The organism is Burkholderia reimsis (assembly GCF_003294055.1).
GTDB lineage: Bacteria > Pseudomonadota > Gammaproteobacteria > Burkholderiales > Burkholderiaceae > Burkholderia > Burkholderia cepacia.
Map to the genome: position 1 here is coordinate 57672 of NZ_QMFZ01000019.1, position 95944 is coordinate 153615.

Consider the following 95944-nt stretch of genomic DNA (forward strand, 5'->3'; position numbering starts at 1 on the left):
CAGAACATCGCGACGGGTGTGTCGACGACGGACCTGAAAGGGCAGGAAGGTGTCGTGTTTGCGCGCACCTTCTGGCACAGCGTGATCCTTACGCTGCTGCTCGGCGTGCTGGTGTTCCTGCAGCAGCACGTGCTGACGTGGATGATTCCGGCACTGCCGAAATGAGGTGAGCGCAACGACAGAAGGAAGGCACGAGGAAAAACGAGGGAAGGCGCGGGAAAAGCGCCGGCAAAGTGCGGAACCGGCGAACGCGCGGCAGTTCAGCGCGCGTTCGCCCGCCGCGCCGTTCGTCCTGCTTCATCCGCCCCGGCTGCCGAGGCCGCCGCAGCTGCCGCGGCCGTGTTGCCGTCGGCCCGCAGGATGCACGCGAGAAACGCGTCGATCGCGGGGCTCTGGCGGCGCGCCTTCAGGTAGTACACGTATTCGTCGATCGTCGTGTCGACGCCGAGCAGCGCGATCACGCGCAGGTCGGGATGGCGCTCGGCCTCGCCGAGCGGAAACAGGCTGCCGCCCACGCCGTGCAGGATCGCCTCGCGGATCGCTTCGCGGCTGCCGATCTCGGCCATCGATACGGCCGCGACGCCGGCCGCCGCGAGGATCGCCTCCGTGCAGCGGCGCGTCACCGACCCTTCCTCGCGAATCAGCAGCCGCACGTCGGCGAGCTGCGCCGGATCGATCGCGTCGAAACGCGCGAGCGGATGCGTGCGATGCACGACGAGCACGAGCGGGTCGGTCGAGATCACCTTGCGTTCGAGGCCTTCGGCGTCGTTGCGCTGCGACGATACCGCGAGATCGATGCGGAATTCCTGCAGCGCCTGCAGGATTTCCTCGGAGTTGCCGATCCGGCACGTGAGCGCGATCGACGGATGCGCGTTCGAGAAGCGGCCGACCGCGTCCATGATGTAGTACGGCCCCGTCGCACCGATCCGCAGGTGACCTTCGAACAGGCCGCCGACGTTGCGCAGCATGATGTCGGCCTGCGCCTCGAGTGCGATCATCTTCTCGACGAGCGGCAGCAGCTCGATACCCGTCTCGGTGACCTCGAGCTTGCGGCCGCTGCGGTAGAACAGCTCGATGCCGTACAGCTGCTCGACCTGCCGGATCTGCGCGGCAATCGTCGGCTGGCTCACGCCCAGGTGGCGCGCGGCGCGCGTGATGCTGCCCTGCCGGACGGTCGCGTGGAATGCCTTCAGCTGATCGAACACGACTCGGCTTCTCCCCTCTTCATCGCGCGTCAGCGTAGCGCATGCGTGTGTCGGCCGCATGAAAGGCGCGTCGTGCGCCGCTTCGAAAAAAAGCTGGGGGTGAGCGCAAGAAAGCTGCTGGAACCGGTCACGGCCGGGACATGCGGGTGCGGGGTAATAGCGCGTAACACACCGACCGCCGGCCCCGCTCGACCGGCGCCCCACTCCTACCTACAACAGGGTTCCCTTCATGTCTTCGAACAATCGACGCGATTTCCTGCGCCTCGCCGCGCAGTCGGCCGGTGCGATGGCCGCCTACGCGGGCTTCCCGCCCGCGATCCGCAATGCGCTGGCGATGCCGGCCGCCTACCGCACGGGCACGATCCGCGACGTCGAGCACGTCGTGATCTTCATGCAGGAAAACCGTTCGTTCGACCATTACTTCGGCGGGCTGCGCGGCGTGCGTGGCTTCAACGACCCGCGCCCGCACCTGCTGCCGAGCGGCGCACCGGTGTGGCAGCAGCCGCCGGCATCGGTGTTCACGAAGAACTACCATTCGCGCGGCCTCGATCCGTCGGCGCCGTACGTGCTGCCGTTCTACCTCGATCCGAAGCAGACGACCGAATTCCAGCCGGGCACCAACCACGGCTGGAGCAGCGGCCACCTGTCCTGGAACAACGGCCAGTGGGACCAGTGGGTGAACCAGAAGCAGGACGTGCTGACGATGGGCTACCTGAAGCGCCAGGACCTCACGTACCACTACGCACTGGCCGACGCGTTCACGATCTGCGATTCGTACTTCTGCTCCGCGCACGCCGACACCGCGCCGAACCGCATCTACCTGTGGACCGGCACGGTCGACCCGCGCAACATCTACGGCACCCCGCCGAACGGCCCGGGCATCGGCGAGCGCGACGACGTGAACGGCTACACGTGGACGACCTACGCCGAGCGCCTCGAGAACGCGAAGATCAGCTGGAAGGTGTACCAGGGCGGCACGGGCATCCCGGGCGACCCGACCGACAACTACACCGACAACTCGCTGATGTTCTTCAAGAAGTTCCAGGTGAAGGAAGGCGCGAGCGGCCCGCTGGTCGACAAGGGCGCGTCGGACCACACGCTCGCCGAGCTGAAGGCCGACGTGCAGGCGAACCGGCTGCCGCAGGTGTCGTGGATCGTCGCGCCGTACAAGTACAGCGAGCACCCGCAGGCGTCGCCGACCGACGGCGCGTTCTACATCAACATGGTGCTCGAGGCGCTGACGTCGAACCCGGAGGTGTGGGCGAAGACCGTGTTCATCCTCAACTACGACGAGAACGACGGGCTGTTCGACCACGTCGTGCCGCCGGTGCCGCCGGTCACGAGCGGCGTGGGCGGCCAGGGCATCGTGTCGTCGAACCTGCTGTCGAACCTCGGCGACGAGCTGCTCGACCTGAACAAGTACCCGGGCGAAATGAGCCCGCTCGTGCCGGGCGCGGACCCGGGCGGCATCCAGCCGATCGGCCTCGGGCCGCGCGTGCCGCTGATCATCATCTCGCCGTGGACGAAGGGCGGCTGGGTCTGCTCGGAGACGTTCGACCATACGTCGGTGCTGCGTTTCCTCGAAGCGCGCTTCGGCGTGAAGGAGCCGAACATCAGCGCATGGCGCCGCTCGATCTGCGGCGACCTCACGTCGGCGTTCGACTTCTCCGCGCGCCCCGACACGCGCACGGTGAGCTTCACGGTGCCGCAGCACATCGCGACGGCCGGCCAGGCGTACCAGGTGCCCGCGCAGCAGGCGATGCCGGCGCAGGAACCCGGCACGCGGCCGGCGCGGGCGCTGCCGTACGAGCTGTTCGTGCACAGCCGGGTGAGCGGCCATGACGACAGCGTGTCGCTCGACTTCGCGAACACCGGCGACGCGGGTGCGGCGTTCTACGTGTACGACCGCCGCAATCCGGCAACGCCGCCGCGTCGTTATGCGGTGTCCGCGCACGATCGCTTCGTCGACACGTGGAACACGTCGGCCGCGCGCGGCGATTACCATCTCGCGGCATACGGCCCGAACGGCTATCTGTGCGAGTTCCAGGGCAACACGCGGCTCGCGGCCGACGGGCGGCACGCGAACCCCGAAGCGCGGATCGGCTACGACGTGCGCAACCGTCACGTGTACCTGCAACTGCGCAACAGCGGGCGCGCGACCTGCCGCGTGACGGTCGACAACGCGTACAGCCATGCGCATGCGCGCACCTACACGCTGGAGCCGGGCGAACGCGTCGAGGATCACTTCGCGCTGTCGTCGAGCCACGGCTGGTACGATCTGACGATTACCGCGACGACGCTGCGCGGCGGCGACGACAAGGTCGTGCGCCGCTTCGCGGGTCACGTCGAGACGGGCCGGCCGAGCCACAGCGATCCGGGGCCGGTGAAGCACACGACGGCCTGACGGCCGTCACGCGTCGCGCGATGCGGGCGAGGTCGGCCCGCCGCGCGAGCACCGCCTGCCGGCTGCATCCCGATTGCATCCCGGTACGTGGAATTGGCTTTTGGAAACTGAAAACTGTTGACAATGTGGCGGGCCGAGGGTATACAAGGATCATTCGCCGATATGGCGCCCTCGTTCCCTACCGCAGCCTTGCTGCCTGCCCGACCATGACAGCCCCGAACGCGCTCAGCGCCATCGAACTCCTGCAAAGCCAGTCGCTCGCGATGATCGTCCAGGACATGCTCGAGCGCGCGATCGTCTCCGGCGAATACGCACCCGGCGAGAAGCTCAACGAAGTCGAGATCGCGACCAGGCTGAACGTGTCGCGCGGCCCCGTGCGCGAAGCGTTCCGGGCGCTCGAGCAGGCCGGCCTGCTGCGTAACGAGAAGAACCGCGGCGTGACGGTGCGCGTCGTGCCGCTGCGCGAGGCCGAGGAGATCTACGAAGTGCGCGCGATGCTCGACGAGTCGGTCGCGCGCGCGCTCGCGAAGCGCATCTCGCCCGACACGCTGAAGGTGCTGAAGGGCATCATCCAGTCGATGAAGGACGCCGCGAAGACCCACGACGTCACGCGCTACACGGAGCTGAACGTGCAGTTCCACGACGCGATGGTCGTCGGCGTCGGCAATACGCACCTCACCGATACCTACCGCCGGCTGGTGCGCCAGCTCGGGCTGCTGCGCCAGGCCGCGATCGAGGCCGAGGAAGACGCGATCGCGGTGTCCGCCGCCGAGCACGACAAGATCGTGCAGGCGCTCGCACGGGGCGACGAGGAGCAGGCGGTCGCGCTGGTGCGCGAGCACGTTTCGCATGGCCTTGCGCGGATGCGCCGAACGCACGAGCAGGGGCTGCCCGCGACGGGCAAGGCGGCGCGGGAGAAGGCTGGCGCGTGAGTGGGGGCGGCGGGCGTCATCGCACATTGATGACGAAAGAGCGTTGACCGGGCGCTCACCGCCTTCCGTTCTTGCATTGCGAGTTTCGGCTGGGTTGCTGGTCGCATCGGACAGGCGTAGCCCCGGTCGAAATCGAAGGCGCCCGGGCTGAATGCACGGATCGCCGGCAGGCGATCATTTGCCGCGTCGTTTATCAAAGGCATCGTCCAGAACCCAGCCCGTGCCGGATTCGCAGTGCACTTCTGTGTACGCGTAAATTTTGGCAACACGATCCGTCAATGGAACACAGGATTCACCTTTCCTGACCGTAAAGATCGGCTGGGTTCTATCGTCGTTTGGCTCGGCAAACGCAGGCATGTTCTGAAGCGCTGTCCACTTCTCGTCTTTATATTTCGAGCACGCACCGATCGTCATGGTGAGTGCGGCGAATAGCAGAAGGCGCATCATTTTTTGGGATATCGTCGGATTCCAATCAGGCGTTTCGAGTGGCGCAGACCGGTCATCAAATCCGCAGGGGCTATGATACCCGGCAGTTGCCATCTTGGGTCATAAGCCAGAATTCCCGCCTTGCCCAGTAATTCGGCTATGTTCGACGAGCAATTGTTGTCGACGAGCGAGTATGGCTTGTTTTCATGTCGCCGGCGTTTAATCTCGGAAACAATGATCTTCTTCTCGTCCTCGGAGCTGTTGAGGAGATAGCCGATCGTATCGCGTTGCATCTTGGTTTGCTGGCGATTCAGATAGCTCCGGATGTTATCGACGTCCCACCCCGGATGCGCCCTGCCGTATACGATTCCGTCGATTGCGATCGCGGCATGTCCGAACTGGGATCCTCTCGAGATGGATCGAGAGTCGCTAATCAGGATTTCAACGGTTGCTGACGAATGCATGAAGGATGGAGTGAATTGATTATCTATCGAATTCACGAAATCCTATCATGATGATTGTGATTATCAAATTGAGATATTTAATAGAAAAATAAATACTCGATAAGTGGTAAACGTATTTGTTGATTATGTCTGTATTGGGGCATGTCTCATCGATACGCAGTAAATTGAATGACGGGTTGCCTGTTTTGCAGGAATCACGATGTGGGAGATTGGATTTGCTCCATGGACGGGATTTCCTCGCTCGCCAATCGGGCGAGGCGAGGGCTCAAAAAGCCGGCGGCGGGATAGCGCTTGGCGTGCCGCCCGGGTTTTCCTGATCCCCCGCGCATGGTGCCCTCCCGTCACGCCTTGTCCGCCTTCCCCGCCGCGCTCGCAAACCTCGCGAGCCACGTATCGACGGCCGCCGGCTGCCGGCTCTCGTCCTCCGCGCGCTCCTTGCGGCGGATCGCATTGCGCACGACATGCGCGCCGACATAGCGGATCGGCTCCGGCGGGAAATGGCCGAGCGGGCCGCGCACGATCGGGCTGCGCGTCCATGCGTTGTCGAGGCCGAGCACCAGCGACGACAAAATCTGCCCGCCCATGTAGGTCGGCCCCACGCCGTTGCCCGAATAGCCGAAGCCGTAGAACACGTTCGGCGCATCGTCCAGGCGGCCGAAGAACGGGAAGCCGGTGACCGATCGATCCGACGGCCCGTTCCAGCTCGCCGTGACCGGCACGCCCGCGAGCGACGGAAAGAACTCGCGCAGGCTGTGCGTGAGCTGCGCCTCGTACGGCGAGCGCCGGTCGAACACGGGCGCGATGCGGCTGCGCCACGAGAACGTGTTGCCGCCCTTGCCGAGCATCAGCCGCCCGTCGGCGGTGGTGCGGTAGTAGTAGACGAAGATCCGCGAATCGAGCACCGACACGCCGTCCACGAGCCCGGTCTTCTCGAGCAGTTCCGGGCATTTCTCGGTGATGACCATGTCGCTCGACACGACCGCGATCGTGCGTTCGAACTGCGGGAAGCGGCTCGCCATCCATGCGTTGATCGCGAACACGAGCTTGCCCGCGCTCACGCTGCCCGACGGCGTGCGCACGACGGCCGGCTGGCCGGGCGTGAAGTCGAGCATCGGCGTGCGCTCGTAGATCCGGATGCCCATCGCGAGCGCGACGCGGCGCAGCCCGCGCACGAGCTTGCCGGGATGCACGGTCGCGGCGATCGGCGAGTAGACGCCGTCGAGGTTGCGTGCGGAACCCGAGCGGCGCGCGACTTCGGCGGGCGGCAGCGGCTCGTAGCTGTGGATGCCGCACGCGGCGAGCGCATCGAGTACCGGCGCGAGCGTGCCGACCTGCGCGCGCGACGTCGCGGTGTACAGCGTGCCGTCGAGCCGCAGCTCGGCATCGATGTCGTGCGCGCGGCAGAAATCGGCGATGTGCTGCACGGCTGCTTCGGAGGCCTTCACGAGCCGGATCGCCTCGGCTTCCCCGAACAGCCGCCGCAGCGTCAGGAATTTCGCGGACCACGTGAGCAGGCAGCCGCCGTTGCGGCCGCTCGCGCCGGCGCCGCACAGGTCGGCTTCGACGATCGCGATGTCGAGCGCCGGGTTCTGCTGCTTCGCCTGGATCGCGGTCCAGAGCCCGGTGAAGCCGCCGCCGACGATGCAGACGTCGGCCTGCGTCGCACCTTGCAGCGCGGGGGCGAGATCGCCGTCGTTGAACAGCGCTTGTTCGATCCAGAAGGGTCGCATGGGAGGGTTCGCCGAAAAGGGGCCGTGCCATGCACGGCACGGGAAAAGCGGCCGCCGCATGCGAACGTGCACGCGGCGGGGTACGTCACATCACATCCCGTCGTATCGCGTCACGTCAGGCCGCCGCTTCGGCCGATACGCGGCGCACGCCCATCGCTTTCAGCGTGTCGGCGATCGCGGCGACGGCGCCCGGGATGCCGGCTTCGCCGAAGTGGCCGATGCAGCCGACCCGGAACGTCTCGACCTCGGTGAGCTTGCCCGGATACAGGATGTAGCCGCGTTTCTTGACCTCCTGGTAGAACCGCTTGAAGTCGTAGTTCGGATCGTCCGGCGCGTGGAACGTGACGATGATCGGCGCCTGGATCGCCGGATCGAGGAACGGCCGGAAGCCGAGCGCGAGCATCCCGTCGATCAGCGCGCGCGTGTTGCGCTGGTAGCGGCCGCCGCGCGCGGCGAGCCCGCCTTCGTCGACGTATTGCGCGACGGCCGCGTCGAGCGCCGCGACCACGTGGGTCGGCGGCGTGAAGCGCCACTGCGTCGTGCGCTGCATGTAGACCCACTGGTCGTACAGGTCCATCGCGAGCGAATGGCTGTTGCCTTCGCAGCGTTCGAGCGTGCTGCGCTTCGCGATCACGAAGCCGAGCCCCGGCACGCCTTCGAGGCATTTGCCGGACGCGGCGATCACCGCATCGAACGGCGTCGTGCGCGCGTCGATGTCGATCGCGCCGAACGAGCTCATCGCATCGACGATCAACGCGCGGCCCTGCTTCGCGACGACCTGCGCGATGTCGTGCAGCGGGTTCAGCACGCCGGCACCCGTCTCGCAGTGCACGAGTGCGACGTGCGTGATGGACGGATCGGCGGTGAGCGCGCGCTCGACGTCGGCCGGATCGACGCGGCGATCCTCGCTGTAGTCGATCGTCGTGAGCTTGCGGCCGAGCACGCGGCAGATCTTCGCGATGCGCTGACAGTACGCGCCGTTGTTCGGCACGAGCACGTGGCCGTCGCGCGGCACGAGCGTGCCGATGGCCGCCTCGACGGAGAAGGTGCCGCTGCCTTGCAGCGGCACGCATTCGTGCGTGCCTTCGCCGTGCACGATCTGCAGCAGGCGTTCGCGCAGCCGCGCGGTGATCGTGTTGAAGTCGCTGTCCCACGATCCCCAGTCGCGCAGCATCGCGTCGCGCGTGCGGTCGGAGGTGGTCAGGGGGCCGGGGGTGAGCAGGATGGGCTGGGCGGCGAGCGTCATGGTGTCTCCTCGATGAAGTCGGGACGTCACGTGAATGCGGCGAAAGAATCAGTGGCGATGCGGGTTGCGCCAGGCCTGCGTACGGCGCAGCAGTCGATGCGAGATGCACGCGAACAGCACGCAGGCGAACGACGACGTCGCGAGCACGAGCGTGGCCATCGCGGCGGCCGGGCCCATCTGGCCCGCGTCGTCGAGGTTCAGGATCGCGACCGACGCGGGCTGCGTGTCGGGCGAGTAGAGGAACGCGACGGCCGACACGGTCGTCATCCCGTTGACGAACAGGTAGCGCGCGATCAGCAGGATCGCGGGCAGGCACACGGGCACGGTCACGCGCAGGAAGGTCTTGTAGAACGGCACCTTCAGCGACGCGGACACGGCCTCGAACTCGCTGTCGATCTGCCTGAGCGCGGTGACGGCCGTCAGGTGGCTCGACGCGTAGTAGTGCACCACCGTGACGATCGCGAGCAGCCACAGCGAGCCGTACAGCCCGCTCAGCGGATTGCCGGGCGCGTTGAACAGGAAGATGTAGCTGATGCCGAGCACGAGCCCCGGCACGCCCATCGGCAGGATCGCGCACAGGGCGATGAAGCCGCGCAGCCAGCGCGCGCCGCGCGTCTTCTCGATCAGGTACGCCCCGCCGAACACGACGATCGTGCCGCCGATCGCCACCGTCGCAGCCATCCGCAGGCTGTTCCTGTACGCGTCGAAGATGCCGGCGCCGATCAGCCCCATCTCGTAGTGCTGCAGCCCGAGGGTCATCTGGTACGGCCAGAACTTCACGAACGACGCGAACACCGAGATGCCGACCACCGCGATGAAGAACGCGCATACGAGCGTGCAGTACGCGAGCATCGCCGCGTCGAAGCCGCGCGACGGTTTCGGCTGGTACGGCGTCGAGCGCGCGCCGAGCTGCGACTGCTGGCGGCGGCGGATGAAGAAGTCGACGCCGAACGCGACGAGGGCGGGGCACAGCAGCATCAGGCTCACGACGGCGCTGCGGTTGAAGTCCTGCAGGCCGATGATCAGCTTGTAGATGTCGGTCGACAGCACGTTGTACGAGCCGCCGATCACGACCGGCACGCCGAAGTCGTTGATGCACATCGTGAACGCCACCATCGTCGCGCTGATCAGCCCGTACTTCGCGCCCGGCAGCGTGATCGTGAAGAACTTGCGGATGCGGCGCGTACCCATCGCGTCGGCGGCCTCGTAGAGCCGGCCGTCGGCCAGCGACAGCGCGGTGACGAGGATCATCAGCACGTGCGGGAACGACGCGTACACCATGCTCAGCACGATGCCCGGCAGCCCGTAGATCGAATGGCCGTGCAGCAGCGGCTTCAGCAGCCCCGCGTTGCCGAACCAGTAGATGAACGACACCGCGGACAACAGCGTCGGCGCGAGCAGTGGCAACAGCGCGATCGTGCGCGCGGCGTTCTTCAGCGGCATGCACGAGCGCGTCAGCGCATACGCGAACGTGAACGCCATCGGCACGACGATCATCGTGACGAGCGCGCCGACCGTCAGCGAATGCAGCATCGAACGCAGCACGCCGCTGTCCTCGAGGTAATCGACGAAGTTGTGCGCGCCGACGAATCGCCCGTCGGCATCGACGAAGCATTTCTGCACGACGAGCGTGAGCGGCAGCAGCAGGAACAGCGACATCAGCGCGGCCATCGCGACGAGCGCGAACTGCGCGATGCGGTCGTGCCAGTGCGTGATCTGCCGCACGTCGGCGGGGGCGGAGGCGCCACGGCGGCGCTCGGTCAGGACGGTGCTCATTGCAGTCGCTCCTTCGCGCACGGGAACACGCGGACATGCTCGCGATCGAGCGCGAGATCGATGCGCGCGCCGGCCGCCACGCCGGTGCGGTCGACGTCGTGATACGACAGGTCGGCGACGATCTCCTGGCCGTCGAGCCCGTCGATCCGGAAGCTCACGCGACAGAACGCGCCGAGGAATTCGAGCTTCTCGACGCGGCCGGCCAGCACGTTGTCGGCCGTTTCGCCGGGCACGCGGATGCGCAGGTCTTCCGGCCGCACGTAGACCGACACCGCCGCGCCCTGCGCGGGGCGGGCCGTGCCATGGCGGCAGTCGAGGCCGACCGCGCCCGCGCGCAGCGTGCCGTCCTGCGCGACTTCGGCGGGAATCGTGTTGACGCGGCCGATGAAATCCGCGACGAACGGCGACGCCGGCTGCCGGTAGATTTCGAGCGGCGTGCCGATCTGCTCGATCACGCCGTGGTTCATCACGACGATGCGGTCTGCCATCGACAACGCTTCTTCCTGGTCGTGCGTGACCATGATCGTCGTCACGCCGAGCCGCTGCTGCAGCGCGCGGATTTCCTGGCGCAGCCGCACGCGCACGCGCGCGTCGAGCGCCGACAGCGGCTCGTCGAGCAGCAGCAGGCCGGGGGAAGTCGCGAGCGCGCGCGCCAGCGCGATGCGCTGCTGCTGGCCGCCCGACAACTGGCCCGGGTGCTTGCGATGGCTGTCGGGCAGGCCCACCAGCGCGAGCAGCGTGTGCACGCGCTCGTGGATCGCGTCGCGCTTCATCTTCCGGTTCACGAGCCCGTACGCGACGTTGTCGTACACGGTGAGGTTCGGGAACAGCGCATACGACTGGAACACGATGCCGTAGTCGCGCAGTTGCGGCGGCAGCCGCGAGATGTCGCGGCCGTCCTGCATGATGTGGCCGGCGTTCTGCGTTTCGAGCCCCGCGATGATCCGCAGCAGCGTGGTCTTCCCGCAGCCGGACGGCCCGAGGAAGCAGATCATTTCGCCCTTCATCACGCTCAGGTTGATGTCGGTCAGGACCTGCGTGTCGTTGTACCGCTTCTCGATGCGTTCTACGCTCAGATAAGGTGCCATGCGCGCCTCCATGCTGGGGCGGCCCGGGGGCCGGATTCGACGATGGAAAGGGTGACGCGGGGCGGCGCGCGGCGCGGCCCCGCTGCCGGTCGCGGCGTTACTGCTGCGTTTTCGCCCCGTAGCGCTTCTGCCACGTATCGAGGATCGACTGGCGGTTCTTCGCCGACCACACGAAGTCGTTCTTCACGAGCAGGTCCGAGTAGTTGTCGGGGATGCCGGCGAGCTTGCGCGCGACACCCGGGTACGCGACGATCGCCCACCAGCGCGCGGTGATCTGGTTCGCGTCCTTGCTCGCCATGAAGTCGGCCAGCTTCTTCGCGGCGTCGGGCTGCTTCGTCGTCTTCATGATCGCCGTGCCTTCCATGTCCCAGCCGAGCCCTTCCTTGGGGAACACGAGATCGATCGGCGCGCCCTGCGACTGCAGTTCGTGGCCGCGGAACTCGAACGAGATGCCGATCGGGAATTCGCCGGTGCCGGCGAGCGTGCACGGCTTCGAGCCCGAGTGCACGTATTGCGCGACGTTCCTGTCGAGCGCGTCCATGAATTTCCAGCCTTTGTCGTCGCCGAAGGTCTGCAGCCACGCGGTCACGTCGAGGTAGCCGGTGCCGGAGGAAACCGGGCTCGGCATCACGATCGCGCCTTTGTAGACGGGCTTCGTCAGGTCGTCCCACGACGTCGGCTTCGGGATGTTCTTCGCCTGCGCGGCGACGCGGTTGTAGCAGATCGTCGCGCCCCACACGTCCATGCCGACCCAGTGCGGCGGCGTGTTCGCGTCGCTGTACTTGCGCGTGAGCTGGTCGAAGCCCTTCGGCGTGTACGGCATCAGCATGCCCTGCAGGTCGAGCAGCGTGAGGCTCGACGCGGCGAGGCCGAGCACGACGTCCGCGCGCGGGTTGTTCTTCTCCGCGAGCAGCTTCGCGGTGACCGAGCCGGTCGAGTCGCGCACCCAGCGGATCTCGATGTCGGGGTTCGCTTTCTCGAACGCATCCTTGTAGGGCTTCATCGCCTCGTCTTCCAGCGCGGTGTAGACGAGCAGCGACGTCTTTGCGTGCACCGCCTGCGCGGCGCCGAGCGCGACCGCCGCGGCCAGCGCGAGACGGGCCGCGCCCGCCGCCCATGCATTCAAACGCTTGTTTACCGGCACTTCGTTCATCTTCAGACCCCTTGACTGTGGCGCCGCGGCACACGGCGGATGAGTGGAGACCAGCCCTCTTGCTGTTGCGTTGTTTTGCTTTCTGTTCTCTGCATGTTGTTGACAATCTACAAATCATCAATTTTAATGTCAAGCATGGAAAACACCTCCCTTCGGCGCGGCGCGGGCGCCGACGGCTCTACCCTTCGAACTGAAAGGAATGAACGTCATGACTGAAACGCCTGTATCCGTGGAAGTGAACGGCCGCCGCTACAACTGGATGCGCCGGCCGGTGGTGGTCGTGTGCGTCGACGGCTGCGCATACGAATACCTGGAGGAAGCCGCCGGGGCCGGCGTCGCGCCGTTCCTGCGCACGCTGCTGAAACCGGGCACGGCGCTCAAGGGCGAGTGCGTGGTGCCGAGCTTCACGAACCCGAACAACCTGTCGATCGTGACGGGCGTGCCGCCGGCGGTGCATGGGATAAGCGGCAACTATTTCTACGATCGCGACACCGGCGCCGAGGTGCTGATGAACGATCCGAAGTACCTGGTCGCCCCCACCGTGCTCGCGACCTTCGCCGAGCAGGGGGCGCGCGTCGCGGTCGTCACCGCGAAGGACAAGCTGCGCCGCCTCCTCGGCAAGGGGCTGAAGGGCATCTGCTTCTCGTCGGAAAAGGCCGACGAGGCGACCGTCGAGGAAAACGGCATCGACAACGTGCTCGAGCTGGTCGGCAAGCCCGTGCCGAGCGTGTACAGCGCGGACCTGTCGGAATTCGTGTTCGCGGCCGGCGTGCGCCTGCTCGAGACGCGCCCGATCGACCTGATGTACCTGTCGACCACCGACTACGTGCAGCACAAGTGCGCGCCCGGCACGGAAGGCGCAAACGCGTTCTACGCGATGATGGACACGTACCTGCAGCGCCTCGACGAACTCGGCGCGATCGTCGCGATCACGGCCGACCACGGGATGAACGCGAAGCACGACGATGAAACCGGCGAGCCGAACGTGATCTACCTGCAGGAGCTGTTCGACGCGTGGCTCGGTCACGACGCGGCGCGCGTGATCCTGCCGATCACCGATCCGTACGTCGTGCACCACGGCGCGCTCGGCTCGTTCGCGACCGTCTACGTGCCGGCGTCGGCCGATGCCGAGGCGCTGCGCGCGCGGCTCGCCGCGGTCGACGGCATCGAGGTCGTGCTGACGGGCGCCGAGGGCTGCGCGCGCTTCGAGCTGCCGCCCGCGCGCATGGGCGACCTGATCGTGATCTCGAAGCAGGACGTCGTGCTCGGCACGCGCCGCATCAAGCACGACCTGTCGGGCCTCGACGTGCCGCTGCGTTCGCACGGCGGGATCTCCGAGCAGATCGTGCCGCTGATCTTCAGCAAGCCGGTCGCCGGCGACGTCACGGGCCGCGCGCGGCTGCGCAACTTCGACATCATCGACATCGCGCTCAACCATCTGCAGTGATGCATCCGCATCCGCAAGGGGACACACTCATGAACGCCATTGCAGCATCGACGGACGTCCGCGAGATTCGTCGCGAAGCACTGCGAATCGACGGCGAACGGATTCATCGCGACGCGGTGATCGAAGTGCGCAACCCGTACGACGGCGCGCTGGTCGGCACCGTGCCGAAGGCGACACCCGACGACGTGCGGCGCGCGTTCGCGGCCGCGCGTGCATACCGGCCGGCGCTCACGCGCCACGATCGCGCGGCGATCCTGCGCCGCGCGGCCGACATCGTGCGTGCGCGCACGGCGGAGATCGCGGCGCTGATCACGGCCGAGGCCGGGTTGTGCATCAAGGATTCGACATACGAGGCGGGCCGCGTGGCCGACGTGCTGACGTTCGGCGCCGGTGAAGTGCTGAAGGACGACGGTCAGATCTTCTCGTGCGACCTGACCCCGCACGGCAAGAAGCGCCGCGTGTACACGCAGCGCGATCCGCTGCTCGGCGTGATTTCGGCGATCACGCCTTTCAACCACCCGATGAACCAGGTCGCGCACAAGATCGTGCCGTCGATCGCGACCAACAACCGGATCGTCGTGAAGCCTTCCGAGAAGGTGCCGCTGTCGTGCTACCTGTTCGCGGACATCCTGTACGAAGCGGGCCTGCCGCCGCAGATGCTGCAGGTGCTAACCGGCGACCCGAAGGAGATCGCCGACGAACTGATCACGAACCCGGCGATCGACCTCATCACGTTCACCGGCGGCGTATCGATCGGCAAGTCGATCGCGGCGCGGATGGGCTACCGGCGCGCGGTGCTCGAACTCGGCGGCAACGATCCGATCATCGTGATGGAAGACGCCGATCTCGACGAAGCGAGCACGCTCGCGGTATCGGGTTCGTACAAGAACTCGGGGCAGCGCTGCACGGCGATCAAGCGGATGCTCGTGCACGAGTCGGTGGCCGATCGCTTTACGGAGCTGGTCGTCGAAAAAACGCGCGCGTGGTCGTACGGCAATCCGGCCGATCCGTCGGTGGACATGGGTACGGTGATCGACGAAGCGGCCGCGAAGTTCTGCGAGCAGCAGGTGAACGACGCGATCGCGCGCGGGGCGCGGCTGCTGGTCGGCAACGTGCGCGACGGCGCGCTGTATTCGCCGACGGTGATCGATCGCGTGACGCCCGACATGCCGCTCGTGAAATACGAGACGTTCGGGCCCGTGTCGCCGATCATGCGTTTCCGCGACATCGACGAAGCGATCAGGATGTCGAACAGCACCGACTATGCGCTGTCGTCGTCGGTGTGCACGAACCGCTTCGACCACATCACGCGTTTCATCACCGAGCTGGAAGTCGGCAGCGTGAACGTGCGCGAAGTGCCGGGCTACCGGCTCGAGCTGACGCCGTTCGGCGGCGTGAAGGACTCGGGGCTGGGGTACAAGGAAGGCGTGCAGGAAGCGATGAAGAGCTTCACGAATACGAAGACGTATTCGCTGCCGTGGTAAGCGGTGTGTAAGCCGCGTGCACCGGTTTCGCGGCCGGTGCGCGCGTCAGTCCGAGCGTTGATCGACGCGTTATTCGATCGGCTCATATCGATAGCCGATTTGCGTTTTTGCCGTGCCTCGACGCATCGGTAGAATTCGCGGACTTATCGAACGGCACGCGCGTGCCGCGGGATCACTCCCTCCAATCATTCGGGGTCCGCACCATGAAAATCCTTCGCTCCATCCTGGTCGTCGCCATGCTGCAGGCCGTTTCGGTCACGAGCGCACTGGCTGCCGACGACCTGTCGCAGATCAAGTCGTCCGGCGTGTTCCGGGTCGGCACCGAAGGGACGTACGCGCCGTTCACGTACCACGACGAGACCGGCAAGCTGACGGGCTTCGACGTCGACATCGCGACCGCGATCGCGCAGCGTCTCGGCGTGAAGCCGCAGTTCGTCGAAGGCAAGTGGGACGGGTTGATCGCCGGCCTCGACGTGAACCGCTACGACGCGGTCGTCAACGAAGTGTCGATCACCGACGCGCGCAAGGCGAAATACGATTTCTCCACGCCGTACATCACGTCGCGCGCGGTGCTGATCGTGCGCGCGGACAACACGACGATCCGCTCGTTCGACGACCTGAAGGGCAAGAAGTCCGCGAACACGCTCACCAGCAATTTCGGCAAGCTCGCGGCCGCGCATGGCGCGGACGTCGTGCCGGTGCAGGGTTTCAACGAATCGATCGACCTGCTGAGCTCGGGCCGCGTCGACGCGACGATCAACGATTCGCTGTCGTACCTCGATTTCCGCAAGCACAAGCCGGACGCGAAACTGAAGATCGCGGCGACCGACACGGGCGGCGCCAGCGATGCATCGGGCGTGCTGCTGCGCAAGGGCAGCCCCGCGCTGGTGGCCGCGATCGACAAGGCGCTCGCGGACATCAAGGCCGACGGCACCTACGCGAAGATCTCGCAGAAGTATTTCGGCCGCGACGTGTCGCAGCCGTGACGCGAGGCTGAACGATGCCGGCCTGGCTTCACCTGATGGCGGAATCGCTGAAGCCCCTGCTCGTCGCGGGGCTCGTGTTCACGGTTCCGCTCACGCTCGCGTCGTTCGCGATCGGCCTGCTGCTCGCGTTCGGCGCGGCGCTCGTGCGGCTGTTCGGGCCGCGCTGGGCACAGGCCGCCGTGCGGTTCTACATCTGGCTGTTTCGCGGCTCGCCGCTGCTCGTGCAGCTGTTCGTGATCTTCTACGGCCTGCCGAGCGTCGGCATCGTGCTCGATCCGCTGACGGCCGCCGTGATCGGCTTCTCGCTGAACGTCGGCGCGTACAACGCGGAGGTGATCCGCGGCGTGATCGAATCGATTCCGAAGGGGCAGTGGGAGGCCGCGTACTCGATGGCGATGACGCGCCCGCAGGCGCTGCGCCGCGCGATCCTGCCGCAGGCCGCGCGCGTCGCGCTGCCGGCTTTGTCGAATTCGTTCATTTCGCTGGTGAAGGACACGTCGCTCGCGGCCGTGCTGACCGTGCCGGAGATCTTCCAGGCCGCGCAGCGGATCGCGGCCGTGACCTACGAACCGATGATCCTCTATACGGAAGCCGCGCTGATCTATCTGCTGCTCAGTTCGGTGCTGTCCACGCTGCAGCGTCGCCTCGAAACCCGCTTCGGCCGTCACGCGCTGTTCCAGGCGGAGTTGCGATGATCCGGCTCGAACGCATCGACAAGTCGTTCGGCACGCAGCGCGTGTTGCACGGGATCGACCTCGCCTTGCAGCCCGGCAGCGTGACGGCGCTGATCGGGCCGTCCGGCAGCGGCAAGAGCACGCTGCTGCGTTGCGTGAACCTGCTCGAAGTACCCGAGGCAGGTGCGCTGACGGTCGGCGACGCCCGCATCGACTTCTCGCCGGCGCACCGGCCGGCGCGCGACGCCGTGTTCGCGGTGCGCCGACAGACCGGCATGGTGTTCCAGAACTTTCAGCTGTTTCCGCACCTGAGCGTCGTGCAGAACGTGATGGAAGGGCTCGTCACCGTGCAGCGCTGGTCGCGCGAACGGGCCCGCGAACGCGCGCTCGCGCTGCTCGAGAAGGTCGGTATCGCGAACAAGGCCGACGCGTGGCCCGGCACGCTGTCGGGCGGCCAGCAGCAACGCGTCGCGATCGCACGTGCGCTTGCACCGTCGCCGCAGGTGCTGCTGTGCGACGAGCCGACGTCGGCACTCGATCCGGAGCTGTCCGTCGAAGTCGTCGAGGTGCTGCGCCAGCTCGCGCGCGAAGGCACGACGATGCTGATGGCGACGCACGACCTGCGCCTGGCCGCGTCGATCGCGCACGACGCGGTGTTTCTCGCGGAGGGGCGCGTGGTCGAGGCCGGCGCATCGCGCGACCTGTTCGGCGGCCCGCGCGATCCGCGCACCGCGAAGTTCATCTCGACGCTCGCGCAGGGCGTGCCGGTGTTCTGACGCGGCACGCGACAAGCGGTACAGGCGGCGTCAACCTTTCCCGGGCCGGTCGAGCACCGCCGCGACGATCGCTTCCGGCGCATCTTCCTGCACCAGGTGGCCCGCGCGCGGCACCCTGATCAGTTGGCCGCCGGCGATGCGATCGGCCAGCGCCTGCCCCTGTTCGAGCGGAATCCACGCGTCGTCCTCGCCCCACACGATGCGCACCGGAAAGTCCGGCGGCGCGTAACGGGCCTCGGCTTCCTCGATGTAGTGCTGGCGCATCTGCGCGATCTGGCGATAGAACGCGGCCTGGCCGGCTGGCGTGAGCCACGGCGCGCGGTAGATCGACAGCGCCTCGTCGCTCAGCGGCCGGGCGACGGCGTTGCCGAGATAGGCCGACACGAGTGCGTGATGCGCATACGCGGGCAATCCGGTGAAGGCGGCTTCGTGCTGCGCGACGTGGCGCACGAACGGCGAACCCTGCGGCGCAATCGCGACCGGGTTCACGAGCGTGAGATCCGCATAGGCGACGCCGTCGAGGAAGTGCGCGCGCAGCACGGTGGCGCCGCCGTAGTCGTGCGCGAGCACGCGCGGTCGCGAAATGTTCCACTCGTCGAGCATCGCGCCGAACAGCGCGTTCTGGCGGCCGAGCGACACGTCCGCATCGGGCATGTCGGATTGACCGTAGCCGAGCAGGTCGTAGAAGAACACGCGATGACGGCGCGCGAGCCACGGTGCGATCCGCCGCCACACCTGCGACGAAAACGGCGTGCCGTGCACGAGCACGAGCGGCGGGCCTTCGCCGAACGTTCCCCAGGCAATCCGGTGGCCTTCGAAAGTGAAGCGGTTGGCGAGTTCGAGCATCGGCATCTCCGTGCTAACCTGTTTTGGTTGTTAACAGGTTACTCCGGATCGTCCGGGTGTGAAACCGATAGGTGAAAATAAATGGTTACTCGACACGAACCCGTGCGACATGCGCATGAATGGGGGGCAGCCGATTTCGTCGGCGGCCATCCGGCGCTCGACTTCCTCAACACGGTGGCCGACACGGGCAAGACGCGCGACGCGGACAAGTTCGCCGACTGGCCGGCCGTGCATGCGTGGGCGGAGCGATCGGGGTTGCTGGCGCCGGCCGATCTGGCGCGGCTTCTGCGTCATGCGCGGCAGGACGACGCCGACGCGCTGGTCGCGCTGCATCGCTTTCGCGAGGAGGCTTACAGCGCGATCGCACACCTGACGGCCGGCAGTGGCGGCACTGCCGGCGCGCGCGCGGCGGGCCGGCTCGCCGTTGCGATCCGCGAGGCGATCGGGCGCAGCGCGTTCGATGCGGTCGACGGCCGGTTCGCGTGGCGGCCCGACGCGCGCGTCGCGTCGCGCTGGGTCGACGCGGCCGCACTCGGGTTCGAGCATCTGCTGCGCAGCGACGATTTTGCGCGCGTGCGCCAGTGCGGCCGTTGCACGTGGTTCTTCGTCGATCGCGGGCGCGGCGTCGGGCGGCGCTGGTGCGACATGCGCACCTGCGGGAACCGGGCGAAAGTGGAGGCGTTCAGGGAGCGGTGACGTGCGCGCCGAGCCGGTCGTCGTGCCGCGCGGTCCGCGGCCGGCACGCGAACGTCATGGCGCGGCTTCGTGCGGCGGGTGTTCCGGCCACAGCGTCGCGGCGATGAACAGCCCGGTCGCAAGGAACGGCGCGCCGATCGCGAACAGGATGGCCGTGAGGCCCCAGTGATCCCAGAAGCGGTCGACCACCGCGCGCTCGGGTGTGACGGGGTCGTACAGCACGTTGACCGCTTCGCCTTCGTGCAGGCCCGGATGCGACGACGCCGCACCCTGCGCGAACTTGATCTGGCGTCCGCTGTCGGTCGTGAACGCGACAATCGCCGAATACAGCGACGTGCGCGCGCGGGGCGAGTGCGTGTTTTTCGCGATCTCGACGACATGGCCGGTGGAACGCGCATAGTGGTGGATGACCTGCCACTGGCGCAGGCCGGCCGCACCGGCGCCGGCGATGAAGCCCGTGCCGATCGCGATCGGAATCAGCACGATCGCGATATCCCAGCGGCTGCGCACGTGCTTGCGGGCGCGGCGGACCGGCGGCGGGGCGGACGACCGGCGGCGGCGCTCGCCGGCGATCAGCAGGCCGCCGATCGCGAACGATGCGATGGCGAGCAGCGCCGGCACGATTGCCGGAAACCAGCGTTGCGCGAAATCGTCGATCAGCGCGGGGCGTTCGGGGTGGCCGGGGTCGAGCCATACCTCGACGTTCTCGCCGATGTCGTAGGCGGGGACGGTCGATGCGGTATTGCCGGCGACTTCGCGACGCTGGCCGTCGTTCGCGAGGTACGCGACGATCGGCCGGTACGCGCGCATCGCGTCGCTGTCCTGCACGATGCGCACGACCGTGCCCGGTGCACGGACCAGCTGGCCGGTCGCCTGCCCGGCCGTCACGGCGAGCATGGCGGCCAGTACGAGCAGCACGACGCCGAGCGCCATTGCGACGAGTGCGTCCCTACCCGGCATGACCGGATCCGGTTCGTCGTGCTTCGCACTGCGGATTCCGGCTTGATCGGGGGGATGGCGTGACCCGCCGAACCGGCCGATATCGGCGCAACCAGGCCCTCTGAATGGTCGCGTCCCGTTCACATGCTTCCATGTCTGACGTCCCATGCTCTCTCAGTGCCGGCGGGCGAACCACAGTGCCTGCGCCGGTCGTGTGATATTTGTCGGACGATTCTAGCGGAAACGATGCGGAAGATGGGTGCGCTCGCGTACCGCGAGGGGCGCGCAACGCGAAGCGAGTCGGCGTAAATGAAAAACGGCAGGAAAGCGGCGTAAACGGAAAAGGCCGGTCAGCTTGCGCTGACCGGCCTTTGAAATTCCTGGTGGGGCGTGAGTGACTCGAACACTCGACCTACGGATTAAGAGTCCGCTGCTCTACCAACTGAGCTAACGCCCCCAACAGAAGAAAGATTATGCACGAGCATTTCAGGCTTGGCAAGTCCTTTCTGCGAATTTCCTGAGAATATTTCGTCACGACAACGGTGGCTGCCGGCCCGATAACGAGCGATCGCAGTTTTCGTGCTCCCGGTATGATGACGCCACACGTGTTGCGCGGCGGTCGCGCAACGCTTTCTGGGCTTTCGAAGATGGACGAAAACGCAGTCCGCGAATTGCTGGATCGCCTGCTGGCCCCCTGGGTCCGCTCGCTCGGTCTGGTCCCCGTGTCGATCGGCGACGACAGCGTCACGCTGCGCCTGCCGTTTTCCGGCGAATTCCGCCATTCGGGCGGTGTGATCTGCGGCCAGGTGTTCACGGCGGCCGCCGATACAGCGATGGTGGTCGCGATCTCGGCCGCGCTCGGCGAGTTCCGGCCGATGACGACCGTGTCGTTGAACACGAACTTCATGCGTCCCGTGCGCAAGGGCGACGTGCTCGTCACCGCGCGCGTGCTGCGGATGGGCCGCAATCTCGTATTCGGCGAAGTCGAGCTGTTCGACGAAGACGGCAAGATGGCCGTTCACGCGACGTCGACCTACGCGCTCGTCAGCTGAGCGGCGCGATGTTCGACCAGATCGTCTTTGCGGGTGGCGGCAATCGCTGCTGGTGGCAGGCCGGCTTCTGGGACGTCGCGCAGCCGGCGCTCGGCCTGCGCCCGCGCGTGATCACCGGTATCTCGGCCGGCGCGGCAACTGCCTGCATGCTGTATACACGCGACGCCGCCTGGGTGATGCGCTATTACGAAGAGGCGCTGCGCCACAACCGGAAGAACGCGTACTGGGGCAACCTGTTCGGGCGCGAGCCCGTGTTTCCGCATTACCGGATTTACCGTCAGGCGCTGCTCGACATCTACGGCGAAACGTTCGCGAAGCTTGCCGCGGCGCCGGAGATCCGCATCGGCGTGTCGCATGTGCCGCGCTGGCTCGGTGCGCGCAGCGCAGTCGCCGCCGGTCTCGTCGCGTACAACATCGAGAAGTACGTGCGCAAGACGCTGCACCCGACGCTCGGGCGCACGCTCGGCTTTCGGCCCGAATTCGTGCGTGCGCAGGCCTGCACGCAAGTCGAGGAACTCGCCGACCTGATCCTGCAGTCGTCCTGCACGCCGCCGTTCACGCCGGTGCTGCGCCGCGGCGGCCGGCCGGTGCTCGACGGCGGGATGGTCGACAACGTGCCGGTCGACGCGCTCGACCCGACGCCGGGCGACGTGCTGGTGCTCGTCACGCGGCTGTATCCGCGCCCGCAGATGTTCACGGTCGCGCATGGCGAGCAGCGCCGGCTGTACGTCCAGCCTTCGAGCAAGGTGCCGATTTCGAGTTGGGATTACACGAGCCCGTCGCAGATGCGGCATGCGTACGATCTCGGTCGGCGCGACGGCGAGCATTTCCTTACGCGCGTCGATGCGATGACGGGCGGCCGCGTGGCCGCCTGACGATCGGGAATGGAGGGGCGGGGCTGCGGCGTGCGCAGCCCGCGCGGTCAGCGCTTGCGGATCGGCGTCAGCGCTTCCGGGTTGGCAACGCTCGACATGTCGCCGTCATCGAACGCGAGGATGTTGCGGAACGCCGCGCTGAAGTAGAGCTCGTAGCTTTCGCGCTCGACATAGCCGATGTGCGGCGTGCAGATCACGTTTTCCATTCGCAGCAGGCTGTAGCCCTGCAGGATCGGCTCGCTCTCGAACACGTCGATTGCGACCATCCCCGGACGGTTGTGCGACAGCGCGTTGACCAGTGCGTTGTCCTCGAGCAGTTCGGCGCGGCTCGTGTTGACGAGCAGCGACGTCGGCTTCATCCGCATCAGGTCTTCCTGCTTCACGATCCCGCGCGTGTCGTCATGCATGCGCAGGTGCAGCGACAGCACGTCGCTCTGCTCGAACAGCGCTTCGCGGCTTTCGGCGGCCGTATAGCCGTCGGCGCGCGCGGCCTCGAGCGAATGCTCGCGGCCCCAGATCAGCACGTTCATCCCGAACGCCTTGCCGTAGCCGGCGACGAGCCGGCCGATCTTGCCGTAGCCCCAGATGCCGAGCGTCTGGCCGCGCAGTACCTGGCCGAGGCCGAAGTTCGGCGGCATGGCCGACGTCTTCAGGCCCGACTGCTGCCAGGCGCCCTGCTTCAGGTTCGCGACGTACTGAGGGATGCGGCGCTGGGCGGCCATCACGAGCGCCCAGGTCAGCTCGGCGGGGGCAACCGGCGAGCCCGTGCCTTCGAGCACCGCGATGCCGCGGTCGGTACAGGCTTCGAGATCGATGTGGCTCGACACGCGGCCGGTCTGGCTGATCATGCGCAGGTTCGGCAGCTTTGCGAGCAGTTGCGACGAAATCGGGGTCCGTTCGCGAATCAGCACGAGCGCCTCGACTTCCGCCAGACGGCTGGCGAGTTGTCCCAATCCGCGCACCGTATTGTTGAAGACCTTCACGTCGTGGCCGGCAAGCATCTCGAAGCAGTTCAGCTTGCGGACGGCGTCCTGGTAGTCGTCGAGGATGGCAATTTTCATGATGAGCGGGTGTCGCGCGTTGAAAGCGGCGGTGGCGGCGGCGCACCTCGCGCACCCGTCCCGCCCGGCCGGGGCCGACATGATGCTATGTCAGCCGCCTTCGTGGTGTCTTTTTAACAGGTTGTTACGCTCCGCCGCAATTGGCGGCGGCCTGACCCGGCGCCGCTCGCGGGCAGGGCAGAAGGGTGCGCTGTTGTGTCGCATCAAATAAGTCCTTCCTGATTCGGCCGCTTACACGACGAGGTTCACCCAATTGTTGTCCCAATCGGAATAATTGGATCAACTATCCGCAGAGGGCGAGGATTTTTGACTATTTTTATCGTCAACCGGGGCCTTGTTGAGCAACTCTGCATCATTTCCGCTGTCGTAGGAGAATTACGCATTTGCTTCATCTTTTTGAAGTTGTAACAGCGGCAGGAGTCGTTTATGGATCATTTGCAGTCGATGCGCGTGTTCGTCAAGGTTGCAGATCTCGGCAGTTTCGCGCGGGCCGCGAGTGCAATGGATATCTCCAACGCGGTCGCGACGCGTCACGTCGCCGATCTGGAGGGCAGGCTCGGCACGCGTTTGCTGAACCGCACCACGCGCAGCCTTTCCCTGACCGAGTCAGGCCAGGTCTATCTGGAGCGTGCCCGCCAGATCCTCGATGAGCTGGAAGACGTCGAGCAGATGGTCGTCGCACGCAATCACGAGCCGGTCGGCACGCTGCGCATCGTCGCGCCGGTCGTGTTCGGCCTGCATAACCTCGCGCCCGTGTTGCAGTCATACACGGAGAATTTCCCGAAGGTGGTGCCGGATCTCACGCTGGTCGACCGGCAGGTCGATCTGGTCGAGGAAGGTTTCGATGTCGGCATCGTCGTCACGCGCCAGATGCGCAGCGCGAGCATCGTCACACGGCGCCTGACCACCGGCTGCATGACCGTGTGCGCGACGCCGAGCTATCTGGAGAAGCACGGCGTGCCGACCCATCCGGAGCATCTCGCCGAGCATCCGAGCCTGAGCCTGCCGACCGAATACTGGGGCGACGAGCGTGTGTTCACGGGGCCGGACGGTGAGGTGCGCGTGCGCCCGACCAACGTGATCGTCGCGAACAACACCGCGATGCTGCGCCAGTTCGCGCTGCTCGGGATGGGTGTCGCGATCCTGCCGAGCTACCTGATCGGCAGCGACATCGCGCGCGGTGCGCTCGTGCGGTTGCTGCCGGATTTCCGGCTGCCGCAGGTCGAGATCAACATCGCTTACCCGAGCCGGCGCCATCTGCCCGCGAAGGTGCGCACGTTCATCGACCACCTCGTCGAGCACTTCAGCCACTCGACCGACGCGACGATGGGTGAGCAATGGGCCGCGCAGAGCTCCGCGCTCGCGCCGATCGGTGTCGAGACGCGTGCCGAGCAACCGGAATCGGCCGACCCGAACCTGTCGCCGCGCCTGCCGCGTTCGCCGCGCACGCGCGTCGCGGCGCCGTCGCCGCTGTAACGGCGCGACGGCCCGGGCGGCCGGGCGTCGGTTACCGCCGGCACAAAGAAAAAACGCGGATCGAGCAGTCGATCCGCGTTTTTTTATGGCTGCCTGCCGAAGCAGGACGCGCCGGGAGAAAGCCCGCCCGGCGTCCAGTCCAGGCTGTTACGAGCCCGTCTTGCGGGTCGTCGTCTTGCGAGCCGCCGTCTTGGTGGCGGCAGTCTTCGCGGCGGTCTTGCGAGCCGGTGCCGGTTTCTCGTCTGCACCTTCCGTCACGGTTTCGGCATCCTTCGTCGCCGATTTCGCAGTCTTCTTCGCAGCGGCGGCTTTCGGTTCCTTCTTCTCGAACTCGAAGCCGATCTTGCCGTCCGGCTGCTTCACGAGGAACGCCTTGAAGTTGCGGCCGGTACGCGACGACTTGAAGTTCGGCAGCAGATCCGTGCGGCCGTCGGCCAACAGCTTGCCCATCTGCTCGCGCGAGATTTCCTGCTGCAGGATCACCTTGCCCGAGCGGAAGTCGCACGTCTTCGGGTTGGCCACCGAGTGCTCGCACACGTAGCTCATCCCGTGCTCGAACACGCGGCCCTTGCACTTCGGGCACGCGCCGACCGGTTCCTGCGTGGAGAAGTCGGGCGCCTCGCCTTCCTCGCCGCCCGTATCCTGGCCGAAATCGAACTCGAGCTTGTAGTTCTTCGTCTCGTCGTCGAACGAGAGCTTCAGGATCGCCGAGAACGGGCGACCCATCTTGCTGCGGAATCCGGAAAGCGGGCCGATCGTCTTTTCCCGCAGCAGTTCCTCGACTTCCGCGATCTCGAACTGCCGGCTGCCCGGGATCTTCGAGATCGAGAACTCGCACTTCGTGCACGCGAAGCGGCGGTAGTTTTCCTTCACCTGGCCGCCGCAGTTCGGACACGGCGTCTCGAGCGTCGCGTAATCGCCGGGGATCGTGTCGGAATCGTATTCCTTCGCGCGCTTGACGATCTGCTGCGTCATGCGGGCGATTTCCTGCATGAAGGCGTCGCGCCCGAGGTTGCCGCGCTCCATCTGCGACAGCTTGTATTCCCATTCGCCGGTGAGCTCCGGCGCGGTCAGTTCCTTCACGCCGAGGCCGCGCAGCAGCGTCATCAGCTGGAACGCCTTCGCGGTCGGGATCAGTTCGCGGCCTTCACGCACGAGGTACTTTTCGCCGAGCAGGCCTTCGATGATCGCCGCACGCGTGGCCGGCGTGCCGAGGCCCTTCGCGGCCATGGCTTCGCGCAGTTCGTCGTCCTCGACGAGCTTGCCCGCGCCTTCCATCGCGGACAGCAGCGTCGCTTCCGAATAGCGTGCGGGCGGCTTCGTGACGAGCGCGACGGCGGCGATTTCGTCCGTCTTCACCTTCTCGTCCTTCTGCACCGGCACGAGGTTCGCATCCGCGCCTTCGGCGTCGCGGCCGTACACCTGCAGCCAGCCCGGCTCGACGAGCACCTTGCCCTCGGTCTTGAAGTGATGGCCGGCGACTTCGGTGATCCGCGTCGTGACGCGGAATTCGGCGGCCGGGAAGAACACGGCGAGGAAGCGCTTCACGACCATGTCGTACAGCTTCTGCTCCGGCTCGGACAGCGACTTCGGTGCCTGCAGCGTCGGGATGATTGCGAAGTGGTCGCTGATCTTCGAGTTGTCGAAGATGCGCTTGTTCGGCTTCACCCAGCCCTTGTCGAGCACCTGCTTCGCATGCGGCAGGTAGTTGTTGCTCTCCTTGAGCATCTCGAGCGTGGACTGGACCGTCGACAGATAGTCTTCCGGCAGCGCGCGCGCGTCGGTACGCGGGTAGGTCAGCACCTTGTGCTTTTCATACAGCGCCTGCGCGAGACCGAGCGTGTTCTTCGCGGAGAATCCGAAGCGGCTGTTCGCTTCGCGCTGCAGGCTCGTCAGGTCGAACAGCAGCGGCGACAGTTGTGTCGACGGCTTCGATTCCTCCGAGACCGTGCCGACCTGGTCGCGGCACGCGGCGACGATCGTTTCGGCAGCCGGCAGGCTCCACAGGCGGGAGTCGCGCTTTTCCGGATCGAATTCGTCGCGCTTGAATTTCGGGTCGAACCACTTGCCTTCGTAGAAGCCGCCCGCGCACGCGAATTCCGCCTTCACTTCCCAGTAGTCGCGCGGGATGAAGCGGCGGATTTTCTCTTCGCGTTCGACGACGATCGACAACGTTGGCGTCTGAACGCGGCCAACTGTCGTCAGGAAGAAGCCGCCGCCCTTGCTGTTGAACGCGGTCATCGCACGGGTGCCGTTGATCCCGACGAGCCAGTCGGCTTCCGAGCGGCAGCGTGCGGCGTCGGCGAGCGGTTGCATGTCGGTGTCGCTGCGCAGGTTCGCGAAGCCGTCGCGGATCGCCTGCGGGGTCATCGACTGCAGCCACAGGCGCTGAACCGGCTGCTTCGCCTTCGCGTGCTGCGCGATCAGGCGGAAAATCAGCTCGCCCTCGCGCCCCGCGTCACATGCGTTGATCAGGCGGTCGACGTCCTTGCGCTTCATCAGCTTCGTGAGCACCTTGAGGCGCGACTCGCTTTTTGCGATCGGGTTCAGGTCGAAATGCGGGGGGATGACGGGCAGATGCGCGAAGCTCCATTTCCCGCGCTTGACCTCGTACTCTTCCGGGGCGGCGATTTCCAGCAAGTGGCCGACAGCGGACGAAAGGACGAAATCGTCGCTCTCGTAATACTCGTCATGCTTGGTAAAGCCGCCCAAAGCGCGTGCGATGTCGTTCGCGACAGAAGGCTTTTCCGCAATGATCAGTGCTTTGGACATGACAGGTGTGTGTTGGTAGACCGGGTTCGCCGGTTGTGGGGCCCTTTAACGACCGCTTTATAGCACACGCCGACGCGACGGCGGCTCGGCGTGCAAAAAGCGGCTCATCATAGAGGGGGCCTGCAACGGCGGCAAGCGCCCGGCGCGGCGGCGCGCGCAAACGGGCGCAAAACCGCCGGGCCGGCTCGCAAATTCAGGCTTCGACGGTCAGGACGTTGCGCAATTTCGGTGCGTGCGGCGCACCGGGTACCGCACTCAGGTCGGACAGCATCCGCTCGACGATTGCCGCATGCGGCAGCACCGTGCCGAAGAAACGTGCGGTATGGGTATCTTCGATCAGGATCGTCGGGAAGTTCTCGACGTCGAGATCGTCGAGCTGGTCGGCATGCGTTTCGATGTCGATCCAGGCGAAGCAGGCGTCCGGATGCGCGTCGGCGAGCTGGTCGAAGGCCGTCCGGTAGTCGCGGCACGTGCCGCACCACTCGGCGCACAGGCAGGCGACGAGCAACGTGCCGGGATCGGCGAGGCGCTCGGCGATCCGATCCGCATCGGTGTCGAGGTTCAGCGCGGGCATGGATTTCCTTGGATATCGTCGGCGGCTTGGCCGCCCCTATGCGGGGGAATGTAGCACGCCGTGCGCGGCCGGGGTGGGCGCTGCGTCAAGGCGCGCGAAGCGTCCGCCGGGGACGCTCGCGACGCGACCGGCCAGCTCGAGCGCAAGCAGCGCGCCGTGCAGCACGTCGTCGGCCAGGCCGCTGTGTTCGGCGAGCCATTCGTAGGTGACGGGGCCGTATCCCAGCGCGGCGAGTACGGCCTGTTCGGACGGGCTGTAGGGTAGCGCCGGCGATGCCTCGACTCGCGCCGGCGGGCCGGCTGCAACGAGCGGATCGGCCGGATCGGCCTGTGTGACGCCGGCGGCCCCGGTTCCGCGGAGGCTGGCGGCGCTGGCGAGCTGATTTCCGGTGCACGATGCATCGCCCGCCGCGCGAACCGCCGGTTCGCCCAGCCCGTACTCCTCGAGCACGTCGAGCGGCGCCGCCGTCAGCTTCGCGCCGTCGCGGATCAGTGCGTGGCAGCCCTGCGCGAGCGGCGCATGGATCGAGCCCGGCATCGCGAACACATCGCGCCCCAGTTCGTTCGCGAGCCGCGCGGTGATCAGCGAGCCGGAGCGCGGGGCGGCCTCGACGACGAGTACGCCGATCGCGAGCGCGGCGATCAGCCGGTTGCGTTGCGGGAAGTGTGCGGCGCGGGCCGGTGTGCCGAGCGGCCATTCCGACACGATCGCGCCGTGAGCGGCGATTTCGTGGGCGAGCGCACGGTGTCGCGCCGGATAGACGAGATCGGCGCCGGTCGCGATCACCGCGACCGTGCCTGACCGGCCGTCGAGCCCGCCGCGATGCGCGGCGCCGTCGATTCCGAGCGCGAGGCCCGACACGATCGGAAGCCCGGCGTCGGACAGCTCGCGGGCGAAGCGCGTCGCGTCGGCGAGACCCTGCGGCGTCGCGTGGCGGCTGCCGACCACGGCGAGACCGCGCGCGTGCAGCAGGTCGAGACGGCCCTTTACATATAGCAGCGGAGGCGGATCGTGCAGGTCGCGCAGCCGCGGCGGATAGGCCGGATCGTTGAGCGTGACGAGCGCGTTGCCCGGTGCGTCGAGCCAGGCGAGCACGGCGTCGGTGCGCGCGTCGAGGTCGCCGCGCTCGCTCGCGCGCACGGCCTGTGCCGCGGCGGGGCTGGTTGCGGCGGCGATCGCCTCGCCGGACGCGCGCAGCAGCGCATCCGGCGAGCCGAACGCGTCGAGCAGTGCCTGCAGCACGGCGGGTGCGAGGCCGGGCGCATGCGCGAGCTGCAGCCACGCGCGCAGCGCGGAGGCGGTCAGCACTTGCGGCGACATGAGGCGCTCCTCGAATGCGGCGGCCAGCGGACCGCGTGGCGCCATGATAAAATTTTCATCATCCGAAATACTCGACAGGGCCGCGCGCGCAGGCGCCCGGCCAATTGCAGGAGGCATGATCCGCGGCATTGATTCGCCGCGCGTCCGCCTCATCTTCATTGCATCCCGGCGGCACCGCCAGCTGGCCGGATGGCCGATGCGGCATGCCGCCCCACGAATACCGAACGCCATGGCTTTACTCAATATTCTTCATTACCCCGACAAGCGGCTGCACAAGGTCGCAAAGCCCGTCGACAAGGTCGACGACCGGATCCGCAAGCTCGTCGCCGACATGGCCGAAACCATGTACGCAGCGCCCGGCATTGGCCTGGCGGCCACGCAGGTCGACGTGCACGAGCGCGTGATCGTGATCGACGTCTCCGAGGAGAAGAACGAGCTGCGCGCGTTCATCAACCCCGAGATCGTATGGTCGAGCGACGAGAAGCAGATCTACGAAGAGGGGTGCCTGTCGGTGCCCGGCATCTATGACGAAGTCGAGCGTCCCGATCATGTGCGCGTGCGTGCGCTCAACGAGCAGGGCGAGACCTTCGAGCTCGACTGCGAGGGCCTGCTGGCCGTGTGCGTCCAGCACGAGATGGATCACCTGATGGGGCGCGTGTTCGTCGAATACCTGTCGCCGCTCAAGCAGACGCGCATCAAGACGAAGATGAAGAAACTCGAACGCGCGATGTGACGCGCGTTCGCCCTGCCCGACCCCGAAAGCTGTCATGACCCATACGTTGCGCGTGATTTTTGCCGGCACGCCGGAATTTGCCGCGGCTGCCCTGGCCGCGATCCACGAGGCCGGTTTTCCGGTGCCGCTCGTGCTGACCCAGCCCGATCGCCCTGCCGGGCGCGGGATGAAGCTGCAGGCAAGCGCGGTGAAGCGCTATGCCGTCGAGCACGGGGTGCCCGTCGCGCAGCCGCCGTCGCTGCGGCGCACGGGCAAGTACCCGGCGGAGGCGGCCGACGCGATCAAGCTGCTGCGCTCGACTCCGCATGACGTGATGGTGGTCGCCGCATACGGCCTGCTGCTGCCGCAGGAGGTGCTCGACATTCCGCGTGGCGGCTGCATCAATATTCACGCATCGCTGCTGCCGCGCTGGCGCGGCGCCGCGCCGATCCACCGCGCGATCGAGGCCGGCGACGCCGAGACGGGCGTCACGCTGATGCAGATGGACATCGGCCTCGACACCGGCGCGATGATCGAGGAGGCGCGCATCGCGATCGCGCCGGACGAGACGACCGCGACCCTGCACGACCGGCTCGCTGCCGAAGGGGCGCGACTGATCGTCGACGCGCTCGTGCAGCTCGAGCGCGACGGTGTGCTGCCGGCCACGCCGCAACCGGCCGACGGCGTGACTTACGCGGAAAAGATCGGCAAGCACGAAGCGGCGCTCGACTGGCGCAAGCCGGCCGACGTGCTCGCGCGCCAGGTGCGTGCGTTCGATCCGTTCCCGGGCGGCGTCGCGACGCTCGATGGCGCGGCGATCAAGCTGTGGGCGGCCGAGCCCGTGGCGGCGCGCGGCGACGCGCTGCCCGGCACGATCGTCGAAGCCGCGCCGGAAGGCGTGGTCGTCGCGTGCGGCAGCGGTGCGCTGCGCATCACGCAGTTGCAGAAGCCGGGCGGCAAGCGGCTGCCCGCCCGCGAGTTCCTGGCCGGTTCGCCGCTCGCCGCGGGCCAGCGTTTTGCGCTGACCGACGTTGCCTGAGGCGGCCTGACCGCCATTCGACACGGCCTGCCGGACGTGCGCAATCGGCCGGACGGCCGAGTCGCACGGTGCGGCAGGCGCGCGTAGAATTTCCCTGCGCTCTCAGGTTTCGAGGTTTTCATGTTCGGCATCACCCATTTCGGCTTCTTCGTGCTGGCAGTCTTCCTGCTGAACGTCACGCCCGGCCCCGATACGGCCTATATCGTCGGCCGCAGTGTCGCGCAGGGCCGCGGCGCGGGGCTGATGTCGGCGTTGGGCATTTCGGCCGGCTGCTGCGTGCACGCGCTCGCCTGCGCATTCGGCCTGACCGCGCTGCTCGCGGCATCGGCTGCCGCGTTCACGGTGATCAAGCTGGTTGGCGCCGCCTACCTGATCTATCTCGGCGTGCGGATGATCATCGCGAAGCAGGCGGCCGAGCCGTCGGGCAAGGCGGCCGCGCAAGCCGCGAAGCCGCTGCGCCAGCTGTTCATGCAGGGTTTCTGGACCAACGTGCTGAACCCGAAGGTGGTGCTGTTCTTCGTGTCGTTCTTCCCGCAATTCGTGTCGGCCGACAGCCCGCACAAGGCATTGGCGTTCCTGACCCTCGGCGGCGTGTTCGTCGCGATGAGCACGGTGTGGACCAGCCTCGTCGCCTGGGTTGCGGGCAGTGTCACGGCGCGCTTTTCCGGCAAGCCGGGTGTCAGGAAGTGGCTCGACCGCACGGTCGGCAGCGCTTTCGTCGGCCTCGGCCTTCGTCTTGCGGCATCGCAACGCTGAGATTGAATTTTTCCGGCAAGACCTTATCTAACAAATCGCTTACAATTTTCCGCCGTGCCTTTGTGATGTGCGGCGGGTCCCCTGACGGATAAGGAGTGGGTATGTTCAATTGGGTCAAAACGGCGATGCTGATGGCCGCGATCACGGCCCTGTTCATCGTGATCGGCGGGATGATCGGCGGCTCGCGCGGCATGACGATCGCGCTGCTGTTCGCGCTCGGCATGAATTTCTTCTCGTACTGGTTCTCCGACAAGATGGTGCTGCGCATGTACAACGCGCAGGAAGTCGACGAGAACACGGCGCCGCAGTTCTACCGGATGGTGCGCGAGCTGGCCACGCGCGCGAACCTGCCGATGCCGCGCGTCTACCTGATCAACGAAGATGCGCCGAACGCGTTCGCGACGGGCCGCAACCCCGAGCACGCGGCGGTCGCCGCGACGACGGGCATCCTGCGCGTACTGTCGGAGCGCGAGATGCGCGGCGTGATGGCGCACGAGCTTGCACACGTGAAGCATCGCGACATCCTGATCTCGACGATCACCGCGACAATGGCGGGCGCGATCTCGGCGCTCGCGAACTTCGCGATGTTCTTCGGCGGGCGCGACGAGAACGGCCGGCCGGCCAATCCGATCGCGGGTATCGCGGTCGCGCTGCTCGCGCCGATCGCCGGCGCGCTGATCCAGATGGCGATCTCGCGGGCACGCGAGTTCGAGGCCGATCGCGGCGGCGCGCAGATTTCCGGCGATCCGCAGTCGCTCGCAACCGCGCTCGACAAGATCCATCGTTATGCGGCAGGCATTCCGTTCCAGGCGGCGGAAGCGCATCCGGCCACGGCGCAGATGATGATCATGAATCCGCTGCATGGTGGCGGATTGCAGAACCTGTTCTCGACGCACCCGGCCACCGAGGAGCGCATCGCGCGCCTGATGGAGATGGCGCGTACCGGCCGCTTCGATTGAGCCACGGCACCCCGTGCGGCAGTTGCCGCTCGGGGGCCGCTACGCCACCCCGCACGCTTCGCGCTGCGGGGTTTTCATTTGTGCGTGCCGTAAAGGGGCCAAAGGGGCGGCAACGTCGCACGCTACAATGCCCGGTTTGGGACCGCGGGGCCACGCGAGTGTCGCGATCCCGCCGTTTGCCGTATTTGCTCGCCGCGCTTGTTTGCCGAATTTGCTCCGATGACACGAACCCGTTCTACCGCTCCGTCTTCTTCCGGCCGCCCGGCGCGCCTGTCCGCGCTGCATCTCGCGCCCGATTCGCTCGGCTTCGCGCTCGACGCGGCCGCGCAGGCGGTCGATGCGGTACGACGCGGCACCGCGCTGCCGGCGGCACTCTCGGCGGTTTTCGCGCAGATGGCGTCCGGTACGCAGGCCCTTGCGCGCGGGGCGACACAGGACGTCGCCTACCGGACGATGCGCCGTCTCGGCAGTGCGGACTGGCTGATCGGCCGGCTCGTCAGCAAGGCGCCGCCCGCGCACGTGCACGCAGTCCTTGCCGGCGCGCTCGCGCTGTTGCTCGATCCGGCGGACGAGGCCGCGTATCCGCCGTTCACGGTGGTCGACCAGGCCGTGACCGTGATCGGCGCCCGCCGCGAATGCGCGTTCGCGAAGGGGATGGTCAATGCGGTGCTGCGCCGTTTCCTGCGCGAGCGCGACGCGCTCGTCGCGGCGCTGCAGGACGATGTCGTCGCGCGCTGGAATTACCGCGCGTGGTGGGTCGATTCGGTGAAGCGCGCGTGGCCCGACGCATGGCAGCCGATCCTCGCGGCCGGCGAGCGCCAGGGGCCGCTGACGCTGCGCGTGAATGCGCGCCGCGCGAGCGTCGACGCGTATCTCGATACGCTGCGGGCGAGCGGAATCGAAGCGACCGCGATCGGCAAGCATGCAGTGCGGCTCGCGTCGGCGCTGCCGGTCGATCGCATTCCGGGGTTTGCCGACGGCGTCGTGTCGGTGCAGGATGCCGGTGCGCAGCTCGCAGCCGAATGGCTTGGCGCGCGTGACGGCATGCGCGTGCTCGACGCATGCGCGGCACCCGGCGGCAAGACCGGTCATATTCTCGAACTCGCCGATGCGGAAGTCGTTGCGCTGGAAAGCGACGCCGCGCGCGCGGCGCGGATCGGCGAGAACCTCGTGCGGCTGTCGCTCGCGGCGGACGTGCGCGTCGGCGATGCGGGTGCGCCCGACGCGTGGTACGACGGGCGCCCGTTCGATCGTATCCTGGCCGACGTGCCGTGCTCGGCGTCCGGTATCGTGCGTCGTCACCCGGACATCCGCTGGCTGCGCCGCGAGGCCGACATCCCGGCGCTCGTCGCGGAACAGCGTCGCATCCTGTCGGCGTTGTGGCCGCTCGTGAAGCCGGGCGGCGAACTGCTTTACGTGACCTGTTCGGTCTTCCCCGAAGAAGGCGAATTGCAGGCCCGCTGGTTTGAAGCGGCCTGTGAAGATGCGGTACGATTGGACGCCCCCGGCCAACTGCTGCCGGGCGGAGTGCAGGGAGGGGCGGCCGCCGGCCCACTCGACCAGAACACCGATCACGACGGATTTTTCTACGCGCGGTTTCAGAAACGGTGACGATCAAACACCTTTTTCCACTTCGGCTCGCGGCCGTCCTGATGGTCGCGTTGACGCTGTGCCTGGCTGTCGTGCGGCCGGCGCATGCCGAGTCGATCGCCGTGCAGCGCGCGTCGCTCCAGGCCGACGGAAGCGGCTGGAGCCTCGACGCCCGCTTCGATTTCGAACTGAACCCGAGCCTCGAGGATGCCGTCAACAAAGGCATTCCGGTGTATTTCACGACGGATTTCGAGTTGAGCCGCGCGCGCTGGTACTGGCTTGACGAACAGCCGGTATCGGTGTCGCAGACGATCCGCCTGTCGTTCCAGCCGCTCACGCGCGAGTATCGCGTGTCGACGGGCGGCCTGCAGCTCGGTTTCCCGTCGCTGAAGGATGCGCTCGCGGTCGTCAGGCACATCACGTCGTGGCACGTGATCGACCGCAGCCAGGTGCGCTCGGGCGAAACCTACACGGCATCGGTGCGGATGCAGCTCGATACGGCGCTGATGCCGAAGCCGTTCCAGGTCGATGCGGTGAACAACCGCGACTGGACGCTCGGGTCGGACTGGAAGCGCTTCAACTTCACGGTGACCGAACGTGCTAAATAAAGTGCGCCGCGCGGCCAGCGGGAAGAGCCTCCTCGTTCGCGTGATCGTCTCGACCGTCGCGCTCACCGCGCTGCTGCTGCTCGTGCTGCTCGCGGCCGCGAGCGCGAACACCGAATTCTTCGATCGCTACTACTCGTGGCTGTACGCGACGAACATCGTCGTCGCGCTCGTGTTCCTGCTCGTGGTGCTCGGGCTGATCGGGATGATTGTCGTGCGCCTGAGGAAGGGCAAGTTCGGCACGCGGCTGCTCGCGAAGCTTGCGGTGTTCTTCGCGCTCGTCGGCGTGGTGCCGGGCGGGATCATCTACATCGTGTCGTACCAGTTCGTGTCGCGCAGCATCGAGTCGTGGTTCGACGTGAACGTCGAGACGGCGCTGACGGCCGGCCTGAATCTCGGCCGCGGGATGCTCGATGCGTCGCTGTCCGATCTGCAGACGAAGGCGCGGCTGATGTCCGACCAGCTCGCGAGCGCCGACGCGAACACGAACGGCACGACGCTCACGCTGCTGCGGCTGCGCGACCAGTTCGGCGTGCAGGACGCGACGATCGTCGAGCCGAGCCGCGGCGGCTCGGGCGCGGCGCCCGACCTGCACATCGTCGCGCAGGCGTCGGGCAATTTCGCGGCGCTGATTCCGGACGACCTGCCGACGCCGCTGATGCTGAGCCAGGCGCGCGAACACGGTGCGTACGCGGCGATCGAAGGCGAAGTCGACGGCGATCCGCGTGCGCACGGCGCGAAGGGCGCACTGCGGCTGCGCGTCGTGCGGCCGATTCCCGATGCGACGACATCGCTGCTGCAGCCGGCGGAGCGTTTCCTGCAACTCACGCAGCCGGTGCCGCCAACGCTCGCGCACAACGCGGATGCCGTGCAGCGCGCGTATCGCGAGTACCAGGAAAAGGCGCTCGGCCGCACGGGGCTGCGCAAGATGTACATCGGCACGCTGACGCTCGCGCTGTTCCTCGCGACCTTCATCGCGATGATGCTCGCGCTTGCGCTCGGCCAGCAGCTCGCGCGGCCGCTGTTCCTGCTCGCACAGGGCACGAAGGAGATCACGGAAGGCGACTACACGCCGAAGCGCGAGATCAAGACGCGCGACGAGCTCGGCTTCCTCACGCAGTCGTTCAACGCGATGACGCGCCAGTTGTCCGAGGCGCGGCTCGCGGTCGAGAAGAACCGCATCGCGCTCGAGCATTCGAAGACGTATCTCGAGAGCATCCTCGCGAACCTGACGGCCGGCGTGTTCGTGCTCGACCGCCAGTTCCGGCTGACGACGGCCAATCGCGGCGCCGAGCGGATCTTCCGGCAGCCGTTCAACGCGCTGATCGGCACGACGCTCGACCGGATCGGCGTGGCCGCCGGGTTCGGCGCGATGGTGCGCAAGGCGTTCGCCGATCGCGAGGCGGCGTCCGACGGCGGCAGCGGCGATCGCGGCCACTGGCAGCAGCAGTTCGCGATCGAGATGCCGGGCGAAACCGAACCGCTGACGCTGCTCGTGCGCGGCGCGCGCCTCGTGTCGACGGTCGAGGGGCAGGCCGACGATCCGCAGACGTCCGGTTACGTCGTCGTGTTCGACGACATCTCCGACGTGATTTCCGCGCAGCGTTCGGTCGCGTGGGGCGAGGTCGCGCGGCGGCTCGCGCACGAGATCAAGAATCCGCTGACGCCGATTCAGCTGTCGGCCGAGCGGTTGCAGATGAAGCTGTCCGACAAGCTCTCGCCGTCCGACGCGGATGTGCTCAAGCGCGGCGCGACGATGATCGTCAACCAGGTGGCCGCGATGAAGCGGATGGTCGACGATTTCCGCGAATACGCGCGCACGCCGCCGGCGGTGCTCGCGAACCTGCAGTTGAACGAACTGGCGAGCGAGGTGCTCGGGCTGTACGGGGTGGGCGAAGGCAAGAGCGCGATCGTCGCCGAGCTCGCGCCGTCGCTGCCGGTGATTCGCGGCGACGCGACGCAATTGCGCCAGGTGATTCACAACCTGCTGCAGAATGCGCAGGATTCGGTCGCGGAGTCGGCGCATCCGCGTGTGTTGATCGAAACCAAGACAGTAGAATATGGCGATCCCGACGCCGAGGGCAAAACACGCGTCGCGGTACGTCTTACCGTGTCCGACAACGGGCCCGGTTTTCCGGCGCGCATCCTGACCCGTGCGTTCGAGCCTTATGTGACGACGAAGGCGAAGGGCACGGGGCTGGGGTTGGCCACGGTCAAGAAAATCGTCGATGAGCACGGTGCGCGGATCGATCTGCGCAATCGCATGCACGGCGAGACCGTCGAGGGTGCGCAGGTGTCGATTCTGTTCCTGCAGATGGCGAGCGATGCGCCAGGCGCCGAATCGGGCGTGCAGGACGGGACGGCTCCCGCCAAGACAAAAGCAAGTGAGCAGACAAAGGCAGCGTAAATGGCAACCATCCTGGTGGTAGATGATGAAATGGGCATCCGGGAATTGCTCTCGGAGATCCTCAGCGATGAAGGACATGTCGTCGAGGCAGCGGAGAACGCGCAGGCCGCGCGGGAATACCGGTTGAATCAGGCGCCCGATCTCGTGCTGCTCGATATCTGGATGCCCGATACCGACGGCGTGACGTTGCTCAAGGAGTGGGCGGCGCAAGGGCTGCTGACGATGCCCGTGATCATGATGTCCGGGCACGCGACGATCGATACGGCCGTCGAGGCAACGAAGATCGGCGCGCTCGATTTCCTCGAGAAGCCCATCGCGCTGCAGAAGCTGCTGAAGTCCGTCGAGCACGGCCTCGCACGCGGTGCGGCGCCGGTGTCCGCGAACGCGGCGGCGAAGGCCGGTGCGGGGCAGGCGGCGGGCCCCGCGGCGGTCGCATCCGCGGCCGCGCTGCCGACGCTTGGCGACGACATGGCTTCGGCACTCGGCCTCGCGGGCCAGACGGCCGCGATCCCGTTCGACATCCCGTTGCGTGAAGCGCGCGATGCGTTCGAGCGCGCGTACTTCGAATATCACCTCGCGCGCGAAAACGGCAGCATGACGCGCGTCGCGGAGAAGACGGGCCTCGAGCGCACGCACCTGTATCGCAAGCTCAAGCAGCTCGGTGTCGAGCTCGGCAAGAAACCGTCCGAAGGCGCCGTATAAAATATTTTGCGAAAACACTTGCTCAGGTACGAATAGCTCGATATACTTTCATTCTTCGTTGGCCCGGTAGCTCAGTTGGTAGAGCAGCGGATTGAAAATCCGCGTGTCGATGGTTCGATTCCGTCCCAGGCCACCAGAATTAAAACCCCAAGAATCGGAAGGTTCTTGGGGTTTTTCGTTTGTGGTGGGGTTGGCGTGATGGGGCCCGCGTGCCCGGCAGTATTCGTGAGGGCATGATAAAATCCGTGTCCGCTCAATAACTTAGCGCATCGCTTCATGCGCACGGCAGGCTGCCAGCGTGGCGCCGCCGTGGCGCGCGGCAACGATGCCGCGCGATGGGCGGTATAAGCGCTCCGCCGCGTTCGCGGCCGATTGCGCTGCCTATACTGGTCGAGCCGGCCCAGGCCGGCACGCGTCGGGCCGCCCGGCGGCAGCCGGCCCCGGGGCGCAGCGCGACGCGAGCCTACACATTCACGGAGTATCACGGTGATTCGGACAGACGCTAAAGACGGCGCGCTCGTGTTGTTTTCCGGCGGGCAGGACTCGGCCACGTGCGTGGCATGGGCCCTCGAACGCTACCAGACGGTCGAGACGCTCGGCTTCGATTACGGCCAGCGCCACCGCGTCGAGCTCGAATGTCGCGAAGGCGTGCGCGAAGCACTGAAGCGCGATTTTCCCGCATGGTCGGACCGGCTCGGCGACGATCACATGATCGACCTGTCGGTGCTCGGCGCGATCAGCGATACCGCGATGACGCGCACGATCGAGATCGAGACGGCGGCGAACGGCTTGCCGAACACGTTCGTGCCGGGCCGCAACCTGATGTTCATGACGATCGCCGCGGCGATCGCCTATCGCCGCGGGTTGCGTGTGCTGGTCGGCGGAATGTGCGAGACCGATTTCTCGGGCTACCCCGATTGCCGCGACGACACGATGAAGGCGCTGCAGGTCGCGCTGAACCTCGGGATGGACACGCGCATCGTGCTCGAGACGCCGCTGATGTGGCTCGACAAGGCGCAGACGTGGCAGCTCGCCGAGCAGCTCGGCGGCGAAGCGCTCGTCGAACTGATCCGCGTCGAGACGCACACGTGCTACGTGGGCGAGCGCGCGGAATTGCACGAATGGGGCTTCGGCTGCGGCGAATGCCCCGCCTGCAAGCTGCGCAAGCGCGGCTACGAGGCTTACCTGAAGGGCGAGCGGGTGACCGAAGCGCCGCTGTGACGCGGGTGCGCCGGCAGCGCTGGATGAATAACGGATTCTGATCGACAACGAGCGGCGCGAGCCGGACGAAGCACGATGACTTACGCGGTCAAGGAAATTTTCTACACGTTGCAGGGCGAGGGCGCGAACGCGGGCCGGCCGGCCGTGTTCTGCCGGTTCGCCGGCTGCAACCTGTGGTCGGGCCGCGAAGAGGATCGTGCGGAGGCCGTGTGCCGCTTCTGCGATACCGACTTCGTCGGCACCGACGGCGAGAACGGCGGCAAGTTCAAGGACGCCGAGGCACTCGTCGCGACGATCGCCGGCCTGTGGCCGGAGGGCGAGGCGCACCGCTTCGTCGTCTGCACGGGCGGCGAGCCGATGCTGCAACTCGACCAGCCGCTCGTCGACGCGTTGCACGCGGCCGGCTTCGAGATCGCGATCGAGACCAACGGTTCGCTGCCGGTGCTCGAATCGATCGACTGGATCTGCGTGAGCCCGAAGGCCGACGCGCCGCTCGTCGTCACGAAGGGCAACGAACTGAAGGTCGTGATCCCGCAGGACAACCAGCGGCTGGCCGACTACGCGAAGCTCGACTTCGAGTATTTCCTCGTCCAGCCGATGGACGGCCCGTCGCGCGACCTCAATACGAAGCTCGCGATCGACTGGTGCAAGCGTCATCCGCAGTGGCGGCTGTCGATGCAGACCCACAAATATCTGAACATTCCCTGAGCCACGGCTTTTGACATCGTGCTGATTACCCGAAAACTCGAATTCGACGCGGGCCACCGCATTCCCGATCACCGCAGCCAGTGCCGGAACCTGCATGGTCATCGTTACGTGCTCGAAGTCACGCTGCGCGGCGATCTCGTCGATACCGAGGGGGCGCCCGACCGCGGCATGGTGATGGATTTTGCCGACGTGAAGGCGCTCGCGATGGAGCACCTGGTCGGCAAGTGGGACCACGCGTTCCTGGTCTACGCCCGCGACGAGGTCGTGCGCTCGTTCCTCGAGCAGATGGCCGACCACAAGACGGTCGTGATCGACCGGATCCCGACCGTCGAGAATCTCGCGGCGATCGCGTTCGACATCCTCGCGAACGTGTACGACGCGCACTACGGCGTGAACCTGCGGCTCGAGCGCGTGCGCCTGTACGAAACGCCGAACTGCTGGGCCGACGTCGAACGCCAGCCCGGCCGCTGATCCCGCCTTCCCGGCAGCCCCGCCAGCCGGCGCGGGCTGCCTGACGCCGCACCTCGCGGCTTCGTCCCGCTCCCCGTCCGTTCCCACATTCCGCGTAACGCCGCGCTATGATCGTTGCGTGGCGCCGGAAAACGCGGTCGTGCGCGATCGCGCGGCCGGCGCTGTCAGATCGGCCGTCCACGGCCGACCAACGATCCAGGGCCCGGTCCCGGCGCCGCCGTGCTTCGCTGCCCGGCGTGTCGCGCTCCGCTTTGCCCGTTGCTTGTCCCGTTCGATTGCCGTTCCGTCCAGGAGGCCGTATCGATGAGCACGCTCACCAATTCCCTCAAACAACGCCTGCACGACGGCGACGACCCGTTGTACGGCCTGTGGCTGTCGCTCGGCAGCGACTCGGCCGCGGAAGCGCTCGCGCATGCCGGCTACGACTGGCTCTGCATCGACATGGAACACGCGCCGAACGACAGCCGCGATGTTGCATCGCAGTTGCGCGCGATCGCGGCCGCCCATCTGCCGAGCGAACCCGTCGTGCGCGTGCCGGCGCGCGAGCCGTGGCTCGTGAAGCGCGCGCTCGATGCCGGCGCGCGCACGCTGATGTTTCCATGCATCGAGACGGTCGACGACGCCGCGCACGCGGTGCGGCTGACGCGCTATCCGTCGCCCGAGTCGCCGGACGGGCTGCGCGGTGTCGCGGGCATGGTGCGCGCGGCGGCGTTCGGGATGCGCCGCGATTACGTGCAGACGGCGAACGCGCAGGTCGCGGTGATCGTGCAGATCGAATCGGCGCGCGGCGTCGACGAAGTCGAGCGGATTGCGGCGCTGCCCGGCGTCGACTGCCTGTTCGTCGGCCCGGCCGATCTCGCGGCGAGCCTCGGGCATCTCGGCGACATCCGCCACCCGGACGTCGAAACCGCGATGGCGCGTGTGCTCGCGGCCGGCCGGCAGGCCGGCGTCGCGGTCGGCATCTTCGCGGGCGATACGGCGGCCGCGCGCCAGTATCGCGAGGCCGGCTACCGGATGATCACGCTGTCGGCCGACGTCAGCTGGCTGTTGCGCGCCACGCGGCAGGCGCTGCAGGAGGTACGGTCATGAACGATGGCGACGGCGCGCGCCGTGGGCGCGTGCAGGGCGGGGCCGGGGCGCGCAGGCGGATCGGCGCGATGCTCGGCCGGTGGTGCGTGTGTGGCGTCTATGGCGTGTATGGCGTATGTATGGCAGCCGGCACACCGGGCGTGCCGCAAGCGAAGTCCGATCCATCGCGCGAGACGCAATCGGCGGTCGCCGACTACAACGCCGGCGACTATCGCGCGGCGCTGGTGCAGTTCCACGACGCGGCCGAGCGCGGCGACCGTCTCGCGCAATTCAACTACGCGATGATGCTGCTGACGGGCGAAGGCGTGACGGCGAACGTCGACGAAGGGCTGCGCTGGCTGAAGCGCGCGGCCGACGCGAACATGTCGCATGCGCAGTACGTGTACGGGCGGATGCTCGACGACGGCGAGTTCGTCGCGCGCAATCCGGTCGAAGCGCATCGCTGGTTCCTGCGAGCGGCGAAGCAGGGGCACGTGCAGGCCGCGCTGTCGCTCGCGAACCAGTTCCTCGACGGGCGCGGCACGCCGCGCGACAACCGGCAGGCGTTCACGTGGTACAAGCAGGCCGCCGACGCGGGCGAGCCGACCGCGCAGTACGTGACCGCGTCGTTCTACGAGCGCGGTGGCGACGGCGTCGCGCAGAACCTGAACATCGCGCGGGCCTATTACGCGGCGGCGGCCGCGCAGGGCGACGAGACGGCCGGGCTGAAATTCAAGGAGCTGAGTGCGCGGCTGAAGGTGCAGGGGCCGGCGTCGGGTGCCGGCGCGGAGCCGGGCGGCCCGCGCGCGCCGGCGCCGTGAACGGAGGTCGTGCCGCACCGCGCTGCGCGGCCGCGTTCGGCAAGGACGGTCGAAAAAAAACGGCGCCGGGGCGCCGTTTTTCTTTCCGCGATGCGTGCCGCGCGGTCAGCTTTTCATCAACCGCCGCTGCCGCCCGACGCTCATGATCATTCCGATCGCGATGCCGAGCGTCGTGAGCGCCGTGCCGCCATAACTCATGAACGGCAGCGGCACGCCGACGACCGGCAGCACGCCGCTCACCATCCCGATGTTGACGAACGCATAGACGAAGAACGCGAGCGTGAGCGAGCCCGCGAGCAGGCGGCCGAACAGCGTCGCGCCCTGCGCGGCGATATAGAGCCCGCGTGCGATCAGCGCCATGTAAAGCGTCAGCAGCACGAGCCCGCCGACGAGCCCCCATTCCTCGGAGAACACCGCGAAGATGAAGTCGGTGTGCTTCTCCGGAATGAACTCGAGGTGCGCCTGCGTGCCTTTCAGGTAGCCCTTGCCGAGCACGCCGCCCGAGCCGATCGCGATCACGGCCTGGATCGTGTGGAAGCCCTTGCCGAGCGGGTCGGAAGTCGGGTCGAGCAGCGTGCACACGCGGTGCTTCTGGTAGTCGTGCATCAGCGGCCACTGCACTTCGGGCTGGCAGATGCGCTCCTCGAACACGGCGATCGAGCCGACCGCGATCACGCCCGCGACGAGCACCGGCACGATCAGCTTGAACGACAGGCCGGCGAGGTAGATCACGAAGAAGCCGGCCGCGAACACGAGCAGGCCCGTGCCGAGGTCGGGCTGCTTGGCGATCAGCCCGACCGGCACCATCAGGATCCCGAACGCGGCGATGAAGTCGTACCAGCGCAGCCCGCCTTCGCGGCGCTGGTAGTACCACGCGAGCATCAGGGGTGTCGCGATCTTGAGGATCTCCGACGGCTGGATCACGACGCCGACGTTCAGCCAGCGCTTCGCGCCTTTCTTGGTCATCCCGAACAGCGCGACCGCGACCAGTAGCGCGACCCCGAACGTGTAGAGCGGGACCGCGAAGCGCATCAGCGTCGTGGGCGGGATGTTGGCGATCACCCACATCAGCACGAACGTCAGCAGGATGTTGCGCAACTGGTCCTCGACGCGGCCCGGCATGTCGATCGCCGCGCTGTACAGCGTGACGATGCCGACGCACAGCAGCAGGAACACGATGAGGGCGAGCGGGCGGTCGAAGCCCGCGAACATCTGCTTGATCTTGTCGAGCCAGGCGCGCTTGTCGAATTGCATGCCTTTCTCCGTTAATGAGCGGTGCCGGCGTCCGCCGCCTTCGCGGGGGCCGTCGCACGGTGGTTGTCGTCGCGCGGCGTGGCGACGAGCGGCTGCGCGTCACTGGCGGGCCGGCGCGGCCGGTGCGGGCGCCGGATCGGCGGCAGGCTCGCGGCCCTCGGCGCATCGGCACCGGCGCTCGCCGGCGAGGTGGCGCTTGCACCGGCGGCCGACGCTTCGGAGGCCGCGGCGGCCGATGCCGCTTCCGCCGCACTGGCCGCGCTCGGCACGACCGGCTGCGGCAGCGCCGTGAAGCCGGCCGCGACGGCGGCGGGCCGGTTCGCGTCGCCGATCACCGGCGCGTTGACGGGTTCGGTCGCCGACGCCGCGGCAGCCACGGCCGCGGCCTCGTTCTGCGGGTTCTGGCGGTCGACGAGATAGAAGTCGAGCACGCGGCGCGCGATCGGGCCCGCGGCCTGCGCCCCCCAGCCGCCGTTCTCGACGACCAGCGCGACGGCGATCTGCGGATGGTCGACCGGTGCGTACGCGATGAACAGCGCGTGGTCGCGCAGGTGCTCGGCGAGCAGGTGGCCCTTGTAGTTGGAGCCTTGCAGCGAGAACACCTGCGCGGTGCCGGTCTTGCCGGCGGCGAGGTACGGCGCGCCGCGGAACACCTTGTACGCGGTGCCGGACGGGTTCTCGATCACGTTCTCCATCCCGCGCTTCACGACGTCGATGTCGGCCTGCTTGAGCGGGATCACTTCGCTTTCCTTCGGCACGGTCAGGCGGCGCCCGCGCGTGATCGGATCTTCGATTTCCTTCACCAGGTGAGGCTTCATCACGACGCCGTTGTTCGCGAGCGTCGCGGTCGCGTGCGCGAGCTGCAGGATCGTGAACGAGTTGTAGCCCTGGCCGATCCCGAGGCTGATCGTCTCGCCGTCGAACCACTTCTGCTGAGCGGCCTTCTTGAACGCCTTCTTCTTCCAGTCGGTCGACGGCAGGATCCCGCGCGCCTCGCCCTGGATGTCGATCCCGGTGATCTGGCCGAAGCCGAACGGCTTCATGAAGTTCGCGATCGCGTTCACGCCGAGGTCGCGCGCGAGCATGTAGAAGTAGGTGTCGTTCGACACCATGATCGCCTTGTTCATGTCGACCCAGCCCTGGCCCGAGCGCACGTCGTTGCGGAACGTGTGGCCGCCGAACGTGAAGTAGCCGGGATCCTGGAAGCCCCAGCCCGGCGTGCGCTTGCCGAGCGTCAGGCCGGCGAGCGCCATGAACGGCTTGTACGTCGAGCCGGGCGGGTAGGTGCCGTGCAGCGGGCGGTTCAGCAGCGGCTTGTCGGTCGAGTTGTTCAGCTCGTCCCAGGTCTGCTGGTCGATGCCGTCGACGAACGAGTTCGGGTCGAAACTCGGCGACGACACGAACGCGAGCACGTCGCCCGTCTTCGGCTCGATCGCGACCAGCGCGCCGCGCTTGCCGGCGAACGCCTGCTCGGCGACCTGCTGCAGCCCGATGTCGAGCGACAGCACGAGGTTGTTGCCGGGCGTCGCCTGCGTGCGCGACAGCGTGCGCACCGGCCGGCCGCCGGCCGTCACCTCGACTTCCTCGAAGCCCGTCAGCCCGTGCAGCTCGGTTTCGTAGCTCTGCTCGACGCCGATCTTGCCGATGTAGTCGGTGCCCTTGTAGTTGTTCGCGTCGCGGCGCGGATCGTAGTTTTCCTGGTCGCTGTCGTTGTCGTCGCTCATCGCGTCGATGCGATCCTGGTCGCGCTTCGAGATCCGGCCGATGTAGCCGATCACGTGCGCGGCCGTCGTGCCGAGCGGATATTGGCGGAACAGCCGCGCGCGCACGTCGACGCCGGGGAAGCGGAAGCGCTGCGCGGTGAAGCGCGCGACTTCCTCGTCGGTGAGCCGGGTGCGGATCGGCAGGCTCTCGAAGTTCTTCGAGTCTTCCTGCAGCTTCTTGAAGCGGCGGCGGTCGCGCGCGTCGATCGGGATGATCTCGGACAGCTTGTCGATCGTGTTCTCGAGCGTGTCGTCGAGCTTCGACGGCGTGATCTCGAGCGTATAGGCCGAATAGTTCTTCGCGAGGATCACGCCGTTGCGGTCGGTGATGATCCCTCGGTTCGGCACGATCGGCGCGACCGAGATGCGGTTTTCCTCGGCCTGCAGCGCGTATTTGCCGTGCTGCATCAACTGCAGGTAGAAAAAGCGGCTCGCGAGCAGCCCGAAGCAGACGAACACGAACACGCCCGCCGCCGCGACGCGCAGGCGGAACTTCGAGAGCTGCTGTTGGGTGTCGTTGAATTCGGTCATGCGGTTACGATCGATCTGGCCCGCAGCACGGTGTGCGGCTGCGGGCGAGGGGCCGCCCCGGAGCGCGGCGGGCGTGGAGGCGGCGGGTAGTCAAGGCAGGCCCCGGGTTCAGATGGGGCGCGTATCGTCCGGATCGACCGGGCGGCGTTGCGGCATCAGCAGCAGGTGGCTCGCGATCGGCCACAGCGCCGCCTCGACGAAGCCGTCGACCAGGTAGCGCCAGCCCGGGAACGCGGCGCCCATCACGAGGCGGATCACGAACGGGACGAGCTGCGCGACGACCAGCAGCGGCGTGACGTACAGCACCTGCACGCCGATCGGCATCCACAGCACGCGACGGTGGATCGTGATCGCGCCGTACGACAGCAGCGTATAGGCGAGCGCATGCTCGCCGAGCAGCCCCGCGTCATGCACGTCCATCAGGATGCCGAGCGCGAACGCGACGCCCATCCCGACCTTGCGCGGCTGGTGGATGTTCCAGAACAGCAGCACGAGCGCGACGAAGTCGGGCACGCCGGGCAGGCGGCCCCACGGCATCAGGTTTAGCAGGAACGCGGCGGCGAGGCTGAAGACGATGAAGTACGGATTGACCGGCTGCAGGATGTATTGCGGGCGATTCATCGCTGGGCTCCTGGTTGCCCGGCCGCGGGCTTCGCGGGCGCGGCGGCGGGCTTGGCCGCAGGCGCAGGCGCGGCAGGCGCCGGCTTGGCGCCGGGCTGGGCCGCGGCGGCCGGCTTCGCGCCGGCGTCAGCCTTCTCGCCCTTCTCGGCCTTCTCGGCCTTCTCGCCTTTCGCGGCGGCTTTCGCGCCTTTCTTGCCCTTCGCGTTCTTGTCGGCGGCCGGATCGGGCTCGGCCGGGCGCGGCGGGATGTCGTTCTGGTAATGCAGCACGAGCATCTGGCGCGCGCCGCGCACGGCGGCGATCGGCGCGCAGGTCACGCGCGCGAATGCGGTATCGGCGAGCTTGTCGACGCGTACGACCTTTGCGACCGGCAGGCCGGGCGGATAGACGCCGTCGAGGCCGCTCGTGACGAGCTCGTCGCCGACGACGAGATCCGCGCTCGTCGGCACGAAGCGCAGGTCGAGCGAATCGCCCTTCGGCGTGCCGTAGATCACGCTGCGCAGGCCGGTGCGCAGCACCTGCACGGGAATCGCGAGATCGCGGTCGGTGACCAGCGTGACTTCGGATTGCAGCGGGAACACGCGCGTGACCTGGCCGACCACGCCGTTCTCGCTGACGACGGGCGCGCCGTTCTGGATGCCCTGCTGCGAACCCTGGCCGATCACGATCTTCTGCGTGAACGGATCGCTCGTGTCGTACTGGATCTCGGCCGGCGTCGATTGCGTCGCGATGTGCTGGCGCAGCTCGAGCACGGCGCGCAGGTGCGCGTTCTCCTGCGCGAGCACGGCGGCCTGGTTGGCCTGCGTGGACAGCTGCAGGTTGCGCTTGCGGAGATCGTCGTTGTCGTGGCGCAGCGACGCGCCGGTGACGGCGATGTCGGCCGCGCCCATGAACAGGTCACGCGGCACGAGCGCGGCGCGCTGCAGCGGATAGAGCACGGTGCCGAGCACGCCGCGGACGATTTCGAGCGTGTTGAAGCGCGCGTCCGACACCAGCAGTGCGATCGCGACGGCGACGAAGAAGATGAGCCGCGCGAGCGCGGGCGGGCCTTGCTTGAAGAGGGGCGGCGGACTGTATTCCATGGTCGGCGCCGGGCGCGAACGATCGGTTAAATGAAGCTCAGACGCGCAAACGGCGCGGCGGTTCGTTCTGAATGAGCGAGCCGGCCACGCCGCGGGTGCGTCATGTCAGGAAGACTGCCTAGACGATCACTCGTACGAGAAGATGCTGCCCAGCTTGTCCATGCGTTCGAGCGCCATGCCCGAACCGCGCACGACGCAGGTGAGCGGATCTTCCGCGACGAGCACCGGCAGGCCGGTTTCTTCCGCGAGCAGGCGATCGAGGTCGCGCAGCAGCGCGCCGCCGCCCGTCAGCATCATCCCGCGTTCGGCGATGTCGGCGCCGAGTTCCGGCGGCGTCTGTTCGAGCGCGATCTTCACCGACGACACGATCTGGTTCAGCGGATCGGTCAGCGCTTCGAGGATTTCGTTGCTGGAGATCGTGAAGCTGCGCGGAATGCCTTCCGACAGGTTGCGGCCCTTCACTTCCATTTCCTTGACTTCGGAACCCGGGAACGCGGAGCCGATTTCCTTCTTGATCGCCTCGGCGGTCTGCTCGCCGATCAGCATCCCGTAGTTGCGGCGGATGTAGTTGACGATCGCCTCGTCGAACTTGTCGCCGCCGACGCGCACCGAGCCCTTATAGACGATGCCGCCGAGCGAGATCACGCCGACTTCGGTCGTGCCGCCGCCGATGTCGACGACCATCGAGCCGGTGGCTTCCGACACCGGCAGGCCCGCGCCGATCGCGGCCGCCATCGGCTCCTCGATCAGGTAGACCTGCGATGCGCCGGCGCCGTGCGCGGCTTCCTTGATCGCGCGGCGCTCGACCTGGGTCGAGCCGCACGGCACGCAGATGATGATGCGCGGCGACGGCGAGAACATGCGCGACTCGTGGGCCGTCTTGATGAACTGCTTGATCATCTGCTCGGTGACGGTGAAGTCGGCGATCACGCCGTCCTTCATCGGGCGGATCGCCTCGATGTTGCCCGGTACCTTGCCGAGCATCTGCTTGGCTTCCTTGCCGACTGCCTGGATCGTCTTCTTGCCGTTGGGGCCGCCTTCCTGGCGGATCGACACGACGGACGGCTCATCGAGCACGATGCCCTTGCCGCGCATGTAGATCAGGGTGTTTGCGGTGCCGAGGTCGATCGCGAGATCGTTGGAGAAGTAGCTGCGCAAAAAACCGAACATTCAGAATCCTGTTTCGCTCTGGGCCGGCCCTGCATAGCGAGCGCTGAGGGCGGCAGCGGAAAAAATAACAGCCTCGGGAAGCGTGGCGGAAGCGGCCGCCGCGGCGCACGAAGCTGCGAGTGATGTCTACCGGGGATCGCACGAAGCACGCACGGCTTGCCGAAGCGGGGCGAAACGGTGCGGGAAAAGGCTGCCGGGTTTGGGTCGAACGCGTAATGATACCTTATAATTTCACGGTATTTGAATCGAAACGGGCGGTATTTTTGCCGCTTCGGCCCCGATTTTTGAGGGTGGGATCGCACCCTCCAACCCCCCGTCGCAGTGCTGCTTTCGATGCATTGCGCAGTCTTGTTTTTCCGGTGATCGCATGGCCCTGACCCTGACCGATGTGAAACGCATCGCGCACCTGGCGCGACTCGAAATGGCCGACGCCGACGCCGAGCACATGCTCGGCCAGCTCAATGATCTCTTCGGCCTCGTCGAGCAGATGCAGGCGGTCGACACCGCCGGCATCGCGCCGCTCGCCCACCCGATCGAACAGATCCAGGAAGTCGCGCAGCGCCTGCGCGACGACGCCGTGACGGAAGTCGTCAATCGCGACGACAACCAGCGTCCGGCGCCGGCCGTCCAGGACGGCCTCTATCTCGTGCCGAAGGTGATCGAGTAAGCATTCGACGACAAGCGCGCCGGCCAGCGCCGCGCGCCACCCAGAATTCCCAGGAAAACCACTCAATGCACGCAAAAAGCCTGACCGAACTGCGCGCCGCGCTCGCCGCCAAGGAATGCTCGGCCGTCGAGCTCGCGCAGCTCTACCTGAAACGGATCGACGCCGCGCGCGACCTGAACGCGTTCGTCCACGTCGATGCCGACCTGACCCTCGCGCAGGCGAAAGCTGCCGACGCAGAACTCGCGCGCGGCGCGGGCGGCGCGCTCACCGGCCTGCCGATCGCGCACAAGGATGTGTTCGTCACGCGCGGCTGGCACTCGACCGCCGGCTCGAAGATGCTCGCGAACTACGCGAGCCCGTTCGACGCGACCGTCGTCGCCCGCCTGCAGGCGGCCGGCATGGTCACGCTCGGCAAGACCAACATGGACGAGTTCGCGATGGGCTCGTCGAACGAGAACTCGGCGTTCGGCGCGGTGAAGAACCCGTGGGACACGAACGCGGTGCCGGGCGGCAGCTCGGGCGGCAGCTCGGCCGCCGTCGCCGCGCGCCTCGCGCCGGCCGCGACCGGCACCGACACCGGCGGCTCGATCCGCCAGCCCGCGTCGTTCGCGGGCGTGACGGGCATCAAGCCGACCTACGGTCGCGTGTCGCGCTACGGGATGATCGCGTTCGCGTCGTCGCTCGACCAGGGCGGCCCGATGGCGCAGAGCGCGTCCGACTGCGCGCTGCTGCTGAATGCGATGGCCGGCTTCGACGAGCGCGACTCGACGAGCCTCGACCGCGACGACGAAGACTTCACGCGCCACCTCGGCCAGCCGTGGGCGGCCGGCAACGATGCGGGCAAGCCGCTCGCGGGCCTGCGCATCGGCCTGCCGAACGAGTATTTCGGCGACGGCCTGGCCGACGACGTACGCGCGACGATCGACGCGGCACTGAAGCAGTATGAAGCGCTCGGCGCGACGCTCGTGCCCGTGTCGCTGCCGAAGACGGAGCTGTCGATCCCCGTGTATTACGTGATCGCGCCGGCCGAGGCGTCGTCGAACCTGTCGCGGTTCGACGGCGTGCGTTTCGGCCACCGCGCCGCGCAATACGGCGACCTGCTCGACATGTACAAGAAGTCGCGCGCGGAAGGCTTCGGCCCCGAGGTGAAGCGCCGGATCCTGGTCGGCACGTACGTGCTGTCGCACGGCTACTACGACGCGTACTACCTGCAGGCGCAGAAGATCCGCCGCATCATCGCGAACGATTTCCAGGAAGCGTTCAGGACCTGCGACGTGATCATGGGCCCGGCGTCGCCGACGGTCGCATGGGATCTCGGTTCGAAGGGCGACGATCCGGTGCAGATGTATCTCGCGGATATCTACACGCTGTCGGTGAGCCTCGCGGGCCTGCCCGGCATGAGCGTGCCGTGCGGCTTCGGCGCCGGCGCGAACGCGAAGCGCCCGGTCGGCCTGCAGATCATCGGCAACTATTTCAACGAAGCCCGGATGCTGCAGGTCGCCGACGCGTTCCAGCGCGCGACCGACTGGCACAAGCAAGTTCCGGCAGGGGTGTAAGCACATGGCTACTCAGTGGGAAGTCGTTATCGGTCTCGAGACGCACGCGCAACTGTCGACCGTCTCGAAGATTTTCTCGGGCGCGTCGACGCAGTTCGGCGCCGAGCCGAACACGCAGGCGTGCCCGGTCGACCTGGCGCTGCCGGGCGTGCTGCCGGTGCTGAACCGCGGTGCGGTCGAGCGGGCAATCCGCTTCGGTCTCGCGATCGGCTCGACCATCGCGCCGCGCAGCATCTTCGCGCGCAAGAATTATTTCTACCCCGATCTGCCGAAGGGTTATCAGATCAGCCAGTACGAGATTCCGGTCGTGCAGGGCGGCCAGATCACGATCCAGGTGCCCGCCAACGAAAAGGCCGGCAAGGAAGCGTACGAGAAGACGGTCAACCTGACCCGCGCGCACCTCGAGGAAGACGCGGGCAAGTCGCTGCATGAAGACTTCGCCGGGATGACCGGGATCGACCTGAACCGCGCAGGCACGCCGCTGCTCGAGATCGTCACCGAGCCGGAAATGCGCAGCGCGGCCGAGGCCGTGGCCTATGCGAAGGCGCTGCACGGGCTCGTCGTGTGGCTCGGCATCTGCGACGGCAACATGCAGGAAGGCTCGTTCCGCTGCGACGCGAACGTGTCGGTGCGACCGGTCGGCCAGGAGAAGTTCGGCACGCGCGCGGAAATCAAGAACCTGAACTCGTTCCGGTTCCTCGAGGAAGCGATCAACTACGAAGTGCGTCGCCAGATCGAGCTGATCGAGGACGGCGGCGAAGTCGTGCAGGAAACGCGTCTCTACGATCCGGACAAGCGCGAGACGCGCTCGATGCGCAGCAAGGAAGACGCGCACGACTACCGCTACTTCCCCGACCCCGACCTGATGCCGCTCGTGATCGGCCAGGACTGGATCGAGCGCGTGCAGTCCGGGATGCCCGAGCTGCCGGCCGCGATGCAGCAGCGTTTCGCCGAGCAGTACGGCGTGTCCGCGTACGACGCGGGCGTGCTGACGTCGAGCAAGGCGATGGCCGCGTATTTCGAGTCGGTGGTCGCGAAGGCCGGCGCCGCGAACGCGAAGATCGCCGCGAACTGGCTGATGGGCGACGTATCGTCGCAACTGAACCGCGACGGCATCGAGATCGACGCGATCCCCGTGTCGGCCGCGCAGCTCGCGCTGCTGCTGCAGCGTATCGCCGACGGCACGATCTCGAACAAGATCGCGAAGGAGATCTTCGCGACGATCTGGGACGAGAAGCCGGACGACGAAGGCGCGGCCGACCGCATCATCGACGCGAAGGGCCTGAAGCAGATCTCCGACACCGGCGCGCTGGAAGCGATCATCGATGAAGTGCTCGCGGCGAACGCGAAGTCGGTCGAGGAATTCCGCGCGGGCAAGGAAAAGGCGTTCAACGCGCTGATCGGCCAGGCGATGAAGGCGACCAAGGGCAAGGCCAACCCGCAGCAGGTCAACGAACTGCTGAAGAAGAAGCTCGGCTGAGCATGACCGCGCGCCTGAACCGCGCTTGACGACGGGCCGCCTCGAACCAGTTCGGGGCGGCCCGTTGCGTTTGGCGGATGCGTTATCGTATGCGCCACACCGTCCAACGGAGGAACGAATGGCGAAACAACCCGCGCTCGACGATTTCCGCGTGCCTTATTTCACGCGCGAGAAGGAAGCCGCCGCATTCAAGCTCGATGCGTTCGACCCGGCCGCGAAGCCGTTTTCGTCCGGCTCGAAGGACGACGACCGCGAACGGCTGTCGGCCGTGTCGACCGAACTCGACGTGCAGCAGGAGCGCCTGCACACGCAGCAGAAGAAGCGCGTGCTGCTCGTGCTGCAGGGGATGGACACCAGCGGCAAGGACGGCACCGTGCGCGCAGTGTTCCGCGAGGTCGATCCGCTCGGCCTGCGCGTCGTGCCGTTCAAGGCGCCGACGCCGATCGAGGCCGCACACGACTTCCTGTGGCGCGTGCATGCGCAGGTGCCGGCCGCGGGCGAGCTCGCGATCTTCAACCGCAGCCACTATGAAGACGTGCTCGTACCGCGCGTACTCGACCTGATCGACGCGAAGGAATGCGAGCGCCGCTACCGGCAGATCCGCGATTTCGAGACGATGCTGGTCGAGAACGGCACGACGATCATCAAGTGCTTCCTGCACATCTCGAAGGACGAGCAGCGCGCGCGGCTGCAGGCGCGCATCGACGATCCGACCAAGCACTGGAAGTTCGACATCTCCGATCTCGACGCGCGCAAGCACTGGGACGCGTACCAGTCCGCGTACCGCGACGCGCTTGCCGCGACGTCCGCCGAGCATGCGCCGTGGTACGTGATCCCGGCCAACTCGAAGACGCACCGCAACGTGATGATCGCCGAGCTGCTGCTGCGCACGATGACCGACATGAAGCTGGAATTCCCGCCGCCGAAGCCCGAGCTCGAAGGCGTGAAGATCCGTTAAGCTGCCACCCTGTAAAACATCGAACTGAACGGAATCCGACATGATGCGAGTGATTACCGCCAACCTGAACGGCATCCGCTCCGCCGCGAAGAAGGGCTTCTTCGAGTGGCTCGGCGAACAGAACGCCGATTGCGTGTGCGTGCAGGAAATCAAGGTCTCGGCCGACGACCTGCCGGCCGAATTCGTCGAGCCGCACGGCTTCAAGAGCTATTTTCACCACGCCGAGAAGAAGGGCTACAGCGGCGCGGGCGTGTACAGCCGCCGCGAGCCCGACGACGTGATCATCGGCTTCGGCAGCAGCGAATTCGACGCCGAGGGTCGTTATGTCGAGGCGCGCTACGGCAAGCTGTCGGTCGTGTCGGTGTACGTGCCGTCCGGCTCGAGCGGCGAGGAGCGCCAGCAGGCGAAGTACCGCTTCATGGACGAGTTCATGCCGCACCTTGCCCAGCTCAAGAAGAAGCGCGAGGTGATCCTGTGCGGCGACGTGAACATCGTCCACAAGGAAATCGACATCAAGAACTGGAAGAGCAACCAGAAGAACTCGGGCTGCCTGCCGGAAGAGCGCGAGTGGCTCACGAAGCTGTTCGACGATGTCGGCTACGTCGACGTGTTCCGCACGCTCGACCCGCGCGCCGAGCAGTACACGTGGTGGAGCAACCGCGGCCAGGCGTATGCGAAGAACGTCGGGTGGCGGATCGATTACCAGATCGCGACGCCGGGCGTCGCCGGCACCGCGAAAAGCACGTCGATCTTCAAGGACATCAAGTTCAGCGACCACGCGCCGCTGACGGTGGACTACGACTACAAGAAGTGATTGCCGGCGCTGCGCCGCGCGCGTAGCGCCCGAACCCGCCGGTCGCCGGATGCAGAACGGGCCGCATGTCGAACATGCGGCCCGTTTCATCTGGGGCGGCGATCGTGCGGGCCGCCCGGCGGCGCCGCTTACTGCTTGATCGATGCCATGTCGATCACGAACCGGTACTTCACGTCGCTCTTCAGCATCCGCTCGTAAGCGGCGTTGATCTGCTGCATCGGAATCGTCTCGATATCCGACGTGATCCCGTGCTCCGCGCAGAAGTCGAGCATTTCCTGCGTTTCCGCGATCCCGCCGATCAGCGAGCCCGCGAGGCGGCGGCGCTTGAAGATCAGGTTGAATACCTGCGGCGACGGATGGTCATGCTCCGGCGCGCCGACGAGCGTCATCGTGCCGTCGCGCTTCAGCAGGTGCAGGAACTGGTTCAGGTCGTGCTGCGCGGCGACCGTGTTCAGGATGAAGTCGAAGCTGTTCAGGTGCGCGTTCATCTGCGCTACGTCCTTCGAGATCACCACTTCATGCGCGCCGACGCGCTTGCCGTCCTCGATCTTCGACGGCGACGTCGTGAACAGCACGACGTGCGCGCCCATCGCACGCGCCAGCTTCACGCCCATGTGGCCGAGGCCGCCGAGACCGACGATGCCGACCTTCTTGCCGGGGCCGACGTTCCACTGCCGCAGCGGCGAGTACGTCGTGATCCCCGCGCACAGCAGCGGCGCGGCGCCGGCCGGGTCGAGCGTCTCGGGCACGCGCAGCACGAACGCCTCGTCGACGACGAGCTGCGTCGAGTAGCCGCCGTAGGTGACGTCGCCCGTCACGCGATCCTGGCCGTTGTAGGTACCGACGAAGCCGTTCTCGCAATACTGCTCGAGCCCGTCGGCGCAGCTCGGGCAGGTGCGGCACGAATCGACGAGACAGCCGACGCCGACCAGCTCGCCGACCTTGAAGCGCGATACCTGCGGGCCGGTCGCGGTCACGCGGCCGACGATTTCATGGCCCGGCACGACCGGGTAGATCGTGTTGCGCCATTCGTTGCGCGCCTGGTGCAGGTCCGAGTGGCAGACGCCGCAGTAGAGGACGTCGATCTGGACGTCGAGGTCGCGCAGCGCGCGACGCTGGAATTCGAACGGGGCGAGCGGCGACTGCGAATCGGTTGCCGCGTAAGCGTAGGTGGTGCTCATGCAGGGGGCTCCTTGGCCGGGAAAACATCCGGCGAAACGAACTGCCGTCGCACCCTGTGGCGATGCGGCGAGGCAGGACGTCATCGTAAGGAGCACGGCGCCGCGATGAAATACACGAAGGTCTGGAAGATTTGCCTATTCCTCTCGAACTGCGTGCAAACGGCCGCCAAAACGCATTCAAGATGCTACATTGCGAGCCAGATTCTCTTGCCGGACAGGATGACGCAGATGAGCTTCGAGCCCCTTTTCGCCGACACGGGCGACCGCGTGCAGCGCCGCATGATCGAGCTGCACACGCGCCTCGCGCCGAACGAGGGCGACACGCTGGCGGCGCTCGACGGCGTGCGTTTGATTCGCGTGAGCCGTCCCGCGCCGCGCATGCCCGTGCTGTACGAACCGAACATCATCGTCGTGTGCCAGGGGCGCAAGCTCGGTTATCTCGGCGATCGCTCGTTCGTCTACGACGCGCAGCAGTATCTCGTGCTGTCGGTGCCGCTGCCGTTCGAATGCGAGACTTTCGCGAGCATGGACGAGCCGTTTCTCGCGATCTCGATCCGCGTCGATCTCGCGGTGATCGCCGAGCTCGCGCTCCTGCTCGACGAGACGCTCGGCGCGGCCGCGAGCGAGCCGCTCGGCGTCTATTCGACGCCGCTCGACGCGCCGCTGGCCGATGCGGTCGTGCGGCTGCTCGAAGTGCTGGCTTCGCCGCACGACACGCGCGTGCTGGGCCCCGCGATCATGCGCGAGATCGCGTATCGCGTGTTGACGGGCGCGCAGGGCGACGCGATCCGCGCGGCGCTCGTGCAGCAGCATCACTTCGGCCGCATCGCGAAGGCGTTGCGGCGCATCCATGCGGAGCTGAAGGCCGACCTCGATGTCGAAACCCTGGCGCGCGAGGCCGGGATGAGCCTCGCGGTGTTCCACGCGCACTTCAAGCACGTGACGGCGACGTCGCCGATGCAGTACGTGAAGGCCGCGCGCCTGCATCAGGCGCGGCTGATGATGGTGCAGGACGGCGTCGGCGCCGGTACGGCGGCCGCGCGTGTCGGTTATGCGAGCGCGTCGCAGTTCAGCCGCGAGTTCAAGCGGCTGTTCGGCCGCAGCCCCGGTGACGAAGTGCGCTGGATGCGTGAAATCGGGATTCGCCCGGCCGTGGCCGATACGGACGCGTAGCGTCCGGCGTCATCCGGTGGCGCCGCGCCGCACGACCTTGCGCCGCTGCGCGCTGATGCCCGCGTAGTCGGGCAGTGAGTCGACCCGCTTGCCGATCGCCTTCGCGTACAGCGGCATCAGGTCCGGCAGCCGGTTCAGCAGATCCTGGCGCCGCGCGGTGCTGTACGGGTGTGTGTAGATGAAACCCGTGGCCTTGTTCGCGCGCGTCGCGGCCGCGAGCTTGTCCCACAGCGTGATCGCCGCGCGCGGATCGAAGCCCGCGCGGGCGGCGATGTCGCCGCCGATCACGTCGGCTTCGGTCTCGTCGGTCGGGTCGTAATGGAGCGACTGCAGGCGCTCGCCGAGGTTCAGCGCCTGCGGCAGCGGATCGCCGACGCCGAACAGCGGCGGCAGCGCGGCGGCGCGCAGCGAAGTTTGCGATGCCGCGCTGAAGTTGCTGCGCGCATGCTCGCGCAGCGCGTGCGCGATGCCGTGCGCGGCCAGCACGCCGAGTTCATCGTCATTCAGCCGGATGCGCTCGAGCAGGCCGCCGTACACGAGCACCTTGCCGCCCGGCAGGCAGGTCAGGCGGATGTCGCGCGAGCGGATCACGTTCACGTCCCACGCCCAGTTCTTCACGCGATCGTTCCACTTCACCGAATACGGCGCGAGTTTCGTGACGATCGCGCGCAGGCGTTTCACGCGCGGCTGGTTTGCCGGCAGCAGGCGGTTGCTGTCGGCGGCCGCCTGCACGATCTGCGCGTATTCGCTCGCGGTGAGCTGCTCGAGCAGCGGCGACGGGATCAGTGTGCGGAATGCGATCGCATTGCCGTAGCGGACCTGCTGCGGTGTCGGCGTATAAGCCTTCGTCGACGCGGCGCCGCCGGTCGGCTGCGCGGGTTCGGCGGTGGCCGGCTGGGCGGGGGCGGCGGAAGTCGACGTTGCAGGCGGTGAAGCCGGTGCGGCGGCCGGCGCGGAGCCCGCGGCGGTTGCAGCGGTCGCGCCCGTGTCGGACGCATGGGCGGCGAACCCGGCGGCGAGCGCCGCGGCACCGACGCTCCACGAAGCCGCAACGCGCGCGAGGCGGTGCAGGCGGTTACTGCGCACGGCTGGCCTCGCCGTTGCGTGCGGCGCCGTTCCACGGCGCGATCCTGAACAGCAGCAGCATGCCGGGAATCGCGAGCGCGGTGCACACGATGAAGTAGTCGAACCAGCCGATCTTCGCGACGATGAAGCCGCTCGCGGCCGACGCGAGCGTGCGCGGTACCGACGCGAGGCTCGTGAACAGCGCGAACTGCGTGGCCGTGTAGCGCGGGTCGGTCGTGCTCGCGATGTACGCGACGAACGCGGCCATCGTCAGGCCGGTCGTGAAGGTTTCGAAGCCGTAGACGAGCGCGAGCGCGACGGTCATCGGGCTCAGATGCGGCGTGACCTCGAAGCCGAAGATCGACAGGAACGACGCGAGCGCATGGCTGGCCGCGACCGTGAAGTCGTAGAGCGCCGCCAGCACCGGCGAGCCGGGGCCGACCTGCGCAAGCCACGCGAAGCCGAGCGTCGACACCATCTGCAGCGCGCCGAAGACCCACAGCCCGCGGCCGATGCCGATCTTCACGAGCCAGACGCCGCCGATGATGCCGCCGGCGACGCTCGCGACGAGCGCGGTGGTTTTCGCGACGATGCCGATCTCGGTGCGCGAGAAGCCGATGTCGAGGAAGAACGACGTCGACAGCGTGGTGGCCATCGTGTCGCCGATCTTGAACAGGAAGATGAACGCGATGACGAGCAGCGCGCCGGCCCAGCCGTCGCGCTGGATGAATTCGCGGAACGGCAGCACGATCGCGTCGCGCAGGTTGCGCGGCGGTGCGCCGACCACTTCGGGCTCGCGCACGAGCAGCGTCATCAGGATGCCCGGCAGCATGAACGCGCCGGTGAGCGCGAACACGGCGTCCCACGGCATGTGATCGGACAGGATCAGCGCGAGCGAACCGGGGATCAGCGCGGCGAGCTTGTACGCGTTCACGTGCACCGCGTTGCCGAGGCCCTGCTCGGTATCGCGCAGCAGCTCGCGGCGGTAAGCGTCGATCACGATGTCGGAACTCGCGCCGAAGAACGCGACGAGCGTGGTGAGCGCGGCGACCGTCCAGATCGAATCGCGCGGCGACACGAAGCCGAGCGCGGCGATCGCGCCCGCGACCAGCACCTGCGTGAGCAGCATCCAGCCGCGCCGGCGGCCCGGCCGCCAGCCGGGCAGGCGCGGGATGTAGCGGTCCATCAGCGGCGCCCACAGGAACTTCCACGTATACGGGAACTGGATCAGCGCGAACAGGCCGATTTCCTTCAGGTTCACGCCTTCCGAGCGCAGCCATGCCTGCACGAGATAGACGAGCGTGAACAGGGGCAGGCCCGACGTGAAGCCCAGGAACACGCAGATCAGCATGTGCGTGTTCAGATAGGCTCGCCAGCCGGGGTGATCCTCGTGAGCGGTGAGTGCGGGCGCCTCGTGTGGCGTTTTCGACATGGACAGAAACTGGGTAGCGTTGACTGATGGCGGCGGCAGCGCAGGCGGCGGTGCGAGCGACGCGAGAGGGGCGGCCGCACGCTCGTGCGGGCCGGATCTTCCGTCAACGGCCCCCCGGCTCAGCTGCGCTTGACGCGGTAGACAGCAAGACTACCACGCCAGTTCGCTCCCCATCGAATCGGCTGGCCTTCGTGCAGCACGACGCGGTCGAGGATCGTGACGCCGACTTCCGGCGCGAGCGCCTCGAAATCCTTGATCGTCAGCACCCGGACGTTCGGCGTGTTGTGCCACTGGTAGGGCAGCGATTTCGACACGGGCATCCGGCCGTGCAGCACCGACAGCCGGTGCGACCAGTAGCCGAAGTTCGGGAACGACACGATGCACTCGCGGCCGACGCGCGCCGTTTCGCGCAGGATCGCGGCGGTCTGGTGGATCGTCTGCAGGGTTTGCGACAGGATCGCGATGTCGAAGCTGTGGTCCTCGAACAGGCGCAGGCCGTCCTCGAGATTCTGCTGGATCACGTTGATGCCGTTCTTCGCGCTCGCGAGCACGCCCGCGTCGTTCAGTTCGATGCCGTAACCGGTGACGTCCAGTTCCTCCATCAGCAGCGCGAGCAGCGAGCCGTCGCCGCAGCCGAGGTCGAGCACGGTCGAGCGCGGCTCGACCCAGCGGGCGATCGTGCGGAAGTCCGCGCGCGCGGACAGGGAATTCAGCGCTTGCTGGTTCATACACCCACCTCGATGGCGATTCGTTCGTAGTACGCGCGGAGCAGGTTGTGATAGCGCGCGTCGTCGAGCAGGAACGCGTCGTGGCCGTGCGGCGCGTCGATTTCCGCGTAGCTGACCGTGCGCTTGTTGTCGAGCAGCGCCTTCACGATCTCGCGCGAACGCGCCGGCGCGAAGCGCCAGTCGGTCGAGAAGCTCGCGATCAGGTATTTCGCCTGCGTGTGCGCGAGCGCGGCCGTCAGGTTGCCGTCGAACGCCTTCGCCGGGTCGAAGTAGTCGAGCGCGCGCGTGATCAGCAGGTAAGTGTTCGCGTCGAAGTAGTCGGCGAACTTGTCGCCCTGGTAGCGCAGGTACGACTCGACCTCGAACTCGACGTCGAAGCTGAAGTTGTACGCATCGAGCGCGCCGTCCGCGCGGCGCAGCGCCCGGCCGAATTTCTCGGCCATGTCGTCGTCGGACAGGTACGTGATGTGGCCGATCATCCGCGCGACGCGCAGGCCGCGCTTCGGCTTCACGCCGTGCGCGTAGTAGTCGCCGCCGTGGAAGTCGGGATCGGACAGGATCGCCGAGCGCGCGACCTCGTTGAACGCGATGTTCTGCGCGGACAGCTTCGGCGTCGACGCGATGTCGATGCAGTGCGCGACGCGCTCCGGATACATCAGGCTCCACGCGAGTGCCTGCATGCCGCCGAGGCTGCCGCCCATCACCGCGGCGAAGCGCTCGATGCCGAACGCGTCGGCGACGCGCGCCTGCGCGTGCACCCAGTCCTCGACGGTGACCACCGGGAATTTGGCGCCGTACGGCTTGCCGGTCGACGGATCGATGCTCATCGGGCCGGTCGAGCCGAAGCACGAGCCGAGGTTGTTCACGCCGATCACGAAGAAGCGGTTGGTGTCGAGCGGCTTGCCGGGGCCGACCATGTTGTCCCACCAGCCGGTGCTGCGCGGATCGTCCGCGTAGACGCCGGCGACGTGATGCGACGCGTTGAGCGCGTGGCAGACGAGCACCGCGTTCGAGCGCGCGGCGTTGAGCTCGCCGTACGTCTCGACGACGAGCTGATAGTTGCCGAGCGCGCTGCCGCTTTGCAAGCGCAGCGGTTCGGCGAAGTGCATGGTCTGTGGAGCGACGATGCCGATCGATTCCATTCGTTCCGCCTTATGCCTTATGACTGGGCGGCTAAATGGTGTCGGCGGGGCGCGGAGTCGAAGGTGCGCGGCTGACGACCTCTTTAGCCGCATTTGTAGTGAACCGCCGGGACGAAGACGCATCAACGTTCCGGCCGGTTCGCGCGCCCGCAATCGAGTCAGCAAATCGGCGCGCTTCCGACCTGCCGCCCGTAGGGCGACAGTCGGCAAAGTATAGCGGAATTTGCGGCAAGCGGATGTCGGGGCGGCCGCGGCACGCCGCCGGCGCATGGTGTCACCACCGGTACTTCGCCGCCAGCTCCCCCTTGACGACCGCATAGTCGGACAGGTTCGACTCCAGCCCGAGGCCGGCCGATACCGCGAAGCGTTTCGACCACTGCCCGGTCGCGCCGATCCGGAATGCCGCCCGATCGCGCGGCACGTCGAACGAGAACGCATTGCCGTCGAGCGTGAGCGTGCGCGACCCGGGGCCGTGCCACCAGTTCGCGTCGATGAACGGCCGAAGTTCACGTCCGGACGGCGTGATCGTCACGCCATGCACGCGTACGCCGACGCGGGTCAGCACGTCGGTCGAGCTCTGCCCGTCGAGACGGCCGCCGACAACGCGATGGGCGTCCGCGCGATAGTCCGACACGACGAGCTGCGCTTCGGGCTCGACATGGAAACGCGTGTCGCCGCGCTCGTAGAAACGGAACGAATAACCGCCTTCCAGCGAACCCGTCACGGTGCGCGATCGGTACGAGTCGGCCGCGAGACTGCCGCCGACGCTGTTCGCATAGGCGCCGACCAGCGCCCATGCATCGACGTACGGGCCGGTCAGGATGTCGCGGTTGCCGTACCAGGTGCCGTACAGGCCGATGTTGTAACCGGACACGCTGCCGCGCGCGGTGGCATCGGCGACGCGCTGCTCGATGGCATTCCACAGCGGGCGAGTCGACCAGCTCGTCTGGCTGCCGTACATGCCCATCGCGCCGACCCGGAAGTGGCCGCCGCGACCGTCGTCGAAACGGAACAGGTCGGCGCCCGCGTGAATCAGGCGGCCGTTTCCGGACACGCTGCGGTTACCGCCCGATATCGATGTGATCTGCCCCTCTGCGCGCAGCCAGACAACGCCATCGAGCGGGCGTGATGCGGTATCGCCGGTGCGCAGCGTGCGATCTTCCCGTTGATGCAGCGTGTGGATCGCCATCGTCGCAGCGGCGTTGGCGTTGGCCAGATACGCGTCGGGCTCGGGTGCGACGGCGCGCGGAGGCGGCGGCTGAATTTCGGGTTGGACAGGCGGCTCGGGATCGACCGGGCCAGGCGGCATCGGCGGCTCGGGCCGTGCGGCGGAAACGAGATACCAGTCGTGTTCCTTTCCGCCGTTCCCGCTGCGCGCGAGCATGTAGTCGTAGCCGCCGGCGGACACCGTGCCGAAGCTGCGGCGATAACCGTCCGATCCGCTGTCGAGCGTGAATGCGGCGGGGTCCGTCGTGCCGCCGTTGCGGGTCTCGACGATCGGGATGCCGACGGTGGTCTGCGCGCCGTTGCCGCCGGCACGCCGGACGATGATGCCGGTATGGCCGGACGCGTGCCCGCCGTCGATCACGATCCGGTCGGACGGCGATGCGTCGTCGTTCAGCGTCGTGTTGACGACGAGCCTGCCGCCGCGCGCCGCATAGTCGCCCGAGACGACGAGCGTGCGCGGCGCGCCCGCATCGGAAGGCGCGAATGCGATGGTCGAGCCGTTCAGCGCGACGGAGCCGACCGACGAATCCGCGGTGACGGTCCACCGGCTGTTCGTGTCGAGCGACAGCGCGCGTACCGCGTCGGTCGCGCCCGTCCACGCGGCGCCATGGGACAGCGCGACATCGGTCACGGCGGGCGACGGCGGGGCGCCGTTGTCCGCCGGTCGGTTCACGATGTCGCCGGCGGCCTGCGCGTCCGTATCGAGCGTCAGCCGCACCGGCGCACCCGAGCGTGCGTCGACGAACAGCAGCGTGCCGTTGCCGCCGGCGACGCGCGCGCCGTTTTGCAGCGAGACGTGTGCGTCCGAAACGTCGATCGCGCCGTGCCGATCGCTGACGAGCGAGCCGCCATCGACGGTCAGCGTGCCGCCGTGAATGCCGGCGGCCCACGCGCCGTCGCCGATCGTGCGCACGTCGGTGCGTGACAGGCCGATCGTGCCGCCGGCGCTTGCCCGCAGCGCGGTGCCGTCCACGCCGCTCGTCGTCACCGTGGCGTCCGTGAGCGACGCGACCGAGCCGGCGCCGCTGGCGAGCACGCCATACGCGCGTTCGCCGCCCGTCGCGATCCCGCCGCGCGTCATGGCGACCTTGCCGCCGAGCCGCGCGACGGCACCGACCGAACGGTCGCCGGCTGTCGTCACGTCGGTGTCCGTTGCAAGCACGACCGGCGTCTCGCTGCCTTCCTGCGAGGCATACAGCCCGTGCGCGTTGATGCCTTGCGTGTGCACGTGCGTGCGCGCGAGTTCGACACGGCCGCTGCGCGTGTCGATGCCGAGCGCCTGGTCGCCGTCGGTGGCCACGCGCGCGTCGCTGAACGTGACCGAGGACGCGCCGGGCATGAACAGCCCGGACGCGTAGTCTCCGCTCGTCCGGATGTCGGTGCGAGCAAGCGTTGCATGGATGTCGCCGTAGCTGACGAACGTGCCGTATGCGAAGTCGCCGCTGGTGCGGACGATCGTATCGGTGGCGTTCACGATCGCACCGGGTGCATTGTTCACCGCGATGCCGTGCGCTTCGCGGCCGCGCGTGACGATCGCGCTGCCGGTGACGTCGACGCGGCTGCCGCTGACGTCGACATAGACGCCGTGGGCGCTTCTTCCGTCGGTGTCGATCGAGATGTTTTCGGCTGTCGCGCTGCTGCCTGCGCGAACGTCGATGCCCGTCCCGATGAACCCGCGGGTGCGGATTTCGGTGTCGCGCAGCGCGATGCGCGACCCGTCGCCGAAAGCGGAAGCCCCCGATGAATAGGTGCCGGTCGCGAACAGCCGCGTCTTGCCGGTGGTGGTCAGCACGCCGCCGTTGACTGCGGAAAACACCGGGCTGGCGAAGTTGCTCGTCGAATAGTCGCCGGGAGCGGTTTCCAGCGTGACGCCGTCGGCGCGTTGTGCGCCGCCGTCGGTGACCTGGGCCGATGACGGCCACGGGATGATCGCGCCGGCAAGCAGTGCGGCACGCGCAAGCAGCGGCGCGCGCGGCGCGGCCGCGGCGCGCTGTCGGCCGGAGGACGTCTGACAATGCGGAAACTCGCGATTCACCGGATCACTCCCGTTGTATTGGAAACAGGAGAAAATTAACCCGATCAGGTGAAATGCGATATTGGACGAGTTCGAATTGCGACGCAGCGTCGGCCGCATCGCGAGCGCGCCGGACGCGCGCGTCCGGCGCCGGTCACTGCAGGATCAACCGCAAATGCGCGTCGGCCTGCTCGCCGGGCGGCTTCTGGAACCCGCCTTTCGCGAAGCGGTGCCACCGGCCGATCACATAGCTGACGAGCAGGCTCGCCCGAGCGGCCGGGTCGTAGTCGGCCGGCAGCGCGAACGGCGCCGCGCCGTCGGGCGCATTCGCCTCCGTGCGTGCGACCCGCAGGCACTGCTTGACGGTTGCTTCGATGCGGTCGAGCAGCTGGTTCACGCGTTCGGTGAGCCGTTCGTCCTCGCCGACCAGCGCTTCGCCCGTCAGCACGCGCGTCATGCCGGGGTTCTTCGCGGCGAAACTGAGCATCGTCAGCGCGATCGTGCGGGCCTGCAGCACGCCGTTCGGCTCCTTCTCGACGATCTGGTTGACGAGGCCGAACAGCGACTGCTCGATGAACTCGATCAGCCCTTCGTACATCTTCGCCTTGCTGGGGAAATGGCGGTACAGCGCGGCTTCCGACACGTCGAGCCGGGCCGCCAGCGAGGCCGTCGTGATCTTCTCGCGCTTCGGCGCCTCGAGCATCGTCGCAAGCGTCTGCAGGATGTGCACGCGACGCTCGCCCGGTTTCGGACGTGTACGGGTGCGGGTGGGTGATGCCTGATCGTCCGTTACGGCTTGGTCCTGCGGGTGAGTCGGCTGCATTTCTGTCGCCCCGATCGTGTGCCCAGTCGCAGCGATTTTAGCGAACGAATGCGCTGGTCGACATAAAGTGGGCGTCCGGTGCCTGGCAGGTGGCCGGGCAGATGGCCGGTGATCCACACCGTGCCGATGCCGAGGCGCTTGTAGCGCTTCAGGTGGCCGAGCGTATCCTCGACGAGGATCGCGTCGGACGCACGGGCATGCACGGTGCGCAGCGTCCGGCGCAGCATCGTGTGATCGGGCTTCGCGCGCCACGTGCGGCGGTCGCGCATGTGCTCGATCGCGATCACGCGTTCGAACAGCCGCTCGATGCGTAATTCGCGCAGCACCGCGCGCGCATAGTTCTCGGGCGCATTGGTCAGCACGAACTTGCGGCCCGGCAGCGCGGCGATGATGTGCGCGAGGCCGCGCTCGGCGCGCACCATCGCGGGAAGATCGGCGAACGTGTGGACCACGCGCAGGAAGTCGTGCGGATCGATCGGGTGATGGCGCGCGAGGCCGAGAAGCGCGGCGCCGTAGCGCTGCGTGTAGCCGGTGCGCAGGCGGTCGGCTTCGGTGCGCTCGACCTGCAGCGCGTCGATGATGTACTGCGTCATCGCGCGGTTGATCTCCGGAAAGATCGCGTGCGATGCGTGGTGCAGCGTGTTGTCGAGATCGAACAGCCAGACGGGCGAGCCGGCGTGCGGCCGGCTGCGGGAGATGCGCCGGCGTCGCAGCGACGCCGGCAGGTCGGGGCTGGATGGTTTGCGGCGCGCGCTCAATGCGAGCGGATCATCGTGCCGAACGGCTGCTCGGTCAGAATTTCCAGCAGCACCGAATGTTCGATCCGGCCGTCGACGATGTGCACCGACTTCACGCCGCTCTTTGCCGCGTCGAGCGCCGACGAGATCTTCGGCAGCATGCCGCCCGAGATCGTGCCGTCCTCGAACAGCGCGTCGATCTCGCGCGCGGACAGGTCGGTCAGCAGGTTGCCGTCCTTGTCCATCACGCCCGGGATGTTGGTCATCATCAGCAGCTTCTCGGCGTTCAGCACCGTCGCGAGCTTGCCCGCGACGAGGTCGGCATTGATGTTGTACGAGAGGCCGTCCTCGCCGAAGCCGATCGGCGAGATCACCGGGATGAACGCGTCGTCCTGCAGCGCCTTCACGACCGCCGGGTTGATCGCCTCGACTTCGCCGACCTGGCCGATGTCGATGTACTGGCCCGGGTTGTCGCGATCCGGCATCAGCAGCTTGCGTGCGTGGATCAGGCCGCCGTCCTTGCCCGTCAGGCCCACCGCGTGGCCGCCGAAGTGGTTGATCAGCATCACGATGTCCTGCTGCACTTCGCCGCCCAGCACCCATTCGACGACTTCCATCGTCTCTTCGTCGGTGACGCGCATGCCCTGGATGAAGGTGCCGGCCTTGCCGATCTTCTTCAGCGCGTGATCGATCTGCGGACCGCCGCCGTGGACGATCACCGGGTTGATGCCGACCAGTTTCAGCAGGATCACGTCGCGCGCGAAACCTTGCTTGAGCCGCTCTTCCGTCATCGCGTTGCCGCCGTATTTGATGACCACGGTTTTCCCGTGGTAACGGCGGATATACGGCAGCGCCTCGGCGAGGATTTCTGCTTTCAGCGTGGGGGCGATCTGCGAGAGGTCGATGGGCTCGGACATGGCGGCGGCTCTGGCTGGGAACGGTTGAAACACGGCGAATTGTACAGGAGTGGCGCAGCGCAGCATCGGGTTTTTGGACGGGCCGGAACCCGCGCGGCGCGGCTCGGGTACCACGCGCGGCGGCCCGCCGGCTATGGCGCGGCACGATGCGGGCGGCCATTCGGGCGGGGGTGTGCGCAACGGTGCGCAGGTAGCGGCGCCGAGGCGGCTCGCGAGCGTTGACGACGGTCATCGGCCCGATGGACGGCGTGCAAAATCCGTTCGCCGCGCTATGCTTGTCGCGTAGGGCGGTTTCACGCCCGCTTCCGCGCTTCCGCCATGACCGATCCCGCCGCCGACGCCCGTTCCGCCCCGCGCCGCGCGCGCTGCCCGCACTGCGGGCGCAGCTTCGACTGTGGCGCCCGCTCGCAGCCGTTCGAATGCTGGTGCGCGTCGATGCCGGTCTTGCCCGGCGGTACGCCGCCGGCAACCGGCGCGCGCTGCCGGTGCCCCGAATGCCTGGCCGACGAGATCGCGCAGCGGATGGCCGGCGCGGCCGGCTGACGGCACCGGCCGTGCACGCAGCGCATCCCGTTCATCAGGTTCCGATCCGGCCCCGCTAGAGGCGCTGCCCGCTAAACGGGTAAACTGCCCGGATGCAACGAATCACCACCACCGGGCGCGTCAACCTCAGTCACCTGTTCTGGCTCCGCAATCTCGCGATCATCGGCCAGCTCGTGACGATCGGCGTCGTGCAGACCTATTTCGGCGTGCATCTGCCGTTGCCGGCGATGCTGATGGTCATCGCGCTCGAAATCGTTTTCAACGCGCTGACCTGGGTGCGCGTGTTGCGCGCGCGGCCCGAGACCAATTTCGAGCTGCTCGGCCAGCTGTGGGTCGACCTCGGCGCGCTGTCCGCGCTGCTGTTCCTGTCGGGCGGCACGACCAACCCGTTCGTGTCGCTGTACCTGCCGTCGCTCGCGATCGCGGCGGCCGTGCTGCCGTGGCACCTGATGATCTGGCTCGCGGCGTTCGCGGTCGCGTGCTACGCGGCGCTCGGCTTCGACTCGGTGCCGCTCAACATGGATAACCCGGCCAACCTGTTCGACTACTACCGTACCGGGATGTGGGCGAACTTCATGGTCAGCGTCGGGCTGATCGCGTGGTTCGTCGCGCGCATGTCGAATGCGCTGCGCCAGCGCGACGCGGCGCTCGGCGAAGCGCAGGCGCACCTGCTGCGCGACGAGCGGGCGGTCGCGCTCGGCGTGCAGGCCGCCACCGTCGCGCACGAGATGGGTACGCCGCTGTCGACGATCGCGATGCTCGCCGAGGAACTGCGCGACGCGGCGCGCGCCGATCCGGGGCTGGCCCGCTACGAAGCCGACCTGAAGGTGCTCGAGGAGCAGATGACGCTCTGCACGTCGGCGCTCGCGCGCCTGCGCAGCCGCGCGAGCGCACCCGCGAGCCGCCAGCCGGTGGACGACTGGCTCGACACGTTCGTCGAGCACTGGCGCCTGCGGCATCCGCACGTGCAGTTCGAACTGCTCGGTGCGCGCCCGGCGGGCGTCGCGCTCGACGATACGGTCGCGGCCGGCCAGATCCTGACGATCCTGCTCGACAACGCCGCGCGCGCGAGCCCGCAGCGCGTGACGCTGGCCGCGAAGGTCGCGCACGCCGGCACGGCCGACGAGATCGAATTCGAGGTGTGCGACGACGGGCCCGGCATTCCGGCCGCGCTGCGCGAGTCGCTCGGCGCGATGCCGGTCGACAGCACGCAGGGCGGGCACGGGGTCGGCCTGTATCTCGCGTTCAGCGCGGCCGCGCGGCTCGGCGGCGAGATCGAACTGTCCGATGTCGTCCCGCGCGCGGCGGGCGGCAACGGGCGGGCCGGCGGGGCGGCGAATGGTCACGCCGCGGCCGGCTCGGGACAGCGCGCGGGTCAGCGCGCGTCCGAACGGACAACCGGCACGCCGGACAGCCGCGCGGCCGGCACATCCGCCGCGCGCGGCACGCGGGCCGTGCTGCGCCTGCCGGCGGTGCGCGTCGCGGCGCCGGCCGCCTCAACCAACACGTAGACGGAGAAACCACATGAGCGAGAACAATTTCCTGGTGATCGACGACAACGAGGTGTTCGCGGGCACGCTCGCGCGCGGCCTCGAGCGCCGCGGTTACGCGGTCCAGCAGGCGCACGACAAGGAGGCGGCGCTGCGGCTCGCCGCGGGCGGCAAGTTCCAGTTCATCACCGTCGACCTGCATCTCGGCGAGGATTCGGGCCTGAGCCTGATCGCGCCGCTGTGCGACCTGCAGCCCGATGCGCGGATCCTGGTGCTGACCGGCTACGCGAGCATCGCGACCGCCGTGCAGGCGGTGAAGGAAGGCGCCGACAACTATCTCGCGAAACCCGCGAACGTCGAGTCGATCCTGGCCGCGCTGCAGACCAACGCGACCGAAGTGCAGGCCGACGAGGCGCTCGAGAATCCGGTCGTGCTGTCGGTCGACCGGCTCGAATGGGAGCACATCCAGCGCGTGCTCGCGGAGAACAACAACAACATCTCGGCGACGGCGCGCGCGCTGAACATGCACCGCCGCACGCTGCAGCGCAAGCTCGCGAAGAAGCCGGTGCGGCAGTAAGCGGGCACCGGCGCCCGGCGCGTCAGCCGGGTGCGCCCGGGGCGCGCGACAGGCTGGCGACGATCTCGCGTTTCAGCAGGAGCGTGAGCAGCGCCGAGTAGAAGACGTTGGCGAGCAGCGGCGCGCATCCGCCGATGACGATGGCGTTGGCCAGCGGCCACGGCGTTGCCGATACGCCACGCACGACGAACTGGATGCCGAGGCTGAACGCCACGCTGGCGAGTGCGATGCCCGCCAGCGTGCCCAGCCACGCGAGTACAAACGCGACGTTGTAGCGCCGCAGCGAATCCCGCCTGATCCGGCGCATGAGCGACAGGATGTCGGCGCGCGTGAGCGCGAGCAAGGCCGGCACGATTCGGCCGGCGACGGAAGGGTAGATGGTCATTCGAAGGTAGTGACGAATGCGTCGGTACTTGGCCGGAGGAGTTCGGATTATAGGGACGCACCAGCGTGCTTGCCATCAGCCGCCTTCCAGGGGCAGGCACGGGCGCCGCATCGCCTGACCATGAAAAAACGGGCGACCCCGCAAGGGGCCGCCCGTTTTTCGTCGGACGCCGCGCGCGTTACAGCACGTAGCGCGACAGGTCTTCGTCCTGCGAGACTTCGCCGAGCGCACGGTCGACATACTTCGCGTCGATCGTCACGCGCTCGCCGGCATGGTTGCCGGCCGAGAACGACACTTCCTCGAGCAGTTTCTCGATCACCGTGTACAGCCGGCGCGCACCGATGTTCTCGGTCTTCTCGTTGACCGCATACGCGATCTCCGCGAGACGGCGGATGCCGTCGTCGGCGAATTCGAGCTGCACGTCTTCGGTCGCGAGCAGCGCCTGGTACTGCTTGACGAGGCTGGCATCGGTGGCGACGAGGATCGCCTCGAAATCGTTCACCGACAGCGAGTCGAGCTCGACGCGGATCGGGAAGCGGCCCTGCAGTTCGGGAATCAGGTCGCTCGGCTTCGCGAGGTGGAACGCGCCGCTCGCGATGAACAGGATGTGATCGGTCTTCACCATCCCGTACTTCGTGTTGACCGTCGTGCCTTCGACGAGCGGCAGCAAGTCGCGCTGCACGCCCTGGCGCGACACTTCGCCGCCGCTGCCTTCGTTGTTGCGCGACGTGATCTTGTCGATCTCGTCGAGGAACACGATGCCGTTCTGCTCGACGTTCTGCACGGCCTTCGTCTTCACTTCCTCGTCGTTCAGCATCTTCGCCGCTTCCTCGTCGGTCAGCAGCTTCAGCGCTTCCTTGATCTTCACCTTGCGACGCTGCTTCTTGCCGCTGCCGAGGTTCGAGAACATCGAGCGGATCTGCTCGGTCATCTCTTCCATCCCCGGCGGCGCCATGATGTCCATGCCGGCCGACGGCTGCTCGAGGTCGAGCTCGACTTCCTTGTCGTCGAGCTGGCCTTCGCGCAGGCGCTTGCGGAAGGTCTGGCGCGTCGCGTTGTTGTCGTCGTTCGCGTGGTCGGCATTGCCGCCGAAGCCCACTGCGCGCGGCTGCGGCAGCAGGATGTCGAGGATGCGGTCTTCCGCCTGGTCGGTGGCCTTGCTGCGCACCTTGCGCATCTCGGATTCGCGCGTCTGCTTGACCGAGATCTCGATCAGGTCGCGCACGATGCTGTCGACGTCGCGGCCGACGTAGCCGACCTCGGTGAACTTGGTCGCTTCGATCTTGATGAACGGCGCGTCGGCGAGCTTCGCGAGGCGGCGTGCGATTTCGGTCTTGCCGACGCCCGTCGGCCCGATCATCAGGATGTTCTTCGGCGTGATTTCCTGGCGCAGCGGGTCGGCGACCTGCTGGCGGCGCCAGCGGTTGCGCAGCGCGACCGCGACGGCCTTCTTCGCCTTGGCCTGTCCGATGATGTGCTTGTCGAGTTCCGAGACGATCTCGGCAGGGGTCATGGTACTCATGGTGCGGTCCTTACTCGATCGTTTCGATGATGCGGTTGTGGTTCGTGTAGATGCACATGTCGCCGGCAATCTTCAGCGACTTCTCGACGATCTCGCGCGGCGACAGCTCGGTGTTCTCCGCGAGCGCGCGGGCCGCGGCCTGCGCATACGCGCCGCCCGAACCGATCGCGCAGATGCCTTCCTCGGGGTCGAGCACGTCGCCGTTGCCGGTGATCACGAGCGTGGTGGTGGCATCGGCCGTGATCAGCATCGCCTCGAGGCGGCGCAGCATCCGGTCGGTGCGCCAGTCCTTCGCGAGCTCGACGGCCGCGCGGGTCAGGTTGCCCTGGTGCTTCTCGAGCTTCGCCTCGAAGCGGTCGAGCAGCGAGAACGCATCGGCGGTGCCGCCCGCGAATCCGACCAGCACCTGGTTGTTGTAGATCCGCCGCACTTTCCGCGCGCCACCCTTCATGACGATGTTGCCGAGGGTTACCTGGCCGTCGCCGCCGAGCGCGACCTTGTCGCCGCGCCGGACCGAAACGATGGTCGTGCCGTGAAATTGCTCCATCTGCGTTCCTTGAGAAAAACGGGGAAGAGTCGGGCGGCGCGAGGCGCCGCCGCGTAACTCGCAGTGCGCCGGGAAGCGGCCCGGCGCGCGTCCGTTTCATTTTAGGGCGGGCGCGGGGATATCAAGAGGCGGGCGGCAAATCGGAAAACCGGCCAACCGCGAGCCGGTGCCGGAAAAACAAAAAGCGCGCGGCAGGCCGCGCGCTTTCGGGAAGCAGCGTGTTTGAGCGGAACGCCGCTCGATCAGTCGCCGAACAGCTTCTGGCGCAACTCGCGGCGCTCCTGCGCCTCGAGCGACAGCGTGGCGGTCGGACGGGCGAGCAGCCGCGGAATGCCGATCGGCTCGCCGGTTTCCTCGCACCAGCCGTAATCGCCGGAATCGATGCGGGCGAGCGACTGCTGAACCTTCTTGAGGAGCTTGCGTTCGCGATCGCGCGTGCGCAGCTCGAGCGCGTGCTCTTCCTCGATCGTCGCGCGATCGGCGGGATCGGGGACGATCACCGTCTCGCGCAGGTTCTCGGTCGTCTGGCCTGCATTCTTGAGGATGTCCGCCTGCAACTGTTCGAGCCGATTTTTGAAGAAGGCGAGCTGATCCTCATTCATGTAATCCTTGTCGCTCATCTTCAGGATTTCGGCTTCGGTCAAGAGTTTCTTCGTCATCTGCTTGCTTCTTCAATGTGCGGCAAATCGAGAGATATTGCCTGCACTTTGGGATTACCCGCAACCGCGCTTGCAATCATTTGCGATTTGCCGCCGCGGGGCCGAAAGCCTCTGGAAAACCGGTTCTCAAATACCAGGATAGGCCTGGCGCGGAGTTGCGCGCGCTGCGAACCGGTGTGCTGCGCGGCACATCGCATCGGCCGCGGCCGGGAGGCGGATTGGCGATCCGGCGCGGTTGCGATGCCCGGAAAACTGGTTCAGCAAGAACCGGGCCTGTTTGTTGCCGTACTCCAGCGGGCACGTATTGTAACTGAATCGCAAGCGGGCGCCGTATCGGGTCGATCCCCGTCGGCTGCGCCAATATCTAGAAAATATAACGCGCAAATCGCGAAAAAGCGATGACGGCGAAACCCTGCCCGAAACGGGCGCTCCGCGGCCGCCGCAACCGCCCGCGGAGCGGCCGTGCGGCGGCGTGTGCGGCGGGTGCCCGCGCGCGTCAGGCGAGACAGGCGTCGAGGCCGTCGGTGATCAGGTCCTGCGGCAGATCGACGCCGATGAACACCATCTTGTTCGTCTTCTTCTCGATCGGCAGCCACTTCGCGGCGAGGTCGCTGCCCATCATCTGATGCACGCCCTGGAACACGACCTTGCGGTCGACGCCCTTCATGTACAGCACGCCCTTGTAGCGCAGCATCCGCTCGCCGTAGATCTGCAGGATGCCGCCGAGGAAGTCTTCCAGCTTGTTCGGGTCGAACGGGCGGTCGTTGCGGTACACGAACGACTTGATCTTGTCGTCGTGGTGCGCGTGGTGGTGATGGTGGTGGCCGTGGTCGTGATCGTGCGCGCATTGACCGTGATCGTGGTCGCAATTGGCGTGATCGTGATCATGGTCGTGATCGTGGTGGTGATGCGCGTGATCGTCCTCGGCGAGGAAGTCGGGGTCGATCTCGAGCTTCGCGTTCAGGTTGAAGCCGCGCAGGTCGAAGATTTCCTTGATGTCGGCTTCGCCGAAGTTCACGACCTTGATCGCGGCCTTCGGGTTCATGTGCATCAGGCGGTGCTTCAGGCCGGCCACGGTCTGGTCGTCGACCAGGTCCGACTTCGTGATGAACAGCCGGTCGGCGAAGCCGACCTGGCGCTGTACGACTTCGTGCTCGTCGAGCTGCGCGTTCGCGTGCTTCGCGTCGACCAGCGTGATGACCGCGTCGAGCAGGAAGTCGTCGGCGATTTCGCTGTCGATGAAGAAGGTTTGCGCGACGGGGCCCGGGTTCGCAAGGCCGGTGGTTTCGATCACGATGCGGTCGAAGTCGAGCTTGCCTTCGCGCTTCTTCGCGGCCAAGTCGCCGAGCGCGCGGGCGAGGTCGCCGCGGATCGTGCAGCAGATGCAGCCGTTGCTCATCTGGATGATCTGCTCGTTCGAATCCTGCACGAGGATTTCGTTGTCGATGTTCTCTTCGCCGAACTCGTTCTCGATCACGGCGATCTTCATGCCGTGCTGTTCGTTCAGGATGCGCTTGAGCAGCGTCGTCTTGCCGCTGCCGAGGAAGCCGGTGAGGATGGTGACGGGAGTGGCCATGTCAATCGCCTGTGGTTCGTGAATCGGGGTCAAAACCAGGATGTGCGTTGCGCCCGCTCGCGCTACCAGCCGGGGCGCACAACCATCCATTGAAACATACCTGTCAAGCCCCCGCCCGTCGTCCGAACGACAGGCGGGAACGCGAATCCGCCGGGCGCGAGGCCGCGGCCGGCGGAAGGTTACGCGCGTAGATCGGGGCGATCAGACGATTTGCAACAGCAGGCCCTTCAGATATTCGCCTTCCGGGAATGCCGCGAGCAGCGGGTGATCGACGCCCGCGCCGAGCCGCTTCAGGATGCGCGCGTCGACCTTCGCGTCGGCCGCCGCGCCCGCGACGATCTTCTGGAACAGGTCCATGTCGATCGCACCCGAGCACGAGTACGTAAACAGCAGGCCGCCCGGACGCAGCAGCTTGAAGCCGCTCAGGTTGATGTCCTTGTACGCGCGCGCCGCGCGATCGACGCTGTCGCGGGTCGGCGCGAACTTCGGCGGATCGAGCACGATCAGGTCGAAACGCTCACCTTCGTCGACGAGGCGGCGCAGCGTCTTGAACGCGTCGGCGTCGAGCCAGGTCGCGCGTTCGGCGTCGAAACCGTTGGCGACGACGTTCTGCTGCGCGAGCGCGAGCGCATCGCCCGACGAGTCGATCGATACGACACGCTTCGCGCCGCCCTTGAGCGCCGCGAGCGAGAAGCCGCCGGTGTAGCAGAAGCAGTTCAGCACGTCGCGATCGGCCGCGTACTGCGCAACCAGCGCGCGGTTGTCGCGCTGGTCGACGTAGAAGCCCGTCTTGTGGCCGTTCGGCACGTCGACGTGATAACGCACGCCGTTTTCGTTCGCGATCAGCGTCGCGGGCGGCGCGTCTCCTGCCAGCACGCCGGTCGTCTGCTCGAGCCCTTCCTTGTCGCGGATCGACACGTCCGAGCGCTCGTACACGTTCGGGCAGCCGGTTGCGCCGACGAGCGCCTTCACGATCGCGTCCTTCCATGCCTCGACGCCCGCGGCCATGAACTGGCAGACGAGCTGGCCGCGCGGCGCCGCGCCGGCTTCGGCGGTGTCCGCGACGTAGTAGTCGACGATCAGCCCCGGCAGCCCGTCGGCTTCGCCGAACACGAGCCGCACCGCGCCCGTGCCCGACACCATCGTCGTGCGGTGCGCAACGGCGCGCTGCACGCGGCGCTTGAAGAACGCGTGGTCGATCGGCTCGTTCTCGTCGAAGCTCCATACGCGCACGCGGATCTGCGACTGCGGGCTGTACGCGCCGCGCGCGAGGAAGCGGCCGTCGTGCGCGCGCACGATCACGGTCGCACCGGGCGCGGGCTTGCCGTCGACGCGGTCGATCGCATTGGCGTAGATCCACGGATGGCGGCGCAGCAGCGATTTGTCCTTGGACGGCTTGAGGGTGACGGTTTGCATGATGAGATCGAAATGGGCCGCGCGCGAAGCCGACCGTGGCCGGTCGCCGCGCGCGGCGGGTAACACGGGGCGCGCGTCAGTCGCGCTTCTTCGCGCGCGGATGCGCGCTGTCGTAAATCTTCGCGAGATGCTGGAAGTCGAGCGACGTATAGACCTGCGTGGCGGACACGCTCGCATGGCCGAGCAGTTCCTGCACCGCGCGCAGGTCGCCGCTCGACTGCAGCACGTGCGTCGCGAACGAGTGGCGCAGCACGTGCGGATGGACGTTGGCGGGGATGCCCGCGGCGAGCGCCGCGCGCTTCACGCGCTCGCGCACGACGCCCGGTGACATCCGGTTGCCCCGCACGGACACGAACAGCGGATGCGGATCGTGCTTCACGAATTCGCCGCGCACCGCGAGCCACGCGTTCAGCGCGTCGATTGCCTTGCGGCCGACCGGCACCTTGCGCTCCTTGTTGCCCTTGCCGCGCACGGTGACTTCGGCTTCGGCGAGATCGAGCCAGCCGGCCGAGCGGTAGCCGTCGGCCTGCGTGTACATGACGTCGAGCCCGATCAGCTCCGCGAGGCGCAGCCCTGACGAATAGAACAGCTCGAGGATCGCGTGATCGCGGATGCCTTCGGTCGTGCCGGCGAGCGGTGCGTCCATCAGGGCCGATGCGTCGTCGACCGACAGCGCCTTCGGCAAGGTCTTCGGGCGTTTCGGCGCGCGCACCGCGGCGACCGGGTTCGCGGGCATGTCGATGCGCTGCGCGAGCCAGCGGTAGAACGCGCGCCACGCGGACAGCCGATGCGAGATCGACCGTGCGGACAGCCCGCCCGAATGTGCGCGCGCGACCGCGCCGCGCATGTCGGCGGCCGTCAGCACTTCGAGCGGCCGGCCGGCCGCAAGCTTCTTCAGTTCGTCGAGTTCGTGCGTGTAGGCGCGCAGCGTGTGCTCCGACAGCTGCCTGACGTGCTTCAGGTTCGACAGGTAGGCGGCGACCGGATCGTCTGTCATCGCGTGCGGCAGGCTCAGTGCGGCAGCAGGCGCGTGAGCGCGGCGCTCGCGAGCGTTGCGATCTGCGCGAGGAAGTCGGTGGCCATCCCGTCGTGGAAGCGGCGCGGGTCGGGCGAACCCAGTACGAGCAGGCCGAACGCGGGCGCATCGGTGCCGGCGAGCGGCGCGCGCAGCGCGAGCAGCGCGACCGATGCGGCCGAGCCGTCGCCGGCCGACGGCGCGGCTTCCGCGCCTTCCGCCGCATTCGCGGCCGGGGCGGCGACCGCGGGCGCGAGCCACTGCGCGGCCTCGAAGCCCGTGTTCGCACCGCAGTACGGCGTCGACAGGCCGTTCGTGAACAGGCGCACTTCCTCGCCGACCTGGCGCGCGAAGTCGGCCTGCGAATAGGTGTCGGCGACGTCCCACACGCGCAGTGCCGTCTGCGGCACGTCGAATACGTCGGCGATGCCGTCGGCGATCGTGCGCGGCAGCGCGTACGGATCGCGTTCCGCGATCACGCGGGCGGTCCAGCGGCTGAACTTCGCGGACAGGCTGTCGTTCTCGTGGCCGTAGCGCACGAGTTCGGCGAGCCGGCGCTCGAGATGCTTGTTCTTGTCGCGCAACATCTCCATCTGCCGCTCCTGCAGCGAGATCGCGGCCTTGCCGTGCGGGTTCGCGAGGCGGATCGTCGCGAGCAGTTCGGCGTGCTGCGCGAAGAATTCGGGATTGGCGAGCAGGTAGTCGGCGACTTCGCGATCGTTCATGTGGCTGGAGCGTTCAGTTATCAAGGACGTTGCAGGGTCAGGCGGGCAGGTCGATCTCGCCTTCGAACACGGTCGTGGCGGGCCCGGCCATCATCAGCGCGGCAGCTTCGTCGCGTGCGCCGTCCCAGCTGATCGTCAGCGTGCCGCCGTGCGTGTGCACGGTCACGGGCGAATCGAGCAGGCCGCGCCGGATGCCGGCCGCGACCGCCGCGCACGCGCCGGTGCCGCACGCGAGCGTCTCGCCCGCCGCGCGTTCGTACACGCGCAGCCGCACTTCGCTGCGCGACACGATCTGCATGAAGCCGGCGTTCACGCGCTCCGGGAAGCGCGCGTGGTGCTCGATCAGCGGGCCTTCCTCGAGCACCGGATACGCTTCGGCGTCGTCGACGATCTGCACCGCGTGCGGGTTGCCCATCGACACCGTCGAGATCCAGCGCGTCGCGCCGCCGACGTCGAGCGGCCACAACGTGTCGCGGCCCTCGGTGCGGCCGTCGAGGCCCGCCGCATCGAATGGCACCTGCGCCGGCGCGAACACGGGCGCACCCATGTCGACGACGACTTCGCCGTTGTCCTGCATCGTCAGCGTGATCAGGCCCTTCATCACCTGCACGCGCACGCTGCGCTTGTCGGTCAGGCCGCGGTCGCTGACGAACTTCACGAAGCAGCGCGCGCCGTTGCCGCAGTGTTCGACCTCGCCGCCGTCGCAATTGAAGATCCGGTATTTGAAATCGACGCCGTCGACGGTCGGTTTTTCGACGAGCAGCAACTGATCGGCGCCGATGCCGAAGTGGCGGTTGGCGAGCGCGCGCACCTGCGCTTCGGTGAGCGGCGGCAATGCGCGCGAATAGCCGTCGAGCACGACGAAGTCGTTGCCCGCGCCGTGCATCTTGGTGAACGAGAGTTTCACTGGGTCCGGATTTCCATGGCGAACAAGGCGGTCAGCGCGGCGCGCGCGACGCCGCGCCATGCCGGGCAGCCTCGTTCGTCGTGCTGATCTCAACCGCAAATGATACATGGAGCCGACAGGGGCGTCCTGCGCGGGCGTTCCGGGCGTTTTCGTACTCGCTCAATTGGATGAGGCCACCCGGCGATTCGTATTGTTTCGCCATACGCCCTGTCAACCTCCAGCGAGCTCATTCAAGCCATGAACCGCATCTTCAATCCGCCCCATCCGGGCGACACGCTGCGCGACGACGTGCTGCCGGCGCTCGGCCTGACCGTCACCGAGGCCGCGTCGCAGCTGGGCGTGACGCGTGCCGCACTGTCGCGGATCCTGCACGGCCATGCCGGCATCTCGCCGGAAATGGCGCTGCGCCTCGAAGCGTGGCTCGGCGAGGAAAACGGGGGGCGGGCCGATCTGTGGCTCGCGCAGCAGTCGGCCCACGATCTGTGGCGGGCGCGCGCGAAGGGCGCGCCGAAGGTGGCGAGGGCGCGGGCGCGCGCGTGACGGCCCGCCTGCGAACGTCTTCCGGCGGGGTCAGTACAGGCTCGGCTCGCCGGCCGGGCGCGTCTTGAAGCGCTTGTGGACCCAATAGTATTGCTCGGGCATCAGCGGGATCTGTTCCTCGAGGAATTCGTTCATCCGCCGCGCGTCGAGATCGTCGTCGCCCGTCGGGTATTGATCCCACGGCTTGAATACCTTCAGGCGATAACCCTTGTAGTTCGGCAGCACCTCGCCGATGAACGGCACGACCTGCGCGCGGCCCGTCTTCGCGAGCCGGCCGACCGCCGTCAGCGTGCACGCGGGCACGCCGAAGAACGGGACGAACGTCGAATTGCGCAGCCCGTAATCCATGTCGGCGCCGAGCATCACCGGCTTGCGGTCGCGCAGCCAGCGCAGCACGACGCGCGCGCTGTCCGCGCGGCCGACCATCTCGGCGTCGAAACGCCCGCGCGCCTTCTTCGCCTCTTCCTCGAGCACGGCGTTCGAGAACGGCTGGTAGAGCGACCCGCAGCGGCGGTGGAGCGAACGGTTCAGCCAGATCGAGCCGGCTTCGATGCCGACGAAGTGCAGGCCGAGGAACAGCGTCGGCGGCAGGTCCGGATCGTCGAGGTCGACCGCGCTGTCGACCTGGATCAGCTTCGCGAGCTTTTTCTCCGAGCCGAACCACTGCACGCTGCGCTCGACGTAGCTGCGGATCGCATGGCGGAAATGCTGGCCTGCCACTTCCTCGCGGCGTGCGTCGCTCCAATCCGGGAAGCAGAGTTTCAGATTGGTGTGTACGATGCGTTTTCGCCGGCTGGGGATCTTGTAGAGCAGCCAGCCGAGACCATCGCCGAACCGTGCGGTCAGGCCGTACGGCAACAGGGCGAGCAGTTTCAGCAAGCCAATGGCGAGGTGCGTGCCTAGACGACCTAGCATGCGAAACCTCCGTGGGACCGGCTGGCCGGCGCGTTGCGAACAGGTAGGTGAGACAGCGGAAGATGCAGCACGGGCGGCGCTCTGTGACAATTCAGGAAAGCCGCTATAATACGGGCTTCGCCGAGTTAACTGACAACTTGCGGGGCGAAGCCGGTTGGCGTCATACGCGCTGCCCGGTCCTGGTAATCCGCTAAAGCGTCGCCGCTTCAGGCCCAACGAAGCTGGCTACGTGAAACCAACCGTAACCACACAGGAGCCTGAAAAAGTGGCAAACGATTATCTCTTCACGTCCGAATCCGTCTCCGAAGGCCATCCGGACAAGGTCGCGGACCAAATCTCGGACGCGATCCTCGACGCCATCCTCGAGCAAGACAAGTATTCCCGCGTCGCGGCGGAAACGCTGTGCAACACGGGTCTCGTCGTCCTGGCCGGTGAAATCACCACGACGGCCAACATCGACTACATCCAGATCGCGCGCGACACGATCAAGCGCATCGGCTACGACAACACCGACTACGGCATCGACTACAAGGGTTGCGCGGTGCTCGTCGCGTACGACAAGCAGTCGCCGGACATCGCCCAGGGCGTCGATCGTGCACACGACGACAACCTCGATCAGGGCGCGGGCGACCAGGGTCTGATGTTCGGTTACGCGTGCGATGAAACGCCGGAACTGATGCCGCTGCCGATCTACCTGTCGCACCGTCTCGTCGAGCGCCAGGCCAGCCTGCGCCGCGACGGCCGCCTGCAATGGCTGCGCCCGGACGCGAAGTCGCAGGTCACCGTCCGCTACGTCGACGGCAAGCCGCATTCGATCGACACCGTCGTGCTGTCGACGCAGCACGCACCGGACATCGAACTGCCCGCGCTGCGCGAAGCCGTGATCGAGGAAATCATCAAGCCGACGCTGCCGGCCGACCTGATCAAGGGCGACATCAAGTTCCTGGTGAACCCGACCGGCCGGTTCGTGATCGGTGGCCCGCAGGGCGATTGCGGCCTGACCGGCCGCAAGATCATCGTCGACACGTACGGCGGTGCCGCACCGCACGGCGGCGGCGCGTTCTCGGGCAAGGATCCGTCGAAGGTCGACCGTTCGGCTGCGTACGCAGGCCGCTACGTCGCGAAGAACATCGTCGCCGCCGGCCTCGCGTCGCGCGCGCTGATCCAGGTGTCGTACGCGATCGGCGTCGCCGAGCCGACCTCGGTGATGGTCAACACGTTCGGCACGGGTCGCGTGTCGGATGCGGTGATCACGAAGCTCGTGCGCGAGCATTTCGACCTGCGTCCGAAGGGCATCATCAAGATGCTCGACCTGCTGCGCCCGATCTACGAGAAGACGGCTGCTTACGGCCACTTCGGCCGCGAAGAGCCGGAATTCTCGTGGGAAGCGACCGACAAGGCGCTCGCACTGGCCGAAGCGGCCGGCGTCGAGCCGACGGCACGCGTCGCGTAAGCGTCGTTCGCCTGAAATGAAAAACCCCGGCTAGCCGGGGTTTTTTTATGGGTTCCGATCGTCAGGGGCAATCGGACAAACGAACAAACGGACAATGGCGCGACGGCGATCGTCGCGCGCGGTGCCCGCCGGCGTGCGCTCAGCGCGCGCCGAACCCGAACCAGCCGTTGCTGGCCGCGAGGCGGCGCGGACGGTTGACGCGGCGCTGCGGCCCGAGCGTGCGTCGCAGCGCGAGCGCGCGCAGCGACGACGGTTTCTGCAGCAGGGAGCGCAGGCCGGCACGGCGCGAGAACGCCTGTGCACTCATCATCGAGAAAAATGCGTGGAACCACGCACGGATGCCGTCCAGCCGGCTGTGTGCGGGCGTGCGCTCGGCCAGCGCCTGCGTGCGTGCGCGGTGATGGCGCAGCGAGCGGGCAGGAGCGGTCGGCACGACGCGCTTCGCAGCGCGGCTGAGACGGGAAGTCAGACGGAATGGCATGTGAACGATGCTTCGCTTGTATGGATGGCGCCCTGGAGAGCGCACTGGTATGAACGGCCTCGGAAGACGCAACGGATCTTACTGAAACTCGCTGCGCGCCGCGCCCGCCAGAATTGACAGGCCGCGACAGGCTACAGGGGATTCATGACGGGCAAAAGTCGCGATAAACCCTTGTGCCACAAGGCGTGTGCCGCATACCGCCTGTCGGTGAGGCAGGTGCCGCGACGAACAGTTCCCTTGAGCCGGATCAAATCCGCGATTGGCATGCCCCTGCGTACGACAATGGTGCTGTTCGCGGCATCCGGCGCCGATTTACAATCGTCACATTCACACAATAAACGTCTGGCATCCCATGTCGTCTCCATTGCAGTCGGAATCGATCCGCGCGCAAGTCGCGGAATTGCGCGAGCGCGGCTTTGTCGTCGCGCGTGGCCTCGTCGGCGAAGCGCAGTGCGCGGCGCTCAGGCAGATCGCGGAGCGCCAGTTGCGGGAGGCGGCCGAGCCGATCGAGTTCGAGGCGGATCTGCGCTACCCGGGCGCGCCCGAGTCCAAGCATGCGCCGGGCGGGCATACGGTGCGGCGGCTGCTCGATGCGTATTCACGCGATCCGGCGTTCGCCGAGCGCGCGATCGCACCCGAAATCGGGGCGTGGATGCGCGAGTATTTCGGCGAAGAACCCGTGCTGTCGCGCGCGCATCACAACTGCATGATGACGAAGCATCCCGCGTACGGCAGCCTGACCGGCTGGCATCGCGATTTCCGCTACTGGTCGTTCGAGCGCCCGGACATGGTGTCGGTGTGGCTCGCACTCGGGCCGGAAACGAACGAGAACGGCGCACTGTGGCTCGTGCCGGGGTCGCATACGGCCGAATTCGGGCCTGAAGCGTTCGACGATGCGAAGTTCTTCCGCAGCGACCTGCCGGCGAACCGGAAGATGATCGATGCGGCCACGTGCCCGTCGCTGCAGACGGGCGACGTGGTGTTCTTCCACAGCAACACGCTGCATTCGGCCGGGCAGAACCGCTCCGACCAGGTGAAGTTCTCGCTCGTGTACACCTATCACGGCGCGAGCAACCGGCCGCTACCCGGCACGCGCTCGGCGTCGAAACCGGAAGTGCAGTTCTAGGTTCGGACCGGACGGGCGGTGACACCACCGCGGTCACGCGATGCGGTGCATCGCCGGCGGATGAAGCAACGGGCGGCCTGGCCGCCCGTTTCGTTTGGCGCGGCCCGGTCGCACGACGCGGGCCGTGTGCGCATCGCGCGGCTGCGCGATCAGCGTTTGTTGCCCGGCATCGCGAGGCCGATCAGGCCGATGAACGACGCGACGGCGCCGCCCGCGATCAGCAGGATCGTCTTCGTCGCGGGCGAACCGGTGAAGAAGCGCGACACGTTGTCGTTGATCGAATGGAACGACTGGCCGCCGAAATACAGCAGCACGACGCCGCCGACGAGCAGTGCAACCGAGATGACCCGGGACATACCAACCTCGCTGAAACGGTGATTCGAGACGCCGCAGTGTAGGCGACGACCGCGGCCGCGTCCATCGCCGTGCCGCCGTGCGCGATCCGGCCGCTTTCGCTACCATAGTCGTCGTATGACTCCTTCGCCGTCGCCGCGCCGTGTGCGCGGCAAGCGCGACCTTTCCCCGATGTCCTGACGGAACAGACTCATGGCCTACGAAGCAGCTTCCGAACGTTATGCCGACATGCAATACCGCACCTGTGGCAAATCCGGGCTCAAACTGCCCGTGCTGTCGCTCGGCCTGTGGCACAACTTCGGCGATTCGACGCCGATCTCGACGCAGCGCGAAATCCTGCGTACGGCGTTCGACCTCGGCATCAACCACTTCGATCTCGCGAACAATTACGGGCCGCCGTACGGCAGTGCCGAAACCAACTTCGGCCGGCTGCTGAAGGAGGATTTCCGACCGTATCGCGACGAGTTGCTGATCTCGACGAAGGCCGGCTGGGACATGTGGCCGGGGCCGTACGGCAGCGGCGGCGGGTCGCGCAAGTACGTGCTCGCGAGCCTCGATCAGAGCCTGCAGCGGATGGGGCTCGACTACGTCGACATCTTCTATTCGCACCGCTTCGACGCGCACACGCCGCTCGAGGAAACGGCGGGCGCGCTCGCGTCGGCCGTGCAGCAGGGCAAGGCGCTCTATATCGGCATTTCGTCGTATTCGGCGGCGAAGACGCGCGAGATGGCCGAGCTGCTCGCGCAGTACAAGGTGCCGCTGCTGATCCATCAGCCGTCGTACAACCTGCTGAATCGCTGGGTCGAAACCGAACTGCTCGGCACGCTCGACGAGATCGGCACGGGCAGCATCGCGTTCACGCCGCTCGCGCAGGGGCTGCTCACGTCGAAGTACCTGAACGGCGTGCCGGCCGACGCGCGCGTGAACAAGCCGGGCGGTGGCTCGCTGAAGCAGGATCACCTGAGCACGGACAACCTCGAGCACGTGCGCAAGCTCAACGCGATCGCCGAGCGGCGCGGGCAGAGCCTTGCGCAGATGGCGCTCGCGTGGGTGCTGCGCAACGGCCGCGTGACGTCCGCGCTGATCGGCGCGAGCCGTGCGGAGCAGGTGCGTGAAAACGTCGGTGCGTTGAAGCACCTCGAATTCTCGGCGGAGGAACTCGCGGAGATCGATCGTTACGCGACGGAAGGCGGCATCAATCTGTGGGAAAAGCCGTCCACCGATCAGGCGATCTGACCGGCGGTCGATACGGCATGCGAAACATCGCGTGTCGTATCAATGGCTCGCGTGCGACCTGTCGCATCGCTGCGGTGCAGCGATGCACGGCACGCACGGGTGGTGCGCCGCTAGATCAGCGCAGGCAGGCCTTCGACGAGCAATACCGCGACGCCGACGCCGAGGATGACGCCCAGTACGCGTAGCAGGTTGTGGCGGAATTCGGTTGCACACGGCACCGCGCCGAGAAATAGCGCTCCGGCCAGCGCCATCGGAATCAACAGGATGAAGTCGCCGATCGTGAAGTAGGTTGTCATGCGTGTCTCCAGTGTCGGCCGGAGTTAGCGCTTCAGCGCTTACTCCGGCCCCATCCCTGTGGGATTTCGGCCGGAATCGGCACCTCAGCGCTTACTCCGGCCCCATCCCTGTGGGATTTCGGCCGGAGTCGGCACCTCAGCGCTTACTCCGGCCCCATCCCTGTGGGATTTCGGCCGGAGTCGGCACCTCAGCTTTTACTCCGGCTCCATGCCGGGTGTTTCTAGTGTTGGTCGCAACCCGATTGCGAGCGGGCCGCTCAATTCGAGTATAGGCAACCGGCAGCGCTTTTCGCTATCCGAACCATTAAAAATCAGCGGAATGCCCGGCGTATCACGCATTTTTCCCGCAAGTCAGACGAACACCTTGCGCGCATCTTTCCCGTGCCTTTCGATTTCTGCGGATTCGTCGCATGTGTCCGGTGCGTGCCGCCGCACCCGCGGGCGCGGCGGCACGCCCGCTCATGCGCGGTCGGGTTGCACGCGGGTAGCCGGCGCGTGGAATACGAGCGCGAGCCCCGCGATGATCGCGCCCATGCCGCCGAGCGCGAGCGGCTCGGGCCGGTTGCCGAGCCACACGGCATCCATCAGCGTGGTGACGACGGGCACGAGATAGAACAGGCTCGTCACGTTGACGAGATCGCCGCGCTGCATCAACCGGTAGAACAGCAGTTGAGCGATCACCGAAATCACGATGCCGAGCCACAGCAGCGGGATCACGAATGCCCAGCTCATGTCGAACGACACCGGCCGGAACGGCACGATCGCCACGCACAGCGCGAGGCCGATCGCATTCTGCAACGGCAGCACGTCGGCGGGCGCCGCCCGTACGCGCTTTTGCAGCAGCGAGCCGGCGGTCAGCGCGACGAGCGCGGTGAGCGCGCACGCGATGCCCGCGAGCGACAGGCCGCCGTCGCCCACGCCGCGGCACACGACGAGCGCGAGGCCGGCGAGCGACAGCGCGAGCCCTGCGATGCGCACGGGCTGCCAGCGTCGCTCGACGAGCGCGAGCGTGAGGATCGGCTGCACGCCGAGGATCGTGGCGAGCACACCCGGCGCGATCCCGCGTTCGAGCGCGAGCAGGTAGAAGATCGAATAGCCGCCCATCATCAGCAAGCCGGTCAGCGCGGCCATGCGCCGTTCGCCGCGCGGCGGCAGCCAGCGTTTGCGCACGAAAGCCAGCCCGAGCAGCACGAGCGATGCCAGGGCGAAACGTGCGGTGAGAAAGACGAACGCGGACGCGTGACGCAGACCGAGTTCAGCGAAGATCGCGCCGCTGCTCCACAGCAGCACGAAGAGCGACGTCGCGCCATGCGCGGCGAGCGCGCGTTTGAACGAAACCATGTGAATCCACCTGTCGAACGGATCGGAACGTTCCATTCGCGCGCGCAGCAGCGAGCCGTGCGTCACGACGCACGAATGCAAGCCTGCTGGCGAATGGAAGACGAAACGGAAGCCGGCTGGTCAGCCGGCGCGTGCCGCCGGAGGGGGCGGCGCGGCGCCGACGAGCGGCGGTGCGACAGGAGGAGGAAGAACCGACGGATGCGCGCACGCCTGCGGCCGCGAGTCGAACTGCGGCCGGGATTTTGCAAGGGCGGACGTGAGCGGATGCATCGGATCGGAATGCGCTGGAACGCGAATGAGCATCAAAGGTACCGCAAGGCCGGCATCGGACGCAACCACTGTCGGCGGCATCGCATGACGCAGCACGGCGCGCGGTGAAGCACGCGGCAATGCGGGCGGTGCGTGCGCAACCGTCGTCGTGCCGGTTGCGTTCGAGGTACGGGGAAGGCGACGATGGCGCGGCGTCGTTCGGCCACGGTGTTCGCGCGAAACTTCCCGGTGATGCGGCACCGGCCCGCGATGCGCGCGCGGCATGCGTCACGGGCGCGTTGCGGTGCCGACGCGGATTCGGCGGGCAGTCACATTCGACAGGGTATGATGGGGGTAACCGGGCGGGCAAGCGCCTGTCCGGCGCAGTGGTTGATTGGAGACATTCGACGAATTCGCGGCACTTCGCCTGCTTCTTCTTCTTTTCGCGCTTCGATAAACCGTGAACAATGGGATTACGCGCAACGCTCCGACGAGAGCGCGCGGATCGTGCATTTGCCGGCTCGTCACCGAGCCGGGTTTCAAGAGTCAAGAGTGGGGAACCATCATGCATGTCGGGTCGATTGTCTGCACTACCCATATCGCTGTGCCGAAGGGCGCACGCGGCATCGTCCAGCGCATCCTGGGCGACATGGCCATGGTGACCTGGTACGCGGGCGTACCGGGCGAGTCGAAGGAACTCAACACCGAGCCGTTCTTTCTCGAGGACCTGATCGACACCGGCGAATCCGTGCTGCCGGCCGGCGCGGCGCTTCACTGAGCGCATACGCCGCACCGGGCGCTCGTCTTTCGGCCCGGCTGGCGGCACAATGCGGGGCATGAAAGACGTCACTTCCGCTCCCGCTTCTCCCGCCGGCCCGCCGTTCGCCGGACTCACGCCCGAGTGCGTGCTCGATGCGCTCGACAGCGTGCTGATGCCGGCCGGCCTGCGCACCGACGGGCGCCTGCTCGCGCTCAACAGCTACGAAAACCGCGTGTATCAGGTGGGCATCGAAGACGGCCCGCCGGTCGTCGCGAAGTTCTACCGTCCGGCCCGCTGGTCGGACGAAGCGATCCTCGAAGAGCACGCGTTCGTCGCCGAGCTCGCCGCGCGCGAGATTCCGGCGGTGCCCGCGCGCGCATTCGACGGTCGCACGCTGCATGCGTTCGACGGTTTCCGCTTCTCGATCTTCGAGCGGCGCGGCGGCCGCGCGCCTGACCTCGACCGCAGCGACACGCTCGAATGGCTCGGCCGCTTCATCGGCCGGATCCATGCGGTCGGTGCGACGCAGCCGTATGTCGCGCGTCCCGTGCTCGATATCGGTACGTTCGGCTACGAGCCGCGCGACTACCTGCTCGCGCACGATTTCATTCCGGACGATGTGCGGCCCGCGTACGAGACCGCCGTGACGCTCGCGCTCGAAGGCGTCGAGGCCGCGTTCGAGCGGGCGGGCGAGATCCGCCTGCTGCGCACGCACGGCGACTGTCATCCGAGCAACGTGCTGTGGACCGATGCCGGCCCGCACTTCGTCGACTTCGACGACAGCCGGATGGCGCCCGCGATCCAGGATCTGTGGCTGTTGTTGCCGGGCGATCGCGAAGGCGCGTCGCGGGCGCTCGCGGACCTGCTGGCCGGCTACGAGGATTTCTGCGAATTCGAGCCGCGCGAGTTGCATCTCGTCGAAGCGCTGCGCACGTTGCGGCTGATTCACTACGCGGCATGGCTCGCGCGGCGCTGGGACGATCCCGCCTTTCCCGCCGCGTTCCCATGGTTCAACACGCACCGCTACTGGGAAGCACGCGTGCTCGAGTTGCGCGAGCAGATCGGCGCGATGCAGGAAGGGCCGCTCTGGCCCGTATGACGGCGCGCGCGGTACCGGCACCGGCGCCGCGCGGCCTGCCGGTGCGAGCCGCGGCGCGATGCGCGCGGCCCGTTCGATCCCGTCCGTTCAGAACTTCATCATCAGCTTGATCAGCGCGGCGAAGCGCTTGCCGTAAGGCGGCGCGAGCAGGTTGCGCGCGTTCAGGCGCGCCTGCGTGAGTACCGGCTTCATCTTCGAGAACGTCACGAAGCCGTCGTAGCCGTGATACGCGCCCATGCCGCTCGCACCGACCCCGCCGAACGGCAGGCTGCCGCACGCGATGTGCATCAGCGTTTCGTTGATCGACACGCCGCCCGAGATCGTTTCGCGCATCACGCGGTCGATCGTGCCGCCGTCCTCGTCGAACAGGTAGAGCGCGAGCGGACGCGGGCGCGCATTCACGTATGCGATCGCTTCGTCGAGCCGCTCGTACGGCACGAGCGGCAGCAGCGGCCCGAAGATTTCCTCCTGCATCAGCTGCGACGCGGCCGGCACCTGCGTGACCGCGCACGGCACGAAGCGGCGCGATGCAGGATCGGATTGCGCGTCGGACAGCGGATGCAGCTGCGCGCCGGCCGCCTGCGCGTCGCTGGCGAGCTGCTGCAGCCGGGCGTAGTGGCGCGGCGACACGATCGTCGTGTAGTCGCCGTTGGCCGACAGGTCGGGGTACATCTTCGCGAACCGTGCCCGCGCGCGCTCGATGAACGCGGCTTCCATCCCGCGCGGCAGCAGCACGTAGTCGGGCGCGATGCAGGTCTGGCCCGCGTTCAGCGTCTTGCCCGCGACGATCGCGTCGACCGCCGCATCGAAGCGCGCGTTCGGCCCGACGATGGCCGGCGACTTGCCGCCGAGTTCGAGCGTGACGGGCGTGAGGTTGTCGGCGGCCGCGCGCATCACGTGGCGGCCGACGTGCGTCGAACCGGTGAACAGCAGATGATCGAACGGCAAGCCGCTGAACGCGGCGCCCACTTCAGCGTCGCCGTTCACGACCGCGACGTGGTCGCGCGTGAAGGTCTTCGCAATGAGCTGCTCGAACAGCGCCGACGTGCGCGGCGTCAGTTCGGACATCTTGATGATCGCGCGGTTGCCGGCCGCGAGCGCGCAGATCAGCGGGCCGGCCGCGAGCAGCACCGGGTAGTTCCACGGTACGACGATGCCGACCACGCCGAGAGGCTGCGGAATCACCTTCGCGCGCGCCGGGCGCAGCCACTTGTTCATCGGCTTGCGGATCGGTTTCATCCAGCGCTTGCCGTGCTTGAGCGCGTCGTCGATCTCTTCCTTCGCCATCCAGATTTCCGACAGCAGCACTTCCTGCTTCGCGCGATGACCGAAATCGGCGCTGATTGCCTCGGCGAGTGCGTCCGCGTGGTCGATCAGCATCGTGCGCAGCGCGCGCAAGTGCTGCACGCGCGTTTCCCAAGCCGGGTACGGTGCGCGCAGGTAGGCCGCGCGCTGGTCGCGCAGCAGCGACGTCAGTGCATCGACCGACGGCAGTGCTTGCGGGGCCAGTTCGGGCAGGTCGTTCTTCATGTCGTCTCCTCCAGTTTGGCCTGGCTGGTCGGCCGGCCGTCACGCCGCACGCGCACGCTCGGCGAGCGCGGCGACGCGGATCGGGGTGGTGCGTGTCGCGCGGCGCGGGGCCGGATGCGACGTGTGCTCGAAAACCGGTTCATGCGTGCAGCGGGCGTCGCATCCACGCGACGGTGCGTTCATCCGGAAACCGTGTTGCGGCGCGTGGGCATGCAGTGCGATGCAACCGTTGCCGGGCGCGCGACGCCGCGGCGCGACCGCCCGCCTGCACACCGAAGCGGGGCGGCGCGACGGGGCCGTCCAACCATGCCGCGGCGCATCGCGCCGCCGCGGCGACAAACCGTCCAAACGGTCGGCGACGACGCGTGCCGTTCGATTTCGATCGACTGCGCGCATGACGCGGGGCATCTCCGCGCGGGCAGCCGTTTGAAATGAAATGCGGGCTGCGCGCATCGCATCCGGACAACCCGGTCGGCACGCGGCCTGCAGAACCTGGCGCTGCATCGTCGTCTCTCCCGTTTCGCGACGGATCGGCTTCTCGTGGCCGGCGCGTCGCGCAAAGCGAATCGATACATCTTAAATTTAGTTCACGCGAGCGTTTAGAGGAATCGCTCTTGAATCCGCGCGCCGCGCGCACGGTGGCGATTCCTACAATGCCCGAACACTACAAAGACGTGGTCGCGCGGCGGTGCCGGGCGCCTTCCATGAGACGACGGAGACGTGACATGCAATACGACTACATCATCGTAGGCGGCGGGTCGGGCGGGTCGAGCCTGGCAGGCCGTCTCGCCGATGCCTGCCCCGATGCGACGATCGCGCTGATCGAGGCCGGCTCGCATACGGAGCGCAACCTGCTCGTCAACATGCCGGTCGGCATCGCGGCGCTGGTACCGTTCAAGCTCGGCACGAACTACGGCTACGAGACGGTGCCGCAGCCGGGCCTCGGCGGGCGGCGCGGCTACCAGCCGCGCGGGCGCGGGATGGGCGGCTCGAGCGCGATCAACGCGATGATCTACACGCGCGGCCACCCGGGCGACTACGACGAATGGGCGCAGCTCGGCGCGACGGGCTGGGGCTGGCAGGACGTGCTGCCGTATTTCCGGCGCGCGGAAGGCAACGAACGTGGCGCCGATGCGTGGCACGGCGCGGACGGCCCGCTGTCGGTGTCGGATCTGCGCTTTCGCAATCCGTTCTCCGAACGATTCATCCAGGCCGCGCATGCGGCCGGCTATCCGCTGAACGACGACTTCAACGGCGCGACGCAGGAAGGCGTCGGCTTCTATCAGGTCACGCACCGCGACGGCTCGCGCTGCAGCGTCGCGCGTGCGTATATATACGGCCGCAACCGGCCGAACCTGCACGTGATCACCGATGCGACGGTGCTGCGCGTCACGTTCGACGGCAAGCGCGCGGCCGGCGTCGCGGTCGCGCGCAACGGGCGCGTCGAGACGCTCGACGCGCGCGCGGAAGTGATCCTGTCGGCCGGCGCGTTCAATTCGCCGCAACTGCTGATGTGCTCGGGAATCGGCCCGGCCGAGCAACTGCGCCGGCACGGGATCGCCGTCGTGCAGGATGCGCCGGACGTCGGCACGAACCTGATCGACCACATCGACTTCATCATCAACACGCGCGTGAATTCGTCGGAGCTGGTCGGCGTGTGCCTGCGCGGGATCGCGAAGATGACGCCCGCGCTCGCGCGCTATTTCTCGAGCCGCACCGGGATGATGACGAGCAACGTCGCGGAGGCCGGCGGCTTCATCAAGAGCGATCCGTCGCTCGAGCGCCCCGATCTGCAGCTGCATTTCTGCACGGCGCTCGTGGACGACCACAACCGCAAGATGCACTGGGGCTTCGGCTATTCGCTGCACGTGTGTGCGCTGCGGCCGTTCAGCCGCGGCACGGTGACGCTCGCGACCGGCGATGCGCGTGACGCACCGCTGATCGATCCGCGCTTCTTCAGCGATTCGCGCGATCTCGACCTGCTCGTGCGGGGCACGCAGGCGATGCGCAGGATCCTGTCGCAGGCGCCGCTCGCGTCGCAGGGCGGGCGCGAGCTGTACACGCGGGCGGACCAGAGCGAAGCGGAGCTGCGCAAGACGATCGTCGAGCATGCCGACACGATCTACCACCCGGTCGGCACCTGCCGGATGGGGTCGGACGCGCACGCGGTCGTCGATCCGCAACTGCGCGTGCGCGGCGTCGAGGGATTGCGCGTGGTGGACGCGTCGGTGATGCCGACGCTGGTCGGCGGGAACACGAATGCGCCGTCGGTGATGATCGGCGAACGCGCGGCGGACTTCATCGTCGCGGCGCGCAAGGGCGGTGTGTCGCGCGGCGAGGCGGCTGCCGCGGTGCACGGCCGCTGAGCGGCGCGCGCACGCGGGCAGTCATGCTCAGGCAAACGTATCGACGAGGCCGGCGCGGCTCACGCTCGCGGCGACCGGTGCGGATTGCGCAGCGTCGACCGGTGCATCGACGGCTGACGATCCGCCGCTCCCGCGCCGCGACGACTGCCCGCCGGCGAAGGACGATTGCGGGTTCTGCTGCTGCGAAGCGAAGCCGCCGTCGCTGACGGTCGCGCTGCCCAGGCCGAGCCCGCCCGATTCCATCGCTTCGCGCAGCTTCGGCAGCGCGGCTTCGACCGCGTCGCGCACCTGCGCGTGCTGCGACACGAACAGCGCGTGCGCGTGATTGTCCGCGACACGCAGCACGACCTGCAGCGGCCCGAGATCGGGCGGGTTGAGCGTCAGCTCGGCGCTCTGCTGGTGCGCATTCGACAGGAACACGACCTTCTGGCTCAGCGCGTCCGTCCAGTCCGGGGTGCCGACGTGCGGGGCGAGCACGTGCGCGTTCGCCGCGGCGATCGCGCCCGCGGCCGGCGACAACTGCAGGTTCGCCTGTGTCGCGGCCGCCGCCGTTGCGCCGGCCGCGAGCGTCGCGCTGGCGGCCGGATCCGTCGCGTCGCCGGCTGCCGCGAGCGCGTGCTGCTCGCCCGACTGCGCGTTCGCGTTGGCCTGCAGCGCCTGCGCGGTGGCCTGCGCCGGCGTTTGCTGGGTCGCGAGCGCCCCCTTCGCGTCGGCGAGGGTGCGGTCGAAGGTCGGGACCTTCGGGGTCAGCGGTGCGGTGGCGCCGGTCGATGCGGTCGATGCCGGTGCCGACGCGGTCGCGCCGGCCGCGGGTATCGCGATCGCGCCGGAGCCGCCCGTCAGCCTGTCGAGCGCGGTCTGCAGCGCATCGCGGCCCGACGCGGTCGCGGCCGGCTGGGCGGCCGCGGCGGCGTCCGTGGCCGCGTGATCCGCCAGCGTGGCCGTGGCGTCGGGCTGGCCGGACACGGCCGCCTTTTGTGCCGCGGCGGCGGCAGCAGCCGGATCGACCGGCGCCGTGTTGTCCATGCGCGCCTGCAGTTGCGCCTGCACGGCCGCGGCGGCCGCGAGCGCGGCGGCGTCGGGGTTGGCGGCGGCGTTCGTGGTCGTATCGTCGGTTGCGTCGTCGTCATCGGTCGCGGCCGGCTTCGTGCCGGCGGCCGGCTTCGACGAAGCCTGTTTCGTCGAAGCATCCGGCGCGCCGGCATTCGACGAATCGCGACGCGTGACGACGCTTTGCTTCAGCGTCTGCGCGAACGGCACGGCGGCCGTGGCATCGTTGCCGGCGGCGGCGCCGGACGAACCCGAGCCGCGGGCGGCCTGGAGTGCGGTGCCGGCGGTGTCGAGCAGCGCGCCGAGCAGGGGCAGGGGAGGCATGACGTTCTCTCGTTCGAATGCGGTGGTCGGTTACGACGAACGGGCCGCGTCGGCCCGCATGCGCAGGATCTTCGCGGCGTGTTCGTCGGCATCGCGCTGCTCGCGCCGGGCTTCGCGCTTCGCTTCCTGCGCGACGCCGCGCGCCTGCAGGATTTCGTACGAGCCGACGGTGCGTTTCTTCTGTTGCCAGTTCGGGCGTGCTTCGTCGATACGGACTTCGGCCGCGGCCAGCACGCTGCGCTGCTGCGCGATCGCGGCGTCGAGCGTGTCGATGAACGCCTGGAAATTGCGCCAGTTGCCGGCCGGCATCCCGTGCTGGGCGGATTGCGAGAAGCGCGCGTGGTATTCGTCGCGGTAGCGCAGCAGCGCGTCGAGCTGCTCGGCGGCCGCGGTGCGGTCGCGCTGCGCGGTGCCGAGCTGCTTTGCGGCCGAGTCGAGGTCGTCCTGCGCGCGGTCGAGCAGCAACTGAAGGGGAAAGCCGTGAGCCATCTGGATCAGCCTCCGTAAGCGTCGAACAGTGCATCGAGCCCGGCGAGGCTCGACGCGAACGGCGCGCATTCGCGAAAGCCCTGCTGGAGGAACGCCTCGATGCGCGGATAGAGCGCGATCGCGCGGTCGAGCTGCGCGTCGCGGCCGGGCGCGTACGCGCCGACCGCGATCAGGTCGCGATTGCGCTGGTAGCGCGACAGCATCTGCTTGAACTGCCGGACGTGGTCGAGATGCGTTTCGTCGATCAGCGCGGTCATCGCGCGGCTGATCGACGCCTCGATGTCGATCGCCGGATAGTGGCCGGCCTCGGCAAGCGCACGCGACAGCACGACGTGGCCGTCGAGGATCGCACGCGCCGAATCGGCGATCGGGTCCTGCTGGTCGTCGCCTTCGGTCAGCACCGTGTAGAACGCGGTGATCGAGCCGCCGCCCTCCGGCCCGTTGCCGGTGCGCTCGACGAGCGCCGGCAGCTTCGCGAACACCGACGGCGGGTAACCCTTGGTCGCGGGCGGCTCGCCGATCGCGAGCGCGATCTCGCGCTGCGCCATCGCGTAGCGCGTCAGCGAATCCATCAGCAGCAGCACGTGCTTGCCCTGGTCGCGGAAATACTCGGCGAGCGACGTCGCATAGGCCGCGCCCTGCATCCGCAGCAGCGGCGATACGTCGGCCGGCGCCGCGACGACGACCGAGCGTGCGAGTCCGTCCTCGCCGAGGATCTGTTCGATGAACTCCTTCACTTCGCGGCCGCGTTCGCCGATCAGCCCGATCACGATCACTTCCGCGCTCGTGTAGCGCGCCATCGTGCCGAGCAGCACCGACTTGCCGACGCCGGAGCCGGCGAACAGGCCCATCCGCTGGCCGCGGCCGACGGTGAGCAGCGCGTTGATCGCACGCACGCCGACGTCGAGCACGTGGTGGATCGGTTCGCGCTCGAGCGGGTTGATCGACGGCGCCGACAGCGGCGCGTCGACCTTCGACGCGAGCGGGCCGAGGCCGTCGAGCGGGCGGCCCGACGCGTCGACGACGCGCCCGAGCATCTCCCAGCCGACCGGCAAACGCTTCGCGCCCGCGAGCGGATCGGCCACCGGCGCGGTTTCGCGGGGCCAGACGCGCGCACCGGGCAGCACGCCGGCGACGTCGGTGGTCGGCATCAGGAACAGGCGGTCGCCGGCGAAGCCGACGACTTCCGCTTCCGCGTGCGGCAGCGTGCTGCCGGGCGGGAGTTCGATCGTGCATTCGGCGCCGACCGACAGGCGCAGCCCGATCGCCTCGAGCACGAGGCCGGCCGCGCGCGTTAGGCGGCCGCACGGGCGCAGCGGCAGCGCGCGATGGCTGCGCGCGGCGAGGCCGTTCAGGTGCGTGCGCCAGTGCGCGAGATGCGGGTTGTGCGGCGCGCGCGGCGCGTGCCCGGCGGGCGGCGTGGCGCCGGAAGCGTCGGCCGCTGCGGCGGCGCCGTGCGGGTGTGCGTCATGAGTGTCGTGTGCGGCGTCGGGGCCGAACGACGCGAGCGCGAGCTCGCGTTCGAGCGGCGTCAGGCCGTCGTGCGCGAGCGCTTCGGGCGGCCGCGTCACCACGTGCTCACCTTGCCGATCGCGGCGGCGACGCGCTGCCAGCGCGTGGGCAGCGTCGCGTCGACCTCGCCGGTCGCGGCGTGCGCGCGGCAGCCGCCGCGCTCGATCGACGCGTCGGTGCGCACGTTCCAGCCGAGCGTATCGAGATCGTCCTGCAGGTAGGCTTCGACGACGGGCAGGTCGGCCGGATTCACCGCGAGATGCGGCGCGCCGGACAGCGCGGGTTCGGCCGCGAGCACGTCGCGCACGGCCGCGACGAGCGCGGCCGGGTCGTGCTTCACGTGCTGGCGCACGACCTGTTGCGCGATGTCGAGCGCGAGCTGCGCGATGTCGGCGGCCAGATCGTGCTCGACGCTCGATACGGCCTCGCGGAACGACGCGGCGAGCGCCGCGAGCTGCGCGGCCTGTTCGCGCGCGTCGGCCTGGCCGGCTTCGAACCCCTGTGCGCGGCCCTGCTCGAAACCGGCCTGGTAGCCGAGCGCCTGGCCTTCGACGTGGCCGGCCGCATGGCCTTCGGCGTGCGCGGCGTCGCGCACGCGCTGCAGGTCCTCGGCGAGCGCGGCGGCGGCCGCTGCCGCGTCGTCGGGCGGCGGCGGGGGCGGCGGC

88 protein-coding genes and 2 tRNA genes (1 of these 90 running past the window's edge) are annotated in these 95944 nt (G+C 67.5%); 42 read left to right on the top strand and 48 right to left on the bottom strand.

Features of this window, described 5'->3' with window-relative positions:
- On the top strand, positions 1-165 hold the 3' end of the coding sequence (locus DPV79_RS21690; protein ID WP_021157971.1) for an L-lactate permease. It extends 1476 nt beyond the left edge of the window; the window shows 165 of its 1641 coding nt (coding positions 1477-1641); its start codon lies beyond the left edge, outside the window; the stop codon is at positions 163-165.
- A gap of 95 nt (positions 166-260) precedes the next feature.
- On the opposite strand, the gene DPV79_RS21695 is transcribed toward DPV79_RS21690, so the two are convergent.
- A complete protein-coding gene (locus DPV79_RS21695; RefSeq protein ID WP_113046446.1) occupies positions 261-1205 on the bottom strand; it encodes a LysR family transcriptional regulator in 945 nt (314 codons plus the stop codon).
- A gap of 229 nt (positions 1206-1434) precedes the next feature.
- Between DPV79_RS21695 and DPV79_RS21700 the strand changes: the two genes are divergently transcribed.
- The gene (locus DPV79_RS21700; RefSeq protein ID WP_059586591.1) at positions 1435-3609 is read left to right on the top strand and encodes a phosphocholine-specific phospholipase C; all 2175 of its coding nucleotides are present in this window, start codon (positions 1435-1437) and stop codon (positions 3607-3609) included.
- A gap of 206 nt (positions 3610-3815) precedes the next feature.
- Positions 3816-4541 carry a phosphonate utilization associated transcriptional regulator gene (locus tag DPV79_RS21705; protein ID WP_048025648.1) on the top strand — a complete coding sequence of 242 codons (726 nt, stop codon included), beginning with the start codon at positions 3816-3818 and terminating at the stop codon, positions 4539-4541.
- A 174-nt stretch (positions 4542-4715) separates the two neighbouring features.
- Here DPV79_RS21705 and DPV79_RS21710 read toward each other — a convergent pair whose 3' ends face one another.
- From DPV79_RS21710 to DPV79_RS21740, 7 genes are all read right to left on the bottom strand, one after another.
- A complete protein-coding gene (locus DPV79_RS21710) occupies positions 4716-4988 on the bottom strand; it encodes a hypothetical protein (protein WP_048025647.1) in 273 nt (90 codons plus the stop codon).
- Positions 4985-5467, bottom strand: a complete 483-nt coding sequence (locus tag DPV79_RS21715) for a lipoprotein N-acyltransferase Lnb domain-containing protein (RefSeq protein WP_133295702.1) — start codon at positions 5465-5467, stop codon at positions 4985-4987. Before DPV79_RS21715 ends, DPV79_RS21710 begins: the two co-directional genes overlap by 4 nt.
- 305 nt (positions 5468-5772) lie before the next feature.
- Entirely contained in the window at positions 5773-7161 is a 1389-nt protein-coding gene (locus DPV79_RS21720; RefSeq protein WP_059860008.1) for an FAD-dependent oxidoreductase, read from the bottom strand.
- A 115-nt stretch (positions 7162-7276) separates the two neighbouring features.
- A complete protein-coding gene (locus tag DPV79_RS21725) occupies positions 7277-8407 on the bottom strand; it encodes a 2-aminoethylphosphonate--pyruvate transaminase (protein WP_113046447.1) in 1131 nt (376 codons plus the stop codon).
- A gap of 48 nt (positions 8408-8455) precedes the next feature.
- Positions 8456-10183: a putative 2-aminoethylphosphonate ABC transporter permease subunit gene (locus tag DPV79_RS21730; protein ID WP_113046448.1), complete on the bottom strand. Its 1728-nt coding sequence runs from the start codon at positions 10181-10183 to the stop codon at positions 8456-8458.
- Positions 10180-11271, bottom strand: a complete 1092-nt coding sequence (locus DPV79_RS21735) for a putative 2-aminoethylphosphonate ABC transporter ATP-binding protein (RefSeq protein ID WP_048025652.1) — start codon at positions 11269-11271, stop codon at positions 10180-10182. Before DPV79_RS21735 ends, DPV79_RS21730 begins: the two co-directional genes overlap by 4 nt.
- 97 nt (positions 11272-11368) lie before the next feature.
- The gene (locus DPV79_RS21740; protein ID WP_113046449.1) at positions 11369-12424 is read right to left on the bottom strand and encodes a putative 2-aminoethylphosphonate ABC transporter substrate-binding protein; all 1056 of its coding nucleotides are present in this window, start codon (positions 12422-12424) and stop codon (positions 11369-11371) included.
- A gap of 208 nt (positions 12425-12632) precedes the next feature.
- On the opposite strand from DPV79_RS21740, the gene phnA reads away from it, so the two are divergent.
- The 5 genes from phnA (at position 12633) to DPV79_RS21765 (ending at position 17791) form a co-directional block, all read left to right on the top strand.
- Positions 12633-13871 carry a phosphonoacetate hydrolase gene (gene phnA / locus DPV79_RS21745; RefSeq protein WP_059551887.1) on the top strand — a complete coding sequence of 413 codons (1239 nt, stop codon included), beginning with the start codon at positions 12633-12635 and terminating at the stop codon, positions 13869-13871.
- 29 nt (positions 13872-13900) lie between these two features.
- Positions 13901-15355 (top strand): phosphonoacetaldehyde dehydrogenase, encoded by a 1455-nt coding sequence (gene phnY, locus DPV79_RS21750; protein WP_113046471.1) that lies wholly within the window; start codon positions 13901-13903, stop codon positions 15353-15355.
- A 203-nt stretch (positions 15356-15558) separates the two neighbouring features.
- Positions 15559-16341, top strand: a complete 783-nt coding sequence (locus DPV79_RS21755) for an amino acid ABC transporter substrate-binding protein (RefSeq protein WP_113046450.1) — start codon at positions 15559-15561, stop codon at positions 16339-16341.
- A 14-nt stretch (positions 16342-16355) separates the two neighbouring features.
- A complete protein-coding gene (locus DPV79_RS21760) occupies positions 16356-17036 on the top strand; it encodes an amino acid ABC transporter permease (protein ID WP_027788824.1) in 681 nt (226 codons plus the stop codon).
- Positions 17033-17791, top strand: a complete 759-nt coding sequence (locus tag DPV79_RS21765; RefSeq protein WP_059554777.1) for an amino acid ABC transporter ATP-binding protein — start codon at positions 17033-17035, stop codon at positions 17789-17791. Before DPV79_RS21760 ends, DPV79_RS21765 begins: the two co-directional genes overlap by 4 nt.
- Before the next feature lie 30 nt (positions 17792-17821).
- On the opposite strand, the gene DPV79_RS21770 is transcribed toward DPV79_RS21765, so the two are convergent.
- A complete protein-coding gene (locus tag DPV79_RS21770; RefSeq protein ID WP_060342955.1) occupies positions 17822-18637 on the bottom strand; it encodes an alpha/beta fold hydrolase in 816 nt (271 codons plus the stop codon).
- Between the two features lie 81 nt (positions 18638-18718).
- On the opposite strand from DPV79_RS21770, the gene DPV79_RS21775 reads away from it, so the two are divergent.
- Positions 18719-19333, top strand: coding sequence for a CGNR zinc finger domain-containing protein (locus tag DPV79_RS21775; RefSeq protein WP_113046451.1), 615 nt, complete (start codon positions 18719-18721; stop codon positions 19331-19333).
- 54 nt (positions 19334-19387) lie between these two features.
- On the opposite strand, the gene DPV79_RS21780 is transcribed toward DPV79_RS21775, so the two are convergent.
- Positions 19388-20440, bottom strand: a complete 1053-nt coding sequence (locus tag DPV79_RS21780; RefSeq protein ID WP_113046452.1) for a DUF3592 domain-containing protein — start codon at positions 20438-20440, stop codon at positions 19388-19390.
- A 213-nt stretch (positions 20441-20653) separates the two neighbouring features.
- A tRNA-Lys gene (locus DPV79_RS21785) sits at positions 20654-20729 on the bottom strand.
- 190 nt (positions 20730-20919) lie between these two features.
- Between DPV79_RS21785 and DPV79_RS21790 the strand changes: the two genes are divergently transcribed.
- On the top strand, positions 20920-21324 hold the full coding sequence (locus tag DPV79_RS21790; protein WP_027785770.1) for a PaaI family thioesterase: 405 nt from the start codon (positions 20920-20922) through the stop codon (positions 21322-21324).
- A gap of 8 nt (positions 21325-21332) precedes the next feature.
- Complete coding sequence (locus DPV79_RS21795; protein WP_113046453.1) at positions 21333-22199, top strand: patatin-like phospholipase family protein; 867 nt, start codon at positions 21333-21335, stop codon at positions 22197-22199.
- A 47-nt stretch (positions 22200-22246) separates the two neighbouring features.
- Here DPV79_RS21795 and DPV79_RS21800 read toward each other — a convergent pair whose 3' ends face one another.
- On the bottom strand, positions 22247-23260 hold the full coding sequence (locus DPV79_RS21800) for a D-2-hydroxyacid dehydrogenase family protein (protein WP_021159860.1): 1014 nt from the start codon (positions 23258-23260) through the stop codon (positions 22247-22249).
- 426 nt (positions 23261-23686) lie between these two features.
- Between DPV79_RS21800 and DPV79_RS21805 the strand changes: the two genes are divergently transcribed.
- A complete protein-coding gene (locus tag DPV79_RS21805) occupies positions 23687-24736 on the top strand; it encodes a LysR family transcriptional regulator (protein ID WP_021159861.1) in 1050 nt (349 codons plus the stop codon).
- Between the two features lie 147 nt (positions 24737-24883).
- On the opposite strand, the gene DPV79_RS21810 is transcribed toward DPV79_RS21805, so the two are convergent.
- The 3 genes from DPV79_RS21810 to dprA all read right to left on the bottom strand — a co-directional run bounded on the left by DPV79_RS21810 (position 24884) and on the right by dprA (position 29447).
- Complete coding sequence (locus DPV79_RS21810; protein WP_021159862.1) at positions 24884-27508, bottom strand: DNA topoisomerase III; 2625 nt, start codon at positions 27506-27508, stop codon at positions 24884-24886.
- Positions 27509-27701: 193 nt separating this feature from the next.
- A complete protein-coding gene (locus DPV79_RS21815) occupies positions 27702-28082 on the bottom strand; it encodes a thioredoxin family protein (RefSeq protein ID WP_021159864.1) in 381 nt (126 codons plus the stop codon).
- Positions 28083-28118: 36 nt separating this feature from the next.
- Positions 28119-29447 (bottom strand): DNA-processing protein DprA, encoded by a 1329-nt coding sequence (gene dprA, locus DPV79_RS21820; protein WP_244321795.1) that lies wholly within the window; start codon positions 29445-29447, stop codon positions 28119-28121.
- Between the two features lie 184 nt (positions 29448-29631).
- Here dprA and def point away from each other — a divergent pair, with 184 nt between their 5' ends.
- From def to DPV79_RS21890, 14 genes are all read left to right on the top strand, one after another.
- Positions 29632-30135 carry a peptide deformylase gene (gene def, locus DPV79_RS21825; RefSeq protein WP_011353573.1) on the top strand — a complete coding sequence of 168 codons (504 nt, stop codon included), beginning with the start codon at positions 29632-29634 and terminating at the stop codon, positions 30133-30135.
- A 34-nt stretch (positions 30136-30169) separates the two neighbouring features.
- A complete protein-coding gene (gene fmt / locus DPV79_RS21830) occupies positions 30170-31153 on the top strand; it encodes a methionyl-tRNA formyltransferase (protein WP_113046455.1) in 984 nt (327 codons plus the stop codon).
- Between the two features lie 120 nt (positions 31154-31273).
- Positions 31274-31909: a LysE family translocator gene (locus tag DPV79_RS21835; protein ID WP_059688349.1), complete on the top strand. Its 636-nt coding sequence runs from the start codon at positions 31274-31276 to the stop codon at positions 31907-31909.
- A 101-nt stretch (positions 31910-32010) separates the two neighbouring features.
- Positions 32011-32868: a zinc metalloprotease HtpX gene (gene htpX, locus DPV79_RS21840; RefSeq protein ID WP_006485774.1), complete on the top strand. Its 858-nt coding sequence runs from the start codon at positions 32011-32013 to the stop codon at positions 32866-32868.
- A gap of 219 nt (positions 32869-33087) precedes the next feature.
- Entirely contained in the window at positions 33088-34479 is a 1392-nt protein-coding gene (gene rsmB, locus DPV79_RS21845; RefSeq protein WP_113046456.1) for a 16S rRNA (cytosine(967)-C(5))-methyltransferase RsmB, read from the top strand.
- Positions 34476-35066, top strand: a complete 591-nt coding sequence (locus DPV79_RS21850; protein ID WP_021163980.1) for a DUF4390 domain-containing protein — start codon at positions 34476-34478, stop codon at positions 35064-35066. Before rsmB ends, DPV79_RS21850 begins: the two co-directional genes overlap by 4 nt.
- Positions 35056-37470 (top strand): sensor histidine kinase EsaS, encoded by a 2415-nt coding sequence (esaS, locus tag DPV79_RS21855; RefSeq protein WP_042978240.1) that lies wholly within the window; start codon positions 35056-35058, stop codon positions 37468-37470. The genes DPV79_RS21850 and esaS overlap by 11 nt, the downstream gene beginning before the upstream one ends.
- Entirely contained in the window at positions 37471-38172 is a 702-nt protein-coding gene (gene esaR, locus DPV79_RS21860) for a response regulator transcription factor EsaR (protein ID WP_021163978.1), read from the top strand. It begins immediately after the preceding gene.
- Positions 38173-38232: 60 nt separating this feature from the next.
- Positions 38233-38308, top strand: a tRNA-Phe gene (locus DPV79_RS21865).
- Between the two features lie 350 nt (positions 38309-38658).
- On the top strand, positions 38659-39393 hold the full coding sequence (queC, locus tag DPV79_RS21870; protein ID WP_021163977.1) for a 7-cyano-7-deazaguanine synthase QueC: 735 nt from the start codon (positions 38659-38661) through the stop codon (positions 39391-39393).
- A 75-nt stretch (positions 39394-39468) separates the two neighbouring features.
- The gene (gene queE, locus DPV79_RS21875) at positions 39469-40101 is read left to right on the top strand and encodes a 7-carboxy-7-deazaguanine synthase (protein ID WP_021163976.1); all 633 of its coding nucleotides are present in this window, start codon (positions 39469-39471) and stop codon (positions 40099-40101) included.
- 18 nt (positions 40102-40119) lie between these two features.
- A complete protein-coding gene (gene queD / locus DPV79_RS21880) occupies positions 40120-40572 on the top strand; it encodes a 6-carboxytetrahydropterin synthase QueD (RefSeq protein WP_021163975.1) in 453 nt (150 codons plus the stop codon).
- Between the two features lie 303 nt (positions 40573-40875).
- Positions 40876-41661: an HpcH/HpaI aldolase family protein gene (locus DPV79_RS21885; protein ID WP_021163974.1), complete on the top strand. Its 786-nt coding sequence runs from the start codon at positions 40876-40878 to the stop codon at positions 41659-41661.
- Complete coding sequence (locus DPV79_RS21890; protein WP_113046457.1) at positions 41658-42461, top strand: tetratricopeptide repeat protein; 804 nt, start codon at positions 41658-41660, stop codon at positions 42459-42461. The genes DPV79_RS21885 and DPV79_RS21890 overlap by 4 nt, the downstream gene beginning before the upstream one ends.
- A 105-nt stretch (positions 42462-42566) precedes the next feature.
- Here DPV79_RS21890 and rodA read toward each other — a convergent pair whose 3' ends face one another.
- From rodA to DPV79_RS21915, 5 genes are all read right to left on the bottom strand, one after another.
- Entirely contained in the window at positions 42567-43715 is a 1149-nt protein-coding gene (gene rodA, locus DPV79_RS21895) for a rod shape-determining protein RodA (RefSeq protein ID WP_021163972.1), read from the bottom strand.
- A gap of 11 nt (positions 43716-43726) precedes the next feature.
- On the bottom strand, positions 43727-46009 hold the full coding sequence (gene mrdA / locus DPV79_RS21900; protein WP_059863518.1) for a penicillin-binding protein 2: 2283 nt from the start codon (positions 46007-46009) through the stop codon (positions 43727-43729).
- A gap of 108 nt (positions 46010-46117) precedes the next feature.
- Positions 46118-46630, bottom strand: a complete 513-nt coding sequence (mreD, locus tag DPV79_RS21905; RefSeq protein WP_009687274.1) for a rod shape-determining protein MreD — start codon at positions 46628-46630, stop codon at positions 46118-46120.
- Positions 46627-47712, bottom strand: coding sequence for a rod shape-determining protein MreC (gene mreC, locus DPV79_RS21910; RefSeq protein ID WP_113046458.1), 1086 nt, complete (start codon positions 47710-47712; stop codon positions 46627-46629). Before mreC ends, mreD begins: the two co-directional genes overlap by 4 nt.
- 126 nt (positions 47713-47838) lie before the next feature.
- Entirely contained in the window at positions 47839-48882 is a 1044-nt protein-coding gene (locus DPV79_RS21915; protein WP_004189550.1) for a rod shape-determining protein, read from the bottom strand.
- Between the two features lie 367 nt (positions 48883-49249).
- Here DPV79_RS21915 and gatC point away from each other — a divergent pair, with 367 nt between their 5' ends.
- The 5 genes from gatC (at position 49250) to DPV79_RS21940 (ending at position 54357) form a co-directional block, all read left to right on the top strand.
- Positions 49250-49549: an Asp-tRNA(Asn)/Glu-tRNA(Gln) amidotransferase subunit GatC gene (gene gatC, locus DPV79_RS21920; protein ID WP_027788858.1), complete on the top strand. Its 300-nt coding sequence runs from the start codon at positions 49250-49252 to the stop codon at positions 49547-49549.
- 65 nt (positions 49550-49614) lie between these two features.
- The gene (gene gatA, locus DPV79_RS21925; RefSeq protein WP_048025627.1) at positions 49615-51105 is read left to right on the top strand and encodes an Asp-tRNA(Asn)/Glu-tRNA(Gln) amidotransferase subunit GatA; all 1491 of its coding nucleotides are present in this window, start codon (positions 49615-49617) and stop codon (positions 51103-51105) included.
- Positions 51106-51109: 4 nt separating this feature from the next.
- The gene (gene gatB, locus DPV79_RS21930) at positions 51110-52585 is read left to right on the top strand and encodes an Asp-tRNA(Asn)/Glu-tRNA(Gln) amidotransferase subunit GatB (protein ID WP_021158566.1); all 1476 of its coding nucleotides are present in this window, start codon (positions 51110-51112) and stop codon (positions 52583-52585) included.
- Between the two features lie 118 nt (positions 52586-52703).
- Positions 52704-53543, top strand: coding sequence for a polyphosphate kinase 2 family protein (locus DPV79_RS21935; protein WP_021158565.1), 840 nt, complete (start codon positions 52704-52706; stop codon positions 53541-53543).
- 40 nt (positions 53544-53583) lie between these two features.
- Positions 53584-54357, top strand: coding sequence for an exodeoxyribonuclease III (locus DPV79_RS21940; RefSeq protein ID WP_021158564.1), 774 nt, complete (start codon positions 53584-53586; stop codon positions 54355-54357).
- 128 nt (positions 54358-54485) lie between these two features.
- Here DPV79_RS21940 and DPV79_RS21945 read toward each other — a convergent pair whose 3' ends face one another.
- Positions 54486-55538 (bottom strand): NAD(P)-dependent alcohol dehydrogenase, encoded by a 1053-nt coding sequence (locus tag DPV79_RS21945; protein WP_113046459.1) that lies wholly within the window; start codon positions 55536-55538, stop codon positions 54486-54488.
- Positions 55539-55766: 228 nt separating this feature from the next.
- Here DPV79_RS21945 and DPV79_RS21950 point away from each other — a divergent pair, with 228 nt between their 5' ends.
- On the top strand, positions 55767-56711 hold the full coding sequence (locus DPV79_RS21950; RefSeq protein WP_042974133.1) for an AraC family transcriptional regulator: 945 nt from the start codon (positions 55767-55769) through the stop codon (positions 56709-56711).
- Positions 56712-56720: 9 nt separating this feature from the next.
- Here DPV79_RS21950 and DPV79_RS21955 read toward each other — a convergent pair whose 3' ends face one another.
- The 8 genes from DPV79_RS21955 to argB form a co-directional block, all read right to left on the bottom strand.
- A complete protein-coding gene (locus DPV79_RS21955) occupies positions 56721-57797 on the bottom strand; it encodes a M48 family metallopeptidase (RefSeq protein WP_059649491.1) in 1077 nt (358 codons plus the stop codon).
- Positions 57787-59208, bottom strand: coding sequence for an AmpG family muropeptide MFS transporter (locus DPV79_RS21960; RefSeq protein WP_021156286.1), 1422 nt, complete (start codon positions 59206-59208; stop codon positions 57787-57789). Before DPV79_RS21960 ends, DPV79_RS21955 begins: the two co-directional genes overlap by 11 nt.
- A 119-nt stretch (positions 59209-59327) precedes the next feature.
- Positions 59328-59936 carry a methionine biosynthesis protein MetW gene (gene metW / locus DPV79_RS21965; RefSeq protein WP_021156285.1) on the bottom strand — a complete coding sequence of 203 codons (609 nt, stop codon included), beginning with the start codon at positions 59934-59936 and terminating at the stop codon, positions 59328-59330.
- Positions 59933-61078 (bottom strand): homoserine O-succinyltransferase MetX, encoded by a 1146-nt coding sequence (gene metX / locus DPV79_RS21970; RefSeq protein ID WP_059483953.1) that lies wholly within the window; start codon positions 61076-61078, stop codon positions 59933-59935. The genes metW and metX overlap by 4 nt, the downstream gene beginning before the upstream one ends.
- 274 nt (positions 61079-61352) lie before the next feature.
- Positions 61353-64439 carry an autotransporter family protein gene (locus tag DPV79_RS21980; protein ID WP_113046460.1) on the bottom strand — a complete coding sequence of 1029 codons (3087 nt, stop codon included), beginning with the start codon at positions 64437-64439 and terminating at the stop codon, positions 61353-61355.
- A gap of 34 nt (positions 64440-64473) precedes the next feature.
- Positions 64474-65142: a nucleoid occlusion factor SlmA gene (gene slmA / locus DPV79_RS21985; protein ID WP_048244654.1), complete on the bottom strand. Its 669-nt coding sequence runs from the start codon at positions 65140-65142 to the stop codon at positions 64474-64476.
- Entirely contained in the window at positions 65109-65900 is a 792-nt protein-coding gene (locus tag DPV79_RS21990) for a pyrimidine 5'-nucleotidase (protein ID WP_021156281.1), read from the bottom strand. The genes slmA and DPV79_RS21990 overlap by 34 nt, the downstream gene beginning before the upstream one ends.
- Positions 65897-66796: an acetylglutamate kinase gene (gene argB, locus DPV79_RS21995; RefSeq protein WP_006490510.1), complete on the bottom strand. Its 900-nt coding sequence runs from the start codon at positions 66794-66796 to the stop codon at positions 65897-65899. Before argB ends, DPV79_RS21990 begins: the two co-directional genes overlap by 4 nt.
- A gap of 318 nt (positions 66797-67114) precedes the next feature.
- On the opposite strand from argB, the gene DPV79_RS22005 reads away from it, so the two are divergent.
- From DPV79_RS22005 to DPV79_RS22015, 3 genes are all read left to right on the top strand, one after another.
- Positions 67115-67339 carry a cysteine-rich CWC family protein gene (locus DPV79_RS22005; protein WP_021156280.1) on the top strand — a complete coding sequence of 75 codons (225 nt, stop codon included), beginning with the start codon at positions 67115-67117 and terminating at the stop codon, positions 67337-67339.
- Positions 67340-67431: 92 nt separating this feature from the next.
- Positions 67432-68850, top strand: a complete 1419-nt coding sequence (locus tag DPV79_RS22010; protein WP_059586853.1) for an ATP-binding protein — start codon at positions 67432-67434, stop codon at positions 68848-68850.
- A gap of 13 nt (positions 68851-68863) precedes the next feature.
- Entirely contained in the window at positions 68864-69406 is a 543-nt protein-coding gene (locus tag DPV79_RS22015) for a response regulator transcription factor (protein WP_021156278.1), read from the top strand.
- Between the two features lie 22 nt (positions 69407-69428).
- On the opposite strand, the gene DPV79_RS22020 is transcribed toward DPV79_RS22015, so the two are convergent.
- From DPV79_RS22020 to dapF, 9 genes are all read right to left on the bottom strand, one after another.
- Positions 69429-69758: a hypothetical protein gene (locus DPV79_RS22020; RefSeq protein ID WP_226165770.1), complete on the bottom strand. Its 330-nt coding sequence runs from the start codon at positions 69756-69758 to the stop codon at positions 69429-69431.
- A gap of 211 nt (positions 69759-69969) precedes the next feature.
- The gene (gene hslU, locus DPV79_RS22025; RefSeq protein WP_042972634.1) at positions 69970-71313 is read right to left on the bottom strand and encodes an ATP-dependent protease ATPase subunit HslU; all 1344 of its coding nucleotides are present in this window, start codon (positions 71311-71313) and stop codon (positions 69970-69972) included.
- A 10-nt stretch (positions 71314-71323) separates the two neighbouring features.
- On the bottom strand, positions 71324-71860 hold the full coding sequence (hslV, locus tag DPV79_RS22030; RefSeq protein ID WP_021156275.1) for an ATP-dependent protease subunit HslV: 537 nt from the start codon (positions 71858-71860) through the stop codon (positions 71324-71326).
- Positions 71861-72102: 242 nt separating this feature from the next.
- Positions 72103-72519, bottom strand: coding sequence for an RNA polymerase-binding protein DksA (gene dksA / locus DPV79_RS22035; RefSeq protein WP_006477498.1), 417 nt, complete (start codon positions 72517-72519; stop codon positions 72103-72105).
- 496 nt (positions 72520-73015) lie between these two features.
- Positions 73016-74095 (bottom strand): CobW family GTP-binding protein, encoded by a 1080-nt coding sequence (locus tag DPV79_RS22045; protein WP_021156274.1) that lies wholly within the window; start codon positions 74093-74095, stop codon positions 73016-73018.
- A 201-nt stretch (positions 74096-74296) separates the two neighbouring features.
- Positions 74297-75511, bottom strand: a complete 1215-nt coding sequence (locus DPV79_RS22050) for a class I SAM-dependent rRNA methyltransferase (RefSeq protein ID WP_042972632.1) — start codon at positions 75509-75511, stop codon at positions 74297-74299.
- Between the two features lie 76 nt (positions 75512-75587).
- Complete coding sequence (gene xerC, locus DPV79_RS22055) at positions 75588-76508, bottom strand: tyrosine recombinase XerC (RefSeq protein WP_042972630.1); 921 nt, start codon at positions 76506-76508, stop codon at positions 75588-75590.
- Between the two features lie 14 nt (positions 76509-76522).
- Positions 76523-77251 (bottom strand): DUF484 family protein, encoded by a 729-nt coding sequence (locus DPV79_RS22060; RefSeq protein ID WP_059554751.1) that lies wholly within the window; start codon positions 77249-77251, stop codon positions 76523-76525.
- 37 nt (positions 77252-77288) lie between these two features.
- Positions 77289-78158 (bottom strand): diaminopimelate epimerase, encoded by an 870-nt coding sequence (gene dapF, locus DPV79_RS22065; protein WP_027788876.1) that lies wholly within the window; start codon positions 78156-78158, stop codon positions 77289-77291.
- A 237-nt stretch (positions 78159-78395) separates the two neighbouring features.
- Between dapF and DPV79_RS22070 the strand changes: the two genes are divergently transcribed.
- Positions 78396-78698: a HigA family addiction module antitoxin gene (locus DPV79_RS22070; protein ID WP_113046461.1), complete on the top strand. Its 303-nt coding sequence runs from the start codon at positions 78396-78398 to the stop codon at positions 78696-78698.
- 30 nt (positions 78699-78728) lie between these two features.
- On the opposite strand, the gene lpxL is transcribed toward DPV79_RS22070, so the two are convergent.
- Positions 78729-79613 carry a lauroyl acyltransferase LpxL gene (gene lpxL / locus DPV79_RS22075; RefSeq protein ID WP_027788878.1) on the bottom strand — a complete coding sequence of 295 codons (885 nt, stop codon included), beginning with the start codon at positions 79611-79613 and terminating at the stop codon, positions 78729-78731.
- A 265-nt stretch (positions 79614-79878) separates the two neighbouring features.
- Here lpxL and metK point away from each other — a divergent pair, with 265 nt between their 5' ends.
- On the top strand, positions 79879-81066 hold the full coding sequence (gene metK / locus DPV79_RS22080) for a methionine adenosyltransferase (RefSeq protein ID WP_011353531.1): 1188 nt from the start codon (positions 79879-79881) through the stop codon (positions 81064-81066).
- 139 nt (positions 81067-81205) lie between these two features.
- On the opposite strand, the gene DPV79_RS22085 is transcribed toward metK, so the two are convergent.
- Positions 81206-81547, bottom strand: a complete 342-nt coding sequence (locus DPV79_RS22085) for a hypothetical protein (RefSeq protein WP_021163507.1) — start codon at positions 81545-81547, stop codon at positions 81206-81208.
- 352 nt (positions 81548-81899) lie between these two features.
- On the opposite strand from DPV79_RS22085, the gene DPV79_RS22090 reads away from it, so the two are divergent.
- A complete protein-coding gene (locus tag DPV79_RS22090) occupies positions 81900-82673 on the top strand; it encodes a phytanoyl-CoA dioxygenase family protein (RefSeq protein WP_027788879.1) in 774 nt (257 codons plus the stop codon).
- 149 nt (positions 82674-82822) lie between these two features.
- Here the strand turns inward: DPV79_RS22090 and DPV79_RS22095 are convergent, their stop codons facing one another.
- The gene (locus DPV79_RS22095) at positions 82823-83029 is read right to left on the bottom strand and encodes a DUF3185 family protein (protein WP_021163509.1); all 207 of its coding nucleotides are present in this window, start codon (positions 83027-83029) and stop codon (positions 82823-82825) included.
- Positions 83030-83219: 190 nt separating this feature from the next.
- Between DPV79_RS22095 and mgrA the strand changes: the two genes are divergently transcribed.
- Positions 83220-84263 (top strand): L-glyceraldehyde 3-phosphate reductase, encoded by a 1044-nt coding sequence (gene mgrA, locus DPV79_RS22100; protein WP_113046462.1) that lies wholly within the window; start codon positions 83220-83222, stop codon positions 84261-84263.
- Positions 84264-84373: 110 nt separating this feature from the next.
- On the opposite strand, the gene DPV79_RS22105 is transcribed toward mgrA, so the two are convergent.
- Entirely contained in the window at positions 84374-84559 is a 186-nt protein-coding gene (locus DPV79_RS22105) for a hypothetical protein (protein WP_011353526.1), read from the bottom strand.
- Positions 84560-85018: 459 nt separating this feature from the next.
- The gene (locus DPV79_RS22110; protein WP_113046472.1) at positions 85019-85900 is read right to left on the bottom strand and encodes a DMT family transporter; all 882 of its coding nucleotides are present in this window, start codon (positions 85898-85900) and stop codon (positions 85019-85021) included.
- Positions 85901-86714: 814 nt separating this feature from the next.
- Here DPV79_RS22110 and DPV79_RS22125 point away from each other — a divergent pair.
- Positions 86715-86927 (top strand): hypothetical protein, encoded by a 213-nt coding sequence (locus DPV79_RS22125; protein ID WP_004198969.1) that lies wholly within the window; start codon positions 86715-86717, stop codon positions 86925-86927.
- Positions 86928-86985: 58 nt separating this feature from the next.
- Positions 86986-88008 (top strand): serine/threonine protein kinase, encoded by a 1023-nt coding sequence (locus DPV79_RS22130; RefSeq protein ID WP_371748560.1) that lies wholly within the window; start codon positions 86986-86988, stop codon positions 88006-88008.
- 87 nt (positions 88009-88095) lie between these two features.
- On the opposite strand, the gene DPV79_RS22135 is transcribed toward DPV79_RS22130, so the two are convergent.
- A complete protein-coding gene (locus DPV79_RS22135; protein WP_021163513.1) occupies positions 88096-89538 on the bottom strand; it encodes a coniferyl aldehyde dehydrogenase in 1443 nt (480 codons plus the stop codon).
- A 725-nt stretch (positions 89539-90263) separates the two neighbouring features.
- On the opposite strand from DPV79_RS22135, the gene DPV79_RS22150 reads away from it, so the two are divergent.
- The gene (locus DPV79_RS22150) at positions 90264-91904 is read left to right on the top strand and encodes a GMC family oxidoreductase (RefSeq protein WP_027788884.1); all 1641 of its coding nucleotides are present in this window, start codon (positions 90264-90266) and stop codon (positions 91902-91904) included.
- Between the two features lie 27 nt (positions 91905-91931).
- Here DPV79_RS22150 and DPV79_RS22155 read toward each other — a convergent pair whose 3' ends face one another.
- From DPV79_RS22155 to fliH, 4 genes are all read right to left on the bottom strand, one after another.
- Positions 91932-93278 carry a flagellar hook-length control protein FliK gene (locus DPV79_RS22155; protein ID WP_113046463.1) on the bottom strand — a complete coding sequence of 449 codons (1347 nt, stop codon included), beginning with the start codon at positions 93276-93278 and terminating at the stop codon, positions 91932-91934.
- A gap of 30 nt (positions 93279-93308) precedes the next feature.
- Positions 93309-93767, bottom strand: coding sequence for a flagellar export protein FliJ (gene fliJ, locus DPV79_RS22160; RefSeq protein WP_021163734.1), 459 nt, complete (start codon positions 93765-93767; stop codon positions 93309-93311).
- A 5-nt stretch (positions 93768-93772) separates the two neighbouring features.
- Positions 93773-95341, bottom strand: coding sequence for a flagellar protein export ATPase FliI (fliI, locus tag DPV79_RS22165; RefSeq protein WP_027788886.1), 1569 nt, complete (start codon positions 95339-95341; stop codon positions 93773-93775).
- On the bottom strand, positions 95335-95944 hold a 610-nt coding region (fliH, locus tag DPV79_RS22170; protein ID WP_113046464.1), incomplete at its 5' end, for a flagellar assembly protein FliH. The genes fliI and fliH, both read right to left, overlap by 7 nt.

Excerpts from the sequence above, each read along its gene's own strand:
- DPV79_RS21700 (WP_059586591.1), top strand. The coding sequence starts at position 1,435 with ATGTCTTCGAACAATCGACGCGATTTCCTGCGCCTCGCCGCGCAGTCG.
- DPV79_RS21705 (WP_048025648.1), top strand. The coding sequence starts at position 3,816 with ATGACAGCCCCGAACGCGCTCAGCGCCATCGAACTCCTGCAAAGCCAG.
- DPV79_RS21710 (WP_048025647.1), bottom strand. The coding sequence starts at position 4,988 with ATGATGCGCCTTCTGCTATTCGCCGCACTCACCATGACGATCGGTGCG.
- DPV79_RS21720 (WP_059860008.1), bottom strand. The coding sequence starts at position 7,161 with ATGCGACCCTTCTGGATCGAACAAGCGCTGTTCAACGACGGCGATCTC.
- DPV79_RS21725 (WP_113046447.1), bottom strand. The coding sequence starts at position 8,407 with ATGACGCTCGCCGCCCAGCCCATCCTGCTCACCCCCGGCCCCCTGACC.
- DPV79_RS21730 (WP_113046448.1), bottom strand. The coding sequence starts at position 10,183 with ATGAGCACCGTCCTGACCGAGCGCCGCCGTGGCGCCTCCGCCCCCGCC.
- DPV79_RS21735 (WP_048025652.1), bottom strand. The coding sequence starts at position 11,271 with ATGGCACCTTATCTGAGCGTAGAACGCATCGAGAAGCGGTACAACGAC.
- DPV79_RS21740 (WP_113046449.1), bottom strand. The coding sequence starts at position 12,424 with ATGAACGAAGTGCCGGTAAACAAGCGTTTGAATGCATGGGCGGCGGGC.
- phnA (WP_059551887.1), top strand. The coding sequence starts at position 12,633 with ATGACTGAAACGCCTGTATCCGTGGAAGTGAACGGCCGCCGCTACAAC.
- phnY (WP_113046471.1), top strand. The coding sequence starts at position 13,901 with ATGAACGCCATTGCAGCATCGACGGACGTCCGCGAGATTCGTCGCGAA.
- DPV79_RS21755 (WP_113046450.1), top strand. The coding sequence starts at position 15,559 with ATGAAAATCCTTCGCTCCATCCTGGTCGTCGCCATGCTGCAGGCCGTT.
- DPV79_RS21760 (WP_027788824.1), top strand. The coding sequence starts at position 16,356 with ATGCCGGCCTGGCTTCACCTGATGGCGGAATCGCTGAAGCCCCTGCTC.
- DPV79_RS21765 (WP_059554777.1), top strand. The coding sequence starts at position 17,033 with ATGATCCGGCTCGAACGCATCGACAAGTCGTTCGGCACGCAGCGCGTG.
- DPV79_RS21770 (WP_060342955.1), bottom strand. The coding sequence starts at position 18,637 with ATGCTCGAACTCGCCAACCGCTTCACTTTCGAAGGCCACCGGATTGCC.
- DPV79_RS21775 (WP_113046451.1), top strand. The coding sequence starts at position 18,719 with ATGGTTACTCGACACGAACCCGTGCGACATGCGCATGAATGGGGGGCA.
- DPV79_RS21780 (WP_113046452.1), bottom strand. The coding sequence starts at position 20,440 with ATGGGACGTCAGACATGGAAGCATGTGAACGGGACGCGACCATTCAGA.
- DPV79_RS21790 (WP_027785770.1), top strand. The coding sequence starts at position 20,920 with ATGGACGAAAACGCAGTCCGCGAATTGCTGGATCGCCTGCTGGCCCCC.
- DPV79_RS21795 (WP_113046453.1), top strand. The coding sequence starts at position 21,333 with ATGTTCGACCAGATCGTCTTTGCGGGTGGCGGCAATCGCTGCTGGTGG.
- DPV79_RS21800 (WP_021159860.1), bottom strand. The coding sequence starts at position 23,260 with ATGAAAATTGCCATCCTCGACGACTACCAGGACGCCGTCCGCAAGCTG.
- DPV79_RS21805 (WP_021159861.1), top strand. The coding sequence starts at position 23,687 with ATGGATCATTTGCAGTCGATGCGCGTGTTCGTCAAGGTTGCAGATCTC.
- DPV79_RS21810 (WP_021159862.1), bottom strand. The coding sequence starts at position 27,508 with ATGTCCAAAGCACTGATCATTGCGGAAAAGCCTTCTGTCGCGAACGAC.
- DPV79_RS21815 (WP_021159864.1), bottom strand. The coding sequence starts at position 28,082 with ATGCCCGCGCTGAACCTCGACACCGATGCGGATCGGATCGCCGAGCGC.
- dprA (WP_244321795.1), bottom strand. The coding sequence starts at position 29,447 with ATGGCGCCACGCGGTCCGCTGGCCGCCGCATTCGAGGAGCGCCTCATG.
- def (WP_011353573.1), top strand. The coding sequence starts at position 29,632 with ATGGCTTTACTCAATATTCTTCATTACCCCGACAAGCGGCTGCACAAG.
- fmt (WP_113046455.1), top strand. The coding sequence starts at position 30,170 with ATGACCCATACGTTGCGCGTGATTTTTGCCGGCACGCCGGAATTTGCC.
- DPV79_RS21835 (WP_059688349.1), top strand. The coding sequence starts at position 31,274 with ATGTTCGGCATCACCCATTTCGGCTTCTTCGTGCTGGCAGTCTTCCTG.
- htpX (WP_006485774.1), top strand. The coding sequence starts at position 32,011 with ATGTTCAATTGGGTCAAAACGGCGATGCTGATGGCCGCGATCACGGCC.
- rsmB (WP_113046456.1), top strand. The coding sequence starts at position 33,088 with ATGACACGAACCCGTTCTACCGCTCCGTCTTCTTCCGGCCGCCCGGCG.
- esaR (WP_021163978.1), top strand. The coding sequence starts at position 37,471 with ATGGCAACCATCCTGGTGGTAGATGATGAAATGGGCATCCGGGAATTG.
- queE (WP_021163976.1), top strand. The coding sequence starts at position 39,469 with ATGACTTACGCGGTCAAGGAAATTTTCTACACGTTGCAGGGCGAGGGC.
- DPV79_RS21885 (WP_021163974.1), top strand. The coding sequence starts at position 40,876 with ATGAGCACGCTCACCAATTCCCTCAAACAACGCCTGCACGACGGCGAC.
- DPV79_RS21890 (WP_113046457.1), top strand. The coding sequence starts at position 41,658 with ATGAACGATGGCGACGGCGCGCGCCGTGGGCGCGTGCAGGGCGGGGCC.
- rodA (WP_021163972.1), bottom strand. The coding sequence starts at position 43,715 with ATGCAATTCGACAAGCGCGCCTGGCTCGACAAGATCAAGCAGATGTTC.
- mrdA (WP_059863518.1), bottom strand. The coding sequence starts at position 46,009 with ATGACCGAATTCAACGACACCCAACAGCAGCTCTCGAAGTTCCGCCTG.
- mreD (WP_009687274.1), bottom strand. The coding sequence starts at position 46,630 with ATGAATCGCCCGCAATACATCCTGCAGCCGGTCAATCCGTACTTCATC.
- mreC (WP_113046458.1), bottom strand. The coding sequence starts at position 47,712 with ATGGAATACAGTCCGCCGCCCCTCTTCAAGCAAGGCCCGCCCGCGCTC.
- DPV79_RS21915 (WP_004189550.1), bottom strand. The coding sequence starts at position 48,882 with ATGTTCGGTTTTTTGCGCAGCTACTTCTCCAACGATCTCGCGATCGAC.
- gatC (WP_027788858.1), top strand. The coding sequence starts at position 49,250 with ATGGCCCTGACCCTGACCGATGTGAAACGCATCGCGCACCTGGCGCGA.
- gatA (WP_048025627.1), top strand. The coding sequence starts at position 49,615 with ATGCACGCAAAAAGCCTGACCGAACTGCGCGCCGCGCTCGCCGCCAAG.
- gatB (WP_021158566.1), top strand. The coding sequence starts at position 51,110 with ATGGCTACTCAGTGGGAAGTCGTTATCGGTCTCGAGACGCACGCGCAA.
- DPV79_RS21935 (WP_021158565.1), top strand. The coding sequence starts at position 52,704 with ATGGCGAAACAACCCGCGCTCGACGATTTCCGCGTGCCTTATTTCACG.
- DPV79_RS21940 (WP_021158564.1), top strand. The coding sequence starts at position 53,584 with ATGATGCGAGTGATTACCGCCAACCTGAACGGCATCCGCTCCGCCGCG.
- DPV79_RS21945 (WP_113046459.1), bottom strand. The coding sequence starts at position 55,538 with ATGAGCACCACCTACGCTTACGCGGCAACCGATTCGCAGTCGCCGCTC.
- DPV79_RS21950 (WP_042974133.1), top strand. The coding sequence starts at position 55,767 with ATGAGCTTCGAGCCCCTTTTCGCCGACACGGGCGACCGCGTGCAGCGC.
- DPV79_RS21960 (WP_021156286.1), bottom strand. The coding sequence starts at position 59,208 with ATGTCGAAAACGCCACACGAGGCGCCCGCACTCACCGCTCACGAGGAT.
- metW (WP_021156285.1), bottom strand. The coding sequence starts at position 59,936 with ATGAACCAGCAAGCGCTGAATTCCCTGTCCGCGCGCGCGGACTTCCGC.
- metX (WP_059483953.1), bottom strand. The coding sequence starts at position 61,078 with ATGGAATCGATCGGCATCGTCGCTCCACAGACCATGCACTTCGCCGAA.
- DPV79_RS21980 (WP_113046460.1), bottom strand. The coding sequence starts at position 64,439 with ATGCGGCCGACGCTGCGTCGCAATTCGAACTCGTCCAATATCGCATTT.
- slmA (WP_048244654.1), bottom strand. The coding sequence starts at position 65,142 with ATGCAGCCGACTCACCCGCAGGACCAAGCCGTAACGGACGATCAGGCA.
- argB (WP_006490510.1), bottom strand. The coding sequence starts at position 66,796 with ATGTCCGAGCCCATCGACCTCTCGCAGATCGCCCCCACGCTGAAAGCA.
- DPV79_RS22005 (WP_021156280.1), top strand. The coding sequence starts at position 67,115 with ATGACCGATCCCGCCGCCGACGCCCGTTCCGCCCCGCGCCGCGCGCGC.
- DPV79_RS22010 (WP_059586853.1), top strand. The coding sequence starts at position 67,432 with ATGCAACGAATCACCACCACCGGGCGCGTCAACCTCAGTCACCTGTTC.
- DPV79_RS22015 (WP_021156278.1), top strand. The coding sequence starts at position 68,864 with ATGAGCGAGAACAATTTCCTGGTGATCGACGACAACGAGGTGTTCGCG.
- hslU (WP_042972634.1), bottom strand. The coding sequence starts at position 71,313 with ATGAGTACCATGACCCCTGCCGAGATCGTCTCGGAACTCGACAAGCAC.
- hslV (WP_021156275.1), bottom strand. The coding sequence starts at position 71,860 with ATGGAGCAATTTCACGGCACGACCATCGTTTCGGTCCGGCGCGGCGAC.
- dksA (WP_006477498.1), bottom strand. The coding sequence starts at position 72,519 with ATGACGAAGAAACTCTTGACCGAAGCCGAAATCCTGAAGATGAGCGAC.
- DPV79_RS22045 (WP_021156274.1), bottom strand. The coding sequence starts at position 74,095 with ATGGCCACTCCCGTCACCATCCTCACCGGCTTCCTCGGCAGCGGCAAG.
- DPV79_RS22050 (WP_042972632.1), bottom strand. The coding sequence starts at position 75,511 with ATGCAAACCGTCACCCTCAAGCCGTCCAAGGACAAATCGCTGCTGCGC.
- xerC (WP_042972630.1), bottom strand. The coding sequence starts at position 76,508 with ATGACAGACGATCCGGTCGCCGCCTACCTGTCGAACCTGAAGCACGTC.
- DPV79_RS22060 (WP_059554751.1), bottom strand. The coding sequence starts at position 77,251 with ATGAACGATCGCGAAGTCGCCGACTACCTGCTCGCCAATCCCGAATTC.
- DPV79_RS22070 (WP_113046461.1), top strand. The coding sequence starts at position 78,396 with ATGAACCGCATCTTCAATCCGCCCCATCCGGGCGACACGCTGCGCGAC.
- lpxL (WP_027788878.1), bottom strand. The coding sequence starts at position 79,613 with ATGCTAGGTCGTCTAGGCACGCACCTCGCCATTGGCTTGCTGAAACTG.
- DPV79_RS22085 (WP_021163507.1), bottom strand. The coding sequence starts at position 81,547 with ATGCCATTCCGTCTGACTTCCCGTCTCAGCCGCGCTGCGAAGCGCGTC.
- DPV79_RS22090 (WP_027788879.1), top strand. The coding sequence starts at position 81,900 with ATGTCGTCTCCATTGCAGTCGGAATCGATCCGCGCGCAAGTCGCGGAA.
- DPV79_RS22095 (WP_021163509.1), bottom strand. The coding sequence starts at position 83,029 with ATGTCCCGGGTCATCTCGGTTGCACTGCTCGTCGGCGGCGTCGTGCTG.
- mgrA (WP_113046462.1), top strand. The coding sequence starts at position 83,220 with ATGGCCTACGAAGCAGCTTCCGAACGTTATGCCGACATGCAATACCGC.
- DPV79_RS22105 (WP_011353526.1), bottom strand. The coding sequence starts at position 84,559 with ATGACAACCTACTTCACGATCGGCGACTTCATCCTGTTGATTCCGATG.
- DPV79_RS22110 (WP_113046472.1), bottom strand. The coding sequence starts at position 85,900 with ATGGTTTCGTTCAAACGCGCGCTCGCCGCGCATGGCGCGACGTCGCTC.
- DPV79_RS22125 (WP_004198969.1), top strand. The coding sequence starts at position 86,715 with ATGCATGTCGGGTCGATTGTCTGCACTACCCATATCGCTGTGCCGAAG.
- DPV79_RS22130 (WP_371748560.1), top strand. The coding sequence starts at position 86,986 with ATGAAAGACGTCACTTCCGCTCCCGCTTCTCCCGCCGGCCCGCCGTTC.
- DPV79_RS22135 (WP_021163513.1), bottom strand. The coding sequence starts at position 89,538 with ATGAAGAACGACCTGCCCGAACTGGCCCCGCAAGCACTGCCGTCGGTC.
- DPV79_RS22150 (WP_027788884.1), top strand. The coding sequence starts at position 90,264 with ATGCAATACGACTACATCATCGTAGGCGGCGGGTCGGGCGGGTCGAGC.
- DPV79_RS22155 (WP_113046463.1), bottom strand. The coding sequence starts at position 93,278 with ATGCCTCCCCTGCCCCTGCTCGGCGCGCTGCTCGACACCGCCGGCACC.
- fliJ (WP_021163734.1), bottom strand. The coding sequence starts at position 93,767 with ATGGCTCACGGCTTTCCCCTTCAGTTGCTGCTCGACCGCGCGCAGGAC.